The 86,391-nt window shown below is 69.9% G+C and carries 69 protein-coding genes and 2 pseudogenes; 47 read left to right on the forward strand and 24 right to left on the reverse strand.

The window, feature by feature from the left end; genetic code table 11:
* Positions 1-30 precede the first annotated feature (30 nt).
* The 13 genes and pseudogenes from AC067Z_RS08730 (at position 31) to AC067Z_RS08790 (ending at position 15,611) form a co-directional block, all read left to right on the forward strand.
* Complete coding sequence (locus tag AC067Z_RS08730) at positions 31-1,284, forward strand: AAA family ATPase (protein WP_478788749.1); 1,254 nt, start codon at positions 31-33, stop codon at positions 1,282-1,284.
* Entirely contained in the window at positions 1,281-1,616 is a 336-nt protein-coding gene (locus AC067Z_RS08735) for a nucleotide pyrophosphohydrolase (protein ID WP_478788750.1), read from the forward strand. Before AC067Z_RS08730 ends, AC067Z_RS08735 begins: the two co-directional genes overlap by 4 nt.
* Before the next feature lie 187 nt (positions 1,617-1,803).
* The gene (locus AC067Z_RS08740; RefSeq protein WP_478788751.1) at positions 1,804-2,292 is read left to right on the forward strand and encodes a DUF6099 family protein; all 489 of its coding nucleotides are present in this window, start codon (positions 1,804-1,806) and stop codon (positions 2,290-2,292) included.
* Between the two features lie 203 nt (positions 2,293-2,495).
* Positions 2,496-3,137 (forward strand): hypothetical protein, encoded by a 642-nt coding sequence (locus tag AC067Z_RS08745; RefSeq protein WP_478788752.1) that lies wholly within the window; start codon positions 2,496-2,498, stop codon positions 3,135-3,137.
* Between the two features lie 167 nt (positions 3,138-3,304).
* Positions 3,305-4,390: pseudogene (locus AC067Z_RS08750) on the forward strand (FxsB family cyclophane-forming radical SAM/SPASM peptide maturase); the annotation flags it as partial.
* A 128-nt stretch (positions 4,391-4,518) separates the two neighbouring features.
* A complete protein-coding gene (locus AC067Z_RS08755) occupies positions 4,519-5,307 on the forward strand; it encodes an AAC(3) family N-acetyltransferase (RefSeq protein WP_478788753.1) in 789 nt (262 codons plus the stop codon).
* Positions 5,308-5,373: 66 nt separating this feature from the next.
* A complete protein-coding gene (locus AC067Z_RS08760) occupies positions 5,374-6,297 on the forward strand; it encodes an LLM class F420-dependent oxidoreductase (protein ID WP_478788754.1) in 924 nt (307 codons plus the stop codon).
* 16 nt (positions 6,298-6,313) lie between these two features.
* Complete coding sequence (gene mmuM / locus AC067Z_RS08765; RefSeq protein WP_478788755.1) at positions 6,314-7,225, forward strand: homocysteine S-methyltransferase; 912 nt, start codon at positions 6,314-6,316, stop codon at positions 7,223-7,225.
* 81 nt (positions 7,226-7,306) lie between these two features.
* Positions 7,307-8,767 carry a 3' terminal RNA ribose 2'-O-methyltransferase Hen1 gene (locus tag AC067Z_RS08770; RefSeq protein ID WP_478788756.1) on the forward strand — a complete coding sequence of 487 codons (1,461 nt, stop codon included), beginning with the start codon at positions 7,307-7,309 and terminating at the stop codon, positions 8,765-8,767.
* Positions 8,764-11,322: a polynucleotide kinase-phosphatase gene (locus tag AC067Z_RS08775; RefSeq protein WP_478788757.1), complete on the forward strand. Its 2,559-nt coding sequence runs from the start codon at positions 8,764-8,766 to the stop codon at positions 11,320-11,322. Before AC067Z_RS08770 ends, AC067Z_RS08775 begins: the two co-directional genes overlap by 4 nt.
* Positions 11,323-11,594: 272 nt before the next feature.
* A complete protein-coding gene (locus AC067Z_RS08780) occupies positions 11,595-12,830 on the forward strand; it encodes an arginine deiminase (RefSeq protein ID WP_478788758.1) in 1,236 nt (411 codons plus the stop codon).
* A gap of 107 nt (positions 12,831-12,937) precedes the next feature.
* On the forward strand, positions 12,938-13,942 hold the full coding sequence (gene argF, locus AC067Z_RS08785) for an ornithine carbamoyltransferase (RefSeq protein WP_478788759.1): 1,005 nt from the start codon (positions 12,938-12,940) through the stop codon (positions 13,940-13,942).
* Between the two features lie 187 nt (positions 13,943-14,129).
* Complete coding sequence (locus AC067Z_RS08790) at positions 14,130-15,611, forward strand: amino acid permease (RefSeq protein ID WP_478788760.1); 1,482 nt, start codon at positions 14,130-14,132, stop codon at positions 15,609-15,611.
* Here the strand turns inward: AC067Z_RS08790 and AC067Z_RS08795 are convergent.
* Positions 15,589-16,008: an ATP-binding protein gene (locus AC067Z_RS08795; protein WP_478788761.1), complete on the reverse strand. Its 420-nt coding sequence runs from the start codon at positions 16,006-16,008 to the stop codon at positions 15,589-15,591. The two genes, AC067Z_RS08790 and AC067Z_RS08795, sit on opposite strands and share 23 nt — an antisense overlap.
* Positions 16,009-16,228: 220 nt before the next feature.
* On the opposite strand from AC067Z_RS08795, the gene AC067Z_RS08800 reads away from it, so the two are divergent.
* Together AC067Z_RS08800 and AC067Z_RS08805 are read left to right on the forward strand one after the other, a co-directional pair.
* The gene (locus AC067Z_RS08800) at positions 16,229-17,056 is read left to right on the forward strand and encodes an enoyl-CoA hydratase family protein (RefSeq protein ID WP_478788762.1); all 828 of its coding nucleotides are present in this window, start codon (positions 16,229-16,231) and stop codon (positions 17,054-17,056) included.
* Entirely contained in the window at positions 17,056-19,350 is a 2,295-nt protein-coding gene (locus tag AC067Z_RS08805; RefSeq protein WP_478788763.1) for a bifunctional salicylyl-CoA 5-hydroxylase/oxidoreductase, read from the forward strand. The genes AC067Z_RS08800 and AC067Z_RS08805 overlap by 1 nt, the downstream gene beginning before the upstream one ends.
* A 19-nt stretch (positions 19,351-19,369) precedes the next feature.
* Here AC067Z_RS08805 and AC067Z_RS08810 read toward each other — a convergent pair whose 3' ends face one another.
* Both AC067Z_RS08810 and AC067Z_RS08815 read right to left on the reverse strand, forming a co-directional pair.
* A complete protein-coding gene (locus AC067Z_RS08810; protein WP_478788764.1) occupies positions 19,370-20,176 on the reverse strand; it encodes a PaaX family transcriptional regulator in 807 nt (268 codons plus the stop codon).
* A 4-nt stretch (positions 20,177-20,180) separates the two neighbouring features.
* Positions 20,181-21,797, reverse strand: coding sequence for an AMP-binding protein (locus AC067Z_RS08815; protein ID WP_478788765.1), 1,617 nt, complete (start codon positions 21,795-21,797; stop codon positions 20,181-20,183).
* Between the two features lie 145 nt (positions 21,798-21,942).
* On the opposite strand from AC067Z_RS08815, the gene AC067Z_RS08820 reads away from it, so the two are divergent.
* From AC067Z_RS08820 to AC067Z_RS08835, 4 genes are all read left to right on the forward strand, one after another.
* Positions 21,943-23,097 (forward strand): acyl-CoA dehydrogenase family protein, encoded by a 1,155-nt coding sequence (locus tag AC067Z_RS08820; protein WP_478788766.1) that lies wholly within the window; start codon positions 21,943-21,945, stop codon positions 23,095-23,097.
* Entirely contained in the window at positions 23,094-23,492 is a 399-nt protein-coding gene (locus AC067Z_RS08825) for a RidA family protein (RefSeq protein WP_478788767.1), read from the forward strand. Before AC067Z_RS08820 ends, AC067Z_RS08825 begins: the two co-directional genes overlap by 4 nt.
* 109 nt (positions 23,493-23,601) lie before the next feature.
* A complete protein-coding gene (locus AC067Z_RS08830; protein WP_478788768.1) occupies positions 23,602-24,447 on the forward strand; it encodes an alpha/beta fold hydrolase in 846 nt (281 codons plus the stop codon).
* A gap of 184 nt (positions 24,448-24,631) precedes the next feature.
* Positions 24,632-26,110 (forward strand): MFS transporter, encoded by a 1,479-nt coding sequence (locus AC067Z_RS08835; protein WP_478788769.1) that lies wholly within the window; start codon positions 24,632-24,634, stop codon positions 26,108-26,110.
* A gap of 117 nt (positions 26,111-26,227) precedes the next feature.
* Here AC067Z_RS08835 and AC067Z_RS08840 read toward each other — a convergent pair whose 3' ends face one another.
* Entirely contained in the window at positions 26,228-26,677 is a 450-nt protein-coding gene (locus tag AC067Z_RS08840; protein ID WP_478788770.1) for an SPW repeat protein, read from the reverse strand.
* A 312-nt stretch (positions 26,678-26,989) separates the two neighbouring features.
* Between AC067Z_RS08840 and AC067Z_RS08845 the strand changes: the two genes are divergently transcribed.
* The 4 genes from AC067Z_RS08845 (at position 26,990) to AC067Z_RS08860 (ending at position 31,853) form a co-directional block, all read left to right on the forward strand.
* A complete protein-coding gene (locus tag AC067Z_RS08845) occupies positions 26,990-27,976 on the forward strand; it encodes an ABC transporter permease (RefSeq protein WP_478788771.1) in 987 nt (328 codons plus the stop codon).
* The gene (locus AC067Z_RS08850) at positions 27,973-28,914 is read left to right on the forward strand and encodes a carbohydrate ABC transporter permease (RefSeq protein ID WP_478788772.1); all 942 of its coding nucleotides are present in this window, start codon (positions 27,973-27,975) and stop codon (positions 28,912-28,914) included. The genes AC067Z_RS08845 and AC067Z_RS08850 overlap by 4 nt, the downstream gene beginning before the upstream one ends.
* Positions 28,915-28,978: 64 nt before the next feature.
* Positions 28,979-30,631, forward strand: coding sequence for a type 2 periplasmic-binding domain-containing protein (locus AC067Z_RS08855; RefSeq protein WP_478788773.1), 1,653 nt, complete (start codon positions 28,979-28,981; stop codon positions 30,629-30,631).
* Between the two features lie 31 nt (positions 30,632-30,662).
* Entirely contained in the window at positions 30,663-31,853 is a 1,191-nt protein-coding gene (locus tag AC067Z_RS08860) for a Gfo/Idh/MocA family protein (RefSeq protein ID WP_478788774.1), read from the forward strand.
* 146 nt (positions 31,854-31,999) lie between these two features.
* Here the strand turns inward: AC067Z_RS08860 and AC067Z_RS08865 are convergent, their stop codons facing one another.
* The 3 genes from AC067Z_RS08865 to AC067Z_RS08875 form a co-directional block, all read right to left on the reverse strand.
* Complete coding sequence (locus tag AC067Z_RS08865) at positions 32,000-32,815, reverse strand: serine hydrolase (protein ID WP_478788775.1); 816 nt, start codon at positions 32,813-32,815, stop codon at positions 32,000-32,002.
* Between the two features lie 730 nt (positions 32,816-33,545).
* The gene (locus AC067Z_RS08870) at positions 33,546-35,075 is read right to left on the reverse strand and encodes a helix-turn-helix domain-containing protein (protein WP_478788776.1); all 1,530 of its coding nucleotides are present in this window, start codon (positions 35,073-35,075) and stop codon (positions 33,546-33,548) included.
* Positions 35,076-35,124: 49 nt separating this feature from the next.
* Positions 35,125-35,490 carry a VOC family protein gene (locus AC067Z_RS08875; RefSeq protein ID WP_478788777.1) on the reverse strand — a complete coding sequence of 122 codons (366 nt, stop codon included), beginning with the start codon at positions 35,488-35,490 and terminating at the stop codon, positions 35,125-35,127.
* 118 nt (positions 35,491-35,608) lie between these two features.
* On the opposite strand from AC067Z_RS08875, the gene AC067Z_RS08880 reads away from it, so the two are divergent.
* The 4 genes and pseudogenes from AC067Z_RS08880 (at position 35,609) to AC067Z_RS08895 (ending at position 37,861) form a co-directional block, all read left to right on the forward strand.
* Entirely contained in the window at positions 35,609-36,193 is a 585-nt protein-coding gene (locus tag AC067Z_RS08880; protein ID WP_478788778.1) for a TetR/AcrR family transcriptional regulator, read from the forward strand.
* Positions 36,194-36,259: 66 nt separating this feature from the next.
* Entirely contained in the window at positions 36,260-36,835 is a 576-nt protein-coding gene (locus AC067Z_RS08885) for a TetR/AcrR family transcriptional regulator (RefSeq protein WP_478788823.1), read from the forward strand.
* 125 nt (positions 36,836-36,960) lie between these two features.
* Positions 36,961-37,056: pseudogene (locus AC067Z_RS08890) on the forward strand (NAD(P)H-dependent flavin oxidoreductase); the annotation flags it as partial.
* 247 nt (positions 37,057-37,303) lie between these two features.
* Positions 37,304-37,861 carry an NAD(P)H-dependent flavin oxidoreductase gene (locus tag AC067Z_RS08895; protein WP_478788779.1) on the forward strand — a complete coding sequence of 186 codons (558 nt, stop codon included), beginning with the start codon at positions 37,304-37,306 and terminating at the stop codon, positions 37,859-37,861.
* Positions 37,862-38,091: 230 nt separating this feature from the next.
* On the opposite strand, the gene AC067Z_RS08900 is transcribed toward AC067Z_RS08895, so the two are convergent.
* A complete protein-coding gene (locus AC067Z_RS08900) occupies positions 38,092-39,318 on the reverse strand; it encodes a DUF418 domain-containing protein (protein WP_478788780.1) in 1,227 nt (408 codons plus the stop codon).
* A 313-nt stretch (positions 39,319-39,631) separates the two neighbouring features.
* Here AC067Z_RS08900 and acnA point away from each other — a divergent pair, with 313 nt between their 5' ends.
* Complete coding sequence (gene acnA, locus AC067Z_RS08905) at positions 39,632-42,349, forward strand: aconitate hydratase AcnA (RefSeq protein ID WP_478788781.1); 2,718 nt, start codon at positions 39,632-39,634, stop codon at positions 42,347-42,349.
* 169 nt (positions 42,350-42,518) lie between these two features.
* Positions 42,519-43,262 carry a PepSY domain-containing protein gene (locus tag AC067Z_RS08910; protein WP_478788782.1) on the forward strand — a complete coding sequence of 248 codons (744 nt, stop codon included), beginning with the start codon at positions 42,519-42,521 and terminating at the stop codon, positions 43,260-43,262.
* 160 nt (positions 43,263-43,422) lie between these two features.
* Here AC067Z_RS08910 and AC067Z_RS08915 read toward each other — a convergent pair whose 3' ends face one another.
* Entirely contained in the window at positions 43,423-44,361 is a 939-nt protein-coding gene (locus AC067Z_RS08915) for an FG-GAP repeat domain-containing protein (RefSeq protein ID WP_478788783.1), read from the reverse strand.
* Positions 44,362-44,507: 146 nt separating this feature from the next.
* A complete protein-coding gene (locus tag AC067Z_RS08920) occupies positions 44,508-48,347 on the reverse strand; it encodes a GH92 family glycosyl hydrolase (RefSeq protein WP_478788784.1) in 3,840 nt (1,279 codons plus the stop codon).
* A 503-nt stretch (positions 48,348-48,850) separates the two neighbouring features.
* Between AC067Z_RS08920 and ngcE the strand changes: the two genes are divergently transcribed.
* The 9 genes from ngcE to AC067Z_RS08965 all read left to right on the forward strand — a co-directional run bounded on the left by ngcE (position 48,851) and on the right by AC067Z_RS08965 (position 60,977).
* Positions 48,851-50,293 (forward strand): N-acetylglucosamine/diacetylchitobiose ABC transporter substrate-binding protein, encoded by a 1,443-nt coding sequence (gene ngcE, locus AC067Z_RS08925; protein ID WP_478788785.1) that lies wholly within the window; start codon positions 48,851-48,853, stop codon positions 50,291-50,293.
* Positions 50,294-50,323: 30 nt separating this feature from the next.
* Positions 50,324-51,256 (forward strand): carbohydrate ABC transporter permease, encoded by a 933-nt coding sequence (locus tag AC067Z_RS08930; protein ID WP_478788786.1) that lies wholly within the window; start codon positions 50,324-50,326, stop codon positions 51,254-51,256.
* Positions 51,257-51,271: 15 nt separating this feature from the next.
* Positions 51,272-52,216 (forward strand): carbohydrate ABC transporter permease, encoded by a 945-nt coding sequence (locus AC067Z_RS08935; protein ID WP_478788787.1) that lies wholly within the window; start codon positions 51,272-51,274, stop codon positions 52,214-52,216.
* A gap of 257 nt (positions 52,217-52,473) precedes the next feature.
* Positions 52,474-53,673 carry an ROK family transcriptional regulator gene (locus AC067Z_RS08940; protein ID WP_478788788.1) on the forward strand — a complete coding sequence of 400 codons (1,200 nt, stop codon included), beginning with the start codon at positions 52,474-52,476 and terminating at the stop codon, positions 53,671-53,673.
* A 133-nt stretch (positions 53,674-53,806) separates the two neighbouring features.
* Positions 53,807-54,904 (forward strand): sugar ABC transporter substrate-binding protein, encoded by a 1,098-nt coding sequence (locus AC067Z_RS08945; protein WP_478788824.1) that lies wholly within the window; start codon positions 53,807-53,809, stop codon positions 54,902-54,904.
* Between the two features lie 212 nt (positions 54,905-55,116).
* Complete coding sequence (locus AC067Z_RS08950; RefSeq protein ID WP_478788789.1) at positions 55,117-55,905, forward strand: ATP-binding cassette domain-containing protein; 789 nt, start codon at positions 55,117-55,119, stop codon at positions 55,903-55,905.
* Complete coding sequence (locus tag AC067Z_RS08955) at positions 55,902-57,191, forward strand: sugar ABC transporter permease (protein ID WP_478788790.1); 1,290 nt, start codon at positions 55,902-55,904, stop codon at positions 57,189-57,191. Before AC067Z_RS08950 ends, AC067Z_RS08955 begins: the two co-directional genes overlap by 4 nt.
* A 160-nt stretch (positions 57,192-57,351) precedes the next feature.
* Entirely contained in the window at positions 57,352-59,265 is a 1,914-nt protein-coding gene (gene dxs, locus AC067Z_RS08960) for a 1-deoxy-D-xylulose-5-phosphate synthase (RefSeq protein WP_478788791.1), read from the forward strand.
* 197 nt (positions 59,266-59,462) lie between these two features.
* A complete protein-coding gene (locus tag AC067Z_RS08965) occupies positions 59,463-60,977 on the forward strand; it encodes an amino acid permease (protein WP_478788792.1) in 1,515 nt (504 codons plus the stop codon).
* A gap of 59 nt (positions 60,978-61,036) precedes the next feature.
* Here AC067Z_RS08965 and AC067Z_RS08970 read toward each other — a convergent pair whose 3' ends face one another.
* Entirely contained in the window at positions 61,037-61,423 is a 387-nt protein-coding gene (locus tag AC067Z_RS08970) for an NTP pyrophosphohydrolase (protein WP_478788793.1), read from the reverse strand.
* Positions 61,424-61,534: 111 nt separating this feature from the next.
* Between AC067Z_RS08970 and AC067Z_RS08975 the strand changes: the two genes are divergently transcribed.
* Entirely contained in the window at positions 61,535-62,623 is a 1,089-nt protein-coding gene (locus AC067Z_RS08975; protein WP_478788794.1) for a PLL family lectin, read from the forward strand.
* 151 nt (positions 62,624-62,774) lie between these two features.
* Here the strand turns inward: AC067Z_RS08975 and AC067Z_RS08980 are convergent, their stop codons facing one another.
* The 5 genes from AC067Z_RS08980 to AC067Z_RS09000 form a co-directional block, all read right to left on the reverse strand.
* Positions 62,775-64,904 carry a 3-hydroxyacyl-CoA dehydrogenase NAD-binding domain-containing protein gene (locus AC067Z_RS08980; RefSeq protein ID WP_478788795.1) on the reverse strand — a complete coding sequence of 710 codons (2,130 nt, stop codon included), beginning with the start codon at positions 64,902-64,904 and terminating at the stop codon, positions 62,775-62,777.
* Positions 64,901-66,127: a thiolase family protein gene (locus tag AC067Z_RS08985; protein WP_478788796.1), complete on the reverse strand. Its 1,227-nt coding sequence runs from the start codon at positions 66,125-66,127 to the stop codon at positions 64,901-64,903. The genes AC067Z_RS08980 and AC067Z_RS08985 overlap by 4 nt, the downstream gene beginning before the upstream one ends.
* 209 nt (positions 66,128-66,336) lie before the next feature.
* On the reverse strand, positions 66,337-67,623 hold the full coding sequence (locus AC067Z_RS08990; protein WP_478788797.1) for an HRDC domain-containing protein: 1,287 nt from the start codon (positions 67,621-67,623) through the stop codon (positions 66,337-66,339).
* A gap of 78 nt (positions 67,624-67,701) precedes the next feature.
* On the reverse strand, positions 67,702-68,364 hold the full coding sequence (locus tag AC067Z_RS08995; RefSeq protein ID WP_478788798.1) for a helix-turn-helix transcriptional regulator: 663 nt from the start codon (positions 68,362-68,364) through the stop codon (positions 67,702-67,704).
* A gap of 232 nt (positions 68,365-68,596) precedes the next feature.
* Positions 68,597-69,268 (reverse strand): DUF3000 domain-containing protein, encoded by a 672-nt coding sequence (locus AC067Z_RS09000; protein ID WP_478788799.1) that lies wholly within the window; start codon positions 69,266-69,268, stop codon positions 68,597-68,599.
* Positions 69,269-69,457: 189 nt separating this feature from the next.
* On the opposite strand from AC067Z_RS09000, the gene hemE reads away from it, so the two are divergent.
* Positions 69,458-70,465 (forward strand): uroporphyrinogen decarboxylase, encoded by a 1,008-nt coding sequence (hemE, locus tag AC067Z_RS09005; RefSeq protein ID WP_478788825.1) that lies wholly within the window; start codon positions 69,458-69,460, stop codon positions 70,463-70,465.
* A 99-nt stretch (positions 70,466-70,564) separates the two neighbouring features.
* Here the strand turns inward: hemE and AC067Z_RS09010 are convergent, their stop codons facing one another.
* Both AC067Z_RS09010 and AC067Z_RS09015 read right to left on the reverse strand, forming a co-directional pair.
* Positions 70,565-71,944, reverse strand: a complete 1,380-nt coding sequence (locus AC067Z_RS09010) for an FAD-dependent oxidoreductase (protein WP_478788800.1) — start codon at positions 71,942-71,944, stop codon at positions 70,565-70,567.
* Between the two features lie 28 nt (positions 71,945-71,972).
* A complete protein-coding gene (locus tag AC067Z_RS09015; protein WP_478788801.1) occupies positions 71,973-72,887 on the reverse strand; it encodes a DUF4349 domain-containing protein in 915 nt (304 codons plus the stop codon).
* Between the two features lie 129 nt (positions 72,888-73,016).
* On the opposite strand from AC067Z_RS09015, the gene hemG reads away from it, so the two are divergent.
* The gene (hemG, locus tag AC067Z_RS09020; protein ID WP_478788802.1) at positions 73,017-74,441 is read left to right on the forward strand and encodes a protoporphyrinogen oxidase; all 1,425 of its coding nucleotides are present in this window, start codon (positions 73,017-73,019) and stop codon (positions 74,439-74,441) included.
* Positions 74,442-74,445: 4 nt separating this feature from the next.
* A complete protein-coding gene (gene hemQ / locus AC067Z_RS09025) occupies positions 74,446-75,159 on the forward strand; it encodes a hydrogen peroxide-dependent heme synthase (RefSeq protein WP_478788803.1) in 714 nt (237 codons plus the stop codon).
* Between the two features lie 65 nt (positions 75,160-75,224).
* Here hemQ and AC067Z_RS09030 read toward each other — a convergent pair whose 3' ends face one another.
* From AC067Z_RS09030 to AC067Z_RS09055, 6 genes are all read right to left on the reverse strand, one after another.
* Positions 75,225-76,847, reverse strand: a complete 1,623-nt coding sequence (locus AC067Z_RS09030) for an alpha/beta hydrolase (protein ID WP_478788804.1) — start codon at positions 76,845-76,847, stop codon at positions 75,225-75,227.
* 132 nt (positions 76,848-76,979) lie between these two features.
* Positions 76,980-77,804 (reverse strand): TIGR04222 domain-containing membrane protein, encoded by an 825-nt coding sequence (locus AC067Z_RS09035; protein WP_478788805.1) that lies wholly within the window; start codon positions 77,802-77,804, stop codon positions 76,980-76,982.
* Positions 77,805-77,868: 64 nt separating this feature from the next.
* The gene (locus AC067Z_RS09040; RefSeq protein ID WP_478788806.1) at positions 77,869-78,861 is read right to left on the reverse strand and encodes a TIGR04222 domain-containing membrane protein; all 993 of its coding nucleotides are present in this window, start codon (positions 78,859-78,861) and stop codon (positions 77,869-77,871) included.
* 5 nt (positions 78,862-78,866) lie between these two features.
* Entirely contained in the window at positions 78,867-80,201 is a 1,335-nt protein-coding gene (locus tag AC067Z_RS09045) for an MbnB/TglH/ChrH family RiPP precursor modification enzyme (RefSeq protein WP_478788807.1), read from the reverse strand.
* Positions 80,202-80,586: 385 nt separating this feature from the next.
* Positions 80,587-81,360 (reverse strand): DUF4142 domain-containing protein, encoded by a 774-nt coding sequence (locus tag AC067Z_RS09050; protein WP_478788808.1) that lies wholly within the window; start codon positions 81,358-81,360, stop codon positions 80,587-80,589.
* A gap of 161 nt (positions 81,361-81,521) precedes the next feature.
* Positions 81,522-82,241 carry a peptidyl-tRNA hydrolase gene (locus AC067Z_RS09055; protein ID WP_478788809.1) on the reverse strand — a complete coding sequence of 240 codons (720 nt, stop codon included), beginning with the start codon at positions 82,239-82,241 and terminating at the stop codon, positions 81,522-81,524.
* Between the two features lie 71 nt (positions 82,242-82,312).
* On the opposite strand from AC067Z_RS09055, the gene AC067Z_RS09060 reads away from it, so the two are divergent.
* The 5 genes from AC067Z_RS09060 to AC067Z_RS09080 all read left to right on the forward strand — a co-directional run bounded on the left by AC067Z_RS09060 (position 82,313) and on the right by AC067Z_RS09080 (position 86,306).
* Positions 82,313-82,990, forward strand: a complete 678-nt coding sequence (locus AC067Z_RS09060; protein WP_478788810.1) for an AIM24 family protein — start codon at positions 82,313-82,315, stop codon at positions 82,988-82,990.
* Complete coding sequence (locus AC067Z_RS09065) at positions 82,987-83,889, forward strand: ATP-binding cassette domain-containing protein (RefSeq protein ID WP_478788826.1); 903 nt, start codon at positions 82,987-82,989, stop codon at positions 83,887-83,889. The genes AC067Z_RS09060 and AC067Z_RS09065 overlap by 4 nt, the downstream gene beginning before the upstream one ends.
* A complete protein-coding gene (locus AC067Z_RS09070) occupies positions 83,889-84,581 on the forward strand; it encodes an ABC transporter (protein WP_478788811.1) in 693 nt (230 codons plus the stop codon). The genes AC067Z_RS09065 and AC067Z_RS09070 overlap by 1 nt, the downstream gene beginning before the upstream one ends.
* 161 nt (positions 84,582-84,742) lie before the next feature.
* The gene (locus tag AC067Z_RS09075) at positions 84,743-84,940 is read left to right on the forward strand and encodes a hypothetical protein (RefSeq protein WP_478788812.1); all 198 of its coding nucleotides are present in this window, start codon (positions 84,743-84,745) and stop codon (positions 84,938-84,940) included.
* Positions 84,941-85,115: 175 nt separating this feature from the next.
* Positions 85,116-86,306: an AI-2E family transporter gene (locus AC067Z_RS09080; RefSeq protein WP_478788813.1), complete on the forward strand. Its 1,191-nt coding sequence runs from the start codon at positions 85,116-85,118 to the stop codon at positions 86,304-86,306.
* The last annotated feature ends 85 nt before the right edge of the window (positions 86,307-86,391 follow it).

Here is an 86,391-nt window from a genome sequence, read left to right on the forward strand (position 1 = left end):
GCGTGGATCATGCTGCGTAGCGTCCTGCCCATGGACGCACAGACGCCGCTCATCTGCGAAGACGCCGACCCGCCCGCCGATTTCCCCGCTGTCGCTCCCGTATTACGTCCCGTCGACCGCACCGCCGCCCCTGCGGCAGCGGGGTCCGACGCCCCCGCTGCACGGCCCGCTGCCCGCCCCGCCGTCACCGAGCTGCGCATCTCCGCCTTCAAGGCCCTGCGCGGCGCGGTCCTCCCGCTCACGCCGTTCACCCTCGTCTCGGGGGTGAGCGGCAGCGGCAAATCCAGTGCGCTGCAAGCCGGTGAGGCCCTCGCCCGGCTGGGCGCGGGCGCCGATCTCGCCACGGCCTTCCCCGACGCCGCCTCGTGCGTTCCCGAGTGGGCCAGGCCCGACCGGCAGGGAAGGCGCGGATTCCGCATCGGCTGCACCGTCGACGGCCCGGCGGGCGTGGTGCGACTCGACGTCGCCGTGCAGGCCGATCCCGTCCTGCGGGTGGTGGGGGAGCGGCTGACCTGCGACGGGCGCACCCTGCTCACCACCGCGCTGCGCGACCCGCGCCGTCCGGTGGTGCAGGCCGAGTGGCCGACCGCCGGAGCTGCGGCCGTCACCCGCGTACCGATGCCGGACGACCGGCTCGCCACCCCGCTGCTCCCGCTACGGGTTGCGGGCTCGACGCGAAGCCAGTTGGAGGTGATCGCGGCGGCGGAACAGCTGGTCGTGGCGCTGCGTTCGGTCTTCGCCTGTGATCCGCAGCCGCACCGGATGCGCCGGCCGGTCGCGGCGGGCACGGGCAGACTGCGCCGCGGCTGCGACAACCTGGCCGCGGTGCTGCACCGCACGCGCAGCGAGTGCGCCAAACGGCATGCGCGGCTCGCCGCGGCCGCGCGCGTGGGCTGCGCCGGCGAGGTGAGCGATCTGTCCGTCGAGGAACTGGCGGACGGGACGGTACGTGCTCTGCTGGCGCGCGGGGGAGTCGGCCGGGGCACCCCCGTCGGGCGACTGGGCGAGGGCGAGTTGAGGTATCTGGGGCTCGCGCTGGTGCTGCTCACCGGACCTGGTGTGCTCGCCGTCGACCAAGTGGCCGAAGTGCCGCCGGCGTACCAGTCGCTGACGGTGCTGGCGGACGGCTTCGACCGCTGCCTCGACCCTCGACAGGCCCGCGAACTGGTGGCCCTGGCGGCCGAGATGTGTGCGCGGGGCCACATCAGGCTGGTGGGCGCCGTCGCCGACGCGTCGTGCGCCCGCGGAGTCGGCGGGGTGTCGGTGGTAGACCTGGTGCGGTGACGAAAAACGACAACGGACCGGACGTGGCCGCGTTGCAGCGCAGGCTGGTCGAATTCGCGGCCGCCCGCGACTGGCAGCCGTACCACACGCCGAAGAACCTGGCAGTCGCGCTGAGCGTCGAGGCCTCGGAACTGGTCGAGATCTTCCAGTGGCTGACGCCCGAGCAGTCGGCGGCGGTGATGGAGAAGGAGAGCTCCGCACACCGCGTACGGGACGAGGTCGCGGACGTCCTCGCCTATCTGCTGCAGTTCTGCGACGTACTCGGGATCGACGCGCTCCAGGCGCTCTCGGACAAGATCGACCGCAATGAGACGCGCTTCCCGGTGGAGTGAGAGCGGTGAGAAGGGGGGCCGGCGACCGCCGTGGCACCCCCTTCGTCACTCTTTGGAGTTGTCGAGTTATCCACAACCGCCTTGGTGTCCACAGATTTCCGAATTCCCCTGGCTTTCCGGCTCAATGACCTTCACTCTGGGTAATGAACTGAGTGGGCAGGAAGTCCGCACGAACGGGGGCGCGTTCATGGAGGCGTTACGGCTGATCGAGATCACCCGACATGCGCTGGCGCAGAGCGCGGCGGTGCCGGAGATCGTCGCCGAGGCCTGGCAGGTCCAGGCGCTCGCGCAGGCGATCGGCAGTCGGCTCGCGATGAGCGGGCCGGCGGAGCTGAGGGGGGAGGCGCGGGGGCTGGGGGAGATCGGTGGCCGGGGGTGCGGAGTGCTCGACCATCCGATGGTGCGCAGCGGCGGGGTCCGGGCCGCGCAGCTGACCGAAGTGACGGACCCGGCGGCGGCGTTGACCGGGCTGAACGTCCTGCTGGCGGACGTGGGGATAGCCCTGGTCGGCGTCGCCTGCGCCACGGACGACGAGGGGCTCTACTGGCAGTGCATCGAGGCGATAGACGCCGCCGACGAGGCGGGGGACCGGGTGCGAGGGATGCTGCGCCGGCTCGCGGCGCACGAGCCCGAACGGCCACCCGAACCTGTACCTCGCAGGGCCCGGCCGGGATAGGCCCGTTGGGCGGGTAGTCCCTCACCATGTCCGGAAAGTCTCTGCGCCGCTGTGGGGCTCTCTGCCAGAATTGCGAGGTCTGACCACCCGTCAAAGACCAGGGGGCTGGGCACGTGACAGTTGGGCGTTCACTGCCGGGTTCCGGGCATCTCGACGACCGTCAACACCGAGTGCGCAGAAGTCCTCTGCTCTTCACGGCCCCCATGATTCTGGTGATTCTGCTGGGTCTGATGGTGGTGTGGGAGGTGGTCCGGCAGAACATCACCGGACCGGACAGCAGGAGCTGGCCCTGGCGGCTCTCCCTGCTGAATCCGGAGGCCCTGGCGACTCTTCTGGCGGTCGGCCTCGGGCTGGTCTTCGGCCGCCTGCAGTACTCCAGGGTGGTCAGGCCGGCCATCGGCTGGAACGGCCGGGTGAGCGCCAACACCTACTCCATGAACGATCGATTCGTCTGGGTCGTCGAGATCATCAACGGCGGGACGCACAGCGCGATCCTCGACAGCGTCGACTATCACATTCAACGGAAGGGCCTGCCTGTTCCGGCGCACGAGATCGTCTGGCAGGGATACGAAGACGCTGCGAGAGAGCTGGAGGCGTTGGGGCTGCAGATCGGAAAGGACTTCGACCTGAACCCCTTCGGTGCGGGATTCCCGTTCGGAGTCTCGAACGACTACAAGGGCCTGTACGCCTGCCGACTCTCGATCACCGCCATATCGGCGCTCGACAACATCTACATCCGAGTGCGTGTCACCGATTCCCTGGGGGACAGCCATGAGCGCACCATCCACACCCTTCGGGGAGCCGAAGTGGAACTACGCAGCGCAGTCGCGGCCGGTGAGCCCTGACGAACCTGTGATGTCCATCGGTGACCCCGGAAAGCCTCTTGGGACGGGGGAACCATGGGATGACGTGCGATCCCGCGCAGAGAGCGACGGAAACTGGGTCGCCGCGTTCAACTCCTGCATCTGACCACGGCTGCGCAGCGCATTCCTTCCCGCAACCCCCCGTGCCTCTGCGGCAGTTCGTCATGAAGATGCACAGCCGCTGCGATCTGGCCTGCGACCATTGCTACGTCTACCAGCACGCCGACCGGAGCTGGCGCGGTCGTCCGCCGGTCATGTCCGCGGAGGTCGTCGCGCGTTCGGCGACGAGGATCGCCGAGCACGTCCGAGCGCACGGTCTGCCCGCCGTGCACGTCGTCCTTCACGGCGGTGAGCCGCTTCTGGCCGGCCACGCGCGGCTGCGCAGCGCCTTGGAGGAGCTGCGAACCGCCCTGTGGGGAGTGTGTGCCCTCGAATTGCGTATCCAGACGAACGGGGTGCGTCTGGACGAGGAGTTCTGTGCGCTGTTCGACGAGTACGGGGTCGGGGTCGGCGTCTCCCTGGACGGTGACGTCGTCGCCAACGACCGCCACCGGCTCTTCGCGGACGGCCGCAGCAGCCACCGCCACGTCCTGCACGCCCTCGCCTTGCTGCGGCGGCCCCGGTACCGTCATCTGTTCGCGGGACTGCTGTGCACAGTCGACCCGGAGAACGACCCGTTGACGGTGTACCAGGCGCTCGTGGCCCTGGGGCCGCCCAAGCTGGACTTCCTTCTGCAGCACGCGACCTGGGACAGCCCGGTTGCCGGCCGCGACGGCAGTCCGACCGCCCATGCCGACTGGCTCATCACGGTCGTCGACCGCTGGTTCGCAGAGGGCCGCCCCGTCCCCGTCCGGTTCTTCGACTCGGTCCTGAGCCTTCTCCATGGCGGTCCGAGCCTCGTCGAGTCCCTCGGAACGTCGCCGGCCGACCTGGTGGTGATCGAAACGGACGGCACGTACGAGCAGGCGGACTCGCTCAAGACCGCATTCGACGGGGCCCCTGCCACCGGCCTGGACGTCTTCTCCCACAGCCTCGACCAGGTGATCGAACACCCGGGAATGCGCGCCCGCCAACAGGGTCTGCGCGGACTGTGCGAGGAGTGCCGGACCTGCCCCGTGGTGGCTGTCTGCGGTGGTGGGCTCTACGCCCACCGCTTCCGCTCGGGCAGCGGCTTCTCGAATCCTTCGGTCTACTGCGGGGACCTCTTGAAGTTGATCACCCACATCAAGGAAGCGGCTCCCGGCCGGGCAGCGCCGACGGGGCGACATCACTCGAGGAAGGGCCCGCGATGCGGCGAACACTCAGAACACGCGGGGGGCGAGCAGAGCACGCACCCGAAGGGGAACGCACTCTGACCGAGGAGATGCGTGCCCTCGGCGTCGGCCCGGGCGGCGTCGTCCTGGTGCATGCCTCGCTGCGCAGCCTGGGCCGGGCCGGCGCCGACAGCGGTGCGGTGGTCCGGGCGCTGCGTACGGCTCTGGGCGCGGAGGGCACGCTGGTGGTCCCCGCGTTCACTCCGGAGAACTCCGACACCTCGCTCTCCTACCGGAAGAAGATCCAAGGGATGACAGCGGAGGAGGTCGCCGCTTATCGGGACGCCATGCCGCCCTACGATCCCTTCCGGACTCCTGCCCCTTCCGTGGGGCGACTGGCCGAGGAGGTGAGGAAGCAGCCCGGAGCGCTGCGCAGTGAGCACCCCCAGACATCGTTCGCGGCGATCGGTCCGCTCTCCCGCAGGATCGTCTCCCGCCATTCCGCAGACTGTCACCTCGGGGAACAGTCGCCCCTGGCCAGGCTTTACGAGGAAGACGCACAGGTGCTGCTGCTGGGCGTGGGATTCGCTGCCTGCACTGCCTTCCACCTGGCGGAGTACCGCACGCCGGACCCGCCGATGCAGGAGTACCACTGCGTTGTCAGCCGCGGTGGCGCACGCGCCTGGTGGAACTACCGGGATGTGGCACTCGACGACAGCGACTTTGCTGCGCTCGGAGCGTCGTTCGCGCGCAGTGGAGCACCCCTGCGGCGCGGGAGGGCCGGAGCCGGTACCGCCCTGCTGCTGCGTTTCCGGGACGCGGTCGACCATGCAGCGGAGTGGATTCCCGCGCACCGGCCCGGGGCGGGTACGGCGGAGGGCGCGGCGGGTGCTCCGTGACGTCCGCCGTGAGGCGTCCGCCCGATACATCCGCGGTCGTGGCGGGTGACGGTGCAGGATGGATGCATGGATCTTCGAATTTTCACCGAGCCCCAGCAAGGGGCGAGCTACGACACCTTGCTGACCGTCGCCAAGGCCACCGAGGACCTCGGATTCGACGCGTTCTTCCGGTCCGACCACTATCTGCGCATGGGATCCGCCGACGGGCTGCCCGGCCCGACCGATGCCTGGATCACCCTCGCCGGTCTCGCCCGTGAGACCAAGCGGATCCGTCTCGGCACCTTGATGACGGCCGGCACCTTCCGGCTGCCCGGCGTCCTCGCGATCCAGGTCGCCCAGGTCGACCAGATGTCCGGCGGTCGTATCGAACTGGGCCTGGGCGCAGGCTGGTTCGAGGACGAGCACAAGGCGTACGGCATCCCGTTCCCGAAGGAGAAGTTCGGCCGGCTCGAGGAGCAGCTGGCGATCGTCACCGGCCTGTGGGCCACCGAACCGGGCAGGACCTTCTCGTACGAGGGCACGCACTACCGACTCACCGACTCCCCGGCCCTGCCCAAGCCGGCGCAGGCCAAGGTCCCGGTGCTGATCGGCGGCCACGGTGCGAGCCGCACCCCGCGCCTGGCAGCTCAGTACGCCGACGAGTTCAATCTGCCCTTCGCCTCGGTCGAGGACACCGAGCGCCAGTTCGGCCGTGTGCGCGCCGCCGCGGAGAAGGCCGGGCGCGCCCCGGACGACCTGGTGTACTCGAACGCTCTGGTGGTGTGCGCCGGCAAGGACGACGCGGAGGTCGCCCGCCGGGCGGCGGCGATCGGCCGCGACGTCGACGAGCTCAAGGCGAACGGACTCGCCGGCTCCCCGTCCGAGATCGTCGACAAGATCGGCCGCTACGCCGCGACCGGCTCGTCCCGGATCTACCTCCAGATCCTGGATCTCGACGACCTCGGTCACCTGGAGCTCATCTCCTCGCAGATCCAGTCCCAGCTGACCTGATCCCCGGGGTGCTGCCATGAGACCCGTTCGTACGCTCGCCGAAGCGCTTGCCGAGGGCGTCGTCCTCGACGGCGGCCTGTCCAACCAGTTGGAGGCGCAGGGCTGCGATCTGGCCGACGACCTCTGGTCGGCGCGGCTGCTCGCCGACGACCCCCGGCAGATCGAGGCGGCGCACACGGCCTATGTGCGGGCGGGGGCCCAGGTGCTGATCACGGCGAGCTACCAGGCCACCTTCGAGGGGTTCGCCCGGCGCGGTGCCGACCGGGACGAGGCGGCCCGGCTTCTGGGGCGGAGCGTGGACCTGGCGCGCGGCGCGGGGGAGGCGGCGGACCGCGAGGTGTGGGTCGCCGCCTCCGTCGGGCCGTACGGCGCGATGCTCGCGGACGGCAGCGAGTACCGCGGCGCCTACGGGCTGAGCGTGGCGGAGCTGGAGCGCTTCCACCGGCCGCGGATCGAGGCACTGGTCGCGGCCCGCCCCGACGTGCTCGCCCTGGAGACCGTGCCGGACACCGACGAGGCACGCGCCCTGCTCGCCGCGACAAGGGAATGCGGAGTGCCGGTCTGGCTGTCGTACACGGTCTCGGGCGGACGGACCAGGGCGGGCCAGGACCTGGCCGGGGCGTTCGCCCTCGCCGCCGGGCACGACGAGGTGATCGCGGTCGGCGTGAACTGCTGCGAACCGGACGAGGCGGCGGCCGCGGTGCGGCTCGCTGCCGATGTGACGGGCAAACCGGCCGTCGTCTATCCCAACAGCGGCGAGCGGTGGGACGCCGGCCGACGTCGCTGGCAGGGCAGGGTGGCGTACGACCCGGCGCTCGCGCACGAGTGGCAGGAGGCGGGTGCCCGGCTGGTGGGCGGATGCTGCCGGGTCGGCCCCGACCGGATCGCGGCGCTCGCCGCATCGCTCGGCAGCAGGGGGTGGCGATGATGCGGGCAGGGCATCGGACAGGGACCGGTCCGTGACAAAAACCCCTGGTCGGAGCGGACGAAGCAGACGATACTCGGACGCGTGTTCCTGACGATCAGTACGACCGGCACCCACGAGCGTCCCGCCACCGACCTCGGGTTTCTGCTGCACAAGCATCCCGACAAGGCGCAGACGTTCTCCACCTCGCACGGCACCGCGCACGTCTTCTACCCCGAAGCGTCCGCGGGGCGGTGTACGGCCGCACTGCTGCTGGAGGTGGATCCGGTGGCGCTCGTGCGGCGCGGCAAGGGCAAGGGCCGCGGCGGCGCCCCCGATTCGGCGCTCGCCCAGTACGTCAACGACCGCCCCTACGCCGCGTCGTCGCTGCTTGCAGTTGCCCTGAGCACGGTGTTCAAGAGCGCCCTGCGCGGGGTGTGCGCCGCGCTGCCCGGACGGGCCGAGAGCCCACTTCCGCTGCGCATCGAGGTGCCCGCGGTCGCCGCCCGCGGCGGTGCCGAACTGGTCCGGGCGCTCTTCGGTCCGCTCGGCTGGACCTCGGTCGAGGCCGAACCGGTGGCCCTGGACGAGCAGTTCCCCGAATGGGGTGCATCGCGCTACGTACAGCTCGTGCTCGAAGGGGAGCTCCGGCTCGCCGACGCGCTGCGGCAGCTGTACATCCTGCTTCCGGTCCTCGACGACGCAAAGCACTACTGGGTCGCGCCCGACGAGGTGGACAAACTGCTGCGCGCAGGCGAGGGCTGGCTCGCCGACCACCCCGAGCAGAAGCTGATCACCAGCCGCTACCTGTCCCGCCGCTGGGGACTGACCCGGCAGGCGATGGAGCGTCTCGAACTGGTGCGTCTCGCCGAGTCCGACGACCTCCAGGTCGAGGACGTGGACAACGCCGTCGACGAGACCATGGACACGGAGGAGCGTCCGGTGCCGCTCGCCGAGCAGCGCAGGGACGCGATTCTCGAGGCGCTGCGCACCGCCGGAGCGAGCCGGGTGCTCGACCTGGGCTGCGGACAGGGCCAGTTGGTCCAGGCCCTGCTGAAGGACATCCGCTTCACCGAGATCGTCGGCGTGGACGTGTCCGTGCGGGCGCTGACCGTCGCCGGACGGCGGCTGAAGCTCGACCGGCTCGGCGAACGCCAGGCCGCCCGCGTCAGCCTGCTCCAGGGCTCGCTCACCTACACGGACAAGCGGCTCGCGGGCTACGACGCGGCCGTGCTCAGCGAGGTCATCGAGCACCTGGACCTGCCCAGGCTGCCCGCACTGGAGTACGCGGTGTTCGGTTCGGCGCGTCCGCGCACGGTGCTCGTGACCACGCCGAACGTCGAGTACAACGTCCGCTGGGAGACGCTGCCCGCAGGACATGTGCGCCACGGCGACCACCGGTTCGAATGGACCCGCGAGGAGTTCAGGACCTGGGCCGAGGGCGTGGCCGGACGGCACGGCTACGAGGTGCGGTTCGTGCCCGTCGGCCCCGACGACCCCGAAGTGGGACCACCCACCCAGATGGCAGTGTTCGAGATGACCGCGAAGGAGGCCGAGGCCGCATGACCAGTACCGAAGACACCGTGGTTGCCACCCCGGGCCGCCGGCTCCCGGTGACCGACCTGTCCCTCGTCGTCCTCGTCGGCGCCACCGGCTCCGGCAAGTCCACCTTCGCCCGCAAGCACTTCAAGCCCACCGAGGTCATCTCCTCCGACTTCTGCCGTGGCCTCGTCGCCGACGACGAGAACGACCAGAGCGCCAGTGGCGACGCGTTCGACGTCCTGCACTACATCGTGGGCAAGCGGCTCGCAGCCGGGCGACTGACCGTCGTGGACGCCACCAGCGTGCAGACCGAGAGCCGGCGTCAGCTCGTCCGGCTCGCGCGCGAGCACGACGTCCTGCCGATCGCGATCGTCCTCGACATGCCCGAGGACGTCTGCGCCGCACGCAACGCCGCCCGCCCCGACCGGTCCGACATGCCCCGCCACGTCATCGCACGCCACCGCCGCGAACTGCGGCGCTCGCTGCGGGGACTGGAGCGCGAGGGCTTCCGCAAGGTGCACATCCTGCGCACCGTCGAGGAGGCCGACACCGCCGAGATCGTCCTCGAACGCCGCTACAACGACCTGCGCCACCTCACCGGGCCGTTCGACATCATCGGCGACATCCACGGCTGCAGCTCCGAGCTGGAGACCCTGCTCGGCGAACTCGGTTACCGGGACGGCGCCCACCCCGAGGGCCGTACCGCCGTCTTCGTCGGAGACCTCGTGGACCGCGGCCCCGACAGCCCGGGCGTGCTGCGCCGCGTCATGAGCATGGTCGCCGAGGGCAACGCCCTGTGCGTCCCCGGCAACCACGAGAACAAACTGGGCCGCTGGCTCAAGGGCCGCAACGTCCAGCACACCCACGGCCTGGCCGAGACGATCGAGCAGCTGGAGAAGGAGGACGACGGCTTCCGCGAGCAGGTACGGGAGTTCATCGACGGCCTCGTCAGCCACTACGTCCTCGACGAGGGCAAGCTCGTCGTCTGCCATGCGGGCCTGCCGGAGAAGTACCACGGCCGCACCTCCGGCCGGGTCCGCTCGCACGCGCTGTACGGGGACACCACCGGCGAGACCGACGAGTTCGGCCTGCCCGTGCGCTACCCGTGGGCCGAGGACTACCGCGGCAGGGCCGCCGTCGTCTACGGACACACGCCCGTGCCCAACACCTCGTGGATCAACAACACCATCTGCCTGGACACCGGTGCCGTGTTCGGCGGGAAGATGACCGCGCTGCGCTGGCCCGAGCGCGAGCTGGTCGACGTACCGGCCGAGAAGGTCTGGTACGAACCGGTCAAGCCGCTCCTGACCGAGGCGCCGGGCAGCCGCGAGGGACGGCCGCTGGACCTCGCCGACGTGCAGGGCAGGCGGGTCGTCGAGACGCGCCACATGGCCCGTATCGCCGTCCGGGAGGAGAACGCGGCCGCGGCGCTCGAGGTCATGAGCCGCTTCGCCGTCGACCCACGGCTGCTGACGTACCTCCCGCCCACCATGGCCCCCACCGCGACCTCGAAGGAGGAGGGCTACCTGGAGCACCCGGCCGAGGCCTTCGCCCAGTACCGCGCCGACGGCATCGACAAGGTCGTCTGCGAGGAGAAGCACATGGGCTCGCGTGCCGTGGCGCTTGTGTGCCGCGATGCCGCGGCCGCCTTCGAACGCTTCGGCGTCGAGGGCCCCACGGGCGCGCTGCACACCCGCACCGGCCGGCCGTTCTTCGACGACGAATCCGTCACCGAGGAGATCCTTCAGCGGCTGCGCACGGCGGTCACCGCTGCCGGACTCTGGGACGAACTGGGCACGGACTGGCTCCTGCTGGACGCAGAACTGATGCCCTGGTCACTCAAGGCGTCCGGACTGCTGCGCTCCCAGTACGCCGCCGTCGGTGCGGCGTCCGGCGCGGTGCTCCCCCGGGCGACCGGGGCGCTGGCGGCCGCCGCCGCGCGTGGCGTCGAGGTCGAGGGGCTGCTCGCCAAGCAGCGTGAACGGGCCACCGACGCGTCCGCGTTCACGGACGCCTATCGGCGCTACTGCTGGACGACGGACGGTCTCGACGGTGTGCGGCTCGCGCCGTTCCAGCTCCTCGCCGTCCAGGGCCGTTCGCTCGCCGCCGTGCCGCACGACGAGCAACTCGCCTGGCTCGACCGGCTCGTGGAGCACGACCCGACCGGGCTGCTCCAGGTCACCAGGCGTCTTGTCGTCGAGACCGGGGACGAGGCGTCGGTGCGCGCCGGCATCGACTGGTGGCTGGAGATGACGGGCCGCGGTGGTGAGGGCATGGTCGTCAAGCCGCTGCAGGCGCTCGCTAAGGACGCGAAGGGCCGGCTCGTGCAGCCGGGCATCAAGGTGCGCGGCCGTGAGTACCTGCGCATCATCTACGGCCCGGAGTACACCCGCCCGGAGAACCTGGAGCGGCTGCGCGGACGGTTCCTGAACCACAAGCGCTCGCTGGCGCTGCGCGAGTACGCCCTCGGGCTGGAGGCCCTGCAGCGGCTGGCCGACGGCGAGCCGCTGTGGCGGGTGCACGAGGCCGTGTTCGCCGTGCTGGCGTTGGAGTCGGAGCCGGTCGACCCCCGGCTGTGACAGGGGTGGGCACGGTCTGCGGGGAGCGCTGTCGGTGGCTCCCCGCAGGCCGTGACCGCCTGCGGACTGCCCGAGGTGACCGTCGGCCGTGCGCGGGCGCGGCCGGAGTCGACGGACCAGGCCGCACGGATCGCCATGCACAGGCGTGAGCCGTGGCGTCGCCCTCCGCCGGAGCGGGTGCCGGGTCCCGGCTGTGCCCGTCCGCCGGATCGGTGGCGGCCGAGTGGTCAATTCGCCGGGTGAACCGGCCCGCGCGCGGCCAGGATGGAGACATGGGATTCCACGTCGACTCCGAGACCGGGCGACTTCGCCAGGTCATCCTCCACAGGCCCGATCTGGAGCTGAAGCGGCTCACGCCGAGCAACAAGGACGCACTGCTCTTCGATGACGTGCTGTGGGTCCGCCGGGCCCGTCAGGAGCACGACGGATTCGCGGACGTGCTGCGCGACCGGGGGGTGGAGGTGCATCTCTTCGGTGATCTGCTGCGTGAGACGCTGGACATCACCGAGGCCCGAAAGCTCGTGCTGGACCGGGTCTTCGACGAGAAGGAGTACGGGCCGCTCGCCACGGACCATCTGCGGGAGGCCTTCGACGAGCTGCCGACCCAGGAGCTCGTCGAGGCGCTGGTGGGCGGGATGACCAAGCGCGAGTTCCTGGCGGGCCACACCGAGCCCACGTCGGTCCGCTTCCATGTGATGGACCTGGACGACTTCCTGCTCCACCCGCTGCCCAATCATCTGTTCACCCGTGACACCTCGGCGTGGATCTACGACGGCGTCTCGATCAACGCGATGCGCTGGCCGGCCCGGCAGCGCGAGACGGTGCACTTCGAGGCCATCTACAAGCACCATCCGCATTTCGTCAGCGGTGAGGCCGGTCCGTTCCACCACTGGTCGGAGGGGCAGGACGACTATCCCTCCACCATCGAGGGCGGCGACGTGCTGGTGATCGGCAACGGCGCGGTGCTCATCGGGATGAGCGAGCGCACCACCCCGCAGGCCGTGGAGATGCTTGCGCGTGGGCTGTTCGCGGCCGGCTCCGCCCGCACGATCGTGGCCCTGGACATGCCCAAACGGCGGGCGCTCATGCACCTGGACACCGTCATGACCATGGTCGACGCTGACACGTTCACGCAGTACGCCGGTCTGGGCATGCTCCGCTCGTACACCATCGAACCGGCCGACGCCGGTGGCGGGCTCAAGGTCAGCGACCATCCGCCGGAGCAGATGCACGACGCGATCGCGGCGGCCCTCGGTCTGAAGGACATCCGGGTGCTGACCGCGACGCAGGACGTGCACTCCGCCGAGCGCGAGCAGTGGGACGACGGCTGCAATGTGCTCGCGGTGGAGCCGGGAGTCGTCGTGGCCTACGAGCGCAATGTGACCACGAACACGCATCTGCGCAAGCAGGGCATCGAGGTGATCGAGATCCCCGGCAGTGAACTGGGCCGGGGTCGGGGTGGGCCGCGCTGTATGAGCTGCCCGGTGGAGCGGGAGGCCGTCCAGTAGGTGCGCCCGGCCGGTCGAGGCCAGGGCAACAAGGGCCTGTATAGCGATGCAAGGCGTCGTATACACTTCCACGGTCACCGCGTATTGCGACCCAGGAGCAGCCAACCATGGCCATACATCTCGAAGGCCGCCACTTCCTCAAGGAACTGGACTTCACTGCGGAGGAGTTCCGTGCCCTGATCTCCCTGGCGGCCGACCTCAAGGCCGCCAAGCGGTCGGGCACAGAGGTGCAGCGGCTCCGGGGCAGGAACATCGCCCTGATCTTCGAGAAGTCCTCGACGCGTACGCGCTGCGCCTTCGAGGTCGCGGCCGCCGATCAGGGCGCGTCGACGACCTACATCGAGCCCGCCGGCTCACACATCGGCAAGAAGGAGTCCGCCAAGGACACCGCCCGGGTGCTCGGCCGGATGTTCGACGCGATCGAGTTCCGTGGTGACGCCCAGGGCACGGTCGAAGAGCTGGCGGCGTACGCCGGTGTGCCCGTCTACAACGGGCTCACCGACGAGTGGCACCCCACCCAGATGCTCGCCGACGTGCTGACGATGACCGAGCACAGCGACAAGCCACTGGAGCAGATCTCCTTCGCCTACCTCGGTGACGCCCGCTTCAACATGGGCAATTCCTATCTCGTCACCGGAGCCCTGCTCGGCATGGACGTGCGGATCGTCGCACCCGAGGCCTTCTGGCCGGCGCAGGACATCGTCGCTGCCGCTCGCCTGCTGGCGGAAACGAGCGGTGCCCGCATCACGCTCACGGAGGACGTCGCCGAGGGAGTGCGCGGCGCCGACTTCGTCGGCACCGACGTGTGGGTGTCGATGGGGGAGCCCCCGGAGATCTGGGACGTGCGGATCAAGGCCCTGCGCTCCTATGCGGTGACCATGGACGTGCTGCGGGCCACGGGCAATCCGGACGTGAAGTTCCTGCACTGTCTGCCCGCCTTCCACGACCTGGGCACCACGATCGCGCGCGAGATCCAGGAGAGCCACGGGCTGACCGAACTCGAGGTCACCGACGAGGTCTTCGAGTCCGACCACTCGGTGGTCTTCGACGAGGCCGAGAACCGTATGCACACCATCAAGGCGGTCATGGTGGCGACCCTGGCCGGTGAATAGCCATACGCCGAATTGGGTGAGCATGCGCGACGGCGGTTAGCATGCCGCCATCGGTGGGGTTCGAGCTCGCGCTCGGGCCCCACTTCCTTGTGCCCGCCCCTCAACGCGGTGACGCCCCTGCGGCGCCCCTCGAACGGCCCCGGCACCACCCCGCACCGCCCGCACCACAGCAGAGAAGAACGACCTCATGCGTATCAAAAGCCCAGCCCAGCTCGTCGCCGACGGCGGCGCGGACATCGAGGGCCACGGCCTCGAACGCAGCATGGGGCTCTTCCAGCTCGTGTGCTTCGGTGTCGGCGCCATCGTCGGTACCGGTATCTTCGTCGGCCTGTCCGACTCCGTCGCCGAGGCGGGCCCCGCGGTTGTCGTCTCCTTCGTGCTCGCCGCCGTCACCTGCATCTTCACGGCGTTCTCGTTCGCCGAACTCGGCAGCGCCATCCCGGTCTCCGGCAGCTCCTACTCCTTCGCCTACGCCACCCTCGGCGAACGCACGGCCTTCCTGGTCGGCTGGTGCCTGCTGCTCGAGTACGGCGTCTCCGCCTCCGCCGTCGCCGTCGGCTGGGGCCAGTACCTGAACGAACTGCTCAACAGTGTCACCGGCCTCTCGCTGCCCGCCGCACTGTCGAGCCCGCCGGGCGACGGCGGGATCGTCAATGTCCCCGCCGTCGTCGTCATGGCCCTCGCGGCGCTGCTGCTGGTGCGGGGCATCCGGGAGAGTGCCCGTGCCACGGCGCTGATGGCCGTGGTGAAGATCGCGATCCTGATCCTGTTCGTGGCCGTCGCGTTCACCGCCTACACCTCGGACAACCTCTCGCCGTTCTCCCCGCACCATGTCGCCGGCATCACCTCCGGCGCGTCCCTGGCCTTCTTCTCGTACATAGGCTTCGACGCGATCACCACGGCGGGCGAGGAGGTCAAGAACCCCCGGCGCACCATCCCCGTCGCGATCATGATCTGCATCGGGATCGTCACCCTGCTCTACTGCCTGGTCGCGCTCGCTGCCATCGGCGCGATGTCCGCGGACGACGTCGCCGACAAGCCGGCGGCGCTCTCGCTGATCGTCAACGATGTCACCGGCTCCACGGTCGGTGGCGGCGTCATCGCCTTCGGCGCGGTCGTCGCCATCGCCTCCGTGGTCCTCGCCGTGATGTACGGGCAGACCCGCATCCTGCTGGCGATGTCCCGCGACGGGCTGATCCCCCGTGTCTTCGCGCGGGTTTCCCCGAAGACCTCGACCCCGGTCGCCAACACCTGGATCGTCGCCGCGACGTTCGCCGTCCCCGCGGCCGTCGTCCCGCTCGACGTGGTGATGAATCTGACCACCATCGGCACGCTCGCCGTCATGGTCGCCGTCAATGTGGCGGTGATCGGGCTGCGCCGTCGCCACCCGGACACGGAGAGAAGTTTCCGGGTGCCTCTCTACCCGCTGACTCCGGTGCTCGGCGTCCTGTGCTGCCTCTACCTGATCTGGGGCACGGGCTGGCCGACGTGGGTGCAGTTCGCGGTGTTCCTGGTGGCCGGGACTCTCGTCTACGCGCTCTACGGCCGCCGCCACTCCCGGCTCGCCGCCCGCCCCGGTCAGGACGCCGCGGCGTGGGCGGATGCCGAGGCCGGCGCCGGGGGCAAGGAGGGTGCCGCCGAACCCGTCAGTGCCGCGCGGGCAGGGTGAACCAGACGGCCTTGCCCCACGCGGTCGGACGATGGCCGCAGTCCGAACTGAGCGCGCGGATGAGCAGCAGTCCGCGGCCGTGCTCCTGCCAGGGATCGGGAGCGTGGGCCGGAGCCGCCCGGGACAGATCGCCGGGCGGTTCCGGGGCGGCGTCGTGCACCTCGACCTGACAGCCGGTGGGCAGCAGCTCGACCACGAGCTCTATCGGTGACCCGCCCGGAGTGTGCTGTACGGCGTTCGCCACCAGCTCCGCGGTGAGCAGCTCCGCAGTGGCGCTGTCCGCCGATGCCTCCAGGTCCGCCAGCGCGGTTCGGATCATCGCGCGGGCCATGGGTACGGCCGCGGCGGTGTGCGGCAGCGCGATGCGCCAGGAGGCGGGTACGGAGGCTTCGGGCAAGGTGGACGTCCGTTCGGTGGCGTTGGTCTGCTCACCCTACGAAGGGACAGGACCGGACAAGGGGTCCGGGGCCGCTGCGGCCGGGACCGTGCCAGAACCGCAACGGGACCCTCGCAGTGTCACAACCCTGCTATTGCGTAACCGTGACGACAGTCATAGATCGGTGATAACTTCGAAGGGCAGGCAGCAGCTGACCGCCCGCCGAAGGAGGCCCCAATCCATGAGCCCCTTTTCCGGTTCCGCGACGCCCACCGAGCGATGGCGCCATCTACGGCTGACGAGGGACGACGGCGTCGCCACCGTCACGCTCGCCCGGCCCGAGAAGCTCAACGCCCTCACCTTCGGCGCCTACGCGGACCTGCGTGATCTGCTCGCCGAACTCTCCCGGGAACGGTCCGTAAGGGCGCTCGTCCTCGGAGGCGAGGGGCGCGGCTTCTGCTCGGGCGGAGACGTCGACGAGATCATCGGCGCGACGCTGTCCATGGACACCGCGCAGCTGCTCGACTTCAACAGGATGACCGGCCAGGTGGTGCGGGCGATCCGCGAGTGCCCGTTCCCCGTGATCGCCGCGGTCCATGGGGTGGCGGCGGGGGCGGGCGCGGTGCTCGCCCTGGCCGCGGACTTCCGGATCGCCGATCCCTCGGCACGCTTCGCCTTCCTGTTCACCAAGGTGGGCCTGTCCGGCGGCGACATGGGCGCGGCGTATCTGCTGCCGCGCGTCGTCGGACTCGGCCATGCCACCCGGCTGCTGATGCTCGGTGAACCGGTCCGCGCACCGGAGGCCGAGCGGATCGGCCTGCTCAGCGAGCTCGTCGACGAAGGGCACGCGGACGAACGAGCCGCCGAGCTCGCGCGCCGGCTCGCGGACGGCCCGGCGCTCGCGTACGCACAGACCAAGGCGCTGCTCACCGCCGAACTGGACATGCCGCTCGCCGCCGCGGTCGAGATGGACGCGGCGACGCAGGCGCTGCTGATGAACGGCGAGGACTACGCGGAGTTCCACGCGGCCTTCACGGACAAGCGCCCGCCCAAATGGCAGGGCCGCTGATGCGCCCGCCTGCGCCCGGCCGCCCCCTGCGCGTCGCCGTCATCGGCGGCGGCCCCGGTGGTCTGTACGCCGCAGCCCTGCTCAAGCGTCTCGACCCCGCCCGCGAGATCACCGTCTGGGAGCGCAACGCACCCGACGACACCTTCGGCTTCGGCGTCGTCCTCTCCGACGAGACCCTCGGCGGTATCGAGCATGCCGACCCCGTCGTCCACCAGGAGCTCACGGACGAGTTCGTCCGGTGGGACGACATCGACATCGTCCACCGCCGGCACGTCCTGACCTCCGGCGGGCACGGCTTCGCCGCCCTCGGCCGGCGCCGGCTGCTGGAGATTCTGCACGAGCGCTGTTCCTCCCTCGGCGTGGACCTGCGCTTTTGTGCCGAGGCGCCGCCCGCCGCCGTGCTCGCCGCCTCGCACGATCTCGTCGTCGCCGCGGACGGCGTGCACAGCGTCACCCGTGAGGCCCACGCCGACGTCTTCGGACCCCGGATCACCACCCACCGCTGCCGCTACATCTGGCTCGCGGCCGACTTCGCCCTGCCCTCCTTCCGGTTCGAGATCGCGGAGACCGAGCACGGCGTCATGCAGTTGCACGGATATCCGTTCTCCGCCGGGGCGTCCACCGTCATCGTCGAGATGCGCGAGGAGGTCTGGCGGGCGGCCGGTTTCGACGAACTGGACGAGCAGGACTCCGCCGCCCGCTGCGCCAAGATCTTCGCGGAAGCCCTCGACGGACGCCCGCTGCGCGGCAACTCCTCCGCCTGGACCGCCTTTCGCACCGTCGTCAACGACCGCTGGTCGCACGGCAACATCGTCCTCCTCGGCGACGCCGCCCACACCGCGCACTTCTCGATCGGCTCGGGCACCAAGCTCGCCGTCGAGGACGCCCTCGCCCTCGCCGCGTGCGTCGACGAACAGCCCGGCCTGCCCGCCGCCCTCGCCGCGTACGAGAACGAGCGCCGCCCGGTCGTCGAGTCCACCCAGCGTGCGGCCGCCGCCAGCCTGCGCTGGTTCGAGGAACTGGCGACCTGCCTCGACCAGCCGCCGCGGCAGTTCGCCTTCAACCTGCTGACCCGCAGCCGCCGGGTCACCCACGACAATCTGCGGCTGCGCGACGCCTCCTTCACCGGCGCCGTCGAGCGGGACTTCGGCTGCCCGCCCGGCACCCCGCCCATGTTCACCCCCTTCCGGCTGCGCGGTCTGACCCTGCGCAACCGTGTCGTCGTCTCACCCATGGACATGTACGTCGCCGAGGACGGCCTCCCCGGCGACTTCCACCTCGTCCACCTCGGCGCCCGCGCCCTCGGCGGTGCGGGCCTGGTGATGACCGAGATGGTGTGCGTGAGCCCCGAGGGCAGGATCACCCCGGGATGCACCGGCCTCTACACATCCGAACAGGCCACCGCCTGGCGCCGCGTCACCGACTTCGTCCACGATCGGTCGCCCGGCACCGCGATAGGCGTCCAGCTCGGCCACTCCGGCCGCAAGGGCTCCACCCGGCTCATGTGGGAAGGCATCGACCAGCCGCTGGAACAGGGCAACTGGCCACTGTCCGCCGCCTCCCCGCTCCCTTACCGCCCCGGCGTCAACCAGATCCCGCACGCGCTCGACCGCACCGGACTCGCCGAGATCCGTGCGCAGTTCGCCGCGGCCACGCGCCGGGCCGCCCGCAGCGGCTTCGACCTCCTCGAACTCCACTGCGCGCACGGCTACCTGCTCTCCGGTTTCCTTTCCCCGCTGACCAATCGGCGCACGGACGGCTACGGAGGTTCCCTGGAGAACCGGCTGAGGTTCCCGCTCGAAGTCTTCGGCGCGATGCGCGAGGTCTGGCCGCAGGAGCGGCCCATGACGGTGCGGATCTCCGCGACCGACTGGGCCGAGGGCGGCACCACCGCCGAGGACTCCGTGGCCGTCGCCCGCGCCTTCGCCGCCCATGGTGCCGACGCCATCGACGTCTCCACCGGCCAGGTCGTCCCCGACGAACACCCCGAGTACGGCCGCTCGTACCAGACGCCGTACGCCGACCGGATCCGCAACGAGGCGGGCGTCCCCGTCATCGCGGTGGGTGCGATCTCCTCCTGGGACGACGTGAACTCGATCCTGCTGGCCGGCCGCGCCGACCTCTGTGCCCTGGCCAGACCGCATCTGTACGACCCCCACTGGACGCTGCACGCCGCGGCCGAGCAGGGCTACACCGGCGATGCCGCACCCTGGCCGCTGCCGTACCGCGCCGGCAGCCGCACACCCCCGACAGGCCGTACCGACGCCCCCAAGCCACGGCTGACCCTGCGCTGACCGCGGGCGTGGCGGTGGTTCAGCGCAGCACGAACTCCGCCCCCGCGTCCCGCAGCCGCGCGTGCAGCCGTGCGAAGACGTCCGCACTCCGACCGCCCGGCCAGCCTTGGGGCAGCAGCTCCGCGGGCAGGCCGGGGTCCGCGTACGGCAGCCGCCGCCAGGAGTCCAGCGCCGGGAGATAGTCCCGGTAGGCGTCCTCGGCGGGTGTGTCCTGACGCGCCTCCCACGAGCGCAGCACGGGTTCGTGCAGATCGAGGAACTCCTCGTGCTGCTTCGCGATCGACGCGAGGTCCCACCAGCGGGCGACCGCCTCCGCCGTGGCCGCGAAGCCGAGGTGCTCGCCGCGGAACAGGTCCACATAGGCGTCCAGTTGGAGTCGGCGCAGCGTGTGCCGGGTCTCCTCGAACAGCCGGGCGGGCGCGATCCACACGCCCGGCGCCGCGGCCCCGAAGCCGAGCCTGATCAGCCGCGAGCGCAGCAGATGGCGCTTGTGCCGCTCGGCCTCGGGAACGGAGAAGACGGCGATGACCCAGCCGTCGGAGAGGTCGGCCGAGGAGGGTGCGTAGATACGACGGTCGCCGTCGTCGAGGAGCTGGCGGGCGTCGTCGGACAGGGCGTATCCGGCGGCGCCGTCCTCGGTGCGTTCGGGGGTCAGCAGTCCGCGGCGTTTGAGCCGGGACACCGAGGAACGCACCGAGGGCGCGTCGACGCCCAGTGTCCCCAGCAACCGGATGAGCTCGGCCACGGCGAGGGACCCCTGGCGCTCGCGTCCGTACGCGCCGTACAGGGTGACGATGAGGGATCGGGGAGTGTGCTGCTCGGCCACGTGATCACTCTAGGGCTCGCAGCCGGAAGCGCTGCAGCTTGCCGGTCGGCGTACGGGGCAGGGCGTCGAGGAACACGATCTTCCGCGGGCACTTGAACGGGGTCAGCCGCCGTTTCAGGGACGCGGTCAGGGCATCGGCGGTCTCGTGGCCGGGGGCGACGCCGTCCCGCAGGACCACGTACGCGACCACGATCTGTCCCCTCAACTCGTCGGCGCGCCCGACGACTGCGGCTTCCGCGACGTCCGGGTGGCGTAGGAGGGCGTCCTCGACCTCCGGCCCGGCGATGTTGTACCCGGCCGAAATGATCATGTCGTCGGCGCGTGCGACGTACCGGAACCAGCCGTCCGGTTCGCGCACGTAGGTGTCCCCGGTGATGTTCCAGCCGTCGCGCACGTACTCCGTCTGCCGCGGGTCGGTCAGATAGCGGCAGCCCACCGGCCCGCGCACGGCGAGCAGGCCGGGCTCGCCGTCCGGCAGCGGCAGGCCCTCCTCGTCCACGACACGCGCCTGCCAGCCGGGCACCGGGACCCCGGTGGTGCCGGGCCGGATCGTTTCGTCCGCTGCGGAGATGAAGATGTGCAGCAGTTCGGTGGCGCCGATGCCGTTGATGATGCGCAGGCCGGTCCGCTCGTGCCAGTGCTGCCATGTGGCGGCGGGCAGGTTCTCGCCCGCCGACACACAGCGGCGCAGCGAGCGGACGTCGTGCCCGTCGAGCCCGTCCAGCATCACCCGGTAGGCCGTCGGCGCCGTGAACAGCACCGAGACCCGGTGCTCGGCGATCGCGGGCAACAGCTGCGTGGGACCCGCCTGTTCGAGCAGCAGCGTGGCCGCCCCGGCCCGCATGGGGAAGACGACCAGTCCGCCCAGGCCGAACGTGAAGCCGAGCGGCGGACTGCCCGCGAACAGATCGTCCGCCTCCGGCCGCAGCACGTGCTCGGAGAACGTGTCGGCGATCGCGAGCACATCCCGGTGGAAGTGCATGCAGCCCTTCGGCCGGCCGGTCGTCCCGGAGGTGAATGCGATCAGCGCGACGTCGTCGGCGGCCGTCGCCACCGGCTGGTACGGCTGCGGCGGCCGCGCCGCGGCCAGCCGCAGCAGGTCGTCGGGGGCGTCACCGCCGTACGTCGTGATCCGCAGACCCGGCACCTCGGCCTTGACCAGGTCGTCGACCGCCCGAACGTCGCACAGGGCGTGGCGGACCGCGGCGATCTCGCACACGGTCGCCAGTTCCTTCGCCCGCTGCTGGGCCAATACGGTGACCGCCACCCCGCCGGCCTTCAGCACGGCGAGCCAGCACGCCACCAGATGCGGCGTCGTCGGCCCGCGCAGCAGGACGCGGTTGCCGGGGACCAGCCCCAGCTCGGCGGTGAGCACGTGCGCGATCCGGTCGGTCTGCTCGCGCAGTTCCGCGTACGTCCAGACCTCGCCGCCCCCGGTGCGGAAGACCGGCCGGTCCGCGCCGAAGCGCGCGATCGTGCGGTCCAGGAGCTCGACCGCGCAGTTCAGGCGCTGCGGGTACTGGAGCGAGGGCAGGTCGAAGAGGAGTTCCGGCCACTGTCCTGCGGGCGGCAGATGGTCGCGCGGAAACGTGTCGAGGTGGGCCGATGGTGTCAGCTCCATGGTTCGCCCCCTTGTCGGGTCGGCGTCGCCAAACGAGCGTATCGTGATGGTGACGACAGTCAACGGTCCGCGATAAAGTGCTTTCCCGGGAAGCTGCCATCCGGGACACCACCGCGGGGTCCCGACCCTCGGAAGTGGGGATCGAATGCCCGAATTCTCACTCGATCCGGCACAGACCGCCTGGTGTGCGGAACTGCGCCGCCTCGCCCGTGAGCGACTGCGCCCGCTCGCCGAGAAGGGCGAACCGGGTCACGTGAACCGCCCGTTGGTGTCGGCACTCGGCGAACTGGGCCTGCTGGAACGCCTCTTCACGGCGGGAGCCCTCGAACTGTGCCTGCTCCGCGAGTCCCTCGCGTACAGCTGCACCGAGGCCGAGACCGCCCTCGCCCTCCAGGGACTCGGCAGCTACCCCTTGGTCCAGGCGGGTACCGACGCCCAGCGCGGGCGCTGGCTCCCTGAGATCACCGCAGGCCGTGCCGTCGCGGCCTTCGCGCTGAGTGAGCCCGACGCCGGCTCGGACGCGGCGGCCCTCGCCCTCAAGGCCGTGCCGGACGGCCGCGGCTGGCGCCTGAGCGGCGAGAAGCGCTGGATCTCCAACGCCCCCGAGGCCGATTTCTACTCCGTCTTCGCCCGGACGACCGAGGCCGCGGGCGCCCGCGGCATCACCGCGTTCCTCGTCCCCGCCGACCGCCCGGGACTCGCCGGAGCCCCGCTCGACATGCTGTCCCCGCACCCGATCGGCGCGCTGACCTTCGACGACGTGTCCGTCACCGCCGCCGACGTGCTCGGCGAGCCGGACCGCGGCTTCCGCGTCGCGATGAACACCCTCAACCTCTTCCGGCCCAGCGTCGGCGCCTTCGCGGTCGGCATGGCCCAGGCGGCGCTGGACGCGGCCCTCGCCCACACCGCCACGCGCCGGGCGTTCGGCGGCCCCCTGAAGGACCTGCAGACCGTTGCCCACACCGTCGCCGAAATGGCCACCCGCACGGAGTCCGCACGACTGCTCGTTTACGCGGCGGCCTGCGCGTACGACGAGGGCGCTGCCGATGTGCCCCGGCGCTCCGCGATGGCCAAACTGCTCGCCACCGAGACCGCCCAGTACGTCGTGGACGCGGCAGTCCAGCTGCACGGCGCCCGCGCGCTCCAGCGCGGTCATCTGCTCGAACACCTCTACCGCGAGGTCCGCGCGCCCCGGATCTACGAGGGCGCGACCGAGGTCCAGCGCGCGATCATTGCCAAGGAGCTGTACAAGGGACTGCTCCCGGACGTGGACCCGAGCGCCGAGGAGGCCTCCGCATGAGCCTGCAACGGCACAACCCGGCCGAACTCTCGCCCCCCAGCGGTTTCTCCCACGCCGTCACCGCCTCCGGCACCCGGCTCGTCTTCCTGGCCGGCCAGACCGCGCTGGACACCGACGGGAAGGTCGTCGGGGGCACGCTCCCCGAGCAGTTCGAGACCGCCCTCACCAACCTGCTCGCGGCCCTCGCCGCGGCCGGCGGCACCCCGCACGACCTCGCCCGGGTCACGATCTATGCCACCGATGTCGCCGACTACCGCGCCCGTGCCGTCGAACTGGGCAGGATCTGGCGCCGGTTGGCCGGCCGCGACTATCCGGCGATGGCGGTGATCGGCGTGGTCCGGCTCTGGGACGAGGAATGCCTGGTCGAGATGGACGGGACGGCAGTGCTGCCCTGACCGGCGGCACGCGCACCTCCGCCACGGGCCTCGTAACCCCTCGGCAGTCGCCCGATCCCGGGGAATAGCATCGTTGTCCGTTGCAGGGGAGCCAGCGGACGGAGTCGCCATGCCGGAGATCGAACTCAGCGCAGGAACCATCCACTACGAGGACACCGGCGGCCCGGGACCCGTCGTCCTGCTGCTCCACGGTCTCGTCCACGACGCCACCGTATGGCGCACCGTCGTCGCGGGACTGCGGGCCGACCACCGGTGCATCGCGCCGACCCTGCCGTACGGCTCGCACCGCACCCCCATGCGCCCCGACGTGCCGCTCGACCCCGACGCGGTCATCGCGCTCGTCGTGGAGTTCATGGAGCGCCTGGATCTGCGGGACGTGACCCTCGTCGAGAGCGACTGCGGGCGCGCCCAGACCGTTGCCGCACGTCATCCCGAGCGCCTCGCCCGGCTGGTCCTGATCTCCTGCGAGGCGTTCGACAACTACCCGCCCGGCGCCCCGGGCAAGATGATTTCCCTCGTGTGCAAAGTGCCGGGCGGAGTCGCCCTGATGGCAAAGGTGCTGGGACTGCGGGCGCTGCGCCGACTGCCGATCGGTATCGGCGCACTGGTCAAGCATCCGGTGCCCGACGAGATCGTCGACGGCTGGCTGCGGCCGCTGCGGACCGACAAGGCCATCAGGGAGGACTTCCGCCGCTACAACTTGGGTGTGCGCCGCACCGAACTGCTCGAAGCGGCCGAGGGCCTGCGGTCGTTCGACCGGCCCGCACTCGTGGTCTGGGCACTCGACGACCGCATGATGCCCAGGGAGCACGGCCGCAGACTGGCCGAACTGCTGCCGCAGGGACGCCTGTTGGAGATCGAGGACAGCTGCACCCTCATCGCCGAGGACCAGCCCGAGCAGCTCACCGCCGCCCTGCGCGCCTTCGTCCAGGAACCTGCCGACGACCGCTCATGATCGACTGGTGACCCTCATTCCCCGGGCTTAACGTCGAACAGTGGACGGAACCGTCCTCGTAAACCTGCCAAACGGGTGATTCCCGGAAGGGATCACCCGACCGAGGCATTGATGCGCCATGACGAGCCCGCAGCCGACCTCAGCCGTGCATGACACCGCCCCCGGCAAGGGTGGCGGGCACGGAATGGCCCTACTCGTCATCGCCTCCTGCCAGCTGATGGTGGTTCTCGACATCACCATCGTGAACATCGCACTGCCGCATATCCAGAGTTCGCTGGGTTTCTCCACCACGGCGCTGTCGTGGGTGGTCAACGCCTACACGCTCACCTTCGGCGGGCTCCTGCTCCTCGGCGGCCGGGCCGGCGACATCCTCGGCCGGCGCCGCGTCTTCATCTTCGGCATCCTGCTGTTCGTGCTCGCCTCGCTGCTCGGCGGGTTGGCGCAGAACGCCGGCCAGCTGCTCGCGGCCCGCGCGCTCCAGGGCGTCGGCGGCGCCATCGCCTCCCCGACCTCGCTCGCGCTGATCAGCACCACCTTCAAGGAAGGCCCGGAACGCAACCGGGCCTTCGGTGTGTTCGCTGCCGTCTCCGCGGGCGGCGGCGCGATCGGACTGCTGGCGGGCGGCATGCTCGTCGAATGGCTCGACTGGCGCTGGATCCTGTTCGTCAATGTGCCGATCGGGCTGTTGATTGCCCTGGCAGCTCCGCGCTACATCAAGGAGTCCGAGCGTCATCCCGGGAACTTCGACGTCCTCGGCGCGCTGACGTCCACCTTGGGCATGGTGGCGCTGGTCTACGGGTTCATCCGGGCCGCGCGGGACGGCTGGCGCGACGGGATCACCCTGGCGTCGTTCGCCGCCGCCGTGGTGCTGCTAGGCGCCTTCATCATGATCGAGCGGCGTTCGAAGCAGCCGATCACACCGTTGCACATGTTCGCCGACCGCAACCGCGCGGGCACGTACGGCATCATGCTCTGCCTCGCGGCCGCGATCTTCGGCATGTTCTTCTTCCTCACGCTCTTCGTCCAGAACGTGCTGGGCTTCAGCCCGTTGCAGGCCGGACTCGCCTTCCTGCCCGTCAGCGCGGTGATCGCCGTGGGGGCGGGGCTAGCCTCCCAACTGCTCCCGAAGTACGGGCCGAAGCCGTTCATGGTGACCGGCGCGCTGCTGGCGTGCGCCGGACTGTCCTGGCTCACCCTGACGGACATCCACTCGACCTACCTGGGCAGCATTCTGGGGCCGATGCTGGTGTTCAGCCTCGGGATGGGCATGCAGTTCGTCTCGCTCACGCTGATGGCCCTCTCCCGGGTGCCGGTCCAGGAGTCGGGCGCGGCGTCCGGACTGCTGAACACGACGCAGCAGGTGGGCGGTTCGCTCGGACTGTCCATCCTGGTCACCGTGTTCGGCACGGCAAGCACCAACGAGGCCGAGACCCAGGTCCCGGCCTTCCTGTCCCAGGCGACGCCAATGGAGCGGCTCCAGTTCGAGCGCACGGGCCAGCTCCCGCCCCCCTGGAGCGACGAGGTCCTGACCTCCGGCGTCTCCGCCGCCTTCGTCACCGCCGCGATCTTCACGGCCATCGCCGCGGTGATCGCGCTGCTCGCCATCCAGGTCCGCCCTGACGACCTGGAACGGCTCAAGGGCGGGGTGCCGCCGGGGCCTTGACTGCCTCCTGCTGCCCGCGCGTCCTGCTCCCCGCCCCTGACGAAGTCCGGACCACCGGCATGACGAAGGTCCCGGAACTCCCTTCGTCCCGGGACCTTCGCGCAGGGTGCGACAGGTTCAGCTCATCGCAGAGGGACCTATGCCCTGCCCGCGTCCGCTCCTGCCGCCGGCCGCCATGGCCAGACCGCAGAGCAGAGCGACCGCGCCGACGATCACGTTGTTGACGACGGTGCGAGTGGTGTCGACGTTCCCGGAGACGATCCACGGGGCGATGATCGTGAACACGCCTATGGCGCATCCCGCCCAGGCCATGGCGTGGGTGCGCTCGTACGCGGATCCGAAGCCGCCCATGCATGCCGCATAGGCGATACCGAGAATCAGGTTGGTCACCGCGAGAGCGGTCAGATTGCTGAATCCGGCTATCCACGGCGATGCCGCGAGATACACGCCGGTCAGCAGTGCCAGGGCTTCGACGGCCTGGGCGGCGGGGTTCGAGGTCGCGCGCTCGAAGCGGGACCTCATCTCGGCCAGGTCAGGGTGTTGATCGATGTCTGTACGGGTGGTCATGGTGGGCCGCCTCCTGGTCAGCACCTTATGTGTCCTTTATGTCCATGGAACGCCCGGGATGCCCCCCAGGTCAATGGCGAGTTTTCCCGAGGGTGGGCTTGATCGTTGCTGCTCGTTACCGACATCTAGTTTGTTCAAAAGTGCAAGTTCTGAATACTTGGCGAGCATCTCTTGTCGCGAGTGGGCACATTGTTGCAAGATTCACGAGCCCCGTGGTCGCTCACTGCGTCACTGCGCGCAATCCATCCCCCACCCTCGACGCTGGAGGTGACAGTGCCGGCCGCCGCGTCAGCTTCCTCGCCCCGCCCGGTCATGCCCCGCCCGCCCTCGCCGCCCGCAGGCGAACCGGGCACCGCGCATCCACCAACGGCGAAGCCCCGGGCACAGGCCGTACGGCGCCCCCTGCGGGAGCGCCTCCGGCGCGACCGGGTGCTCCTGCTGCTCTGTCTCCCCGGGATCCTGTACTTCGCGGTGTTCTTCTACCTGCCGCTGGCGGGCAACACCATCGCGTTCCAGGACTACCAGCCCTACCTGGGCTTCCAGGACAGCCCGTTCGTCGGCTGGGCCAACTTCACCGCGCTGCTCGAACAGCCCGAGTTCTGGTCGGCGGTATGGAACACCCTGGAGATCAGCGCCGTCCAGCTGATCCTGTACTTCCCCGCCCCCATCGCCCTCGCGCTGTTCCTCAACTCCCTGATCAGCAATGGGACCCGGCGGCTGATGCAGACCGTGGTCTACCTGCCGCACTTCCTGTCCTGGGTCGTGGTCGTCGGCATGTTCCAGCAGGTCTTCGGGGGCGCGGGCACGGTCAGCAGCCTGCTCAACGACAACGGCGTGCCGGTCGGCAACATCATGAACAACCCCGACACGTTCATCCTGCTGATCACTTCCCAGGCTGTCTGGAAGGACGCCGGCTGGGGCGCGATCATCTTCCTCGCCGCCATGGCCTCCATCGACAACTCTCTCTACGAGTCGGCCGCCATGGACGGTGCCGGATGGCTGCGCCGCATGTGGCACATCACCCTGCCCGGTATCCGGCCGGTGATGATCATGCTGCTGATCCTTCGCCTCGGCGACATCCTCTCCGTCGGCTTCGAGCAGATCCTGCTCCAGCGCGACGCGGTCGGCAGGGATGCGGCGGAAGTCCTCGACACCTACGTCTACTTCCACGGCGTCGTCGACGGGGACTGGGGGATGTCCACCGCCGCCGGGCTGATGAAGGGCGTCATCGGATTCATCCTGATCGTCCTCGCCAACAAGGCCGCCCACCGTCTCGGCGAGCAAGGGGTCTACCGATGAGCGCACCCTCGATATCCGCGTACCTGCGCCGCAACCGCCGCAACCGCCGCGTCGTCGCAGACCGGCCGGTCTGGATGGAGCAGCCCAGCCTGGCAGGTCAGGGCCTCAAGCTCGTGGTCATTGCTGCGATCATCGTCGCCGTCGGCTATCCCTTCCTGCTCGCCATCGGCACGAGTCTGGCGACCAAGGCCGAACTCGCCGCCAACGGCGGCTACGTGCTCTTCCCCGACCACCCGACTCTCGAGGCCTACCGCGTGGTCCTCTCCGGCGGCGTCATCACGCGAGCCGCGCTCGTGAGCGTGGGAGTGACCCTCGTCGGTACCGCACTGAGCCTGCTGTGCACGATCTGCCTCGCGTACGGGCTCTCCCGGCCCGGCACGTTCGCGGGCAAGCCGCTGCTGCTGATCGTCGTCGGGACCTTCCTCTTCACACCCGGCATCATCCCCAACTATCTGGTGGTCCAGGAGCTGGGTCTGCTCGACACCTACGGCGCCATGATCGCCCCGATCATGCTCAACGCCTTCAACATCATCGTGGTCCGGGCGTTCTTCCAGGGCATCCCCGACGAACTGCACGAGGCCGCCCGGCTCGACGGCGCCGGTGAACTGACGGTCCTGTGCCGGATCGTGCTGCCGCTGTCGAAGGCGGTGATCGCCGTCGTCGGCATGTTCTACGCGGTCACGTACTGGAACAGCTTCTTCAACGCGATGCTCTACATCAACGATCCCGACAAGCTGCCGCTGCAGGTCGTCCTGCGCTCGTACGTGCTGCAGGGCGACACGTTCAACGCCAAGGCGATGGGCGTGAGCGTGCTGCCGGCCACCACGGCGCTGTCGATGGCGGTGCTGATCCTCGCGGTGCTGCCGATCATCGCCGTCTATCCCTTCCTCCAGAAGTACTTCGTCAAGGGTGTGCTCACCGGCGCCATCAAGGCCTGACGCCCCAGCCCTCATCCGCTCCGTCGAACCCCCGGGTTCGAACAGCTCCGCCCGAAGGAGAGTCATGCCCTCTGTAGACCTCGACCGCCGTGGTTTCCTCGGTGCCGCCGGAGCCGTCGGCCTCACCGTCGCCGGCGCCGGTGCCCTCACCGCCTGCGGGTCCGGCGCCACCGGCGGCAGCGGCGGCGCGGAGGCGTCGGCCAAGCTCCGGCTGCCGACGTACGTGCCGGCCAAGGTCCCTGCGCCGGACCTCGCGGGCAACGCCCAAGGACTCGACCCCGCATATGTGCGCTACCCCAAGGACCTCGTCAGGAGCGTCGCCGAGATGCCCGGCGACGGGGAGCCGGTCACCTGTCTGACCGAGACCTTCACCACCGCCGCCCCGGCAATGAACCGCAACGCCTACTGGCAGGAGCTGAACAAGCGCCTCGGCTCCGAGCTGCGGATGACGATCGTCAACGGACTCGGCGCCGACGACGTCTACCGCGCGAAGTTCAACGCCACCATCGCCGGCGGCGAACTGCCGGACCTCATGTGGTTCCCGCCGAACCAGGGTCTGAAGAACGTGCCCGCCCTCCTGGAGGCGAAGTTCCACGACCTGACCCCGTATCTCTCGGGCGACGCCGTGAAGAAGTACCCGAACCTGGCGAACATCCCCGACTTCGCCTGGCGCACCGCCGTCCTCAACGGCAAGATCTGGGGACTCGCCGTCCCCTACGGCCGCCACGGCCAGGTCTATGTGGCCAACGAGGACTTCTGGAAGCCGGTCGGCGGCGTGCAGTTCGCCGACGCCCAGGACTTCTTCGACAAGGCCAAGGAGCTCCTCGACACCAAGCGGAAGAAGTACGTCCTGGAGCCGGCGTACGTGAACCACATCAACCAGTTCGCCATGTGGCACGGCGCGCCCAACAAGTGGAGCCTGGACGGTGGCAGGCTCACCCACCTCTTCGAGACCGACGAGTTCTTCGCCGGCATCGAGTTCGCCCTCCGGTGCCAGAAGGCGCAGCTCTTCTGGCCGGACCCCAACCTGCCCACCACGCTGGAGAAGATGGAGGGAGGCTTCCTCGGCCTCCACGTCCAGTCCTTCCCCGGCTTCCTCAACGACAGCAGCATGTACGACTGGCCCGCGAAGGTCGTCGTCCCCTTCGCCGCCGAGAAGGGCATGACGCCCAGCTACTCCTACGGCTACGGCTCGGTCGGCTTCACCGCCATCAACAAGCAGGTGGGCAAGGACCGCATGGAGACGCTGCTGAAGATCATGAACTACCTCAGTGCCCCGTTCGGCAGCGAGGAGCGGCTCTTCCTGGACAACGGCCTGGAGGGTACCCACCACACCCGGTCCAGGGACGGCGATGTGGTGCTGAACACCAAGGGCAACGCCGAGGTCCTCACCACCCGGCAGGCGATCACCTTCTTCGGCAACGGCCCGCAGACGCTGTACCTGCCCGGCAAGCCGGACGTCACCCGGTCCGTCCACGCCACCGAGATCGAGCTGATGAAGATCGGCCGGACCGACCCGACGAACGGATTCTTCTCCAACACCTTCGCGAACAAGGGCGCTTCCTCGTCCGACAGCCTGTACACCGCGGTCAAGGACATCGTGGCCGGCCGCAAGCCGCTGTCCTCGTACAAGTCGGAGGTCCTGCCCAAGTGGCGGCGGGAGGCCGGTGACGCGATGCGCCGCGAGTACGAGCAGACCATCGCCGCGAGCAAGTAGCCCCCGCCCCTACCAGAACAGGATTCCCCTCGTGGAAGACCTCCGTATCGGAGTCATCGGCCTCGGCCTGCGAAGGAACCTGGCGACCGCCGCCCACCGACCCGGCCAGGGTTCGGTGGTGGTGGCCGTCGCCGAGACGGACCCTGCCGTCCGCGCCCAGGTGCCCGAGCTGTACGCGGGTGCGGTCGCGGTGGAGGACCACCGCCGGCTGCTGGACGACGGCACCGTCGACGCCGTGATCGTCGCCACCCCCGACGACACGCACGAGGCCATCGCCTGCGACGCACTGAAAGCGGGCAAGGCGGTCTATGTCGAGAAGCCGCTCGGTATCACCGTCGAGCAGTGCGACGCCATCCTGCGCACCGCCCACGAGACCGGCACCCGGCTGTATGTCGGCCACAACATGCGGCACATGGGCGTCGTCCGGCTGATGCGGGACATCATCGCCCGGGGCGACATCGGCGAGCCGAAGACCGTGTGGGTGCGGCACTTCGTCTCGTACGGCGGTGACTACTACTTCAAGGACTGGCACGCCGACCGGCGCCGCACCACCGGGCTGCTGCTGCAGAAGGCGGCCCACGACATCGACGTGGTGCACTGGCTGGCGGGCGGCTACACCCGGCGCGTCAACGCGCTGGGCGACCTGATGGTCTACGGCGACCTTCCGCGCCGTGCGCCGGACACGCCGCGGCCCGAGGGCTGGCTGCGCGAGTTCGACTGGCCGCCCACCGCCCGCAGGGACCTGCACCACATCGTCGACGTCGAGGACGTCTCGGTGATGAACATGCAGCTGGACAACGGGGTGATCGCCGCCTACCAGCAATGCCACTTCAGCCCGGACTACTTCCGCAACTACACGGTCATCGGCACCGAGGGCCGGCTGGAGAACTTCGGCGACCGGCCGGGGGACGAGGTACGGGTGTGGAACACCGGACCGTCCGCGTACCGCGCGGACGCCGATGTCGTCCACCGCGTCCCCGAGGCGAAGGGATCCCACGGCGGCGCCGACGGACGCATCGTCGAGGAGTTCTGCCGCTTCGTCCGCGTGGGCGGCCTCACCGACACGTCACCGGTCGCGGCCCGGATGAGCGTGGCCGCGGGAGCGATGGCGACCCGCTCGCTGCGCGAGGGCGGCACGCCGTACGAGGTGCCGCCGCTGGACCCCGAGCTGGTGCGGTACTTCGCCACGGGGCAGGGAGCAGAAGGCCAACGGCTGGGGTGACGCGCGAGGGCCCGTACCGGCGCACTGCCGGTACGGGCCCTCAACCAGTCACCCGCCTGTCGGCCGGCGGCTCCCATGTCCGTTGATGTACCGGAAGTCCCGGAGACGTCCCCAGGACTCCGATGCTCGAGCGGCGCCCGCCCCCGTCACCGGCCGGCGGACAGATCCCGGTGGACGGCCTTCGCCACCCCCTCGATCGTGTCCATGCCGTACTCCCATCCCACATCCGGATGCTCGTCCTCGGGGACCCGGTTGTTCTCGGTGAGGACCACCAGGCCGTAGTCGTAGGCGCCGCCGGTGAACGCGCTCATGCTGTGGACCTTCCAGTCCCCGCGGTCCCAGGGGTTCAGGAGGTTCTTGTCGGAACGCTGAAGCCATCCGTTCTTCACCTGGACGGCGGCGTCCGAGGGCGCCCCGGCGGGCGCTCCCCACCGCTGATCGTCCTGTACGTTCCGCATGAGTCCGAGGATGTAGGCGCGCTCTTCCTCGTCCAGGACGGCATCGTCCTCGCCGGTGAGCAGTTGGAGCAGGGTGGCCTGGTCTCTGGCGGTGACCTGCGTCAGGCCCATGAGGTTGGCTGCGTCGATGGTGGTGTTCGACATTCCGGCCTCGTCCAGAAAATGCCGGATGCCGTCAGGGCCGACGGTGTCCCACAACACGTATGTCGAGTCGTTGTCCGAATTCTCGATCATCTTCCTGGCGAGGTCCTGCTCCTCTTCCGCCAATTCCCCGCCTCTTGCGTGGAGCAGCGCGCCGAGGACGATCGGCTTGACGATGCTCGCCGAGTCGTAGTGCTTGTCGACGCGGTACGAGCAGGAAGTGTGCGTGGTCCGGTCGTACAACACGATCGAGGCGCGACTGGCGCGACCGGCCAGGGACCGGGCTATGTCGCGGGTCAGGGCGTGGGCGAGCCGGGGTTCCTCGGAGGCGCATTCGATGAGCCCGTCCCTGAGCCGCTGCATGGCGGTTTCCGATTTCCCTGTCCGACGGGACCCCGCGGGAGCATGGGCCGGCGCCGAGGCTGCCACGTCACGGTCGGCCGATGCCGGAGGCGGAGCCGACTGTGGGGAGGGGTCCCGAGAGGGTGCCGGGGCGGCTATGGCAAACGCGAGGGAGACGGCGATGGCAATCGTCCCCCAGGTCACTTTCGACGTCGTCTCACTGAGCATCGGCTCGTTGCCCTTTCGGCTGTCCGCCTGCCTCTGCGAAATTCGGCAGGCAGGGAAATGCGGAGCCTTCCGGCACCCGCGAATTCGACGCTACAAGTGGGCGATGCGCCCGGCCTGTTCGGTCGGCCGATAGGTCTACGCGGGCATGTGCACAGCGGCTGATGAAGTGAAGGACGGGCGGCCGAACGGGTTTTCCTCGCAGGAACGGCGAGAGGCGGGCGACGGACGTTCGGCGGTGCCGCACGGGGACCGCCTCGCAGTCGGGCAGGCGCTCGGTGGTCCGGTTGCAGATCGTGATCTTCACGTCCGGTGTGACCGGAACGGATGACTCGACGCGTGAGCTGTCCGCGGTGGTGCTCGGCGGCATCCGCCGCCCCCCACTGCCCCGGCTCGCTCCAGGGCGTCCTGGCCGGCCCCGGGCGAAAGGCCGCCGGCCGTGTCATCGCCCTTGGCGGAAGACACGGCCGACGGCCCACAGACGGCCCAGGGAGGAGAAAAGGCTGCCTCCTGACCTGGGGATGCGTCAGATGTCGCGGAAGATCTCGATCTGCGCGCCCACCGTGTTCAGCCGCTCCGCCAGTTCCTCGTAGCCGCGGTTGATGACGTACACGTTGCGCAGCACGGACGTGCCCTCCGCCGCCATCATCGCGAGCAGGACCACCACGGCCGGGCGGAGTGCCGGCGGGCACATCATCTCGGCCGCGCGCCAACGGGTCGGGCCCTCGACCAGGACGCGGTGCGGGTCGAGCAGCTGGAGGCGGCCGCCCAGTCGGTTGAGGTCCGTGAGATAGATCGCGCGGTTGTCGTAGACCCAGTCGTGGATCAGCGTCTGGCCCTGGGCGACCGCCGCGATCGCCGCGAAGAACGGCACGTTGTCGATGTTCAGGCCGGGGAAAGGCATCGGGTGGATCTTGTCGATCGGCGCTTGAAGCTTGGAAGGCCGTACGGTCAGGTCCACCAGGCGGGTCCGCCCGTTGTCCGCCGCGTACTCGCCGGAGCGGTCGTGGTCGAGGCCCATCTCCTCCAGGACCGCCAGCTCGATCTCCAGGAACTCGATCGGGACCCGGCGGATCGTCAGTTCCGATTCGGTCACCACCGCGGCGGCGATGAGGCTCATCGCCTCGACCGGGTCCTCGGACGGGGAGTAGTCGACGTCCACGTCGATGTTCGGCATGCCGTGCACCGTGAGTGTCGTGGTGCCGATGCCCTCGACCTTGACGCCCAGCGCCTCCAGGAAGAAGCACAGGTCCTGGACCATGTAGTTGGAGGAGGCGTTGCGGATGACGGTCACGCCGTCGTGGCGTGCGGCAGCCAGCAGCGCGTTCTCGGTCACGGTGTCACCGCGTTCGGTCAGGACGATCGGCCGCTCCGGCGAGACCGAACGGTCCACCTGTGCGTGGTAGATGCCCTCCGTCGCGGTGATGTCCAGGCCGAACCGGCGCAGGGCGATCATGTGCGGTTCGATGGTCCGCGTACCGAGGTCGCAGCCACCGGCGTACGGCAGGCGGAAGTGGTCCATCCGGTGCAGCAGCGGCCCGAGGAACATGATGATCGAGCGGGTGCGGCGCGCTGCCGCCGCGTCCATCGAGTCCAGGTCGAGATCGGCGGGCGGCACGATCTCCAGATCCATGCCCTCGTTGATCCAGCGGGTGCGCACGCCGATCGAGTTGAGCACCTCGAGCAGACGGAAGACCTCTTCGATACGGGCCACGCGCCGCAGGACCGTACGGCCCTTGTTGAGCAGGGAGCCGCAAAGCAGCGCCACGCACGCGTTCTTGCTCGTCTTGACGTCGATGGAGCCGGACAGCCGGCGTCCGCCGACGACACGCAGATGCATGGGGCCGGCGTATCCGAGAGAGACGATTTCACTGTCGAGCGCCTCGCCGATACGGGCGATCATCTCAAGGCTGATGTTCTGGTTGCCGCGCTCGATGCGGTTGACGGCGCTCTGGCTGGTGCTGAGCGCTTCGGCGAGCTGACTCTGTGTCCATCCGCGATGCTGACGGGCGTCACGGATGAGCTTGCCGATGCGTACGAGGTAATCGTCTGCCATGGCTGGAGGTTATCTCACATATGAGATGCCCTCGGCCGTGGGTAGGCCATCAGAGTGACGACGGCGGGAGGCTGTGGGCGGTCGGGTGCCGGGGTTCGTAGAGGGGGAGTTCGGCCCCGCTCGGCATCCGCACCCGTGCCAGAACGCCCCACCCTTGGTCGCTCGGTGGCCCGGAGACCTCGACGCCGCGCGCGGTGAGGTCCGCGAGTGTGCGGTCGAGGTCGTCGCACATCAGATAGAACTCGTGCTTCGGTGTGTCGCCGGTCGGATGGACAGCCACCTCGGCGGGTGGCAGCCGGAAGATGAGCCAGCCGCCTCCGGCGTCGACGTGGTCGAAGCCGAGGACATCCCTGAGGAAGGCCCGGTCGGCATCGGCGTCGTTCGTGTGAAGGATCACATGTGCGCCACTGAACATGCCTCGATGCTCGGTGCGCGGCGGGGGCCGGGCAACAGCAGCGCCGCCGTACGGCCCCGGGGTGCGCTCCGCAGGCGTGTGTAGACGGTGTCTGTCGGCGACTGGTAGACAGGGGCGCATGAGTGATGCAGTGGCTGGTCTGCGGGCCCGGTTGATCGCCACCGGGGTCGACCTCGTGGCCAGTGAGGGCGTCCAGGCGCTGACGCTGCGTGAGATCGCGCGCCGGGCCGGGGTGTCGCACGGCGCGCCGCGCCGGTACTTCGCGACCCACCTGGAGCTGCTCTCCGCCATCGCGCACGAGGGCTTCGACACGATGACGGCCGATATCGCGGCCGCCGCAGGCGACGCGGAGCGGGAGCCGCGTGAGCGGATCAGGGCACTCGCTCGGGCCTACGTCGGTTTTGCGCAGGCCAACCGCGGCATGTACGAGCTGATGTTCCGCCACGATCTACTGGAAAGCGGACATCTGGGACTGCGGGCGACGAGCCTGCCGCTCTTCGACGTGCTCGTCGATCTCGTCGCCCGTGCGCGGCCGCAGTCCGGTGCCGAGCCCTGGGCCGTCGCAGGCGCGTTCTGGGCGAACCTCCACGGGATCGTGCAGCTGTGGGCGTGGGGGAGCCTGCGACTCGCGACCGGGACGGAGGACGTCGAATCCCTGCTGTCCGCCGCGCTCGACGCGCACCTCGGGCCCGACGGGCGCTGAGCGGCCGGCCGGGCCGAAACCTCCGGTACCTACACTTTCCGCATGGCCACGTCCCCGACCACGCCCATGACCACGTCGGAACGCCTCATCGAGAGCACCCGGGAGCTCCTGTGGGAGCGTGGCTACGTGGGCACCAGCCCCAAGGCGATCCTCCGGCGCGCGGGCGCGGGGCAGGGCAGCATGTACCACCACTTCAGCGGCAAGCAGGAGTTGGCGCTCGCCGCCATCACGCGCACCGCGCAGGAGATGCGGGCCGCGGCCGAGGAGCAGTTCGCCGCGCCGGGGACGGCGCTCGAGCGGGTCGGTGCCTATCTGCGGCGGGAGCGTGACGTCCTCAAGGGCTGCCCGGTGGGGCGGTTGACCCAGGATCCGGACGTGATGGCGGACCCCGTGCTGCGGGCTCCGGTCGACGAGACGTTCGCCTGGCTGCGGGGGCGGCTGGCGCAGGTGCTCGCGGAAGGGTGCGAGCGCGGTGAACTGAGCGCGGCCCTGAGTCCGCAGGACACCGCGTCGGCCGTGGTCGCCGTGGTGCAGGGCGGCTATGTGCTGGCGCGGGCCGCCGGTTCGGCCGAGCCCTTCGAGCAGTCCGTGGCCGGTGTGCTGGCGCTGCTGGACGGGCAGGTTGTCACGCGCCCCCGGTGAGGCGGCGCCGGCCGTTCGCTGTGTGATGCCCGGTACGTCGGTGAGGGGCGATGATGTCCGCCATGGCGTTGACAACGGCGTTCACCAAGCTGTTCGGGGTGCGGCATCCGATTGCGCTGGCGCCGATGGGCGGATCGGCCGGCGGTGCACTGGCGGCGGCCGTCTCTCGCGGCGGCGGGTTCGGGATGCTGGGCGCAGGCAACGGCGACCCCGAGTGGCTGGCCCGCGAACTGCCGCTCCTCGCGGACACGGCCGGGAAGCCGTGGGGTGTCGGATTTCTGATCTGGGCGATCGATGTGCACGCGGTCGACCGTGTGCTGGAGCACAAGCCCCGGGCGGTGATGCTGTCGTTCGGCGACCCGAGCCTGTTCGCCGAGCGTATCCGCGCAGCGGGCGCGGCACTGATCATTCAGGTCACCGATCTGGACGAGGCCCCCCCAGGCGGTGGACCTGGGCGCCGATGTCATCGTGGCGCAGGGTACGGAGAGCGGTGGGCACGGCGCTCGGAACGGGCGGTCCACGTTGCCGTTCGTGCCGGTCGTCGTGGACCTGGCGGAACCGGTGCCCGTGCTCGCGGCCGGCGGGATCGCCGACGGGCGCGGTGTGGCCGCGGCCCTGGCCCTGGGCGCCGCCGGGGCACTCATCGGCACCCGCTTCCAGGCCACGCACGAGGCACTCGTCGACCCCGCGGCCCTCAACGCGATCCTGGCCGGGCGTGGGCAGGACACCGAACGCAACCGGGTGCTGGACATCGCCCGAGGCTCCGCGTGGCCTTCCCGCTACACCGCCCGCACCCTCGGCCACCCCTTCCTCGACCGATGGCGGGACCGGGAGGCCGAACTCGCCGCCGACCGTCATGCCCGGCACGACTACCGCGATGCCGTGGCGCGAGGCGATGTCCCTCCGCTTCCGGTGTGGGCCGGCGAGGCCGTCGACCTCATCAACGACCTGCCGTCCGCCACCGACCTCGTCGGCGCTCTCGCCGAGCAGGCGGAGAAAGCACTGGCCCGAGCCGGCAGGCAGTGAGACAGGACAAGGGGCGGCAGCCTTCACCGTGAAGCCGGCAGCCTGCACGTCGAGACGACGTGCCGCAGCGTCGCGATGCGGTTCCTACGTCGTCGCTCGGGCCTGCCCGCGCTGCGGATCGCTCCTGTCATCGGCAGGATGCAACGGGCTCGAGCCAGAGGTGTTCCTCGGCTGACATCAGCCGACGCGAGCGAGGGATGCCCCCCGAGGTGGTCAGTCCGCAGCCTGCGTCATGGGATCAGACGCGCGGGCATCGTGAGCGCATGCATCAGGTACTCCAGGGGCCCGCGCCGGAAGAACCGGGTCCACACGAGAGCGAAGAGCATGGCCCCCGCGGCGAACCAGAGGAAGACCGGCAACGCGGCGGAGCCCGGCAGGTCGCCGGTGCCCAGCACTTTGATGACGAGGATGTGGCCGACGTACGCGGTCAGCGCGATCGATCCGACCGCGCTGACGGGCGTGGCGACCCACCGCAGACGCGCCGAGCGGCTGGTGCCGATGAGACAGGCGGCCAGCACCGCCAGGGCCACGCCGGTGTTGCTCAGGATGGACAGCGTCGTCTGGCTGTGCGGGGAGGCCACGAGGAGCCAGGCCGGCATACCGGAGGCGGGGTCCTCGCCCACGGCGTCGGACCACCAGCCCGATGCCGCGGTCCCGGTGTTGGAGGCTTCTCGCACCCCCTCCAGCGCCCCCGGAACAAGGTGCAGAGCCAGCCATGATCCGCCGTACCCGATGACGGCCAGGACTCCACCGAGCAGTCCCACCCTGCCCACGACGCCGGGCCGCCGAAGGTCGAGTTTGGCCACGGCCATCCCGGTGACGATGAACGGCAGCCAGGTCAGGACCGGGTACGTGCCGGTGACGAACAGTTCGATGATCCCGTCCGAAGCGGTGACGCGGGCCAGCGGGTCGTGGGCGATGACGGTGTCCGGCCAGTTTCCGTTGTCGACGGCTGCTCGCAGCAGATACAGCACGTGGGGCATGACGAGTGCCGATGCCGCGGCGGTGGCGCCCAGGGTTGCTGCCCTCAGCCGGTACAGCGGAAGGGCCAGGACGAACAGGACGCCGTAGTAGGAAAGGATCACGGCGACATTGGTGTCGAGGGCGGTGAGGGCGTAGCCCAGAGCGATGAGGAGGAAGGAGCGGATCAGTACTCTGCCCACCGCCTGTCGCCCTGCCCGCCCGGTTCTCGGCTGCGGCCTGCCGGTGAGGATGACCAGCGAGAAGCCGGCCAGCACGGCGAAGAGAGTCGCCGAGCGCCCACGGGCTGCCTCCATCGCCCAGCCCACGGCGCCGCCCACCGACGGATCAGGACCGACATGTGCGGTGTACATGCCCAGAATCGCCAGACCCCGGGCCAGATCCAGACCGACCAGCCGTCCTGTCGACGACGTATGAGGCGGCCCGGCCGACGCAGGTGTTTCGGGTGCGATGCCTGGCGATGCGTCGCGCCTCATGTATTCCACGGTCAAGGGAATCGGCGGGTTCCACCATCCGGCATCGCCTGGGCAGCGGCCACAACGGATGAGCCGGGCGCAGAAAGCACCGGGCCCGAGCCGGCAGGCAGTGAGACAGGACAACGGGTGTCCGGGCATGACCCCGCAGCGGTCATGTACTAGAGTTATCTCGACATCGAGATATCTGCCGAAGGCGTACCGCAAGCCGCCAGTCGGTAAGGGTTGCCTAACTAAGCCTTACCTTAGCGGATCGGCGAGGAGCCGTGGCGGCAGCATGGGACGTAGTACGCGCACATTGATGAAGGAGACTGTCGTGTCGGCGAACAGCTTCGACGCCCGCAGCACGCTGCGCGTGGGCGACGAGTCGTACGAGATCTTCAGGCTGGACAAGGTCGAGGGCTCCGCGCGCCTCCCCTACAGCCTCAAGGTCCTCCTGGAGAACCTCCTCCGCACCGAGGACGGCGCGAACATCACCGCCGACCACATCCGGGCGCTCGGGAGCTGGGACTCGCAGGCCCAGCCCAGCCAGGAGATCCAGTTCACGCCGGCCCGCGTGATCATGCAGGACTTCACCGGTGTTCCCTGTGTCGTCGACCTCGCCACCATGCGTGAGGCCGTCAAGGAGCTCGGCGGCGACCCGGCGAAGATCAACCCGCTGGCCCCGGCAGAGCTGGTCATCGACCACTCCGTCATCGCGGACAAGTTCGGCACGGCGGACGCCTTCGGCCAGAACGTCGAGCTGGAGTACGGCCGCAACAAGGAGCGCTACCAGTTCCTGCGCTGGGGCCAGACCGCCTTCGACGAGTTCAAGGTCGTCCCGCCCGGCACCGGCATCGTCCACCAGGTGAACATCGAGCACCTGGCCCGCACCGTCATGGTCCGAGGCGGCCAGGCGTACCCCGACACCCTCGTCGGCACCGACTCCCACACCACCATGGTCAACGGCCTCGGTGTGCTCGGCTGGGGCGTCGGCGGTATCGAGGCCGAGGCCGCCATGCTCGGCCAGCCGGTCTCCATGCTCATCCCGCGCGTCGTCGGCTTCAAGCTGACCGGTGAGCTCAAGCCCGGCACCACCGCCACCGACCTGGTGCTCACGATCACCGAGATGCTGCGCAAGCACGGCGTCGTCGGCAAGTTCGTCGAGTTCTACGGTGAGGGTGTGGCGGCGACGAGCCTCGCCAACCGCGCCACCATCGGCAACATGTCGCCGGAGTTCGGCTCCACCGCCGCGATCTTCCCGATCGACGGCGAGACCCTGAAGTACCTCAAGCTGACCGGCCGCAGCGAGCAGCAGGTCGCCCTCGTCGAGGCGTACGCCAAGGAGCAGGGCCTCTGGCTCGACCCGGCGGCCGAGCCCGACTTCTCCGAGAAGCTGGAGCTCGACCTCTCCACGGTCGTCCCCTCCATCGCCGGCCCGAAGCGCCCGCAGGACCGCATCGTCCTCGCGAACGCCGCCCAGCAGTTCGCACAGGACGTGCGCAACTACGTGGACACCGTTGACGAGGCGGGCAAGGAGTCCTTCCCGGCCTCCGACTCCCCGGCCAACACTCCGAACGGCGCCCCGTCGAAGCCGGTCACCGTGACCGCCCCCGACGGGTCCACCTACGAGATCGACCACGGCGCCGTCACCGTCGCCGCGATCACCTCCTGCACCAACACCTCGAACCCGTACGTCATGGTCGCCGCCGCGCTCGTCGCGAAGAAGGCCGTGGAGAAGGGCCTGACCCGCAAGCCGTGGGTCAAGACCACCCTCGCCCCGGGCTCGAAGGTCGTCACCGACTACTTCGACAAGGCGGGCCTGACCCCGTACCTCGACAAGGTCGGCTTCAACCTGGTCGGTTACGGCTGCACCACCTGCATCGGCAACTCCGGCCCGCTGCCGGAGGAGGTCTCCAAGGCCGTCAACGACCACGACCTCGCCGTCACCTCGGTCCTCTCCGGCAACCGGAACTTCGAGGGCCGCATCAACCCCGACGTCAAGATGAACTACCTGGCATCCCCGCCGCTGGTCGTCGCGTACGCCCTCGCCGGTTCGATGAAGGTGGACATCACCAAGGACGCGCTCGGCATCGACACCGAGGGCAAGCCGGTCTACCTGCAGGACATCTGGCCGACCGAGGCCGAGGTCAACGACGTCGTCGCCAACGCCATCGGCGAGGACATGTTCAACAAGTCCTACGCCGACGTCTTCGCGGGCGACGCCCAGTGGCAGGCGCTGGCGATCCCCACCGGCAACACCTTCGAGTGGGACCCGCAGTCGACCTACGTGCGCAAGCCCCCTTATTTCGAGGGCATGACGATGGAGACCACCCCGGTCTCCGACATCGCCGGTGCGCGCGTGCTGGCCAAGCTGGGCGACTCGGTCACCACCGACCACATCTCCCCGGCCGGTGCCATCAAGGCCGACACCCCGGCCGGCAAGTACCTCACGGAGCACGGCGTCGAGCGCCGTGACTTCAACAGCTACGGTTCGCGCCGCGGCAACCACGAGGTCATGATCCGCGGCACGTTCGCCAACATCCGTCTGCGCAACCAGATCGCGCCCGGCACGGAGGGCGGCTACACCCGCGACTTCACGCAGGCCGACGGCCCGGTGTCGTTCATCTACGACGCCTCGCAGAACTACCAGGCCGCGGGCACCCCGCTCGTCATCCTGGCGGGCAAGGAGTACGGCTCCGGTTCGTCCCGCGACTGGGCGGCCAAGGGCACCGCGCTCCTCGGCGTCAAGGCCGTCATCGCCGAGTCGTACGAGCGCATCCACCGCTCGAACCTGATCGGCATGGGTGTCCTGCCCCTGCAGTTCCCGGAGGGCGCTTCCGCCGAGGCGCTGGGTCTGACCGGCGAGGAGACCTTCTCCTTCACCGGCGTGACCGAGCTCAACGACGGCACCACGCCGCGCACGGTCAAGGTCACCACCGACTCCGGTGTGGAGTTCGACGCGGTCGTCCGCATCGACACCCCCGGTGAGGCGGACTACTACCGCAACGGCGGCATCATGCAGTACGTGCTGCGCAACCTGATCCGCGGCTGACGCCTGCGGAACGACGCGAAGGGGCCGCATCCCGGTGACGGGATGCGGCCCCTTCGGCGTGGCCGGCAGCACGCGGCGGGCCGCCCGACCGGCTGAGCGGTCCGGTCGATCGAGTGACGCTGCGCGGTGGACAACATCTCCGGTTCCTCGAAGGGCAAGTCATGCGTGCATGAGACTCCAACCCCGACGAACGAACAGCCCCTTCCCGCGTGCGCGGAACCTCAAGGTGGCGGGTGCGCTCTTCGTGCTCGCCGCGGCCGTCCTGGTGACGGGATGCGGCCGGAACGCGGAGAGCGCGACGAGCACGCCCACGACCGAGGCCGCGAAAGCCGTTCCGCAGAGCACCACGACGCCGACGGCCACCGGAAAGCTGACACAGAAGCAGCAGCAGCGCAAGCAGGTGCTGGAGGCCACCGAGATCACCTTCGACAAGGCCGCCGCGACGGCGGTCGGCGAGGTGTCCGGGGGCACGCTGATCGACCTGCACCTGGAAGGCGTGGACGACGAGGACCAGGACAGCGAGACGGTCAGCCCGTCGGCGACGGCCGGCTCGGGAACCGGCAGCCCGGTGTGGTTCGCCGAAGTGGCCGAGAAGGACGGCACGGTCCACGTCGTACGGAGTGACGCGGTCACCGGGAAGGTGCTCGAATCCAGCCCGGAATCCGGTCAGGACGCCGAGGACAAGCAGGAGACGGCCCGGCTGGTCGCCGGGGCCTCCCAGACCGCCCAGCAGGCGGCCAAGGCCGCCACCCAGCGGAAGCAGGGAACGGTCACCGCGGCCGACCTGCACGAGAACGAGACCAACGACATCGTCTGGGCGGTCGACGTGATCGACTCCTACTGGAGTAAGACCGACTTCGAGGTGAACGCCGACAACGGCACGATCATCCACGAGGACACCGACGACGACTGACCGCCTGCCGGCGCGGGCTGACGACAGGCGCGGACGGTATTCCTGAGGCCCGCCGGGAACACAGGAGTTCACTCCTCCGAACGACGACAGGGCCGCACTCCCGGAAGGGGAGCGCGGCCCTGCCGCATGGGCGCCCTCAGAACATCGGGCGACACCTGCCTCAGAACATCAGGCGGTAGGTGTTCCAGCCACTGTTGCCGATCTTCACGCGCGGCTTGAAGGGGGACGCGGCGTTGCCCGTGCCCTTGTAGAGCCACAGCGCGCCCGCGGTGTCACGGGCGATCAGGTCCGTCTTGCCGTCGATGTCGATGTCGCCGACGGAGACGAGCTTGTTGAAGAGGTTCCAGCCGCCGCCGATCTTCGTGCGGGCGGCGAACGGCGCCGTGTGGCTGCCGGTGCCCTTGTAGAGCCACAGCACGCCGGCGGTGTCACGGGCGACGATGTCGGCCTTGCCGTCGCCGGTCAGATCGCCCTTGCCGGTGATCTGGTTGAACGTGTTCCAGCCGCTGCCGACCTTCTTGCGGGCCGTCAGCTTGCCGTCGCCGTAGCCCAGGTAGATCCACAGGACACCGGCCGAGTCACGGGCGATCAGGTCGTCGGCCGCCGCACCGGCGAGGTTGCCCGGCGAGACGAACTGGTTGTAGATGCCCCAGCCGTTGCCGACATGGATCGGGTCACCGCCGAACTTGGCGTAGTACATGCCGCCGGCGCTGTTGATCTCCCAGATGCCGTCGGCGCTGCCGTCGGAGTCGTGGTCCACCTGCGTGCCGTGCTTGATGATGTCCCAGCCGTAGCCCAGGAGCTGACGGCTGTCGAGACCGCCTGTGCCATTCGGGCCGTAACCGTACAGATCACCCGCGCCGTTGACGCCGTACAGGCCGTTCACCGGGGCATCGGCGGCAACGTCCTGCGCGCCGAAGGCGGAGCTGCCCTTCGTGGGCGCGCCGGTCGCGTCCTGCGCCGCCGCGGACGGCGCGGGCTTGTCGGCGGCGGACGCGGTACCCGCGACCGTGCCGGTGACGAGCAGGGCCGCGGCAGTTGCCGCGGCAGCGAGACGGGCACGTGCCCGGCCGCGCTTGAGGCCAGAAAGTTCGGCCACGTAGTTCTCCAAACGGGAAGGTAGACAGAACGTGGCTCGCCTCGCGAGGCGAGGCGAGCCACGGTTTCACCTTAATCCTTCCATACGGCCTTCACACATGAATTCGATTGTGGGGCGGAGGTGTGCTCCCGAGGGAACACCCCTCCCTAGCCGAGCAGTTCGACCTCGGCGAGCGTCCCCGAGCCGACGGCCACCAGCCGGTAGTGCGCGTACGCGCCGGGCGTGTCGACCGTGAATGCCCTGGTCTGCCTGTCCCAGGCGAACGACTGACCCGAGCGCTTGTCCAGATCGGTCCACGCCTTGCCGTCGGCAGACCCCTGCAGGACCCAGCCCGCCGGGGCCTTGTCCTTCGCGGCCGAGGTCAGGGTGTACTGCACCGCGCGGGTGCCGGAGGCCACCGGCAGTTCGACGGACGTGAACTCGGCGGACGTGCCCGAGGTGTTGTCGAACAGCGGACCCGAGCCCGTGATCGTGTCGTGACGCGGTGCGGGAACCTTGTCGTCCTGCGTGATGGAGACGGGTGCGGCGTTCTTGCCCGACCCCCACGCGGACGGCTTCGAGCCCATCGAGAACTCGAGCGTGCCGCCCTTGGCGACGATCTCGTGCGGCAGGGACGTGGAGTTCCACTTCTTGCCGTTGACCTTCAGGCCCTGGACGTAGATGTTCTTCGCGCTGTTCTTCGGGGCCTTCACCACCAGCTCGCGCCCGTTGTCGAGGTGCACGGTCGCCTTGGTGAACAGCGGGGAGCCGATGGCGTACTCGCCGCTGCCCATCACGAGCGGGTAGAAGCCGAGCGCGGAGAAGAGGTACCAGGCCGACTGCTCCCCGTTGTCCTCGTCGCCGTGGTAGCCCTGCCCTATCTCGCTGCCGGTGTAGAGGCGCGAGAGCACCTCGCGCACCTTCTCCTGCGTCTTCCACGGCTGCGAAGCCGCGTTGTACATGTAGGTGGCGTGATGGGCGACCTGGTTGGAGTGGCCGTACATGCCCATCCGCACGTCGCGTGCCTCGGTCATCTCATGGATGACGGAGCCGTACGATCCGACGAACTCCGGCGAGGCGGTCTCCGGCGTGGCGAAGTAGGTGTCGAGCTTCCCGCCGAGCGCCGAGCGGCCCCCGTACAGGTTCGCGAGACCCCGGCTGTCCTGGGGCGCCGTGAAGGCGTATCCCCAGCCGTTCGTCTCGGTGTAGTCGTAACCCCACACCCGCGGGTCGTACTGGTCCGACGGAACCCGCCAGTCGCCCTTGAGGTTGCGGCCCTGGAAGAAGCCGGCCTTCGTGTCGAAGAGCGTGACGTAGTTGCGCGCCCGGTTGAGGAAGTACTCCGACTCCTCCTTGTAGCGGGCCTTCTTCGTCTTCTTGTACAGCGCCTTGCCCATCTCGGCGATGCCGTAGTCGTTGAGGTAGCCCTCCAACGACCAGGACAGGCCCTCATGGGTGGAGGTGGAGGCGTAGCCGAGGAACGGCGAGGTCTCCATGCCCTTGCGGCCCACACCCGACGACGGCGGGACGACGGACGCGTTCTTCAGCGCCGCGTCGTACGCGGCCTCGGCGTCGAAGCCGACTCCCTTGACGTACGCGTCGGCGAAGGCGACGTCCGAGCTGGTGCCCGTCATCAGGTCCGCGTAGCCGGGCGAGGACCACCGTGAGATCCAGCCGCCGTCCTTGTACTGCTGGACGAAGCCGTCCACCAGTTCGCCGGCCTTCTTCGGGGTGAGGAAGGAGTACGCGGGCCAGGTCGTGCGGTAGGTGTCCCAGAAGCCGTTGTTGACGTACACCTTGCCGTCGACGATCTTCGCGCCGGTACGGGTCGGGGTGTCGGGGCCGGTCATCGGCGAGAACGGGCTCGCGTACTGGTGCTTCGGGCGGGACGTGGTGCCCGTGTTCTCGAAACCGGAGTTCGGGTACAGGTACAGGCGGTAGAGGCTGGAGTACAGCGTGGTCAGCTGGTCGCGGGTGGCGCCCTCGACCTCGAGCTTCCCCAGCAGCTCGTCCCACGCGTCCTGCGCCTTGTCGCGCACGCGCTCGAAGCGGGTGCCCGCCGGGATCTCGTCGGCCAGGTTCTTCTTCGCCTGGTCGATGCCGATCAGCGAGGTGGCGATGCGCAGATTGACGGTGCGGTCCTTGCCCGCGTCGAAGCGGAGTCGACCGCTGACGCCGTCCGCGGCCGAGTCGGTGACCGGCGCGTCGAAGACGCCGTACACGAACAGCCGGGTGGCGCCGGTGGACAGACCGCTCTTGACGTCGGAGTAGCCGGTGAAGGAGCGCGTCTTGGGATCGAGGGTGAGCCCGCCCTCCTTGGTGACGTTGTCGAAGATCACGCTCGCGTCGTCACCGGGGTAGGTGAAGCGCATCATCGCCGCGTGATCGGTCGGCGTCATCTCGGCCTTGAGGCCGTTCTCGAACGTGACGCCGTAGTAGTGCGGACGGGCCGTCTCGTTGTCGTGCTTGAAGGGCAGTGCCCGGGCGGTGCGCGAGGTGTCCGGGGTGCCGGCGGCGGCCGACGGCATCACCTGGAAGGTCTGCCGGTCGCCCATCCAGGGGCTCGGCTCATGGCTGGTGCTGAAGGCCTGCACGGTCGGCAGGTTGTCCCCGTTGTTGCCGCGGGCGTACTCGTACAGCCAGCTCTTGGACTCGGCGTTGGTCACCGGGGTCCAGAAGTTGAAGCCGTGCGGGACGGCCGTGGCGGGGAAGGTGTTGCCACGGGAGAACGAGCCGCTGGAGTTGGTTCCGCGGGTCGTCGAGGCGTAGTCCGAGAGATGGGCGAGCCGCTTCTCGGGCGCCTTGGGCCCGATCGTGACGTCGTCGAGCCAGCCCTGGAACTTCCCCGGCCCCTTGGGGGCGTCGTACGCCACCAGCACCCGGTCGACCGTCTTGCCGGCGGCCACCGTGCCGATGCCGGAGGCGACGGCGTTCCACTGGTTGACGTACAGCCGCTTCGCGGCGCCCTGGCCCTCGGGGGTCAGCAGTCCGCCGTGCGAGTCGACGGCCTTCAGATCGCTCAGGTAGGTGCCGTCGGTGAAGGCGAGGTCCACCGAGACGTTGGTGGCGGGGTAGTTGAGGTCCGTCTCCGCCATGGCCGGGAAGATCTTGTACGACAGTTCGGTGTCGCGGCGCACGGCCACATCGACGTCGAAGACCTTGTTGTACGAATAGGCCCGGCCGTCCGGCTGGTGCGTGCCCGCGTACTTCAGCGCGCGCTTGCCGGTGAAGCCGGCCCCGGCCTTGGCGGTGGGGGAGCCGCTGGGGCCGCGGTCGATCTGGGTGCGCATGTCGTCGGGAACGGGGGTGGAGGTGTCCCCGTTCGAGAACTGGACGTCGGCCAGCTGGGTGGCGTCGGAGGCACCGTTGTTCTTGGTGATCTCCAGCCGGTAGTGCGCGTAGGCGGTCACCTCGGAGGGCGCGCCTATGTCGTACGTCCTGGTCTCGAAGCGCTTGGCGAACGTCTCGTCCGTGCGGGTGTCCAGCACGGTCCAGGTCTTGCCGTCGGCCGAGCCCTTGAGCGTCCAGTCCCTGGGGTCGCGCTCGGCGTGGTCGTTGGCGGACGTCATCGCGTAGGTGGCGACCTTGACCGGTGCGTCGGTGTCGAACTCGATCCACGCCGTGGGCTCGAATCCCAGCCATTTGCTGCTCGGCAGCAGATCGACCAGGTTCTCCTTGGTCTCGCCGCCGCCGCCGTTCTCGTCGCTGGCGCGCAGTTCGATCACCTTGTCGGTGACATTGCCCGGAATTCCGCTGGAGAAGCCGCCATCGACACCCGATGCCCGCTTCTTGCCGTCGGCACCGACTTCCACGGTATTGCGCCAATCGGGCTGCGCTTCGTCCGCTTCGAAGGATGACGCGAATTCCCGGTCCGCCGCGTTCGGTTGTCCGGGCTGCGAGGGGAGGGCGACGGCGGCCGAGGGAGCCGTCAACACGAGGAGTGAGGCGCTCACCGCCAGGGTGACCGCGTGGATTTGTCGTTGCCGGGGTCGGGGTCTGGGCTGCATCCCGGGTCATTCCTCCAGGGGAAGGGCGCATGGACAACGTTGTCAGGCGCAAAGCGCAGGATCCAGTAGGGAGGTAAGTGTCGTACGGTGTCAAGGGTGTTGGCGGTGGAGCCGGTCGGAATGAGGCATTCCGCGAATAATGCGGTGGCCGTATGGGTGCACACGGGGCTGATGTATCCGCGAGGTCTCAACTCGGGAAAGACTGCCGTCCAACCTTGCATTCGATCTTGCTCACCTGGCGGGAAGTGGACTATACCTGTCGGCGTCCGCAAAGCAGTTCCACAAGGGTGCGGGCAGGGGGGACGGCGACGGTCGGTGCACACTGACCGGCAGTCGTTGAATCGTCCGTTCCCGCTGCCGGCCGTGAGCACAACCCGAGCTTCACTGGGTTTCCCTTCGGGAGGGCCCAGCAACTGACCGCGGTGGCGGGGCCCTTCGCCTGAGGTGAGACGGACGGGCGACCGGCCTACCGCCTGAGTCCTGATGAAGGCGAGGACTTGAGCATGGGATCCACCTCCGCCCACGAAAACAATGAGGGCCTCAGCCGTCGAAATCTGATCAAGCGGTCGGCCGCCCTCGGTCTGATTGCCGTGCCGACCATGAGTTTCCTGTCCGCGTGCGCGAGCAGCGGCAGCGGTGACGACCAGGAGAAGCAGAAGGGCGAGGTGACGAAGAGCAACCCGTTCGGCGTCACCAAGGGCGGCACCCTTGACGTTGTCATCTTCAAGGGCGGCTTCGGCGACCAGTACGCCATCGAGTGGGAAAAGCTCTACAAGGCCACGTGGGGCCCGCAGATCAGCCACCTGGGCACCCAGGAGATCACCGGCAAGCTCCAGCCCCGCTTCAACGCGGGCAACCCGCCGGACGTCGTCGACAACTCCGGTGCGCAGCAGATCAAGCTCGACGTGCTGCACAAGAATGCGCAGCTGGCCGACCTCACGGAGCTCCTCGACGCGCCTTCGGTCGACGACCCGGACAAGAAGGTCAAGGACGTCCTGATCCCCGGCACCGCCGACAAGGGCTTCATCGGCGGCAAGATGCACTCCCTCAACTACGTCTACACCGTCTGGGGAGTCTGGTACTCGGGCAAGCTCTTCAAGGAGAAGGGCTGGGAGGTCCCGAAGACCTGGGACGCCTTCCTGGAGATCATGCAGGATGCCAAGAAGGCCGGCATCGGCGGCCTCGCCCACCAGGGCAAGCACCCGTACTACATCAACGTCATGATCATGGACCTGATCGCCAAGACCGGTGGTCTGGACGCGATGAAGGCGATCGACAACCTCGACCCCAAGGCGTTCGTCGGCAGTGACGTCGCCAAGCAGTCCATCGAGGCGATCTACGAGATCGTCGACAAGGGCCTGCTCATGCCGGGCACCAACTCCCTCGACCACATCGAGTCGCAGACGGCGTGGAACGAGGGCAAGGCGGTCTTCATCCCCTCCGGCTCGTGGCTGGAGAACGAGCAGCTGAAGCAGACACCGGCCGACTTCGACATGAAGTTCCTGCCGATGCCGCTGCTGCCCGACAGCAAGCTGCCCTTCGAGGCGATCCGGGCCGGTGCCGGTGAGCCGTTCATCGTCCCGGAGAAGGCCAAGAACAAGGCCGGTGGCATGGAGTTCCTGCGGATGATGCTGTCGAAGGAGTGGTCGACGAAGTTCGCCCAGGAGGCCAACTCGCTGACCATCCTGCAGGACGGTGTCGACAAGGGTGTCAGCCTGCGCCCCGGCACCAAGTCGGCCATCGAGGCCGTCGACGCCTGTCCCGTCGAGCAGCGGTTCGACTACTTCTACATCAACTGGTACAGCGAGATGGACGAGTCCATCCGCACCGCGTCCGCCGAGCTGATGGCCAAGCGTATTCAGCCGAACGAATGGCTCAAGCGGGCGCAGGCCGCGGTCGACAAGGCGGCCAAGGACCCGGCGAGCAAGAACAACAAGCGTCCGTAGCCGAGGTCGGGAAACCAGGGACAGGGTGCCATGCAACAGGGAAAGTACCGGTTCGTCACCGGATTTCTGATCGTTCCGGTCGTGCTGTACGCGGTCTTCATGATCTGGCCGTATGTGCAGACCTTCGGATACTCCTTCACGAACTGGCAGGGCCAGTCGCAGGAGATGAGTTTCGTCGGACTCGACAACTACACCGCGTTGTTCGCCGACGAGGTGTTCCTGAAGGCCCTGTGGCACAACATCCTGCTGCTGATTTTCCTCCCCATCGGGACCATCCTGCTCGCCCTCTTCTTCGCCTTCATGGTGAACGTGGGCGGGCGGGGTGGCTCCGGTGGAATCCGCGGAGTGAAGGGATCAGGTCTCTACAAGATCCTTTTCTTTGTTCCGCACGTGCTGTCGATCGCCATCCTCGCCGTGCTCTGGCGGGCGATCTACCGCGGCGATGTCGCCGGCCTGATCAACGGCATCTTCATCAAACTCGGTCTCTCCGATCCGGCTCACCCGATCGAATGGCTCAACGAGCCCGATCTCGTGCTGTGGTGCGTGGCCTTCGTGCTGCTGTGGTGGGGCGTCGGTTTCTATCTCGTACTCTTCTCCGCCGCAATGCAGTCGGTTCCCAAGGAGATCTACGAAGCCGCACTGCTCGACGGCGCCAGCCGTACCCAGTCCTTCTTCCGGGTGACGCTCCCACTGCTGTGGGACACCGTGCAGACGGCATGGGTCTATCTCGCCATTCTGGCCATGGACTGCTTCGCCCTGATCTCGGTCATGACACCGGGCAACAGTTACGGCGGCGGTCCGGACCACAACAGCGAAGTCATGGCGACCTATCTGATGCGTAACTTCCTCTCCTTCGGGAAGAGCGGCTACGCCTGCGCGATGGGCGTGGTGATCCTGGTCCTCACGCTGATCCTGTCCCTCGTCACGCTGCGGGTCAGCCGCCGCGAGCGCATCGAATACTGAGCGGGGAACCACGCCATGTCGAACACCCGGTTGATCCCCGGCGTCACGAAGGACGCCGTGCCCGGCCCGCGCGGCTCGAACAACGGCGACGGAGCGCCTCGAGGAACCTCCGGCGGCGAGAGCGAGGGCAAGGTCCTCAACGTCTTCTCGCACGGCTTCCTCATCCTGTGGGCCGTGATGATCGTGCTGCCGCTCATCTGGCTGCTGCTCGGTTCCTTCAAGACCGACACGGAGATCGGAGCCAGCGCCTGGTCCTGGCCGTCGAACTGGAACTTCGACGCCTTCGGCCGCGCCTGGGAGAAGGGGATCGGCGACTACTTCGCCAACACCCTGATCGTGCTCGCCTTCTCCATCCCGCTCACCATGCTGCTCGGCGCGATGGCGGCGTACGTGCTGGCCCGCTACGAGTTCCCGGGAAACCGCTTCTTCTACTACTTCTTCGTCGCCGGCGCGATGTTCCCCGTGTACCTGGGCCTGGTGCCCCTGTACTTCCTGGTCGACATGCTCGGCATGCTCAACACGTACCAGGGTCTGATCCTGGTGTACGTCGCCTACTCGCTGCCGTTCACCGTCTTCTTCATGCACGCGTTCTTCCGGACGCTGCCGACCGCCATCCATGAGGCCGCGGTCATCGACGGCGCCTCCCACACCCGGATCTTCTTCCAGGTCATGGTGCCGATGGCCAAGCCCGGCCTGCTCAGCGTCGGCATCTTCAACGTGCTGGGCCAGTGGAATCAGTACATCCTGCCGATGACCCTGATGCAGCAGCAGAGCGGCTTCGACAAGGACCGGTCGGTGCTGACCCAGGGACTGGTGCTGCTCAACCAGCAGCAGGGCTACGAGGGCGACCTGCCGGTGATCTTCGCCGGTATGACGATCGCCATGCTCCCGGTGATCGTCGTCTACCTCTCCTTCCAGCGGCACGTCCAGTCCGGTCTCACCGCGGGCACGCTCAAGTAACAAACCGCACCGGCAAGTAACAAACCGCACCGGATTCCGGGCCGCCCGCCGCCGCGCACCCGCGCGGGGGCGGGCGGTTTCTCCGTTTCGCCGCACCCGCTCATCCGAGGTTGGCCACGCTCAAGGTCTTGACGTAATAACCCCCCGAGAGTTGAACTCAGAGTTCACAAGTTGGAAAGACGTCGGGGTTCATGAGTCACGGCCCCGGCCGGGGGCGGTCGTCGTGCCGCCCACCGGGGGCAGGAGTGGATGAGTCAATGGAGACTCCGGGATCGCAGACATCTCTGCACCGGGCCAACCTCGAGCGGGTGGTGCGCGCGGTGCGCATGGCCGGCTCGCTCACGCAGGCGGAGATCGCCAGGAGCACCGGCCTCTCCGCGGCCACGGTCTCCAACATCGTCCGTGAGCTGAAGGACGGCGGCACGGTCGAGGTGACGCCCACCTCCGCAGGTGGCAGGCGCGCCCGCAGCGTCTCGCTCAGCGGCGACGCGGGCATCGTGATCGGGGTCGACTTCGGCCACACCCATCTGCGCGTCGCGATCGGCAACCTCGCCCACCAGGTGCTGGCCGAGGAGTCCGAGCCGCTGGACGTGGACGCCTCGTCGGCACAGGGCTTCGGCCGTGCAGAGGCCCTGGTCAACCGGTTGATCGAGGCCACCGGGATCGGCCCCGGAAAGGTCATCGGCGTCGGCCTCGGTGTCCCGGGGCCCATCGACGTGGAGTCGGGCACGCTGGGCTCCACGGCCATCCTGCCGGGCTGGACGGGCATCAACCCCAGCCAGGAGCTCTCCGCGCGCCTGGGCGTGCCGGTGTACGTCGACAACGACGCCAACCTGGGCGCACTCGGCGAGCTGGTCTGGGGGAGCGGACGCGGGGTCAAGGACCTGGCGTACATCAAGGTCGCCAGCGGTGTGGGTGCCGGGCTCGTCATAGACGGTCAGATCTACCGCGGGCCCGGTGGCACGGCGGGGGAGATCGGGCACATCACGCTCGACGAGTCGGGCCCCGTGTGCCGCTGCGGCAACCGCGGCTGCCTGGAGACCTTCACCGCCGCCCGCTACGTCCTGCCCCTCCTCCAGTCCAGCCACGGCGCCGAGCTGACCATGGAGCGCGTCGTGCAGCTGGCCCGCGAGGGAGACCCGGGGTGCCGCCGTGTCGTGGCCGACGTGGGCCGTCACATCGGCAGCGGCGTGGCGAACCTCTGCAACCTGCTCAATCCCAGCAGAGTGGTGCTCGGCGGCGATCTGGCGGAAGCTGGAGAGTTGGTACTCGGACCGATCCGCGAGTCCGTCTCCCGTTATGCCATCCCCAGTGCGGCGAGGCAGCTCTCGGTGGCTCCCGGAGCGCTCGGCGGACGCGCCGAAGTCCTCGGCGCCCTGGCCCTCGTGCTCAGCGAAATGGGTGATTCATCCCTTCTGGACAGTGCCGTACCCACCGGGGCCCCCGCCTTCACTTAGATAACGAATGGCACCGTTGTCATCTCGTTAAGGATTTACTCCTTGACGCTGACGGCGGGGCCGAGTTGACTTCCAGCCACCTCGGCCGCAACGACGCGGCCTCGTCAGGGAGGTTTACATCGTGAACGCACATCTGCGTCGTGCCGCCGTTGCTGTCGCTGCCTCTGCGATGGCTGTCTCGCTCGCCGCCTGCGGCCAGGCCGGGGACGGGGACGAGACCAAGGAGTCGGGCGCCGCGAAGGGCGACGACGTCACGATCGGTCTGCTCCTTCCGGAGAACCAGACCGCTCGCTACGAGAAGTTCGACAAGCCGCTCATCGAGGAGAAGATCAGCGAGCTCACCGGTGGCAAGGGTAAGATCGTCTACGCCAACGCCAAGCAGGACGCCACGCTGCAGACGCAGCAGGTCGACACCATGATCACCAACAAGGTCGACGCGCTGATCGTGGACGCCGTCGACTCCAAGGCGATCGCCGGCGCCGTGAAGAAGGCCAAGGACGCGGACATCCCCGTCGTCGCCTTCGACCGCCTCGCCGAGGGCCCGATCGACGCCTACACCTCGTTCGACAACGAAGAGGTCGGCCACGTGCAGGGCAAGGCCCTGGTCGAGGCCCTGGGCGACAAGGCCAAGGACGGTCAGATCGTCATGATGAACGGTGCCATCACCGACCCGAACGCCGCGCTGTTCAAGAAGGGCGCCAAGGCCGAGCTGGGCGGCAAGGTGACGGTCGGCAAGGAGTACGACACCAAGGAGTGGAAGCCGGAGAACGCCAACGCCAACATGGAGGCCGCGATCTCGGCCCTCGGCAAGGACAAGATCGTCGGCGTCTACTCCGCGAACGACGGCATGGCGGGCGGCATCATCACCGCCCTCAAGGCCGCCGGTATCTCCCCGCTCCCGCCGGTCACCGGCCAGGACGCCGAGCTCGCCGGTGTGCAGCGCATCGTCGCGGGTGAGCAGTTCATGAGCGTCTACAAGCCGTACGCGCCGGAGGCCGCGGCCGCCGCCGAGATGGCTGTGGCGCTCGCCAAGGGCGAGTCGCTCGACTCGATCGCCAAGGAGAAGGTCGACAGCCCCACCACCAAGGGCATTCCGTCGGTCCTCGTCCCGGTCGTCTCGCTGACCAAGGACAACATCAACGACACGGTGATCAAGGACGGCGTCTACACCGTCGCCGAGATCTGCACGCCGAAGTTCAAGGCCGCCTGCGACAAGCTCGGCATCAAGTAGGGCAGCCCGCCGGCGCCAGGACCCTCGGGGTCCACGGCTCCGGCCCGGGACCTCCCGGGCCCGCAGAAACCTTCCGGTGCCCCTGCCCCGCCATCCAGCCCCCGCCGCTGGGCGGGGCACCGGTCGGAACTCAGCCCCTTCTTATCTCTCTGCTCAGCCTCCGCGCCACCTTCCCCCGGCGCGGCATCCCCGCCGGTCAGGCGGCGAAGGAGATGGTTCACGTGTCCGCTACGCCCGTGTTGGCGTTGCGCGGGGTCTCCAAGCGGTTCGGTGCCGTCCAGGCGCTCACCGACGTAGAGCTTGAGGTCCACGCCGGTGAAGTGGTCGCCCTGGTGGGCGACAACGGCGCCGGAAAGTCCACGCTGGTCAAGACGATCGCCGGCGTGCATCCCATCGACGAAGGTGCCATCGAATGGGAGGGCAAGGGCGTCTCGATCAACCGCCCGCACGACGCCCAGCACCTCGGTATCGCGACCGTCTACCAGGACCTCGCGCTGTGCGACAACATCGATGTCGTCGGCAACCTCTACCTCGGCCGGGAGCTGCGCAAGCGCGGCGTGCTCGACGAGGTCGAGATGGAGCGCCGTGCCCTCGAACTGCTGAAGACGCTGTCGATCCGGATCCCCAGTGTCCGCATCCCGATCGCGTCGCTCTCCGGCGGCCAGCGGCAGACGGTGGCCATCGCCCGTTCGATGCTCGGTGAGCCCAAGCTCGTCATCCTCGACGAGCCCACCGCCGCCCTCGGTGTCGAGCAGACCGCACAGGTGCTCGACCTCGTGGAGCGGCTGCGGGAACGCGGCCACGCCGTGATCCTCATCAGCCACAACATGGCCGACGTCAAGGCGGTCGCCGACAAGGTCGCCGTCCTCCGGCTCGGCCGGAACAACGGCGTCTTCGAGGTCAAGTCGACCTCGCAGGAAGAGATCATCTCCGCCATCACCGGCGCCACGGACAACGCCGTGACCCGCCGCGCGGCGCGCAGCTCGGAGGTTCAGAAGTGAGCACCAAAAAGACCTCCACGCCCGTCGACGCGCCGGTCGTCAACCCGGACGCCGCCCACGACGCGCTCACCGCTGTCGACCCCCGGCTGCTCGTGCGCGAGCAGGGCCTCAAGGGGTACCTCTCCGAGTTCAAGCGCAAGATGCACGCCGGTGACCTGGGCTCCATCCCGGTCGTCATCGGCCTGATCATCATCGCGGCGATCTTCCAGAGCCTGAACTCGCAGTTCCTGTCCGCGGAGAACCTGAGCAACATCGCGGTCACGATGGTCGCCACCGGCATGATGGCCGTCGGCATCATCTTCGTCCTGCTGCTCGGCGAGATCGACCTGTCGGTCGGATCGGTCAGCGGTGTCTCCGGTGCGCTCGTCGCCGTCCTGAGCGTCACCCACGGGATGAACGAGTGGCTCGCCGTGCTCGTCGCCCTCGCCGCCGGCGCGGCCATCGGCGCCCTCCACGGCTTCTTCTTCGCCAGGATCGGCGCGCCCGCGTTCGCCGTCACCCTGGCGGGCCTGCTGTTCTGGCTGGGCTTCATGCTCCAGCTGCTCGGTGAGAACGGCACCATCAACCTGGACGGCGAAGGTGTCGTCGGTCAGCTGACCACGTACTACTTCTCGGACATCGCGGCTGCCTACGGTCTCGCCGCCGTCGCCGTGGCCGCGTTCTTCCTGTCGTCGTTCTTCGACAACCGCCGTCGCGCCGCGGCGAACATCCCGTCCCGGCCGGTCTCCGACATCGTGATGCGCACGGTGATCCTTGCAGTCATCGCGTTCGCGGCCGCGGCCATGTTCAACCAGTACAAGGGCCTGCCCCTGGCGCTGGTGCTGTTCCTGGCCGTCCTCGTGATCACGGACTTCGTGCTCCGCCGCACCGCGTACGGTCGCAAGATCTTCGCGCTCGGCGGCAGCGTCGAGGCATCCCGCCGTGCCGGTATCAACGTCACGGCGGTCCGGATCTCGGTGTTCGCCCTGGCCGGGCTGTTCGCGGCGGTCGGCGGTCTGTTCTGGGCCTCCAAGATCGCGGCGGCCAACCAGAGCGCCGGTGCCGGTGACCTGCTGATGAACGTCATCGCCGCGGCCGTGATCGGCGGCACCAGCCTCTTCGGTGGCCGGGGCCGCACCTGGAACGCCCTCCTGGGCGTCATGGTGATCGTCTCGATCCAGTACGGCCTGGCCCTCGAGGGCATCGCCACGCCGATCCAGTACATGATCACCGGTGGTGTCCTGCTGGCGACGGTCGTGATCGACTCGATCACCCGCAAGACGCAGAAGACGGCTGGTCGTGCCTGACAGGGCCTGACCGACCACTCAGTGCCCGGCACCGCGACGGCGGTGCCGGGCACTGCTGCGCGCGTGATGCACAACGCACGGCCGCATGACCAAGATCGCGGTCGGAACATTAGACTCGGGCAATCGGCAGGCTCGATCAGCTCAATGCAAGGAGGCACGGGTGGCTCTGCTTTCCCGAATCAGGGGACCGCGCGATCTGGACCGGCTCGGCCCGGAGCAGCTGGAGCAGCTGGCCGCAGAAATCCGGACCTTCCTGGTGGACGCCGTCTCCAAGACCGGTGGCCACCTCGGACCGAACCTCGGTGTGGTCGAGCTGACCATCGCTCTCCACCGTGTCTTCGACTCCCCGAAGGACAAGGTCCTCTGGGACACCGGCCATCAGAGCTATGTCCACAAGCTGCTGACCGGCCGTCAGGACTTCACCCGCCTCAAGATGAAGGGCGGTCTGTCCGGCTATCCCTCGCAGGCCGAGTCCGAGCACGACGTCATCGAGAACTCCCACGCCTCCACCGTCCTCGGCTGGGCCGACGGTCTCGCCAAGGCCAACGAGGTCCTGAAGAAGGACGACCACGTCGTCGCCGTCATCGGCGACGGCGCGCTCACGGGCGGCATGGCCTGGGAGGCGCTGAACAACATCGCCGCCGCCAAGGACCGCCCGCTGGTCATCGTCGTCAACGACAACGAGCGCTCCTACGCTCCCACCATCGGCGGACTGGCCAACCACCTCGCCACCCTGCGCACCACCGACGGCTACGAGCGCTTCCTCGCCCGCGGCAAGGACATCCTGGAGCGCACCCCGGTCGTCGGGAAGCCGCTCTACGAGACCCTGCACGGCGCCAAGAAGGGGCTCAAGGACTTCATCGCCCCCCAGGGCATGTTCGAGGACCTCGGCCTGAAGTACGTCGGCCCCATCGACGGCCACGACATCGAGGCCCTGGAGTCGGCCCTCGCCCGCGCCAAGCGCTTCGGCGGCCCCGTCATCGTCCACTGCCTGACCGAGAAGGGCCGCGGCTACCAGCCCGCCCTCCAGGACGAGGCGGACCGCTTCCACGCCGTCGGCAAGATCCACCCCGACACGGGCCTGCCGATCTCCAGCTCGGGCCTCGACTGGACCTCGGTCTTCGGCGAGGAGATGGTCAAGCTCGGCAAGGAGCGCGAGGACATCGTCGCGATCACGGCCGCGATGCTCCAGCCGGTCGGCCTCGACAAGTTCGCCAAGGCGTTCCCCGACCGGGTCTACGACGTCGGCATCGCCGAGCAGCACGGAGCGGTCTCCGCGGCCGGTCTCGCCACCGGCGGAGTGCACCCCGTGTTCGCCGTCTACGCAACGTTCCTCAACCGTGCCTTCGACCAGGTGCTCATGGACGTCGCGCTGCACAAGTGCGGTGTGACGTTCGTCCTCGACCGGGCCGGCGTGACCGGCACCGACGGCGCCTCGCACAACGGCATGTGGGACATGTCGATCCTTCAGGTCGTCCCGGGCCTGCGGATCGCCGCGCCGCGCGACGCCGACCAGGTCCGCGCCCAGCTGCGCGAGGCCGTCGCCGTCGACGACGCGCCGACCGTCGTGCGCTTCTCCAAGGGCGCCGTCGGCCCGGCGGTTAAGGCCATCGGCAAGGCGGGCGGCATGGACGTCCTGCGCCGCGCGGACAGTGCCCGTCCGGACGTTCTGCTCGTCTCGGTCGGTGCGCTCGCGCCGATGTGCCTGGAGATCGCCGACCTGCTCGACGCCCAGGGCATCTCGACGACGGTCGTCGACCCCCGCTGGGTCAAGCCCGTGGACGAGGCACTCGCCCCATTGGCCGAACAGCACCGGGTTGTCGTCACCGTCGAGGACAACAGCCGTGTCGGGGGCGTCGGATCCGCCGTCTCGCAGGCACTGCGTGACGCGGGCGTGGACGTGCCGCTGCGCGACTTCGGCATCCCGCCGCGCTTCCTCGACCACGCCTCCCGCAAGGAGGTCCTGGCCGAGATCGGGCTGACGGCGCCGGACATCGCCCGCCAGGTCACCGGCCTCGTCGCCGAACTGGACGGCCGCATCGACAGTGAAGCGGTCGAACCCGCGCGCGACTGAGCCACCGACACACCCACGCGAGCGACCCGTGAACATAGGGGGCCGATCGTGTGCAGAAAGTGCCGACACCGGGCCGGAGGGTCACCCTGTAAGGGTGGTCCCTCCGGCCCATTCGGTTGAACTCCATCCGTTACGGCGCCCCATGGACCACCCACCGTCCCGATCATGGCGGGGACGACAAGCGTGGAGGTGTAACGGTGAGCACAGATACAGAGCCCCCGAGCGGTAGGGGCGGCATCTTCCGTACCAAGACGGTCGAGCAGTCGATCAGGGACACGGAGGAGCCGGAGCACGCACTCAAGAAGTCCCTCTCCGCCATGGACCTCACGGTCTTCGGCGTGGGTGTCATCATCGGTACCGGCATCTTCGTGCTGACAGGCATCGCGGCCCGGAACAACGCCGGACCGGCCACCGCCCTCTCCTTCGTGGCGGCGGGCATCGTCTGTGCCCTTGCCGCGCTCTGCTACGCAGAGTTCGCATCCACCGTGCCGGTGGCCGGCTCCGCGTACACCTTCTCGTACGCCTCGATCGGCGAACTCCCCGCCTGGATCATCGGCTGGGACCTGGTCCTCGAATTCGCTCTCGGCACGGCCGTGGTGGCGGTCGGCTGGGCCGGGTACGTGCGCCACCTCATGAGTACCAACCTCGGCTGGGACATGCCCGTCGCGCTGTCCGGGCCCGACGAAGGAGGGCACTTCGACCTGCTGGCCTTCCTGCTCGTCCTAGCGCTGACCGCCATCCTGGTCATCGGGACGAAGCTCTCGGCCCGGATCACGGCGATCGTGGTCGCGATCAAGGTCACCGTCGTGCTCATGGTCATCGTCGCGGGCCTGTTCTTCATCAAGGCCGACAACTACTCCCCGTTCGTTCCCCCGGCCCAGCCGCAAGAGGGCGGGGGCGGCCTCCACGCACCGCTTGTCCAGGTGCTCTTCGGCTACGAGCCCACCAACTTCGGTGTCATGGGCATCTTCACCGCGGCCTCGCTCGTCTTCTTCGCCTTCATCGGCTTCGACGTCGTCGCCACCGCCGCCGAGGAGACCAGGAACCCCCAGCGGGACATGCCGCGCGGCATTCTCGGCTCGCTCTTGATCTGCACGGTGCTCTATGTGGCGGTGACGCTGGTGGTCACCGGTATGCAGCACTACACGGAGATGTCTGCGACCGCCCCGCTCGCCGAAGCGTTCAAGTCCGTGGACCAGCCCTTCTTCGCGGGTGCCATCAGTCTCGGCGCGGCCGTCGGCCTGATCACCGTCTCCATGATCCTGCTGCTCGGCCAGACCCGGGTGGCCTTCGCGATGAGCCGTGACGGACTGCTGCCGCGCTTCTTCTCCGTCACCCACCCGAAGTTCCGCACTCCCTACCGGGCGACCATCGTGCTCGGTGTGATCATCGCCGTCGTGGCGGGCTTCACCAGCCTCGAGAAGCTCGCGGAACTGGTGAACATCGGAACGCTCTTCGCCTTCGTCGTCGTGGCGCTCGGCGTCATCATCCTCCGCCGCACCCGGCCCGACCTGCACCGCGCCTTCCGTACCCCGTGGGTTCCGGTGGTCCCGATCCTGTCGATCGCGGCCTCGCTCTGGCTCATGCTCAACCTGCCGACCGAGACCTGGATCCGGTTCGGCGTCTGGATGGCGATCGGCGTCGTCGTGTACTACCTCTACAGCCGCAGCCACAGCCGCCTCGGCCGTCAGGGCAAGGACGCCACGTTCTAGCCCGCGGTTCTTCGGCCCCGTACGCACGGCGGTGCGTACGGGGCCGAGCCGTGCCCGCGTCAGGCGGTGTCGTTCCTTCGGCGCACCGAGCGCGGACCCGCGCACCGCGCTCCGTGCTCCGTCACCCGCTCCCGCAGCCCCCGGTCGGCGGTGACCACGACGCAGGGCCGCCCGGCGCCGGCCGCCGACGCGGCCAGTTCGGCGATCAGGTCGTCGCCGCTGCCGGGCGCCGCCTCGACCCGCACCCCGGGCACCGGCGCGACGCCCCGCGCGGCCCCTTCGACGACGAGAACGATCTCCACGGGGCCTGCGGTCACAGCCGACTGCCCGCCCGGAGCCGCCAGCGAGTCCCGCAGCCGCTCGGCGGCCCCGCGGCGGTCCTGCCACCACCGGTCCGGCACAGAGCCGACCACGTTGGCGCCGTCCACGATCAGGAGGGTGTCCATGGGGTAAGCGTCGCAGGGAGGCCGCGGCGCAGGGGCCGGAGCCGGGCTGAGACAATGATCCGGGGGATGAACGATTCCGTACCCGACCCGTTTGGACGCACTGGACTTCCCATGACTACTGCGCGTGCGACGACGCTCCCGGACCAGGAGCGGACAGAATCCGCACGACTCTCGGGCGACTGGCTGACCCGGGGGAGGGACGGCCTGCTCACGGCCTGCGCGCCCGCCGAGGGCGCGGTGCTGCGCTGGACGCAGAAGGGCGCGGGCTGGAGCGGCCCCGACCGGCTGCCCGCACCCGGGCTGCTGCCCCAGCTCACCGTGGCCCAGGGGGCGGACGGATACATCCACCTCGTGGGCATGCGCCCGGTCGGCACCGGCGACGGCCTCGAACTGGTGCACGCGGTGCAGTTCCAGACCGGGCGCCCGCTGCTCGGGTGGCACTCCTTCGGGCACCCCAACAAGGTCGCCCGATGGACGGGCCGGCCGTCGGCCGTGGTCGACGGCGAAGGCCGCCTCTGCGTCGCGATGCGCAACGGGGGCTCCGGCGTCAGCTGCCGGAGCCAGGGGACGAAGGGCGGCTGGGGGCGCTGGCAGGACCTCGGCGGTTCCGGGGTCCAGGAGTCCCTGGCCGCGGCCGTCGACGGCGCGGGGCTCGTCGAGATCTTCGTGCCCGACCAGAAGTCGATCGCCCGGTACACGCAGGAGAAGTCGGGTGCCGCCTTTGCTCCGGCGGAGCGGCTGGACGTGCATGCGGTGCCGGGCTCCCTCGCGGCGCTGGCCACGACATCCGGGTCCGTCTCGCTGTTCTTCACCGACGACGACGGCGTCGTCCAGGTCTGGTCCCCGCAGCGGGAGCCGCAGCCCCGGCCGTTGATGAAGGCGGCCGGTACCGGTTCGCTCGCGCTCGCACGGGTGACGATCGACGGTCACGACTGCACGGTCCTTGCCCAGGAGACGGGCGAGGGGGCCGAGGTCGCGTTCGCGGCGTACCCCACGGAGGACGAGGAAGCGGGCGGCTGGTGGACCTGCACCTCCACCGGTGCCGCCACCGGCACGGGCCGGATGCCGCTCGCTCTGCGGGAGCACGGTGACGGCGGGCTGATCGCGATGACCCTCACCGGTGACGGCGTTCCGATGGCCACCCGTCAGAAGCCGGAGGCCGGCGGATTCGCGCTGGGCCGCTGGAAGCCGCTGGCCTGAACAGCGGCGGCGGACGCCCGGGAGGACGGCGGGACAAGGCCGGTGCGGCCCGCCCCCGACCGACGCCGCACCAACGCGCAGGCGCCGCACAAACGCGGAACGGGCCGTACGGGATCTCTCCCGTACGGCCCGTTCGCCGTGCAGCCGGTGCTTAGGCCGGGACGCTCGCGACGCCCTGCGCGAGGAACCGCTTGCCGTTCACGCGCTCCGAGACACCCTCACGGTCCAGGTACGGCGTGATGCCGCCCAGGTGGAAGGGCCAGCCGGCGCCGGTGATCAGGCAGAGGTCGATGTCCTGCGCCTCGGCCACGACACCCTCCTCGAGCATCAGGCCGATCTCCTGCGCGACCGCGTCCAGGACGCGGTCGCGGACCTGCTCCTCCGTCAGGACGACATCGCCCTGCTTGAGGAGTGCGGCGACCTCGGGGTCCAGCTCCGGCTTGCCGGAGTCGTAGACGTAGAAGCCGCGCTTGCCGGCCTTGACGACCGCGGCCAGGTTTTCGGAGACCGTGAAGCGCTCCGGGAAGGCGCGGTTCAGGGTCTCGGAGACGTGCAGACCGATGGCCGGGCCGACCAGCTCCAGCAGGACCAGCGGCGACATCGGCAGACCGAGCGGCTCGATCGCCTTCTCGGCGGTGGCCACCGGGGTGCCCTCGTCGATGACGTTCTGGATCTCACCCATGAAGCGGGTCAGGATGCGGTTCACGACGAACGCCGGGGCGTCCTTGGTGAGGACTGCGGTCTTCTTCAGCTTCTTCGCGACACCGAAGGCGGTGGCCAGCGACGCGTCGTCCGTCTTCTCGCCGCGGACGATCTCCAGCAGCGGCAGGATCGCGACCGGGTTGAAGAAGTGGAAGCCGACCACGCGCTCCGGGTGCTCCAGCTTCGAGGCCATCTCGGAGACCGACAGCGAGGAGGTGTTGGTGGCGAGGATCGCGTGCGCCGGGGCGACCGCCTCAACCTCCGCGAACACCTTCTGCTTGACGGACATCTCCTCGAACACGGCCTCGATGATGAAGTCCGCGTCCGCGAAGCCCTCGGCCTTGTCGAGCACACCGGTCACCAGGGCCTTGAGGCGGTTGGCCTTGTCCTGGTTGATGCGGCCCTTGCCGAGCAGCTTCTCGATCTCGGCGTGGACGTAGCCCACACCCTTGTCGACGCGCTCCTGGTCGATGTCGGTCAGCACGACCGGCACCTCGAGGCGGCGCAGGAACAGCAGGGCCAGCTGGGAGGCCATCAGACCGGCGCCGACGACGCCCACCTTGGTGACCGGGCGGGCCAGGTTCTTGTCCGGGGCGCCCGCGGGGCGCTTGGCGCGCTTCTGCACCAGGTTGAAGGCGTAGATGCCGGAGCGCAGTTCGCCGCCCATGATGAGGTCCGCGAGCGCGGTGTCCTCGGCGTCGAAGCCCTTCTGCAGGTCGCCGTCCTTGGACGCCTCGATGATGTCGAGGGCGCGGTACGCGGCCGGGGCCGCGCCGTGCACCTTGGAGTCGGCGATGAAGCGGCCCTTGGCGACGGCCTGGTCCCAGGCGTCGCCGCGGTCGATCTCGGCGCGCTCCACGGTCGTCTCGCCCTTGAGGACGGACGCCGTCCAGATCAGCGACTGCTCCAGGAAGTCGGCGCCGTCGAAGATCGCGTCGGCGATGCCGAGTTCGAAGACCTGCTTGCCCTTGAGCTGCTTGTTCTGGTTGAGCGAGTTCTCGATGATGACCGAGACCGCGCGGTCCGCGCCGATCAGGTTCGGCAGGATCGTGCAGCCGCCCCAGCCCGGGACGAGACCGAGGAAGACCTCGGGCAGCGAGAAGGCCGGGATCGCCTTCGAGACGGTGCGGTACGAGCAGTGCAGACCGACCTCGACACCGCCGCCCATGGCCGCGCCGTTGTAGTACGCGAAGGTCGGGACCGCGATGCCCGCCAGACGCTTGAAGACGTCGTGGCCGCCCTTGCCGATGGCGAGCGCGTCCGAGTGCTGCTTCAGCAGCTCGACACCCTTGAGGTCGGCGCCGACCGCGAAGATGAACGGCTTGCCGGTGACGCCGACGCCGACGATGTCGCCGTTCGCGGCCTCCGCCTCGACCTGGTCGATCGCGGTGCTCAGGTTCGCGAGCGACTGGGGGCCGAAGGTGGTCGGCTTGGTGTGGTCCAGGCCGTTGTCCAGCGTGATCAGGGCGAACTTGCCCGCGCCCGCCGGGAGGTCGAGGTGGCGCACGTGCGCCTGGGTGACGACCTCGTCCGGGAACAGCTCGGCCGCACCCTTCAAAAGCTCAGCGGTGGTGCTCACTTGCTGCCTCCGGCGTCCTTGTGGTTCGGGTTCTCCCAGATGACCGTGGCGCCCATGCCGAAGCCGACGCACATGGTGGTCAGGCCGTAGCGGACCTCCGGCTGCTCCTCGAACTGGCGGGCCAGCTGCGTCATCAGACGCACACCGGAGGAGGCCAGCGGGTGACCGTAGGCGATCGCGCCGCCGTACTGGTTGACGCGCGCGTCGTCGTCGGCGATGCCGTAGTGGTCCAGGAATGCCAGGACCTGGACGGCGAAGGCCTCGTTGATCTCGAAGAGGTTGATGTCCTCGATCGACAGACCGGCCTGGGCCAGCGCCTTCTCGGTCGAGGGGATCGGGCCGTAGCCCATGACCTCCGGCTCGACGCCAGCGAAGGCGTACGAGACGAGGCGCATCTTGACCGGGAGGTTGTTCTCGCGGGCGAAGTCCTCGGAGGCGATGATCGAGGCGGTGGCGCCGTCGTTCAGGCCCGCGGCGTTGCCGGCGGTCACGCGGCCGTGGACGCGGAACGGCGTCTTCAGGCTCGCGAGGCTCTCCAGCGTCGTGCCCGGGCGCATCGGCTCGTCGGCGGTGACCAGACCCCAGCCGGTCTCGCCGGCCTCGGGGTTGGTGCGGCGCACGGAGACCGGCACGAGGTCCTGCTGGATCTTGCCGTTGGCGTACGCCTTGGCGGCCTTCTCCTGCGAACGCACGGCGTACTCGTCGGTGCGCTGCTTGGTGATGTGCGGGTAGCGGTCGTGCAGGTTCTCCGCGGTCATGCCCATGAACAGGGCCGACTCGTCGACCAGCTTCTCGCTGACGAAGCGCGGGTTCGGGTCGACGCCCTCGCCCATGGGGTGGCGGCCCATGTGCTCGACACCACCGGCGATGACGGCGTCGTAGGCGCCGAACGCGATGGAGCCGGCGACGCTCGTCACGGCGGTCAGGGCACCGGCGCACATGCGGTCGATGGAGTAGCCGGGCACGGACTGCGGCAGCCCGGCGAGGATGCCGGCCGTGCGGCCCAGGGTCAGACCCTGGTCACCGATCTGCGTGGTCGCGGCGATGGCGACCTCGTCGATCTTCTTGGGGTCAAGAGCCGGGTTGCGGCGCAGCAGCTCCCGGATGGCCTTCACAACGAGATCGTCGGCGCGGGTCTCGTGGTAGATGCCCTTCGGGCCCGCCTTGCCGAACGGGGTGCGGACGCCGTCGACGAAGACGACATCCCTGACGGTACGAGGCACGATGGCTCTCCTCCAGGGTGCGGGGTTGCACTGCTGCGGGGCGCGCGCCTGAGCGTGCGCTTGCTTCCCTCATGCTACTTGCGGGTAACCAAGCTGCACAGTCCCAGGGGCCGGAGCGGCGAACGTCACACGGGCGGGCAGCCTGCGCGGGGTGCGCTCAAAGGCCGGACGGGCTGACGACGTCAGCCCGTCCGGCCTTTGAGGGAGGCCTACGCCGCCTCCACCGTCAGCGACGTCGCCAGCAGCGGGGCCACCAGTTCGATCTGCCAGGCGCGTGCACCCAGCGCGGACAGTGCGTCCGACACCGACGCCACCGACACCTCCGCCGGCGGCTCCCAGCACACCCTCCGCACCGTGTCCGGCGTGATCAGGTTCTCCTGCGGCATGTTCAGCTCCTCCGCCAGCGCGGAGACCGAGGCACGCGCGGCGGAGAGACGGGCGGCCGCCGCCGGGTCCTTGTCCGCCCACGACCGCGGCGGCGGGGGCCCGTTCATCGGCTGGCCCGGCTGCGGCAGCTCGGGGTCCGGCAAGGCCTTCGCCCGGTCCACGGCCGCCTGCCACTGCTCCAGCTGGCGACGGCCCATCCGGTGTCCGAAGCCGGGCAGTGCCGTCAGGGCCTGCACCGTCGACGGCATGGCGAGCGCGGCCTCCACGATCGCCGCGTCGCCGAGCACCTTGCCGGGCGAGACGTCGCGCCGCTGGGCGACCTTGTCGCGCGCGGTCCACAGCTCCCGTACGGCGGCCATCTGACGACGGCGGCGCACCTTGTGCATGCCCGACGTGCGGCGCCACGGGTCCTTGCGCGGGGGAGCGGGCGGGGCCGAGGCGATCGCCTCGAACTCCTGCAACGCCCACCCGAGCTTGCCCTGCCGGTCCAGCTCCTTCTCCAGCGCGTCGCGCAGGTCGACCAGCAGCTCCACGTCGAGCGCGGCGTACCGCAGCCACGGCTCGGGCAGCGGACGGGTGGACCAGTCGACCGCGGAGTGGCCCTTCTCCAGGGCGTAGCCGAGGACGCTCTCGACCATGGCGCCGAGTCCGACGCGGGGGAAGCCCGCGAGGCGTCCGGCCAGCTCGGTGTCGAACAGCAGGGTGGGCACCATGCCTATTTCCCGCAGGCACGGCAGGTCCTGGGTGGCGGCGTGCAGGATCCACTCCGTACCGCTGAGCGCCTCGCCGAGCGCGGACAGATCCGGGCAGCCGACAGGGTCGATCAGCGCCGTTCCCGCGCCTTCGCGGCGCAGCTGTACGAGGTAGGCGCGCTGGCCGTACCGGTAGCCGGATGCGCGCTCAGCATCGACGGCGACGGGGCCCGAACCCGCGGCGAAGGCGGCGACGACCCGGGCGAGGCCGTCGTCGGAGGCGACCACCGGCGGGATGCCGTCGCGGGGCTCCAGCAAGGGGATCGGCAGCCCATCGGCAGGGACGTCGTCGTCCGGGGGAGCGCCCCCGGGGGTTCGCAGTGCAGTCTCTGCTGCGGTCTCTTGGGCGTCGGTCACGTGTCAAGGGTATCTGTGAACGGAAGACGCCCGTCGACGGAACGTTCCGTCGACGGGCGCGGAAAGAATGTCAAGGCGTCAGTGGATGATTCCGGTGCGCAGGGCCACTGCCACCATCCCGGCCCGGTCGCCCGTGCCGAGCTTGCGTGCGATGCGGGCGAGGTGGCTCTTTACCGTCAGGGCCGACAGGCCCATCGAGACGCCGATCGCCTTGTTCGACTGGCCCTCCGCAACCAGACGAAGCACCTCGACCTCGCGGCCGGACAGTTCGCGGTAGCCGCCCGGGTGGCTCGGGGCACCCGGGGGGCGGCGGTGCATACGGCCGGCCGCGGAGCCGATGGGGGCGGCGCCGGGACGGCCGGGGTGGCCGATGTTGGTACGGGTACCGGTGACGACGTAGCCCTTGACGCCGCCCGCGAGCGCGTTGCGCACCGCGCCGATGTCGTCCGCCGCGGACAGGGCGAGGCCGTTGGGCCAGCCCGCGGCGCGTGTCTCGGAGAGCAGGGTCAGCCCGGAACCGTCGGGCAGGTGGACGTCGGCAACGCAGATGTCGCGCGGGTTGCCGACGCGGGGACGGGCCTCCGCGATGGACGACGCCTCGATCACGTCACGTACCCCGAGTGCCCACAGGTGGCGGGTGACGGTGGAACGGACGCGCGGGTCGGCTACGACGACCATGGCAGTCGGCTTGTTCGGGCGGTAGGCGACCAGGCTTGCGGGCTGCTCGAGAAGAACGGACACCAGGCCTCCTGGAAAGGTGCGGGACGGAGCCGGCTCGGGGAGTAAGCCGGGGCGAACCGTGCAGTTAGGTCATTGACCTCTTCGGCACCAAACCCGCCCGCCTTTAGAGAATGATCACGATTTGGTGAGTAATAATTGGGGCAATTCGGACAGGTGATCGATCATCCTACGAGCGAGCCGTCCCTGGGCACGGCCCCGCGCCAGTGTCACCGGCGCGACGACGTCCCCCGGTTCATGCCTGCTGGGGTCCGCGCCGCTGGGGGAGCGACACCACACCGGTCCCGCTGTCCGCCGCACCCGACGGGGACGGGGGCAGTCCGGCGACCTGGCAGAGCAGATCGCACCAGGCAGCGAGGTGTGCGGCCGTGTCCGGCACACCCCCCGCGTCCTCCCGAGGCGTCCATGACGCACGGATCTCGATCTGCGTCGCCGGACGGCGATCGGAGAGTCCACCGAAATAGTGAGAACCCGCGCGGGTGACAGTGCCGCTCGGCTCCCCGTACGCCAGCCCGCGCGCCTCCAGGGCGCCCGTCAGCCACGACCAGCAGACCTCCGGAAGCAGCGGATCCGCCGCCATCTCCGGCTCCAGCTCGGCGCGGACCAGCGTCACCAGACGGAACGTGCCGTGCCAGGCGTCATGGCCCGCGGGCTCGTGGAGCAGGACGAGACGGCCGTCCGCCAGATCGTCGTCACCGTCGACGACCGCCGCCTCCAGCGCGTACGCGTGCGGGGCGAGTTTCTGCGGCGGCCGGGTCGGGTCGATCTCGATCTCCGGCCGCAGCCGTGCGGACCGCAGCGCGTCGACCGAGAGCCGGAACGCGCGCGGCACCCCGCTCCGCTCCGCGCCTTCCGCCGAGTCAACGCCGTTGGAATGATCGGAAAAATGTCCCTGAGCCGCAGCCATGCGGGGAAGAGTAGGCGGAACGACGGCTCCGCGCAGGGAGGGACACCCCGGCCCGGGGCGGCCACTTCTCCCGCACGTGCGAAGATTCTGCGCGTGAGCGCCAACGACCTTCCCCTCGCCCGAGGCTCCGCCCGAGCTGGGGACGCCCCATCCGCGGGCCAGCAGACGAAGACGTACGACTCCGCATTCATGAAGGCGTGCCGGCGTGAGCCCGTGCCGCACACGCCGGTCTGGTTCATGCGTCAGGCCGGGCGCTCACTGCCCGAGTACCTGAAGGTCCGCGAGGGCATTCCGATGCTCGAGTCCTGCATGCGGCCCGAGCTCGTCACGGAGATCACGCTCCAGCCGGTGCGGCGGCACAAGGTCGACGCGGCGATCTACTTCAGCGACATCGTGGTGCCGTTGAAGGCCATCGGCATCGACCTCGACATCAAGCCCGGTGTTGGTCCGGTGGTCGCCGAGCCGATCCGCACGCGAGCGGACCTCGAACGGCTGCGGGACCTGACCCCCGACGACGTCCACTACGTCACCGAGGCGATCGGGATGCTGACCGGGGAGCTGGGCGCCACCCCGCTGATCGGCTTCGCGGGTGCGCCCTTCACCCTCGCCAGCTACCTCGTCGAGGGCGGGCCGTCCCGCAACCACGAGAACACCAAGGCGCTGATGTACGGCGACCCGCAGCTGTGGGCCGACCTGCTCGACCGGCTCGCCGGGATCACCTCCGCCTTCCTGAAGGTCCAGATCGAGGCGGGCGCCTCCGCGGTCCAGCTCTTCGACTCGTGGGTGGGCGCGCTCGCTCCCGCGGACTACCGGCGCTCCGTGATGCCCGCCTCCTCGAAGGTCTTCGAGTCCGTCGCGTCGTACGGCGTCCCGCGCATCCACTTCGGCGTCGGCACGGGCGAGCTGCTCGGCCTGATGGGCGAGGCCGGCGCGGACGTCGTGGGCGTCGACTGGCGCGTTCCCCTCGACGAGGCGGCCCGCCGCGTGGGCCCCGGCAAGGCGCTCCAGGGAAACCTGGACCCGGCCGTGCTGTTCTCCACGCCGGAGGCGGTGCGCGCGAAGACGCGCGAGGTGCTGGAAGCGGCGGCGGGCCTCGAGGGCCACATCTTCAACCTCGGGCACGGGGTGCTGCCGACCACGGACCCGGACGCGCTGACGCGGCTCGTGGCGGACGTCCACGAGTCGACTGCCCGCTAGGGTCCTTCGTTCGGATTGAACGGATCAGCACGTGGCCCCTCTGCCTGCGCCCGAGGGTGCAGGCAGAGGGGCCGGTGGTGCGAGGAAAGCGGCGGGCGGTTACGCCCCCGCCTTCCGTACCGCCGTCGTCGCCTTCCGGGCCGCCACCAGGACCGGATCCCACACCGGGGAGAACGGCGGGGCGTAGCCCAGGTCCAGGGCCGTCATCTGTTCCACCGTCATACCGGCCGTCAGGGCAACCGCCGCGATGTCCACCCGCTTCGCCGCGCCCTCGCGGCCCACGATCTGGACGCCCAGCAGACGTCCCGTGCGGCGTTCCGCGAGCATCTTGACCGTCATCAGGGCCGCGCCCGGGTAGTAGCCCGCCCGGCTCGTCGACTCGATCGTCGACGTCACGTACTGCAGGCCCACCTCCCGGGCGTCCTTCTCGCGCAGGCCCGTGCGGGCGATCTCCAGGTCGCAGACCTTGCTCACCGCCGTGCCCACCACGCCCGGGAACGTGCCGTACCCGCCGCCCGCGTTCGCGCCGATGATCTGGCCGTGCTTGTTCGCGTGCGTGCCCAGCGCTATGTGGCGCTCGCGGCCCGAGACCAGGTCCAGGACCTCCACGCAGTCGCCGCCCGCCCAGATGTTCTCGTGGCCGCGCACGCGCATCGCCAGGTCCGTGAGGAGGCCGCCGTAGCTCCCGAGCGGCAGCCCCGCCGCGCCGGCGAGCGTCGTCTCCGGTTCGACGCCGATGCCGAGGACCACCACGTCCGCCGGGTACTCGGCGTCGTCGGTGGCCACTGCCCGCACCCTGCCGTCGTCGCCGGTGAGAATCTTGGTGACGGCAGAGCGGGTCACCGTCGTGATCCCCATGCCGTCCATCGCCTCGTGGACCAGCCTGCCCATGTCCGGGTCGAGCGTCGCCATCGGCTGCGCGCCGCGGGTCACGAGGGTCACCTCGTAGCCGTGCTTGAGCAGCGCCTCCGCCATTTCCACGCCGATGTAGCCGGCGCCGACGACGACCGCGTGGCGCACCTCGGTGCGCGACAGGGTGTCCAGCAGCGCCTGGCCGTCGTCCAGGGTCTGCACACCGTGCACGCCGGGCGCGTCGATGCCCGGCAGTGCGGGGCGGACCGGGCGCGCGCCGGTGGCGACGACGAGCTTGTCGTAGCCGGTCCAGGACTCGTCGCCCGTTTCGAGGTCGCGCGCCCGTACCCTGCCCGCCGCGACATCGATCTCCGTCACCTCGGTGCGCATCCGCAGATCGATGGCGCGCTCGCGGTGCTGCTCCGGCGAGCGCGCGATCAGGTCGCCGCGCTCCGGCACGTCCCCGCTCACCCAGTAAGGGATTCCGCACGCCGAGTACGAGCTGAAATGCCCGCGCTCGAACGCCACGATCTCCAGCTCGTCGGGGCCCTTCATCCTGCGGGCCTGTGATGCGGCGGACATGCCCGCCGCATCACCACCCACGACCACCAGTCGCTCCGTTGTCATGAGGAACACGCTACGGGGCAGGGCGCGTTCAGTCCTCCGAGACCGACGGAGAGGGCTGCTGCCGCCGCAGCCGCAGCCGCGGACGCACCAGCCACCGCCACAGCGCGTACAGCACGGCACCCAGGGCGGCGAACGGAGCCACCGCGCCGATCGCCACCGTGATCCACCGCAGCGTCGCCACCAGCGCCCCCCAGCCGCCGGAGAGCGCGTCGAGGAAGCCGGGGTCGTCGTCCTTCGCGGTCTCCTTGTGCTCGGTCTCGACCAACGAGAGCGTGATCGTCGCCAGCGTCGTGCTGTCCTTCAGCGCCGCCTGCTTCGCCAGCAGCGACTCCAGGTCGGCCTGACGGGTGCTCAGCTGGCCCTCCAGCGTGACCACGTCGGACAGCTTCGTCGCCCGCTCCATCAGTTCCCGCACCCGTGCCACGCTCGCGCGCTGTGTCGCGATCCGGCTCTCCACGTCCACCACCTGGTCGGTGACGTCCTTCGCGTCGGCCTGGCGGGCCAGCAGCTTCCCGGCGCCCGACAGGTCGGCCAGGACGGAGTCGTATCGGTCCTGCGGCACGCGCAGCACGACGTGCGAGATGACGCGGCCGTTCTCCTCGCGTTCCGTGCTCTCGTTCTCCACGCGCCCGCCGGCGGCCACGGCCGTGCTGCGGGCCTTCGCGAGGGTCTTGGTCGCGTCGTCGACCTCCACGTCGAGCCGGGCGGTACGGATGATGTGCGCGCTCGGCACGGCCGCCGGCTTCGCGTCGTCGCTGTCCGTGCCCTCCGCCGGCTTCGCGGCGGACTCGTCGGCCGCGTGGCCCGAGCCGGCGGCTCCCTTGCCACCGTCCTGCAGCGCGGGCTTGCTGTCGGCTCCCGCCGACGAATCGCTCGCGCTGCAGCCGGCGAGGCCGAGCGAAGCGGTGAGAAGCAGTGCCGCGAACAGATGTCGTGCACGCATGGAACCCCCCAGGGCGTGGATGGTGAACGGTTGCCGGTTGGACGTTCCGTCCCGGGGGAGGAGTTGCCCGCTTCCGGTCCCGAAGCGGTCACGTTCAGGACTCGGTAAGGGATTTGAGAGAGTTGGACCATGAACGTGGACACAGCGGGGCGTCATGTCGTCGTGATCGGGGGCGGCATCGCCGGTCTGGCGGCCGCCCACCGGCTGACTGGTGCCGGGGTACGGGTCACCCTCGTCGAGGCCACCGACCGGCTCGGCGGCAAACTCCAGGCCGGTGAGATCGCGGGCGTCCCGGTGGACCTCGGTGCCGAGTCGATGCTCGCGCGGCGCACCGAGGGCACCGACCTCGCCCGCGCCGTCGGCCTCGGCGACCGGCTCCTGCCGCCCGCCGTCGCGACCTCCGCCGTGTGGACCCGCGACGCCCTGCGTCCCCTGCCCAAGGGCCATGTCATGGGTGTGCCCGGGACCCCCGACGCGCTCGCCGGACTGCTCTCGTCCGAGGGGATCGCCCGGATCGAACGGGAAGGGGACCTGCCGCCCGTCGAGGTCGGCGACGACGTGGCCGTGGGCGCGTACGTCGCCGAGCGCATCGGCCGCGAGGTCGTCGACCGCCTCGTCGAGCCGCTGCTCGGCGGGGTGTACGCGGGCGACGCCTACCGCATCTCGATGCGCGCCGCCGTCCCCGGCCTCTTCGAGGCCCTGCGGACGAACGGCACCCTGCTCGGCGCCGTGCGCGAGGTCCAGGCCAAGGGAGCCGCACAGCAGGGTGCGGGACCCGTCTTCATGGGCATCGACGGCGGCATGGGCACCCTGCCCGCCGCCGTCGCCGATTCCGTACGAGCCGGTGGCGGCGAGATCCGCACCGAGACCGCGGTCCTCGGACTGACCCGCACGGCCGCCGGCTGGCAGATCCGCACCGACCGTGAGGACCTCACCGCCGACGCCGTCGTCCTTGCCACCCCCGCCTGGTCGGCCGCCGCGCTGCTCGCCGCCGAGTCCCCGGCCGCGGCCGCCGAACTCGGCCGCGTCGAGTACGCCTCCATGGCCCTGGTCACGCTCGCCTTCCGGCGCGCCGACCTCGGCGCCCTGCCGGGCAGCGGCTTCCTCGTCCCGCCCGTCGACGGGCGGACGATCAAGGCGTCCACCTTCTCGTCCAACAAGTGGAGCTGGGTCGACCGCGGCTCGGACGACCTGTTCGTGCTGCGCACCTCGGTCGGCCGCTACGGCGAGGAGGAAGCCCTGGAACGCGAGGACTCCGAACTGGTCGACGTCTCCCTGGCCGACCTCGGCGACGCGATCGGCCTCACCGCCCGCCCCGTGGCCGGCGAGGTCACCCGCTGGACCGGCGGCCTGCCGCAGTACCCCGTCGGGCACATCGCCCGGGTCGCGCGCATCCGCGACGAGGTCGCCAGGATGCCGGGACTGCGGGTCTGCGGAGCGGTCTACGACGGCGTCGGCATCCCCGCCTGCATCGGCAGCGGACAGCGGGCGGCGGACGAGATTCTCGCCACGCCGACCCTGGCGCGGGGCACCGATCCGGACACGGGAGAATAGCGGTATGAGTGCGCCCGAAAAGATCCCGAACGCAGGCAAGAAGGCCAAGGACCTCAACGAGGTCATCCGGTACACGCTGTGGTCCGTCTTCAAGCTGCGCGATGCCCTGCCCGAGGACCGCTCCGGCTACGCCGACGAGGTCCAGGAGCTGTTCGACCAGCTCGATGCCAAGGACGTCACCGTGCGCGGCACGTACGACGTCTCCGGCCTGCGCGCCGACGCCGACGTCATGATCTGGTGGCACGCGGAGACCGCGGACGAGCTCCAGGACGCGTACAACCGCTTCCGGCGCACCCGCCTCGGCCGTGCACTCGAGCCGGTGTGGTCGAACATGGCGCTGCACCGTCCCGCCGAGTTCAACAAGTCGCACATCCCGGCCTTCCTCGCCGACGAGACGCCGCGCAACTACGTCTCGGTGTACCCCTTCGTGCGGTCGTACGACTGGTACCTGCTGCCCGACGAGGACCGCCGCCGCATGCTCGCCGACCACGGCAAGATGGCCCGCGGCTACCCGGACGTGCGCGCCAACACCGTCGCCTCGTTCTCCCTCGGCGACTACGAGTGGCTCCTCGCCTTCGAGGCGGACGAGCTGTACCGCATCGTCGACCTGATGCGCCACCTGCGCGCGTCGGAGGCACGCATGCACGTCCGTGAAGAGGTCCCGTTCTACACCGGTCGCCGCAAGAGCGTGGCGGACCTGGTGGCGGGCCTGGCCTGAGGCCCGCACGACGTGACGGCCGTGTCCGCCCGCCGGCGGACGCGGCCGTCGAACGACCCGGAAGATCAGACGGCGGGTGACAGCTCCGGCTGCTTCGCCCTCCGGTCCAGCGACACCGGGTCCGGCTCCGGGTGCGGCGCGCACGATGCGCGCCGCACCGGTGTCTCGCCCCGCAGCAGATAGTTCTCCAGGTGCGTGTTGACGCACTTGTTGCTGCCGCCCGCGATGCCGTGCGTGCCCGCGTCCCGCTCCGTGATCAGCACGGACCCTGCCAGCCGCCGCTGCAGTTCGCGCGCACCCTCGTACGGTGTGGCCGCGTCCCGCTCGGCCGCGAGGATCAGCACCGGCGGCAGGCCCGTCCCGTCCGTGCGGATGTCCGGCGGCTGCTGTCGCGGCGCGCTCCAGTACGCGCACGGCAGATTCATCCAGACGTTGTCCCAGGTCTCGAACGGCGCCTCCTTCGCGAGCAGGCTGTTGTCGCGGTCCCAGGTCTCCCAGTCCTGCGGCCACGGGCCGTCGTTGCACAGGACCGCGGTGTAGACGGCGCTCGCGTTCTCCGACGCTTCGGCCGCATCGGTCTCCGGCGCACCCATGGCGATCAGCGGCTTGGGATCGCCCTTCAGGAAGGCCGACAGGGCGCTCGCGCGCAGCGGCCAGTAGTCGTCGTAATAGGCCGCACCGAGGAACGCGGCGTGCAACTGACCGGGACCGACCGTGCCGCCCGCCGGCTTCAGCGTCACGGCCTTACGAACCTTCTCGTAACTGTGTGCCACCTCCTTCCGCGTGGTACCCAGCTCGAACGTCTTGTCGTGCTTGGCCACCCATGTGAGGAAGTCCGCCCAACGGCGCTCGAACGCCCGGGACTGGTCGAGGTTGTTGCGGTACCAGATCTGCTGCGGCGCCGGGTTGACCGCCGAGTCGAAGACCATGCGGCGGACATGGCCCGGGAACAGGCTCGCGTACAGGGCGCCGAAGTACGTTCCGTACGACGCACCCATGAAGGTCAGCTTCTTCTCGCCGAGCGCGGCACGCAGCACGTCGAGGTCACGGGCGTTGTTCAGCGAGGTGAAGTGCCGCAGGGTCGTTCCGGACCTGCGGGCGCAGTTGCGCGCGTACGCCTGCGCCTGCGCGATCCGTTCCTTCTTGTACGCGGGTGAGGGATGCGTCGGGGCCTGGGTGGGCGCCTTCACGAAGTCGGCCGGGTCCTGGCAGGACAGCGGGGCGGAGCGACCCACGCCGCGGGGCGCGTAGCCGACCATGTCGTACGCCTTCGCGAGGCGCTTCCACTCGGGGAGCGGGGCCGCCATCGGGAAGTACATTCCCGACGCCCCGGGGCCGCCCGGGTTGTAGACGAGGGAGCCCTGCCGCTCGGCCGGTTTCCCGCTCGCGCGCACACGGCTGACGGTCAGCCCGATCCGCCGACCCGACGGCTCCGCGTAGTCCAGAGGCACCTCGACCGTGCCGCACTCGACCGTCTTCGACAGCTTCTCCTCCTTCGGACAGGCACCGAACGCGATACCTGCCGCGGCCGCGCGTCGGGCGGCCACCCGGGTGCCGTGGGACTCGGCGGACCAGAGGTGCGGAACCTCGGCCCGGGGAACGGCTCCGCCCGCGGGAGGGACGGCGAGCGCGGTGAGGACCAATGACCCGAGACCCGCCACGGCCCCCCACTTCGCAACTGCTCTCATCGCGTTCCCCTTCCGTCGCGCGCGGCGGCCCGGTGATCACGGGACAGAGGGATCCTTGGCGGGGTGATCAGCGATGTAAAGCACCGATATGTGCGTGTCGCGGGTGCGGTGAGGAAGGGAACCGGCCGAGGATCAGCGGCCGGGGTACGCCGCCCGGCCGGCTGTGAGCGCCGCCCGCAGCTGCGGGTCGTCCAGCGCCCGGACGCCGTGCACGGCGAGCGCGGTCAGCTGCGCCTGCTCGCCGTGGCACATGCCCGCGGTGGCGGGCCGGGAGGCGCGTTCGGCGAGCGAGGCGAGACGGCGGTTGCCGAGCGGCGAAGCCCAGCGGGTGTACGGGTGCACCTCGAAACGCGCTATGCCCAGGCAGCCGAGCGTCAGGGCGAGAGGAAGCGCGAACCAGGCCATGACCGGTCCCGGCTCCTGCCCCTGAGGGAGCACCAGCAGGGCGCCGGCCGCCAGCGACACGGTGAGCACACTCGCCGCCCGTACGCCGCGCAGTGCGGAGACGACCGACGACCTGATCGCCTCCGGGATGGCGAGACCGGCGCCGACGAGCCGGTCGGACAGGCCCCGTACGGCTCCGGCCGAGGCCACGGCCGTCCGCACCGCGGTGGTCCGCGCCTGGCCGACGGGACCTATCGCGCCGATGACCGATCGCTCCAGCGCGTTGTGCCCTTCCGGATCCACGACGGTCGACCAGCCGGTGTGCGCCAGCAGCAGACGCCGCTGGCTGTGCATCGACGCGAGCGTCAACTCGGTGACGCGGTACGGGCCGCCGGCGAGGAACGCCGCCTCGTACAGCGTCAGCTCACGCAGGCCGCCGGAGTCGATCCCGGCGTCCGTGCCGTTGGCTCCTTCGGGCAGCTGCCGCGGGGCGTCGGCCGCGGCGAGGCACAGCCGCAGACAGCTGACAGCCGCCGCGGCCCAGGCCAGGAACAGCAGGAGGAGCCAGAGCATGGGCGAGTTCTACGCGAGGACTGCGCGGGCGCGCCACGGTCTGTTCACGATGTGGACAGACACGTCAGCTGCTCGAACCACAGCTCGAACCGCCGGAGGAACTGCCGCAGCTCGAACCGGACGAGCTGCTGCAGCTCGACCCGCCGCCGGAGCTGCCACAGCTCGAACCGCCGCCCGAGCCGCCACCCGACCCGCAGCCCGAGCCCGGCCCTGATCCGGCGCACCACACGGGCTCGGCGCCGCTCGAGTCGTCGGCCCAGGGCAGGGGTGTGTACGACGCGTACCCTGCTGTCGTCCCCCCGGCGCCGTGGCGGGCCGCGGCCACGAACTCGGCACGCAGACGCGGGTCCGGCAGCCCGCGCCACCCGCGCACGGCGACCAGAGCGGCGACGCTCGGCGGCATGTGGGTGAACGCAGCCGCGAAGGCGCGCAGGGCGCGGCGGCCGTTCGGCGTGACCCGGCCGCCGATGCGGTGCGCCTGGCTCAGGCCGATCACCAGTCCGGGGAGCAGGGCGGGCAGGGCCATCACGACGAACGGCATGCCGATGCGGTCCAGCCCGGAGCCGGCGTACTGCCCGACGGTCGCGAACACCGACAACGGCAGCCCGATCAGGCAGAGAATGCCCTGGACGACCCCCCAGCGAGCGAGCCCGCTGTGGGTGCGCCGGGGCATCATAAGCCCGCGGGCGGCGAGCCCGTGACCGATGTCCTGCACGGCCGGGTTGCGCATCACTCCGCTCCGCACCAGGGCAAGCACGCCGCCGGGCACCACGCCGAGCGCCTGGAGCACCGCGTGCTCCACCGGATCGTGGGCGGCCGGGCGCAGCACGGCCACGACCCCGGGTCCGCCGATGTGGATCCGGCCGTCCATGTGCATCGCCGCGAGCGCGGCGTCGGTGACACGGGCCGGGCCGCCGGCGAGGAACGCGGCCTCGTACGCGTGCTGGACGTGGGCCGTGCCGTACGGGGCGGTGCGCAGCGCGGCGGAGACCTTGACGATGAGCAGCGCCGAGGAGATTCCTACTGCGAGATAGAGGGCGAAGGCAAGAAGGACCATGGTGTTCACCTTCCTGTGCCGACGAGTGCGGCACGGGCCGCCCGGACGAAGCGGGTCGCGCGGCGCGGCGGCTCGGGAGCGGCCCGCTCCTGCCACCACGACGTGAGCCGTCGGCGTGCCGCGGCGTTCTCGGGACGGCCGGTGGCGAGCAGGTGCGCGGCGAAGTCGAGCGCGTCGCGGCGATAACCGGCGTGCATGGGGCGGTTCCTGGCGTAGGCCAGGAACGCGGGGCGGTAGCCGCTGCCGAGGATGCGCGGCAGCTCGGGTGCGACCTTGCCGACGACATCGGCCCGCTTGGCGACGAGTGCCTGCGCCTGCACCCGCAGTCGACGCGGATCGAACCCCTCCGGGGCGGGTGTCCCCCCGACGAGGGCGGACAGCAGCGCGGCCTGTCCGATCCCCACCCGCCCGCGGGCACCGGCCCGCTCGGCCGGGACTCCGTTCACCGCGGGGGCCGCTGCTGCCGGAGGCGTGAGCGGCGCGCTCGCGGGCGTGGCTCCAGGTACGCCGCGGGGCTTCGCCGCGCCCCGCACGGTGTCGCGGATCGTCGAAAGTTCCTGTGCCAGAGTCTGTGCCGCCGGGAAGTCGTCGTCCCGTTCCAGCAGGACCCCCGGCGGCGTCACCCGTGAGCTCAGGTCCGACAGGATGTCCAGTACCGGCTCGGTCACCGGGTGCGCGTGCGTGTCGTGCCAGACGCCGTCACGTTCGATCCCGCCCGCCACGTGGACGTACGCGATCGCTTCCACCGGGAGCGCGTCGAGCGCGGCCGACGGGTCCTCGCCACGGTTCACGTGGTTCGTGTGCAGGTTGGCCACGTCGATCAGGAGACGTACACCTGTGCGTTCCACCAGCTCCGCGAGGAACTGGCCCTCGGTGAGCTCCTCGCCCGGCCATGAGATCAGCGCCGCGATGTTCTCCAGCGCCAGCGGCACGGGCAGCGAGTCCTGCGCGATGCGCACGTTCTCGCAGAGCACCGAGAGCGCGTCCCAGGTGCGGGGCACGGGCAGCAGGTGGCCGGCCTCCAGCACGGGGGACGCGGTCAGCGTGCCCCCCGCCCGTACGAACGCGATGTGCTCCGTCACCAGGGGCGCGTTCAGCGCCTCGGCCCGTTCCGCCAGGTCCGCCAGCCGCTGCGGTGACGGGCGGTCCGCGCCGCCGACGCCGAGCGAGACGCCGTGCGGCACGACCGTGATGCCCCGCTCGCGCAGCCGGGTCAGCGACGGGTGCAGATGGCCGGGGCACACGTTCTCCGCGACGACCTCGACCCAGTCGAGGCCGGGCATGTGCTCGACCGTGTCCGCGATCTCCGGACGCCAGCCGATTCCGATGCCGAGTTCCATGATGTCCCCCTCCTCTGCCCGACATGTGTGACGGTCCTGGGGTCATGGCCCCGGCGGACGCCGGTGAATCCAGAGGAGGGGACGTTCAGAGCTTCATTTGAGGTTCCGCGCAGTGCGCGCGGAACCTGTCTAGGTCCTGTCCGGGCGATCTTTGAGGATCAGCCCGCGGCGTCGGATGCATGGGGCCTCCCCCGGCCCGCCAGGGCCGAGGGGACGCATCGCAAGGCGGTGGGGGCACCACCCGGCCGCCAGGCCGGGGGAGATCGTCCTCGTACTGGATGTACTTGGGCGACTCCGACAACACAGCGTGGGGGTACCCCCGGCCGAAGGCTGGGGGAGTGCCGTAGCTGTCGTCGCGGGCCCGAGAAGATCACCCGGACAGGGCCTAGCCGGCCGGCGGCACCTCTGGCCGGTTCGTGTTGACCGTGCCCGGCGCCGGGGGCGACGGCCGGGAAGTGAAGGACTGGTCACCGGTCGGCTGGGCGGGCGGCGGGGACGGCGGGAGGTTCCCGTCCGGCGGCGGGGGCCCGCTGGGGCTGGCTGTCGCGTTGCCTGCGGCCTCGTTCGCGATCGCGTCGAAGTCGACCATCCCGGTGGCCTCCAGCATGGTGATGTGGTCCAGCACCGTCTGGTTGGAGTCGCTCGCGAGCTGGCGTATCAGCGTGTTCCGTGTGGTGTGCCGGACCTCCGCGATCGCCGCGAAGACCTTGCCGTGCGCATTGCGCAGCAGGTTGGCGAACTTGCGCTCGTACTCCTGGCCGCTGGCCGCCGACAGCTCCCGCAGCCAGCCCTGCTGCTGCTCGGTGGGCTGGTTGGGCAGTTCGACACCGAGCTTCGCCGCCACATCACGTGCACGCCGGTCCAGGTCGGTGTGGCCGACGACGAGGTGGTCGCCGGCGTCCTTCATCGCCTGGCTCGGTGCGCGTTCGATGGCCTGCTGGCCGGCGGGCAGCTCCCACAGACCGGCCAGCCGTACCTTCACCAGAAGATCGCGGTCCTTCGCCGACAGGGGACCCCACTGCGTCGCCACGGTCGAGGCGTTGAGGTTCGCCTGGCCCGTGCCCGACCGGTCGGCATAGGACCACACGGGAAACGCCAACGCGCCGACCGTGACGACCAGGGCCGCGATGATGAGTGCTGTCCCGTTGATGCGCCGCAACAATGTCCCTCCAGAGCCGATGCGTTACACGGCAACCTATCCGCCGACTGACCAGCGGTTCAGTTCGCCGGTCACCGCCGGTCGAACTCAGCCGGTCAACCTACTTGGCGGTACCGAGGAATACGAAGCCGGGGGTCCGATCGTTCAGCGGTGCACCCGTTTCAGTCGCGCAGCGACGGATGATCGGCAACCACCGTGCAGGATCCGGGAGCGATCTCCGTGAAGCCCGCGTCCCGCACGACCGGCAGTCCGCTGCCCGTGAGTGCGCGCCAGTCTGCCGGATCCGCGGTGCGCACCGACAGCCGGTACCCGGCCGCGCGCCACGCCTTGCGGTCCGTCTCGGAAAGCTCCCACCAGGCAAGTTGGGCGCCGTGACCGGCCTGCGCCATGGCCTTGCCGGCCGACATGCCCACCTCGGGGCTCAGCCACAGGACGGGTGCGCCGAGGTCGGGGGCGGGGGGCGGCGCGGGGTCGTCGAGGTCGGTGCCGGAGACCTGGAGTTTGGCCAGTTCCTTCGGCCATCCGTCGAGCGGTACGGGTGGAAACACCCGGACTTCGGCTGTTTCGCCGGCCACCGTGATACCCGGCAGCGTGCATGCCCGGCGCCACTCCGCGCCGCGTGCCCGCCGTACGACCTTGCGGATACGGGCGTCCTGCCAGTCCCGCATCGCCGCGGCCCACTCGCCCTCGCCGGTGGACCGCTCGTCGTCGAGGATCTCCAGGACGGCGCGTGCCGCGGTCTGCAGGGCGTCGGTACGGGCGGGCGGTTCGGTCTTCTCGATCCGCACGACCAGCGGCAGGACGAACTGGGGCGCTTCGTCGCGGTGGGTGTTCTCGTGCCGGAAGGGACTGTCGCCGGTGCGGGGGTCTTCGCTGCTCACCCGATCAGTGTGCCAGCCGCCACGGCGCGGGCAGTTGGCGGAACGACTGCCTCCGGGCGACGATGCCTGCCATGAGAAGCGATCTCTTCACCACCGAGAACATGGCACAGCAGGCGACCGTGCCCGGGATGACGCTGCAGAACGCCAAGTCGGTCAAGTACGCGGTCAACGGCGAGATGCACGCCCGCCAGGGATCGATGATCGCTTTCCGCGGGAACCTGCAGTTCGAGCGCAAGGGCCAGGGGATCGGCGGCATGCTCAAGCGCGCCGTCACCGGCGAGGGCCTGGCGCTCATGGCGGTCCGCGGCCAGGGGGAGGCGTGGTTCGCGCACGAGGCCGCCAACTGCTTCATCGTGGAGATCGAGCAGGGCGACGCGCTGACGATAAACGGCCGCAACGTGCTGTGCTTCGATGCCACCCTGTCCTACGAGATAAAGACGGTGAAGGGTGCCGGCATGACCGGTGGCGGCATCTTCAACAGCCTTTTCACCGGCTACGGGAAGCTCGCCGTCATCTGTGAGGGCAACCCCATCGTGATCCCCGTCACGCACGGGCAGCCGGTGTTCGTGGACACCGACGCGGTCGTCGGCTGGAGTGCCCAACTGAGCACCTCGCTGCACCGTTCGCAGTCCATCGGCTCGATGATCCGCGGCGGTTCGGGCGAGGCCGTCCAACTGAAGCTGGAGGGCGACGGCTTCGTGATCGTCCGGCCCAGCGAGGCAACCCCGCAGAAGGCGACGCAGAACTGAAGCTGCAAGGAGTCGGCCGTCGCTACGGTCTCGGCGGCCCGTGGGTGCTGCGGGGCGTCGACATCGACGTGCCTGCGCGCACCCTCCTCCGCGTCGAGGGCACCAACGGCAGCGGGAAGTCGACACTGTTGCGGTTGCTCGCCGGAATCGACGCCCCGACCGAGGGCAGGATCATGGACCGGCCGCGCACGGCGTACGTGCCGGAACGCTTCCCCGCCGCACTGCCGTTCACCGCGACCGGCTATCTGACCCGTATCGGACGCGTCCACGGCCTCGCCCGACGGGCGGCCGCCGCCGAAGCCGCGGCATGGCTGGAACGATTCGGGGTCGCGGCCCACGCCCGTACCCCGCTCGCCGAACTGTCCAAGGGCACGAGCCAGAAGGTCGCCGTCGCCCAGGCGCTGCTCGCCGAACCGGAACTGCTCGTTCTCGACGAGGCGTGGACCGGCCTGGACGCGGCAGCCCGCGGGGAACTGGACCGCGCCGTGGCCGAACGGGTCGCCGCCGGGGCGGCCGTCGTCTACGTCGACCACGATCCGCGCAGACTGGCGGGCGCGGTCGACACCGTCCACGCCGTGCAGGACGGCCGCCTGGTCGAAGGCGCCCCGGCGGCCGCCGATGACGCGGCGGGCCCGCGCACCAGGATCGTGGCCGTCGGCCCGCCGGGCGCGGCGCCGCCCGACGGTCTGCCCGGGGCACCCGTGCAGGGCGCGGGGGAAGCCGGCGCCACGGTGCTGACCGTCGCGGCCGTCCACTCCGACGCACTGCTCCGGGTGCTGCTCGCGTCCCGGCCGCCGTGGCACGTGCACCGCGTGGAACCGGCGGTCGGTCCGGAGGCGGACACGGAAGCGAGCCCGGCCACCGCGGCCGGGCGGACGACGACGAGGCACAGCACGTGATGAGCGCACTGTTCGCGTACCAGGCCGCCCTGCTCCTGCGTTCCCAGCGATGGCTGCCGCCCGTTCTCCTCTACGGGATCCTGCTCGCCGTCGGTGTGCAGAGCGGCCGGCCCGTACTGGACTCGCTCGGCTGGACGGCCGCGGCGCTGCTGCCGGTCACCGCCTGGCTGGTCCGCATCTGCGCGACGCAGGAGCCCGCCGCCGCCCGCAACGTCACGGCCGCCGCTGCCGGACCGCCGAGGGTGCACCTGTCGGCCCTGTTCGCGGCCGTCGCGTGCGCGGGGGTGCTGGGCGCGGTCGCCACCGGCGTCGTCGCCGCGATCAGCGAGGCGGCGGGCGCCGACCACCGGGTGGGGATCCCGATCGTGACCGCGACGGCGGCGGGGCTGCTGGCCTGCGCGGTGAGCATTCTGACCGGTGCGGCGGTAGGCGCCCTGTGCACCAGGCCGTTGCTGCACTCCCGCGGCTGGTCGCTCGTGGCCACCGCGCTCGCCGCGCTGCTTGCCCTGGTGACCACCGGTTCGCCGGCCAAGTACGCCGTGATCGCCCTGGCCGACGGCTCCCGGACGGGCACCGTCCAGCTGCCGGTGCTGCCGCTGGGCGCGGCGGCACTGCTCGCGGCCGCGGCGGGCGCACTCGCCTGTGTCCTGTGCGGGCGGCGCGGCGCCGACGACGGGAGCGCGGGGGCCTGAGCCCGGCAGCTGGTGGCCCCTGGCAAGGCTCTGCCCTGTCCTGTCGCGCCAGAGCCCTGGTAGCTCCGCTGCAAGGACTTCCGGCCGCCTTGCGATCGCACGCACCGGACGACGCTCCATACCGGGCAGACATTGCCGGTCACGGCACTAGAGTCGTACGTATGGACGAGCGTGAGGGCGAGTCGTACTGCGAGACCCCGGCCACCTCCCCGACGGGCCGTGCCGTGGCGCCCGGTGAACCGTTCGCCGAGTGCGTGCTGTGCCGCAGGCCCACCGAGTACCCGGCGTCCGTCAAGGGCGCTCCGCTGTGCCCCGTCTGCGAATGGCAGGAGGCCCAGCGGACGGCGTGTTCCGGCTGACCGAGGATCTCCACCGGACGCCGGTCCCGCCCCCGGCCACCGGGGGCCGGAGCCCCCACCCTCGGCCCCGCCCCTGCCACCGGCGCAGGACCCGGGCCCCCGGCTCCGGGTGCCTTCGGGCGAATCCTGGGTCCGCCCCGTGGGGCGAGGGGCAACCGGTGGTACGAGCTTGTGGATGTCCAGGCCATCGGATCCGCAGCGCAGGAACTCCGTCCCGCCGTCCGCAGGGCGACGGAACCGGATCCGCACGGCATCGCGCCGGGCGTGGTCCGGGCTCTCGCGTCCCGTGGCCGGTCAGGGGACGAAGGACGCGTCTCCGAGCGTCCCGGGCACCTTGCGGACGGCCGCCGCGTACGCGTGGCGGATTCTCGTGGTGGGCGCCGTCGTCTACGCCTTCTTCTCGGTGCTCGGCCAGTTCCACAAGATCGGCGTGGCCGTCTTCCTCGGCCTGGTGATCACTGCGGTGCTCCGGCCGGTCGCCGACCTTCTTGCACGAGTGCTGCCGCGGCCGCTCGCCGTCGCCGTCGCCCTGCTCGGCACCATCGTCCTCGTGCTCGGCGTGCTGGCCCTGATGGGCGAGGCGGTGGCGGGGGAGCGGTCCGGGCTGGAACGGGAGTTCGGCGCGGGCATCGACAGGATCGAGCGATGGCTGGAGCAGCCGCCGTTCCGCGTCAATCCCGAGGCACTCACCGACATCCAGTCCCGCATCGGGCAGCTGCTGTCGAGCCACCGGTCCACGGTCATCAGCACGGCGCTCAGCGGCGCGGACCGGCTCGTCGAAGTGCTGACCGTGCTTGCGCTCGCGCTGTTCTGCTCGGTCTTCTTCATGCACTCCGGCGACCAGCAGTGGAGCTGGTTCTGCCACCAGCTGCCGCAAGCCGCGCAGGGAAGCGTGACGGCCGCCGGCCGGGCGGCCTGGCGGACCTTCACCGGCTACACCCACGGCATCCTGCTGGTGGCCGTGACCAACGCGATCCTCGTCGGCGTCGCCCTGTTCGCACTCGGCGTGCCGCTTGCGCTGCCGCTCGCCGTGCTGGAGTTCGTCGCCGCCTTCATCCCCCTCATCGGCTCACCCATCGCCCTCGCGGTCGCCGCCGTCGTGGCCCTGGCGACGAAGGGCCCGCTGATCGCGGGTGTGGTAGTCGCCCTCATCGTGGTCATCGGCCAGATCGAGGGGCATCTTCTGCACCCCATCGTGATGAGCTGGGCGGTCCGGCTGCACCCCGTGGTCGTCGCCCTGTCCGTGGTCGGCGGCGCCGTCGCCGCCGGAGTCGTGGGTGCGGTGGCGGCCGTGCCGCTGGTGGCCGTGGTGTGGTCGGTCCGTCAGACGCTGCGCAGGCCGGAGCCGAACGACAGACCCTACTGATCTTTTCGTAAGTTCGGTGGGTGTGGTGGGCGGATGGTCAGGCCGGTGTGGGCGAGGAATGACCATGGCAGTCGGGGGTTGGCGT

Source organism: Streptomyces sp. NPDC043812 (assembly GCF_056436245.1).

Excerpts from the sequence above, each read along its gene's own strand:
- AC067Z_RS08730 (WP_478788749.1), top strand. The coding sequence starts at position 31 with ATGGACGCACAGACGCCGCTCATCTGCGAAGACGCCGACCCGCCCGCC.
- AC067Z_RS08740 (WP_478788751.1), top strand. The coding sequence starts at position 1,804 with ATGGAGGCGTTACGGCTGATCGAGATCACCCGACATGCGCTGGCGCAG.
- AC067Z_RS08745 (WP_478788752.1), top strand. The coding sequence starts at position 2,496 with ATGATTCTGGTGATTCTGCTGGGTCTGATGGTGGTGTGGGAGGTGGTC.
- AC067Z_RS08755 (WP_478788753.1), top strand. The coding sequence starts at position 4,519 with ATGCGTGCCCTCGGCGTCGGCCCGGGCGGCGTCGTCCTGGTGCATGCC.
- AC067Z_RS08760 (WP_478788754.1), top strand. The coding sequence starts at position 5,374 with ATGGATCTTCGAATTTTCACCGAGCCCCAGCAAGGGGCGAGCTACGAC.
- mmuM (WP_478788755.1), top strand. The coding sequence starts at position 6,314 with ATGAGACCCGTTCGTACGCTCGCCGAAGCGCTTGCCGAGGGCGTCGTC.
- AC067Z_RS08775 (WP_478788757.1), top strand. The coding sequence starts at position 8,764 with ATGACCAGTACCGAAGACACCGTGGTTGCCACCCCGGGCCGCCGGCTC.
- AC067Z_RS08780 (WP_478788758.1), top strand. The coding sequence starts at position 11,595 with ATGGGATTCCACGTCGACTCCGAGACCGGGCGACTTCGCCAGGTCATC.
- argF (WP_478788759.1), top strand. The coding sequence starts at position 12,938 with ATGGCCATACATCTCGAAGGCCGCCACTTCCTCAAGGAACTGGACTTC.
- AC067Z_RS08790 (WP_478788760.1), top strand. The coding sequence starts at position 14,130 with ATGCGTATCAAAAGCCCAGCCCAGCTCGTCGCCGACGGCGGCGCGGAC.
- AC067Z_RS08800 (WP_478788762.1), top strand. The coding sequence starts at position 16,229 with ATGAGCCCCTTTTCCGGTTCCGCGACGCCCACCGAGCGATGGCGCCAT.
- AC067Z_RS08805 (WP_478788763.1), top strand. The coding sequence starts at position 17,056 with ATGCGCCCGCCTGCGCCCGGCCGCCCCCTGCGCGTCGCCGTCATCGGC.
- AC067Z_RS08815 (WP_478788765.1), bottom strand. The coding sequence starts at position 21,797 with ATGGAGCTGACACCATCGGCCCACCTCGACACGTTTCCGCGCGACCAT.
- AC067Z_RS08820 (WP_478788766.1), top strand. The coding sequence starts at position 21,943 with ATGCCCGAATTCTCACTCGATCCGGCACAGACCGCCTGGTGTGCGGAA.
- AC067Z_RS08825 (WP_478788767.1), top strand. The coding sequence starts at position 23,094 with ATGAGCCTGCAACGGCACAACCCGGCCGAACTCTCGCCCCCCAGCGGT.
- AC067Z_RS08830 (WP_478788768.1), top strand. The coding sequence starts at position 23,602 with ATGCCGGAGATCGAACTCAGCGCAGGAACCATCCACTACGAGGACACC.
- AC067Z_RS08835 (WP_478788769.1), top strand. The coding sequence starts at position 24,632 with ATGGCCCTACTCGTCATCGCCTCCTGCCAGCTGATGGTGGTTCTCGAC.
- AC067Z_RS08840 (WP_478788770.1), bottom strand. The coding sequence starts at position 26,677 with ATGACCACCCGTACAGACATCGATCAACACCCTGACCTGGCCGAGATG.
- AC067Z_RS08845 (WP_478788771.1), top strand. The coding sequence starts at position 26,990 with ATGCCCCGCCCGCCCTCGCCGCCCGCAGGCGAACCGGGCACCGCGCAT.
- AC067Z_RS08850 (WP_478788772.1), top strand. The coding sequence starts at position 27,973 with ATGAGCGCACCCTCGATATCCGCGTACCTGCGCCGCAACCGCCGCAAC.
- AC067Z_RS08855 (WP_478788773.1), top strand. The coding sequence starts at position 28,979 with ATGCCCTCTGTAGACCTCGACCGCCGTGGTTTCCTCGGTGCCGCCGGA.
- AC067Z_RS08865 (WP_478788775.1), bottom strand. The coding sequence starts at position 32,815 with ATGCAGCGGCTCAGGGACGGGCTCATCGAATGCGCCTCCGAGGAACCC.
- AC067Z_RS08870 (WP_478788776.1), bottom strand. The coding sequence starts at position 35,075 with ATGGCAGACGATTACCTCGTACGCATCGGCAAGCTCATCCGTGACGCC.
- AC067Z_RS08875 (WP_478788777.1), bottom strand. The coding sequence starts at position 35,490 with ATGTTCAGTGGCGCACATGTGATCCTTCACACGAACGACGCCGATGCC.
- AC067Z_RS08880 (WP_478788778.1), top strand. The coding sequence starts at position 35,609 with ATGAGTGATGCAGTGGCTGGTCTGCGGGCCCGGTTGATCGCCACCGGG.
- AC067Z_RS08885 (WP_478788823.1), top strand. The coding sequence starts at position 36,260 with ATGACCACGTCGGAACGCCTCATCGAGAGCACCCGGGAGCTCCTGTGG.
- AC067Z_RS08900 (WP_478788780.1), bottom strand. The coding sequence starts at position 39,318 with ATGAGGCGCGACGCATCGCCAGGCATCGCACCCGAAACACCTGCGTCG.
- AC067Z_RS08910 (WP_478788782.1), top strand. The coding sequence starts at position 42,519 with ATGAGACTCCAACCCCGACGAACGAACAGCCCCTTCCCGCGTGCGCGG.
- AC067Z_RS08920 (WP_478788784.1), bottom strand. The coding sequence starts at position 48,347 with ATGCAGCCCAGACCCCGACCCCGGCAACGACAAATCCACGCGGTCACC.
- ngcE (WP_478788785.1), top strand. The coding sequence starts at position 48,851 with ATGGGATCCACCTCCGCCCACGAAAACAATGAGGGCCTCAGCCGTCGA.
- AC067Z_RS08930 (WP_478788786.1), top strand. The coding sequence starts at position 50,324 with ATGCAACAGGGAAAGTACCGGTTCGTCACCGGATTTCTGATCGTTCCG.
- AC067Z_RS08935 (WP_478788787.1), top strand. The coding sequence starts at position 51,272 with ATGTCGAACACCCGGTTGATCCCCGGCGTCACGAAGGACGCCGTGCCC.
- AC067Z_RS08940 (WP_478788788.1), top strand. The coding sequence starts at position 52,474 with ATGGAGACTCCGGGATCGCAGACATCTCTGCACCGGGCCAACCTCGAG.
- AC067Z_RS08950 (WP_478788789.1), top strand. The coding sequence starts at position 55,117 with ATGGTTCACGTGTCCGCTACGCCCGTGTTGGCGTTGCGCGGGGTCTCC.
- AC067Z_RS08970 (WP_478788793.1), bottom strand. The coding sequence starts at position 61,423 with ATGGACACCCTCCTGATCGTGGACGGCGCCAACGTGGTCGGCTCTGTG.
- AC067Z_RS08975 (WP_478788794.1), top strand. The coding sequence starts at position 61,535 with ATGACTACTGCGCGTGCGACGACGCTCCCGGACCAGGAGCGGACAGAA.
- AC067Z_RS09000 (WP_478788799.1), bottom strand. The coding sequence starts at position 69,268 with ATGGCTGCGGCTCAGGGACATTTTTCCGATCATTCCAACGGCGTTGAC.
- hemE (WP_478788825.1), top strand. The coding sequence starts at position 69,458 with ATGAAGGCGTGCCGGCGTGAGCCCGTGCCGCACACGCCGGTCTGGTTC.
- AC067Z_RS09010 (WP_478788800.1), bottom strand. The coding sequence starts at position 71,944 with ATGACAACGGAGCGACTGGTGGTCGTGGGTGGTGATGCGGCGGGCATG.
- AC067Z_RS09015 (WP_478788801.1), bottom strand. The coding sequence starts at position 72,887 with ATGCGTGCACGACATCTGTTCGCGGCACTGCTTCTCACCGCTTCGCTC.
- hemG (WP_478788802.1), top strand. The coding sequence starts at position 73,017 with ATGAACGTGGACACAGCGGGGCGTCATGTCGTCGTGATCGGGGGCGGC.
- hemQ (WP_478788803.1), top strand. The coding sequence starts at position 74,446 with ATGAGTGCGCCCGAAAAGATCCCGAACGCAGGCAAGAAGGCCAAGGAC.
- AC067Z_RS09030 (WP_478788804.1), bottom strand. The coding sequence starts at position 76,847 with ATGAGAGCAGTTGCGAAGTGGGGGGCCGTGGCGGGTCTCGGGTCATTG.
- AC067Z_RS09035 (WP_478788805.1), bottom strand. The coding sequence starts at position 77,804 with ATGCTCTGGCTCCTCCTGCTGTTCCTGGCCTGGGCCGCGGCGGCTGTC.
- AC067Z_RS09040 (WP_478788806.1), bottom strand. The coding sequence starts at position 78,861 with ATGGTCCTTCTTGCCTTCGCCCTCTATCTCGCAGTAGGAATCTCCTCG.
- AC067Z_RS09045 (WP_478788807.1), bottom strand. The coding sequence starts at position 80,201 with ATGGAACTCGGCATCGGAATCGGCTGGCGTCCGGAGATCGCGGACACG.
- AC067Z_RS09060 (WP_478788810.1), top strand. The coding sequence starts at position 82,313 with ATGAGAAGCGATCTCTTCACCACCGAGAACATGGCACAGCAGGCGACC.
- AC067Z_RS09070 (WP_478788811.1), top strand. The coding sequence starts at position 83,889 with ATGAGCGCACTGTTCGCGTACCAGGCCGCCCTGCTCCTGCGTTCCCAG.
- AC067Z_RS09075 (WP_478788812.1), top strand. The coding sequence starts at position 84,743 with ATGGACGAGCGTGAGGGCGAGTCGTACTGCGAGACCCCGGCCACCTCC.
- AC067Z_RS09080 (WP_478788813.1), top strand. The coding sequence starts at position 85,116 with ATGTCCAGGCCATCGGATCCGCAGCGCAGGAACTCCGTCCCGCCGTCC.